The organism is Rhizobium sp. BK529, assembly GCF_014194105.1.
In the GTDB taxonomy this organism is placed as follows: Bacteria; Pseudomonadota; Alphaproteobacteria; order Rhizobiales; family Rhizobiaceae; genus Rhizobium.
The window spans coordinates 3,080,889-3,192,058 of sequence record NZ_JACIAU010000001.1; the positions used below are offsets into that span (position 1 = coordinate 3,080,889).

The following is a 111,170-nucleotide window of genomic DNA, read 5'->3' on the forward strand; positions in this document are numbered from 1 at the left end:
ACATGTGGTGAATAAATGAGGCCGAGCTCTTCCAGATCGCTCATGACATTGCGCACGGAGGCTGGCGACAGCGACATGGGCAAGAGGCGCGACAGATTACGGGAGCCGAGCGGCTCGCCATGCTCCAGATAGCCTTCAACGATGCGCCGGAAGATTTCCTTCGATCGTTCATCCAGCGCAGCCACGGCATCCGAAATTGATGTCGACCTGTAGCTCATGAACTTTTCGCACCCGCACTGAACGATATTCAGAAAATATAGCCAATCTCACCCCCGTGGCAAAAGGGAATTTGCAAATGCACGCAGCCAATCGTAGAAGCGGGCGACGATACAATACATGCATGACATAACCCGGGAAGCGCTGACGTTTTTCGGCATCATGTTTCAGGAGAAGAGAATGCGGCCTTCAGGCAGAAAAACCGACCAGATGCGCAAGGTCTCCTTCGAGCGCAATTTTTCGAAGCATGCGGAAGGCTCCTGCCTAGTAAAGTTCGGCGACACACACGTGCTCTGCACAGCAAGCCTGGAAGACAAGACGCCGCCGTGGCTGCGCAATACCGGCAAAGGCTGGGTCACCGCCGAATACGGCATGCTGCCGCGCGCAACGGGCGAACGCATGAAGCGTGAAGCTGCTGCCGGCAAGCAGGGCGGCCGCACGCAGGAAATCCAGCGCCTCATCGGCCGCTCGCTGCGCGCCGTGGTCGACCTGACCGCGCTCGGTGAACGCCAGATCACGCTCGACTGTGATGTCATCCAGGCCGATGGTGGCACGCGCACAGCCTCGATCACTGGTGGCTGGATCGCGCTTTATGACTGCCTGCGCTGGATGGAAACGCGTAATATGATCAAGGCCGACCGTGTCCTGAAGGATCATGTTGCAGCGATCTCCTGTGGCATCTTCGCCAACCAGCCGGTCATCGACCTCGACTATCTCGAAGATTCCTCGGCCGAGACCGACGCCAACTTCGTCATGACTGGGGCTGGCGGCATCGTCGAGATCCAGGGCACGGCAGAAGGCACGCCTTTCAGCGAAGAGGAATTCTCCTCACTGATGGGTCTTGCCAAGTCGGGCATTGCCGAACTGGTGGACCTGCAAAAGCAGGCGATCGCCTGAGGCCAACCGTTCTGGCCTATCCATGAATTTTTCCTTGTCCCCGTCTCGGGGGCGAGGCGGACCGAGAGGCGGCAATGGCGCAACCCATCGAAGGCATTCTTGAAACCGCGCTTTACGCTGCCGATCTCGATGCGGCCGAAGCCTTTTACGGAAATGTGCTCGGCCTTGAGAAGATTACGCGTGCCGGCAACCGCCATGTGTTCTTCCGTTGCGGGCCGAGCGTATTGCTGATCTTCAATCCGGAGGAAACGGTGAAGCCACCAGCGCCTGATAGCTTGCAGGTCCCGCCGCATGGCGCCGTCGGAAGGGGCCACGCCTGTTTCAGGGTTTCGGGAGATAATCTCGATGCGATGGCGCAGAAGCTGAAAGGTGCCGGCATCGCCATCGAATCCGAGGTTCACTGGCCGCGGGGCGGTCGATCCATTTATTTCCGCGATCCCGATGGCAACAGCCTGGAATGCGCGGAGGCAAAAATTTGGGGAATGGAATAAGGATATTTTATGCGTAAGCTCGAAACCAAGACCATTGTCGTCGCCAGCCATAATCAGGGTAAGATCCGCGAGATCCAGGATCTGATCGGGCCACTGGGCTTCACCGCCAAATCCGCGGCAGAGCTCAATTTCATCGAGCCCAAGGAAACGGGGACCACCTTCGAAGAAAATGCTACGATCAAGGCGCTTGCCTCGGCTCAGGCCTCCGGTCTTCCGGCGCTTTCTGATGATTCCGGCCTCGTCGTGGATGCGCTCGGCGGTGACCCGGGCGTCTACACCGCCGACTGGGCAGAAACCGGTAACGGCACCCGCGATTTCAACATGGCCATGGAAAAGGTCGAGAAGGCATTGGAAAACGCTGGGGCAACGAAGCCCGAGCAGCGTGCCGCCCGCTTCGTCAGCGTACTCTGCCTTGCCTGGCCGGATGGGCACACCGAACTGTTCCGCGGCGAGGTGGAAGGTACGGTCGTCTGGCCGCCGCGTGGAACGCAGGGCTTCGGCTATGATCCCGTCTTCCAGCCAGAAGGCTATAATGTGACTTTCGGCGAGATGAGCGCGGAGGAAAAACACGGCTGGAATATCGGCAAACCGCAGGCTCTGTCGCACCGCGCGCGTGCCTTCAAACTCTTTGTCGAAACCTGCCTGGAAGCATAAGGCCACGCTTTGAACATGATCGAATCGCCTGCGCTGACGCGCGATGCAAAGCTTTTGCCCGATACCGGCGAGCCCGGTTTCGGGGTCTACGTGCATTGGCCCTTCTGCGCGGCGAAGTGCCCCTATTGCGATTTCAACAGCCATGTCCGCCATCAGCCGGTCGATCAGAAGCGCTACGTCGCCGCCTTCCTGAAAGAGATCGTCAATGCCCGTCTGATGAGCGGGCCGAAGACTGTGACCAGTATCTTCCTTGGCGGCGGCACGCCGTCGCTGATGAAGCCGGAAACCGTCGATGCGATCATGAACGGCATCTCGCGGCACTGGCATGTGCCTGACGGTATCGAAATCACGATGGAGGCCAATCCTTCGAGCGTCGAGGCGGAACGCTTCCGCGGCTATCGTGCCGCCGGGGTCAATCGCGTATCGCTCGGCGTGCAGGCACTGAATGATCGCGATCTCAAATTCCTTGGCCGGCTGCACGACGTCGCCGACGCGCTGAAGGCGATCAGGCTGGCGCGCGACATTTTCCCGCGCATGTCTTTCGACCTGATCTATGCCCGGCCAAACCAGACGGTCGAGGAATGGGAGCGCGAACTCAAGGAGGCGATCTCCTATGCGGTCGACCATCTCTCGCTCTATCAGCTCACCATTGAGGAAGGCACGCCCTTCTACGGCCTGCAAAAGGCCGGAAAGCTGATCGTGCCTGATGGGAACCAGTCTGCCGCACTCTATGAGGCCACGCAAGAGATCACCGAGCGCGAAGGGCTACCGGCCTACGAGGTGTCCAACCACGCCCGGCCCGGTGCGGAGAGCCGCCACAATCTCACATACTGGCGATACGGCGATTATGCCGGCATCGGCCCCGGTGCGCACGGCCGCCTGACCCGCGGGGCTGAGAAGATCGCCACTGCGACGGAGCGCAAGCCGGAAGCGTGGCTGGACCTCGTCGAGCGCGACGGACACGGGATCATCGACGAGGAGCGTCTCGGATTCGAGCAGCAGTCCGACGAATTGCTGCTGATGGGTCTGCGTCTCAAGGAAGGTGTCGATCTTGCCCGCTGGCAGCAACTTTCCGGCCGCGATCCCGATCCAAAGCGCGAGCACTTTTTACTGGAACACGGCTTTATCGAACGGATCGGCAATTCGCGCCTGCGCTGCACGCCGGCCGGCATGCTGATCCTCGATTCCGTCGTCGCGGATCTCGCCTGCTGAGACACGTCAGGCAGCGCGTCTCTTGCCGAAAGAAGCGAGCCTTCCATCGATCGCCGCAAGGCCGACAGCGATCAATACCATACCGATCAGATGCTTGAACTGCAGCTGCTCGCCGAGCGCGACTGCGCCGAGCAGGATTGCACTCACCGGGATCAGGAAGGTCACCAGCATCAGATTGGTCGCGCCCGCCGTCGCCAGGATGCGGAAGAAGAGCACATAGGCCACGGCAGTCGAGAGGATCGCCAGGCCGAGCAGTGCAAGCCAGGTTTCGGCAGAAGGCATTGCAAGCGTCCAGGGCTCATCGACGACAAGCGCGATCGGCAGCATCAGCACGGTTGAAGCGGTCACCTGTCCGGCAGCCGGAATAAGCGGGGCATGGCCCATGCGCCGGAAGCGCCGGCCCCAGATACCGGCGAGCGAATAGGAAAGGGCCGCCCCCAACACCGCGACCTGGGCAAGCACGTTCGAGCCGAGATCCCTCAAGGCATCGAAACCGATCATATAGGCGACGCCCGCAAAGCCGACGATCACGCCAACGAGACGGGTTGCCGTCAGCTTCTCATCGGCCGTCAACACATGGGCGACAACGACGGCGAAAAGTGGCGTCGTGGCATTGAGGATCGACGCGAGGCCGCTCGCGATATGTGTCTGGCCCCAGACGATCAGGCAGAAGGGGATCATATTGTTCAAGAAACCCATGCCGAAGAAAGCGATCCAGCTCTGCCGGTCGTGCGGCATGGTGTGGCCCATGGCGCGCACGATCAGATTGAGCGCGATGGCAGCGAGCAATACGCGCCCGGTCACGATGGTGAAAGGCGGCAACGCCCTTACGAGAAGGCCGTTGAAGAAGAAGGAGCCGCCCCAGAGAAGCGACAGCACGATTAGCATGGCCCATTCTGCAGCTCCCATCGACTTCTGAATGGACATGATATCTCCCTTGTCGAGTTTCTCTAAAGCGTTCTTTCCAGCTTACCTGTGTGGATTTGCCAGGTACGCTGGTTTTTATTAGGATATTTTGCAGCTGACAAACGAGCTTTTCTGCCTATATGATTGAGTTTAACTAAAACATGGCCGGTCCTCTACCCTCCCTGTCGGCGCTGCGTGCCTTTGAGGCGACGGCGCGTCATCTGAGCATGACGCAGGCAGCGCATGAGTTACACGTCACGCCAGGCGCTGTCAGCCTGCAGATCCGCGATCTCGAAGCTTCGCTTGGCGTGTCTCTGTTCGAGCGGCGAACCCGGCAGATTCTGCTGACGCCGGAAGGCCGAGACTATTTTGCAACCCTGCGCACAGCCTTCCAGCTCGTGCGCGAGGCGACGGCATCGCTGACCGCACGGCGGCGGGGCAATGCGGTGGCGCTCACCTGTACCGCGGGTTTTGCGACACATTGGTTGCTGCCGCGACTTCAACGGTTCGAGGACACGCATCCTGATATCGATGTGCGCATAAGCGCCTCCCATCGCATGTTCGATTTCGAGCGTGACGGGATCGACCTCGCCATCCGCCACGGGCTCGGCGCCTACGAGGGCTTGATTAGTGAGCGATTGGTGGATGACGAGCTTGTACCAGTCTGCACGCCAGTGATTGCAGCGACGCTGGGCGCCGATCCTTCACCCGATCAGCTCGCAGAATATCAGCTCATCCACGACGTCTACCGCCGCGACTGGCAGCTCTGGCTGGCCGCAGCTGATGCCACCAAGGTGGATGCCTCTCGCGGGCCGATCTTCAGTGACGGCAACGGCGCCTTCGAGGCGATGAAATCGGGCTTCGGCGTGGCGCTGATGCGCCGCTCCTTCATCGAGAAGGAACTTGTCGAGGGCCGGCTTGTCGCGCCATTTCCGCTGGGTCTGACAAGCAAGCTTGCCTACCACCTAGTGTATCCGGGCACTGCGCTGGAGCGCCCGGCGGTCGCTGCCTTCCGGCGCTGGCTGCTGTCGGAGGCGAAGGCCTAATCCCTGCTGGTAGCGCCTGACTTGAACAGGCTGCCCGTTGGCGTCTTGAGGAACATCTCCAGCGGAATATGCTCCTGATGAAGGAAGCCGCTGGCTGGCAGCAGGCCATCGCGGACCATCTCGATGACGGCGACGACGGACGCGGATGTGGTCCAGGCGATCGCCGTGCGCCGGGCGCCGGCAATTTCGATCGGGTAATAGGCGCGCACGAACTCCTTCCGCCGCAGCGCGCCATTGATCGTTCCTTCGGCCGCGACGTGCACGTAGACGACGTCGTCATCGACCGGCGGCTTGGCGTTGGTCAGGATTTCGCCCGCGAGCTGGCGTTTGTCACGCATAAGCAGCTCATGGAAGAAGAAATTCATCAGCTCCATGTGGCCGGGATAACGCATCGTCTTGTAATCGAGGTTATCGACCTTGCCGAGCATGGTGTCGCACATGGTGCCGAGGCCGCCAGAAGTTGTGAAGGCTTCCAGCTTGACGCCGTCGACATAGATGGTCTCGTGCCATTCCATTGGCGAGACGAGTTTGCGCACGCCGCCCTCGATGACCTCGCAATCATTCAGATATTCATTGACCACACCTTCGGGCGACCAGTTGAAGGCATAACCCAGAAGCCCGGTCGGGTTCTGCGGCAGAGCGCCGACGCGCATACGGATCGAACGGCAACGATCGAAACCATCGGCAAGGCTTGCACCGACGATGCCGACGAAGCCCGGCGCCAAGCCGCATTGCGGGGCCATCAGGCCACGTGCGGTCTTGGACAGTTCGATGATGAAATTGGTGGTCGGTACATCCTCAGTCAAATCGAAATAGTGGATACCGGCAAGATGGGCGGCCCGTGCCAGTTCGCTATTCAGATGATAGGGCAGGCAGGACAGGACCGCCTCGACGCTCGACAGCAACTCGCCAATGACCGATGCATTCGTGATATCGCCGGTCCGGCATTTGAAGGGCAGTTCACCGATGGGCAAGTGCGCATCGACGCCGATGACCTCGAAACCACCCTCATGCAAAAGCGTCGCCGCCAGCCGCCCGACCTTGCCAAGGCCGACCACGGCAATCCGTTCAAAACTCATCGATGTCTCCTCCCAAGCGCCGACGTTTTCATCGGCGCAGTTTTCTCAAGTGGAGGCTGTATAGAATAAAAACCTTATAAAAGAAAACAGCCGGGATCGCTCCCGGCCGTCGAATCGCAGTGGCAATCCACCGCCTATTCGTTGATGAGGCGCTTCAGAAGCTCGATCTCATGCGAAAGTTTCGTGTCTCCGGCGATCAGTTCCTCGATCTTGCGCACGGCGTGCAGAACCGTCGTATGGTCGCGCCCGCCAAAGCGGCGACCGATCTCCGGGAAGGAGCGCGGCGTCAGCGTCTTCGACAGGTACATCGCAATCTGGCGCGGCTTGACGATCACACGCGTGCGACGGTTCGAAACCAGTTCCTGGCGCGAGACGTTGTAGTGACGCGCGACGATACGCTGGATGTCCTCGATACGCACACGACGCGGCTCACCAGAGCCGACGAGATGGGCCAGCAGTTCATCCACGCGCTCAATCGACAAGTTCGGCTCGAAGGAGCGGCGGAAAATCAGCTGATTGAAGGCGCCTTCCAGTTCGCGACCACTCGCCGTGATGTTGCGCGCGACGTGCTGCAGCAATTCGGCGGGGATTTCCAGTGATGGATCTTCGAGACGTGCAGCCGCCAGACGACGCTTGAGGATTTCGAGACGCATCTCGTAATCGGGAGCATCGAGCTCGATCGCCACGCCGCCCTGCAGACGCGAACGGACGCGCGGATCGAGCGATTCCAGCTCCCACGGCGCACGGTCGGCCGCGACGACAACCTGCTTGGCGCTGTCGAGCAGCATGTTCAACAGATGGCAGAACTCATGCTGGATCATCTTGCCCTGCAGGAACTGCATGTCGTCGATGATTAGAAGATCGATGTTGCGCAGCGAGTCCTTCAGCGTCAGCGCATCATTATCGCGGATCGCCGTCGCGAAACGCCACATGAAGTATTCGGCCGTCAGATAAACGACACGCAGACCACGCGGGTTCTGCACTGCGGCATTGGCGATCGCCTGCAGCAGATGGGTCTTGCCGAGACCCACGGTCGCATGGAGGAAGAGCGGGTTGAAGCGCACGGCGCCCTGACCTGCTTCCGCAATGGTCTTTGCGGCGGCGAGCGCTACGCGGTTGGAGCTGCCCTCGACGAAGGTGTCGAAGGTGAAGCGGGAATCCAGCGGCGAACCAAAAAGCGGCGAACCTGCGCTTGCCGGACGGGCCGCGGCGGCCACCGAAACGGCCTGTTGGACGATCTGCCCCGCCGGCTGAGCAGATGCCGGACGGCGAAGCTGCGTCGGCTGGGCAGCCGGCTCGACGGAAACCGCCTCATCCAGCGCCTTCAAGCCGGTACGCGTCGCCGTGCGTACAAGGATTTCTACCTTCAGGATTTCAGAATCTTCGGCCTGGAACAGGCTGGTGATGAGATCGAGATATCTGTTGTTGATCCACGACTTCAGAAAAGTGGTGGGAACGGAGAGACGAACGACACTCTTGGAAATCGAATGGAGCTTGAGCCGCGCAAACCAGCTTGCATAGACGTCGGGACCAACCTTTGCCTTCAGACGCGCACTGACGCGTTCAAAGAGAACGCCATGCTTCATCTCACCCTTTTCATCCGTCGCGCTCAGGTGAATGGAACCGAAAGACTGCGGTGCAGCTTCCCCGTTATCCAGCGCACCCGTCGTCATCGAATTCATCTGCATAATGCCGCCTTTCATTTCCTCGGGCGGTCATTCACTGACAGCCGCCCGATTATTCCCCGCTTTGACAAAGCCGACGCCACCCTCATGAGCCGCCCGCATGCCGGTTCACTCAAACACCGTCCCTTTCGGGACCAACACAAAAACCATTCGGTGGCCGCGCTCATGCGACAACCGTCACAAATTCCCTATGTCAGACCAGCGGTCGATCCTCGTTTTCCGCCCGCCAGCCCGAACGCAATGTTACTTTCCCCCTGCCCTTCTCCTTCGCCCTCGCGTAAAACGTGTGGCTCTGGAGAGCACAAGACATCCCGTCCCGTGACAGCCACGTCACGGTACAATGCCGTCGAGTGCGTGAGAAAACGGAAGCTGTGCGCTCCGTCGCAAGTGACACAGCGCCATCATTCTGCCGACATGGCAGTTTGGACTGACTTCTGCAGATGATGTCCGCGCCCTTTGCTGGAAGCCATTTAGGCAGGATCAAAAGGCAAGATCAACGATGAATTTTACGCAAAATTAAGAAGCGGCCATTGACTCCGGCGAGGCATTTAGGGCGTCACACCAACGTCAAAAAAGAATCGCTTTTGAATCAAGGAGATTCCCCGACTGGGCTATTTTGGACACGCATAAAAAGAAAAAAGAAAAAATCTTCTTGACTCATTTGATGCCGAGGGTTGCGTGACCAGAGTCGCAAGCTTTAAAAAGATCCTTGCGTAACTTATTGTTTTTCAACAGTTTTTCCTGTCATGCCCCTGACACGAAATCGTCGCCGAATTAACTATATCCGAGGTAGGGGCCGGAATCGAAAAAGCCCGGTAAAATTACCGGGCTAATCATAACGAGCAATTCGTTAATGAGATATTCAGGCGGTCGCAGAAGCCGAAAGGGCCTTCACACGAGCAGCGAGGCGCGAGACCTTGCGAGATGCCGTGTTGGCGTGCAGGACGCCTTTGCTTGCGGCGCGTGCCAGTTCCGGCTCAGCAGCGCGGAATGCTTCCTTTGCCTTGGCGGCATCACCGGCGGCGAGTGCCTCTTCGACCTGGCGAACATAGGTACGAACGCGCGAACGGCGAGCCTTGTTGACTGCGGTACGGCGAGCGATCTTGCGGGTCGCCTTTTTCGCCGAAGTTGTATTGGCCATGGATGCCTCTCTCAAGAATTCGAACAAACTCCGCCATTGCCGCGCTGGCCCTGCGGCCGCTCAATTCAGCAATACAGGAGCATTAGTGGAAAACCTGAGGGCTTTCCGAACCGTGGGCGGGCATATAACGCTAAAGCTCACCCACGTCAACGCGCATTTTCAAGGAAAAGCCCCTTTCCGCACGCAGCGCTTACCTGTTCTTGAAGACCGGTCTGCGCTTTTCGATGAAGGCGGCCATGCCTTCTTTCTGATCCTCGGTCGCAAACAGGCTCTGGAAGAGACGGCGCTCGAAACGCAGGCCCTCTTCCAGCGTCGTTTCGAAGGCGCGGCTAACGGCCTCCTTTGCCATCAGCACCGACGGGCGAGACAGCGATGCGATCCTGGCGGCGGCCTCCAGTGCCTCATCCATCAGCCGCTCGGCAGCAACCACACGCGATACGAGTCCCGCGCGCTCCGCTTCGGCCGCATCCATCATCCGCCCTGTCAGGATCAAGTCCATCGCCTTGGCCTTGCCGACCGCCCGCGTAAGGCGCTGGGAGCCACCGATGCCTGGAATGACGCCGAGAGTGATCTCCGGCTGGCCGAACTTCGCCGTCTCCGAGGCAATGATGAAATCGCAGAGCATGGCGAGTTCGCATCCGCCACCAAGCGCAAAGCCGCTGACCGCGGCGATAATCGGCTTGCGGGCCTTGGCGATCTCGTCCCAACCGCTGATGAAATCGCTCTTATAGACCTCCGCGAAATCGAGCGGCTGCATTTCCTTGATATCGGCGCCGGCGGCAAAGGCCCGCTCGGAGCCAGTCAACACGATCGCGCCGATCGCCTCATCTTCATGAAAGGCCGCATAGGCCAGCTTCAATTCCTTAAGGACGATCGAATTCAGCGCGTTCAACGCCTGTGGTCGGTTCAGCGTGATCAGGCCGACATTGCCGCGGGTTTCGACGATCAGGGTTTCATAGGCCATGGCGCTCTCCTATTTCTGGCAGGTGGCGCAATAGAAGGTGGAACGGCCAGCCTGCACGATGCGCGAGACCGTACCGCCACAGCCGGGCGTGCGGCAAGCCAGACCTTCGCGATCATAGACGGAAAAGGAGTGCTGAAAGTAACCGAGCGAGCCATCCGTCTGGATATGGTCGCGCAGCGACGAACCGCCAGCAGCAATCGCATCGGCGATGACATCGCGGATGGAGGTCACAAGCAGGTTCAGCGCCTCCTTCGGCTTGCCGGTTTTCGTCACAAGCGTACCGGCTGCACGCATCGGCGACAGATGCGCCCGCCACAGCGCCTCGCAGACATATATATTGCCGAGCCCGGCGATGTTCTTCTGATCCAGCAGCGCGCCCTTCAACGGCTGGGTTTTGCCGGCGAAACGCTCGGCCAGAAAAGCGGCAGACAGATCGTTGCCGGTCGGTTCCGGCCCGAGGCCGAACAGAAATGGATTGGCATCGAGCTCGGAGCGGTCGGCGATGTCCATGAAGCCGAAGCGGCGCGGGTCATTATAGATGACGCGGCGCGGGCCGCCCTCTCCTTGCAGATGGAAAATAGCGTGATCGTGCTTCTCATCCTTGAAACGCTCGCGGTGAAAATCACCAGGGATGGCCGTCAAAGGTCCCTGTTCGATCCGAAAGGAGCCGGACATGCCGAGATGGGAGATGATCGTCTTGCCGCTATCGAGATCGATCAGCAGATACTTGGCCCGCCGTCCGAGGCCGATGATCGTGCGGCCGGACACCTCGTTCTCGAACCCCTCCGGAAAAGGAAAGCGCAGGTCGCCACGGCGCAATTCCAGTCTTTCGATCCGCGCGCCCTCCATTGCCGGCGTCAGGCCACGCTTCACCGTTTCGACTTCTGGCAATTCCGGCATCTTAACCCATCTATATCTAACGTGTTTCAACCGCCCGCGATGTGCGCTATAGCGCCAACGTGCCGCGGGCGGACCGTGGCCCACAGATAGCGCCGCGCCCTCGCTTTCGCTATGGTCGCCGGGCCGAATTCTTGATGTGAACGGAGTAACTTGATGTCAGACAGCCGGACCTCCGCCGATGGCGGCATGGAAACATCCTACGGCTTCCGTGAAGTGCCGACCGGTGAGAAACAGGGTCTCGTCAACGAGGTCTTCCATAAGGTCGCCAAACGCTACGACATCATGAACGACGTCATGTCGATGGGCATGCATCGCGCCTGGAAAGATGCGATGATCGCAGCGCTGAACCCGCGCAAGGAAGCGGGTTACAAGGTGCTCGACGTCGCCGGCGGTACCGGCGATATCGCCTTCCGTATCGTCGAAGCCTCGAACCGGCAGGCGCATGCCACCGTTCTCGACATCAACGGCTCGATGCTTGCTGTCGGCGCCGAGCGGGCAGAAAAGAAAAAGCTTTCGGACAATCTCACCTTCGTCGAGGCCAATGCCGAGGACCTTCCCTTCCAGTCCAACAGTTTCGATGCCTATACGATCGCCTTCGGCATTCGCAACGTACCACGGATTGAGGTGGCGCTCTCGGAAGCCTATCGCGTGTTGAAACGTGGCGGACGGCTGCTCGTGCTGGAATTTTCGGAGGTCGAGCTGCCGATTCTGGACAAGGTCTATGATGCCTGGTCCTTCAATGCCATTCCGAAATTCGGCAAGGCTATCACCGGCGATGCCGAGCCCTACCAGTATCTCGTGGAATCGATCCGCAAATTTCCGAACCAGGAGAATTTCGCGGCGATGATCCGCATGGCCGGCTTCTCGCGCGTGACCTACACCAATTATACCGGCGGCATCGCAGCGCTGCATTCCGGCTGGAAGCTCTGATCCGCATGAGTGCTTTCGGGGCATATTTCAGGCTCGTAAGGGTCGGCTGGATTCTGGTGCGCGAAGGCGTCATTTCGGCGCTGCCTTCGGAAGGTCTGCCGCCATCCGTCAGCCTGGCAAAATCCTTTGTCGGCATGTTTGCGCGCAATCGCAGCAAATATAAGAAGCGCAGCGATCGCCTGGCACAGGCCGTCGAGCGGCTCGGGCCGTCCTATGTGAAGATCGGCCAATTCCTCGCAACGCGTCCCGATGTCGTTGGCGTCGAGTTCGCCGACGACCTGTCGCAGCTTCAGGACCGGATGGCCTTTTTCCCGGCAGCTGCTGCCAAGGCCAATATCGAGGGCTCGCTCGGACGGCCAATCAGTGATCTCTATGCGAGCTTCGGAGACCCGATTGCCGCTGCCTCCATCGCGCAGGTGCATGCAGCCGAGGTCAATACGCCACAAGGACCCAAGAAGGTCGCCGTGAAAGTCGTGCGACCGGGTGTCAGGGCGCGATTTGCCCATGACATCGAGGCGATGTACCTCGTTGCCCGCATGCAGGAACGCTTCATGCCGGGGAGCCGCCGCCTGCGGCCGGTCGAGGTGACGAAGACGCTGGAACAGACTACCAAAGTAGAGATGGACCTGCGTTTGGAAGCCGCCGCGCTTTCGGAGATCGCCGAAAATACCGAAAGGGATCCGGGCTTCCGTGTACCGAAGGTCGACTGGGAGCGCACCGGGCGCGACGTCATCACTATGGAATGGATCGATGGCGTTAAGATGTCTGACGTCGAGGGCCTGCGCGCCGCCGGCCACGATCTCAACAAACTTGCCGATACGCTGATCCAGTCCTTCCTGCGCCACACGCTGCGCGACGGCTTCTTCCATGCCGACATGCACCCGGGCAATCTCTTCGTCGACTCCAGCGGCATGATCGTCGCCGTCGACATGGGCATTGTCGGGCGCCTCGGGAAGAAGGAACGCCGTTTCCTCGCCGAGATCCTCTATGGCTTCATCACCCGTGATTACATCCGGGTGGCGGAGGTGCATTTCGAGGCAGGCTATGTGCCCGGCCACCACAATGTCGAGAGTTTTGCCCAGGCAATCCGGGCGATCGGCGAGCCGATCCACGGCCAGCCGGCCGAAACGATCTCCATGGGCAAGCTGTTGACGCTGCTTTTCGAAGTGACCGAGCTCTTCGACATGCAGACGCGGCCCGAACTTGTGATGCTGCAGAAGACGATGGTTGTCGTTGAAGGCGTCTCGCGCATGCTCAATCCGCGCTTCAACATGTGGAAGGCGTCCGAACCGGTCGTCGGCGACTGGATCAAGAACAATCTCGGCCCGAAGCGCATCGTCACCGATCTCAAGGACGGGCTGAAGGCGGCCGTAAAGCTTGCCGAAGCGGCACCTGAAATTGCCGCCCAGACCGAGAAATTTCACCATCAGCTTCTGCATATGAGCGAGCACGGGCTGCGCTTCGATGATCACACGGCGGAGGCCATCGGCAAAGCGGAAGCGCGCCACAATCGCTCGGCCAAGATAGCCCTCTGGATCATTGCGCTCACGCTTCTCTATATTGCCTGGGTAATGAGCTGATCGGGAACCGGCAAAAGCATGATGTGTTCGGCATTTGGGATATCCCGCCAGACGTAAGGCTCGCTTAGTCTCGCCTCCATGGAGATGAGCACATGAAGCACGAACGCCCCGGAATCGAACTTAGCGGCCAGCCACTGAGCTTTGCCGAGATGGTCAGGATCGGCTCCGGCAAGGTTGCACTTTCAGCATCGGCGATCGGCATGCAGCGGGTGAAGACCGCGCGCACGATCGTCGAAGATGCCATCGAAACCGGCATGCCGGTCTATGGCGCGACCACGGGTGTGGGCGCCATGAAGGATGTCGAATGGTCACCGGAGGATCTCGACGCCTTCAATCTCGGGCTCGTACGCGCCCATCACTTCGGCACCGGCACACCCTTTTCCTGCAATGTCGTGCGCAACGCCATGGCGATGCGCGTCAATACGGCGCTGACGGGCCAGGTCGGATGCACACCTGAGTTGATCGAAGCCTATATGCGGATGCTTTCGGCCGACCTCATTCCGGTCGTGCGCCGCACCGGTTCCATCGGCTGTGCCGATATCGGCCTCATGGGCCAGATAGGCGCCGTGCTGACCGGCGTCGGGGAAGCGGTCTATCGCGGCAATCGCATGCAGGCGGCCGAAGCCTTCCAGGCAGCCGGCATGGAGCCGGTTAAGATGGCGCCGCGCGACAGCCTTGCCTCGCTCAGCGTCAATGCCGTCAGCTTCGCAGCTGCCGCCGAAACGACACGCAATGCCGCGGCTTCGATCCGAGTGCTGCTGGCAACCGGCATGATGGCCTCCGGCGCGCTTGGTGCATCGCGTGATCCCTGGCGGGCAGTGCGCCATGTCGGTACGGCGCGGGAAGCTTTGATCGGTTCCTGGCTTTGCAACGCCTCCGAGGATTGGGAATGGCCGGTCGCAACCCATGTGCAGGATGCGCTGAGCCTGCGCATGATCGCCCAGGTCTTCGGCGCCGTCATCGAGAATCTGCTCTCGACTGGCCATAAGATCCTCGCCGCCACAGGTCGTTCCGATGACAATCCCGTCGTCGTCGAGGGACGGGTAATGACTTCGGGCGGCTCGCTGCCGCTGGATGTGACGATCCTGCTGGAATCGGCAGCGCTTTGCATGGCGCACGCGGCGCGCAATGCCTTCAATCGCTGCGTCCTGCTCGGCAACGGCCAGCGGCGTGACTTGCCGGTCAATCTCGTGCCGCCTGGTCGCATCGCCACCGGTTTCGGGCCGATCATCAAGCTTGCCGGCGAAATCTTCTCGCGCGTGCTCTCCATGTCGAACCCAGTCTCCGCGCAATCGCTCGTCGTTGCAGCCGGTCTTGAGGACGAGGCGGCCTTCCTGCCGCTCGTCATCGAACGTTTCGACCGGCAGATGCGGGCGCTGAAGCGTCTGGCGGCGCTGGAGGCCCTGCTTTCGGCACAAGCGATCGATATCATCGGCGACACGCCGAAGGGCGTGGCCGGCATGCTCTACGAGGTCGTGCGCAAACATGCGGCCTTCTATACCGTCGACCGGCCGCTATCTGCTGAGGTCGAGGCGATCGAGGAGGAACTCGGCTCGGATGAATTCCTCTCCAAGTTGATCGAGCAGGTGCCGATTGCCTCTTTCGACGATTTCTTCGCGCTCGGTTCACTCGAGCGTATCGAGGAGCGACTGACGCAGGAAACGGTCATCATCTGAATTCAGACCCATCGGGGGAGAAGCGGCATGGATTTCGATCTCGTTCTGCAGGGCACGGTGGTGCTGCCGGAGCGTATTATCGAGGGCGGTTATGTCACCGTTCGCGAGGGCAAGATCGCGGAAGTTGGGATCGGCGTGCCGCCGGCGGCCAAGGAACGGCACCTGCTCGGCAAGGCGCTGATCCTGCCGGGCGCCATCGATGCGCAGGTCCATTCGCTCTCGCAGAAGGACCAGGAAGACTTTATCTGGTCGACGCGTTCGGCTGCAGCCGGCGGTGTCACCACCATCGTCGACATGCCTTATGACGAAGGCAATCTCGTCTGCTCGGCAGCAGCCGTGAAGAAGAAAGTCGATCATGCCGGCCCGCAGGCCCGCGTCGATTTCGCACTCTATGGCACGGTCGATCCTGAGGAAGGTCCTATCCGCATCGCGGAAATGGTGGAAGCGGGCGTTGCCGCGTTCAAATTCTCGACCTTCGGCACAGATCCCAAACGTTTCCCGCGCATCCCGCCTGCCCTGCTAGACGCCTGCTTCGCGGCGATTGCTCCAACCGGGCTTACCGCCGGCGTGCATAACGAGGATGACGAGGCGGTGCGCACCTATGTGGAGCAGGTGAAGGCGAGCGGCATCACCGACTGGCGCGCTCATGGCCTGTCGCGCCCGCCGATCACAGAGCTGCTTGCCATGCACACGATCTTCGAGACCGGCGCCAATACCGGCTGCCCATCGCATGTCGTGCATTGCTCGCTCGGACGCGGCTACGACATCGCACGCGCCTATCGTCGTGATGGCTTTCAGGCGACCGTCGAGTGCTGCATCCACTACCTGACGCTTGACGAGGAAAACGATGTGAAACGCCTCGGCGGCAAGGCGAAGATCAATCCGCCTGTGCGCCCGCGCGCCGAAGTCGAGACGCTGTGGCGCAAGGTTGCCGAGGGCAATGTCTGGCTGGTTTCGACCGATCACGTCAGCTGGTCGGAAAATCGCAAGACCAATCCGGACATGCTTGCCAATGCGTCCGGCGTTCCGGGTCTCGAAGTCATGGTGCCGCTCTTCGTCAAGGGCGCGCTGGAGCGCGGCATTTCGCTGACATGGGCAGCGAAGCTGATGGCGGAGAATCCGGCTAAGCATTTCCGCCTCCATCATATCAAGGGCGCGCTGACACCAGGCAAGGATGCCGATATCGTCGTGCTGGAACCGAACGAGATGGTCTATGACGCTTCGGTTAGCGGCAATAATGTCGTCGGCTGGAGTCCTTATAACGGCATCCGACTGCCGTGGACTGTATCGGCCGCCTGGCTGCGCGGGCAGAAGATAACAGATGGTTCGAAGGTGCTGGCCGAGCCTGGTGCCGGGCGCTTCGTGCGGCCGCTTCCGCGACAGGTGCTTGCATGAGCCGCAATCTGCCCGTCAATCCCGGCCGGATATCAGCGGATATTGAGGCCTTGTCGGCCATCACGGAACCCGATCATCCCTGGACCCGCCGGGCCTTCTCACCGCTCTTTCTCGAAGGCCGTGCCTATCTTGAGGCGCGGATGCGGGCGATCGGCCTCGATACTAGGATCGATGCGTCCGGCAATCTTATCGGCCGGCGGGAAGGCGCAAAACCGGGCTCCGGCATCATCATGCTCGGCTCGCATTCCGACACCGTGCCTGATGGCGGACGATTCGACGGCATTGCGGGTGTGGCTGCGGCACTCGAAGTGGCCCGCGCGCTCCGCGAAAAGGAAATCCACCTCGATCACGATCTGGAGATCGTCGATTTCCTCGCGGAAGAAGTCAGCGTTTTTGGCGTCTCCTGCATCGGTAGCCGCGGCATGACCGGACAATTGCCGCAGGCATGGCTCTCCCGCACAGTCGAGGGTCGCGATCTGGCCGAAGCGATTGCCGAGGTCGGCGGGTCGCCGGGTATGCTCACCCAAGAGCACAAGCCCGATATTGCCGGCTTTCTGGAACTGCATATCGAGCAAGGCCCGGTGCTTGAAAACGAACGCAAGGATATCGCTATCGTCACGGCGATCTCGGGTATTACCCGTATCGAAATCACCGTCGAAGGTCGCGCCGATCACGCTGGCACGACGCCGATGGATTCGCGCGCCGATGCACTGGTCGCAGCCTCGCAGCTGGTGCTCGACATCCGCAATGCAGCAAGCGAGTTAGCCAAAACACCAGGTCATTTTGCGGCGACCGTCGGCGAATTCAGGATCGAGCCAAACGCCGCCAATGTGGTGCCATCGCGGGTCGTGTTGCTGATTGATGGACGAGCCGAAATCCGCGCAGATATGGAGGCCTTCTGCCGCTGGCTGGACGGCCACGCGGAAAAACTTGCTTCGGCCTTCGGCGTGTCGATCGCGCCCCCGAACCGCATCTCGGATAATTTTCCGACACCGAGCGACAAGGGCCTGCTCTCAACACTGGAGCGGGCCTGCGAGACAGTCGGCGCCAAATATCGATTCATGGCCTCGGGCGCCGGTCACGACACGGCCTGGATTGCCCGCATGGCGCCGGCTGCGATGATCTTCGTGCCTTGCAAGGAAGGGCGCAGCCACTCCCCGAATGAATGGGCTGAAAATGACGATATAGCGCTCGGCACCGCCGTGCTTTTCGAGGCGGTGCTCGAGATGGACAAGACACTTTAGGTTGGCCGCATGATCTCCTCCGAAAACAGCTTCACATTTTTCGGGATCATGCAGAGGAAGGAGCAAGCCGATGGGACGCATACTGGTTGAGAAGGACGTGGAAGCCGCCGTCAAGGGTGGCTCCGTCTATGCCGCCGGCGGTGGCGGCTGGGCGGATCACGGCCGCATGCTCGGTTATGCGGCCGTCAATGTCGGCAAGCCGGAGCTCGTCTCCATCGAGGAACTTGGCGGCGACGACTGGATCGCGACGGCTGCGGCGATCGGCGCGCCTGCCTCCACGACGCCCTGGGAAATGCAGGGCATTGATTATGTGAAGGCCGTGCAGCTTCTGCAGGAAGCGCTCGGCGAAAAATTGGCAGGCCTCATCATCGGTCAGAACGGCAAGTCCTCGACGCTGAACGGCTGGCTGCCTTCGGCGATCCTCGGCACCAAGGTCGTCGATGCCGTCGGTGACATTCGGGCGCATCCGACCGGCGACATGGGCTCGATCGGCATGGCGGGCTCGCCGGAGCAGATGATCCAGACGGCGGTCGGCGGCAATCGCGCCGAAAATCGGTATATCGAGCTGGTCGTGAAGGGCGCGACGGCGAAGATATCGCCGGTGCTGCGGGCCGCTGCCGACCAGTCCGGCGGCTTCATCGCCAGCTGCCGCAATCCGCTGCGCGCCTCCTACGTTCGCAAGAATGCCGCACTCGGTGGCATTTCCATGGCGCTAAAGCTCGGCGAGGCGATCATCGAGGCGGAAAAGAGGGGCGGATCGGCTGTTATCGACGCAATCTGCAGGACGACGGGCGGCCATATTCTGGCAGAAGGCACGATCACGAAAAAAGACGTCGTCTACACTAAGGAGGCCTTCGACATCGGCACGATCACCGTCGGCGCGGGGGACAAGGCCGTGACGCTTCATGTGATGAACGAATATATGGCGGTTGAAGATGCGGGCGGCACGCGTGTTGCGACCTTCCCGGCCGTCATCACCACGCTTTCCGAGGATGGCGAACCGCTTTCCGTCGGCCAGCTCAAGGGCGGAATGCATGTCTTCATCCTGCACGTGCCGAAGGACATTATTCCGTTGTCGGCCAGCGTGCTCGATCCGACCGTCTATCCTCCCGTCGAAAAGGCGATGGGCATCGAGATCGCACGCTATGCACTGGAGACGAGGGCCTGAGCCATGGCGCGCGATCGCGGGCTGGAAGAACTGATGCGCGATGAGCTCGGCGAGCGGCCGGGCCTCAGCGAGAAATCCATGTTCGGCGGCTGGGCCTTCATGCTCAACGGCAACCTGCTCTGCTGCGCGCGCCATGACGGCATGTTGCTGCGTCTCGGCAAGGGCAATGATGGCTGGGCGCTGGCGCTGCCGGGCGTGATCCAAATGCTGTCGGGCGAGCGCATCATGCATGGCTGGGTGCGAGCCAATGCCGATGTCTGCGGTGACGATGCCATGAGGCGGCGTCTCATTGATGCCGCGCTTGCCTATGTGGAACCGATGCCTGCCAAGTGAATGAAGCGATGCCATTGCCCCTTCTTCCTGCGGGGAGAAGGAAGGTGAAAAACGGACGAGGAACCCAAGATGCCGAAGGCCAATCCACGCCATCCGAAATTTCTCATCCCCAGCGGGCCGGAGCTGCGCGCCAAGGGCTGGCGGCAGGAAGCGCTGCTGCGGCTGCTCGAAAACGTGCTCTCGGTCGGCGAAGATCCCGACAATCTCGTCGTCTACGCCGCGCTCGGCAAGGCGGCCCGTAGCTGGGCGGCACATCGTGGTATCGTCAAGGCCCTCATAGAAATGGACGAGGATCAGACGCTGCTCATCCAGTCCGGCAAGCCGATCGGCCTCGTGAAGACCCATGCCAAGGCGCCGCTCGTCATCATGGCGAATTGCAATATCGTCGGCCAATGGGCGAAGGCCGAGGTCTTCTATGAATTGCAGCGCAAGGGTTTGATCTGCTGGGGCGGGCTGACAGCCGGCGCCTGGCAATACATCGGCAGCCAGGGCGTCATTCAGGGCACCTACGAGATCTTCATGCGCATTGCCGAGCGCCGTTTCGGCGGCGATCTCTATGGGCGCTTCGTGTTGACGGCCGGGCTTGGCGGCATGGGCGGGGCGCAGCCGCTTGCCGGCCGTATGGCGGGTGCAGCAATCCTCTGCGTCGATATCGATCCTGAACGCGCGCGCAAGCGCCAGCAGATCGGTTATCTGCAGGAAATTGCGCCCGATCTCGATAGTGCGCTTGTTATGATCGATGCCGCGATCAAGGAAAAGCGGGCGCTCTCCGTCGGCCTCGTCGGCAACGCGGCCGAGATCTATCCCGAAATTGCCCGGCGCGGCATCGTGCCCGATGTCGTCACCGACCAGACCTCGGCGCATGACCTCGTCTACGGCTATGTGCCGAAGGGGATGAGCATCGATCAGGTGAGGGGTCTGCGAGATGATGGTCAGGGCCAGCTGATGGCCGCCAGCCGCGCCTCGATCGTCGAGCATGTCACTGCGATGCTTGAATTTCAGAAGCGCGGCTCGGAAGTCTTCGACAACGGCAATCTCATTCGCACACAGGCACGCGAGGGCGGCGTTGCCAATGCCTTCGATATTCCGATCTTCACGGAAGCCTATCTGCGCCCGCTCTTTGCTCGCGCCATCGGCCCCTTCCGGTGGATGGCGCTGTCGGGCGAGGAGAGCGACATCGCTCGCATCGACGATCTGCTGTTGGAAATGTTTCCTGATAACAAGATCATCACCAACTGGGTCCGCCTGGCGCGAGAACATATTCCCTTCGAAGGCCTGCCGGCGCGTATTGCCTGGCTTGGCCATGGCGAACGCACGGCGCTGGCGCGGCGGGTCAACGAGCTGGTTGCGGATGGCGAATTGAAGGGACCCGTTGCCTTCTCGCGCGACCATCTCGACGCCGGCGCCATGGCGCATCCGAATATCATGACCGAGCGGATGAAGGACGGATCGGACGCCATTGCCGACTGGCCGCTCATCGATGCGATGATGCTCTGCTCCTCGATGGCCGATCTCGTGGTCGTCCATTCGGGCGGCGGCGGTTACGCCGGCTATATGACAAGCTGCGGCGTCACCGTGGTCGCCGACGGCACTGATGCCGCCGATGAACGCCTCGACTATGCGCTAACCAACGATACGGCGCTCGGCGTCATGCGTTACGCCGATGCCGGTTATGACGAAGCGCTGGATGAGGTGGCGAAGAAGGACGTGCCCTATATCCGGCTGAGCTGACAGTCGTTGTCAAAGAAGCTGCTTTTCTGCGGGCTCGGCATCGTAGCGGTCATGCAGACCATCGAAATAGGCAACGGGTGCCGCGGCAAGCTCCTCCGCATCAGCATCGTCAAGGCAATTGACGGCGATGGCGATGAAGGGGCCGATTGTCTGACTATCATTACGGGCGAAGGAAGCCACACCGCAGGTTTCGCAGAAGAGATGATGAATCGCGCCTGCGCCGAAGAGATATTCGCGCAGATGGTCCCGGCCTGACACCAGCCGGAAATCGGCCGGCTGCACGATCGCCAGCCAGCTGCGCTTTTTGCGGCAGATCGAGCAATTGCATTTGAACGTGCCGGCCGAAAGATCAAGCCCGGCCTCATAGGCGATGGCGCCGCAATGGCAGCTTCCATGATAGGTTTTCTTCACAATGCTCCTCCGACTCGTATTTAACCTTACAGTTAAATTAATCATCACGGATTGAAAGTCAAGTCGGGCGCCGGGCAAGCCTGCGCGCGGTCAGTGCAGAGAAAAAAGCCAGCGCCATCAGGATGAGCGTGAAGATCACAACGGAGGCCCATCCCTCCATCGCCCAGAACCAGCCGCCAGCCGAACCCATGATGCTGGAGCCGATATAATAGGCGAGCATATAGAGCGAGGAGGCATGACCCTTGGTACCGGCGGCGAGCTTGCCAACCAGACCGCTTCCCACTGAATGCGTCATGAAGAAACCGCTGGTCAGCACAATGATGCCGAGGATGATGAGCGGCAGGGAAGCCGAAAGCGTCAGTGCACAACCTGCTGCTGTGATGAGGATGCCGGCCATCAGCACGGCGAATTGGCCGAAGCGGTCGCCGAGGATGCCGCCGACAGAGGATGCACCAATACCAAAGAGATAGACGGTGAAGATCAGGCCGAGTTCGGTCTGGTTGAGGCCGTACGGCGGTGCGACGAGACGGAAGCCGGCATAGTTATAGATCGTTACGAATGAGCCCATCGCGAAAAAGGCGCTGGCGAAGATGAGGGGCAGTGCCGGATTGCTGAGATGCCCCAACCAGGCCTTCAGGTGGAACTGCGGGTCGAAGCCGGCGCGGCGGACGAAATTGCGCGAGGGCGGCAGCAGCGCGATGAAGCCGATCGCGGCTGCAAGGCCGATGGCGCCGATAAGGAACAGAGCCGGCCGCCAGGAAAGATATTCGGCAAAGATGCCGGTCAGCACGCGCCCCGACATGCCGCCGAAGGCCGTACCACCGACATAGAGGCCCATCGTGGCGCCAAGGCCGCGCGGATCGATCTCTTCCGCGAGATAAGCCATGGCAACGGCCGGCACACCACCGAGTACAAAGCCCTGCAGCGCTCTGATGACCAGCATCAGGTGCCAGTTCGGCGCAAAGGCGGTGGCAATGGTCAGCAAGGCGGCGCCAACCAGCGAAATCGACATGAGGCCGCGGCGGCCAAGCCCTTCCGAGACGGCGGCGGCGAAGACGATGGCGATCGCCAAAAAGCCGGTGGCGAGCGACAGCACCAGCGAACTTTCGGCCGGGCTGACGGCAAATTCCTGCGAAAAGATCGGCAATAGGGGCTGGACGCAATAGAGCAGCGAGAAGGTGGCAAAGCCTGAAAGGAAGAGGGCGAGGCTGGCGCGGCGATACGCGCCGGTGCCGCGCGTCAGATAATCTCTGGTCTGTTTTCTGTCGCCCGTTTGCAGGTCGGCAACGTCTTGGATTGCAGTGTCGGACATTATCAATTCCTTCCTGCCTCCTATCTAGTCAGGACGCCTCCATCTGTCCAATATATGAGACTGGCAATTCTGATAGGTTTTGGAGATAGCAGTGGAACTGCGGCATTTGCGATATTTTCTGGCTGTGGCCGAGGAGGGTAATTTCACGCGAGCGGCCGTGCGCCTCGGCATAGGTCAGCCGCCACTTAGCCAGCAGATCCGTGATCTGGAGACCGAGGTCGGGGCGATGCTTTTCCATCGCGTCCCACACGGGGCGGAGCTGACGGCGGCCGGCATGGCCTTCCTACCCGAAGCGAAAGCATCGCTCGCGGCTGCCGAAAAGGCGCGGCTGGCGGCACAGAGCGCCAATCGCGGCGAGACTGGCCGATTGTCGCTCGGCTTCACCGCCTCTTCGGCGTTCAATCCCATTGTCAGTACGACGATCCGCCGCTTTCAAGCCCGATGGCCGGATGTGCAGCTGTCGCTGACAGAGATGAATACACTTGGCCTGATGCAGAAACTGGAACGTGGAGAGCTGGATGCTACCTTCATGCGGCCCGGCCTCGACGACCCCGATGGCATCAGGCTGAAGCGCCTGCCGGATGAACCGATGGTCGTTGCCCTGCCGGCAAGCCATCCGCTGGCAAAACAAAAGGCACTGCCGCTTGCTCTGCTGGCGAGGGAGAATTTCATTCTCTTCCCGCGGCTCGTCGGCCTCAGCCTCTATGATGATGTGGTGCGCGCCTGCCGCGAGGCAGGTTTCGAGCTGAAGGTCGCGCAGGAGGCGCCGCAGATTTCCTCGGTCGTCAATCTCGTTGCCGCCGATCTCGGCGTTTCGATCGTACCGGCCTCGATTTCGCAGATCAAACTTGCCGGCGTCGCCTACCGGACGATCGAGGGGCCGCCTGCTGTGGCACGGCTGGCATTGGCCGTGCTGCGCAGCCAGCGCTCTCCCGTGACCGAAAATCTGATGAGCCTTCTGGCTTAGCAGTCCGGATCCCAATAGGGCGGATCGCCGAAGGTCTTTTTCAGATGGTCGGCGATGGCGCGCAGCTTGGCGGAGGGATTCCGCCCCTCGGGATGGGCCATGTAGATGAATTCCGGCTCTGGCTTGGCGCCGACATCGATCTCTCTCAGGCGACCGTCGCGAACGGCGGGGCCAGCGATGAAAGTCGGCAAAAGCGCGATGCCGACACCCGCAATCGCCGCATCATGCAGCATGTCGCCATTGTTGATGCCGAGACCCAGCATCGCGCGGATGACAACGGCACCCTCATCCGTCTGGAAACGCCAGTCGGCGACGCCACGGTTGGTATAGAAAATGCCGCGATGGCCGTTGAGATCCGCCAAAGAGGTGGGCTTGCCAAATTGTTCGATGTAATCCGGCGATGCGACCAGCAGCCGCCGGCTGCGGGCGAGCTTCCAGGCGATCAGGCGTGAATCGGCAATGGCGCCGTGGCGGATGATCGCATCATAGCCGTCCGAGGCCGGATCGACGCGACGGTCATCCATATCGAGCGTCAGCGCGATCTGCGGATAAGCCTTCAGAAACGGATAGAGGGCAGGCCCGAGATGCAGGCGGCCGAAAGTGACGGGGGCCGCGATCCGCAGCGGGCCTGAAAGCGTGCCGCGTCGCTCGGCCATGTCGGCCTCGGCCTCTTCCATCTCGCGGATGATGCGCGCAGCCCGCTCCAGAAAGGCCGATCCATCTTCTGTCAGAGTGAGCTTGCGCGTGGTGCGGTGGACGAGCATGGCGCCCAACGTCTTTTCCAATTCCGCGAGCCTTTCGCTGACGACGGATTTGGAAAGCCGCAGCCGCCGTGCAGCCTCGCTCACTGAGCCGGACTCCACCACGGCAACAAAAGCCGCAATCCCCTCAATCTTCATCATCGTTCTGGCTTCATCATCGTTCGGCTTTTCCGAATTCGAGCTCCGCGAACGGGAGACTAATCCGAACGAAAGAAGAATGCCATCTTCCAGTCATCGAAACGGGACGGAAGGGCCGGCCCAACACAAATCGAGGAGATAAAACAATGAACCGTCTGACCAACAAAGTCGCAATAGTCACCGGCGCAAGCTCAGGCATCGGTCGCGTCACCGCCAAACTTTTTGCTGCTGAAGGCGCCAAGGTCGTCGTCGGCGCCCGCCGCCAGGCCGAACTCGAAAGCCTGGTCGCCGAAATCAAGGCTGCCGGTGGCGATGCCGTCGCCGTTGCCGGTGATGTCCGTTCGGAAGACTATCACAAGGCGCTGGTCGCAGCTGCCGTCGAAAACTACAGTAAACTGGACATCGCCTTCAACAATGCCGGTACGATCGGTGAGGCCGGTCCGAGCACCGAAGTTTCGGAAGCAGGCTTTGCTGAGACGGTGGCGATCAATCTTACTGCCTCTTTCCTCGCCGCCAAGCATCAGATCGCTGAAATGGTCAAGCGTGGCAGCGGCTCGGTAATTTTCACGTCGACCTTTGTCGGCTACAGCTTTTCCTTCCCGGGTGTAGCCGCCTATGCCGCCAGCAAGTCCGGCCTGATCGGACTGACGCAAGCGCTCGCCGCTGAATACGGCCCACAGAACATCCGCGTCAACGCCGTGCTGCCCGGCGCTGTAGATACGGACATGTACCGCGAGATGAATGACACATCAGAGAAGCAGTCCTTCATCACCAACCTGCATGCGCTGAAGCGCGTCGCAACGCCGGAGGAACTCGCACGTTCGGTGCTCTATCTCGCATCTGACGATGCAAGCTTCGTCACGGGCACGGCTTCGCTGGTCGATGGCGGCGTATCCATCACCCGCACCTGATTTCAAACTGGAAGAAGAAAGGCCGCGGTCCCTCCGACCGCGGCCTTTCTTCACGCTCCGGCAACGAGGCGGCGGATTGCTGTTTCGATTGTTGTGGCGCCCTTCAGCGACCGCTCATGACCACCCTCAAAGTCGATCCAGCCCTCGTTGAAGCCATCGAGCATGCGCATACGGGGTTCCGGATTCTTCATGCCTTGAGCGCGGAACAGCTCTTCCCAGCTTTCCCGCGGCACGACTTCCGGGGTTATCGGCTTGCCAAGCGCCTTGGCAAAAGCGGCGGCGACCATCCTGGGGCTGACACGCTCCTGCGCTTCCAGCTCCGCAATACGCCCACCCTGCCAGTCTTCGCGCAGCATTTTCGCACCAAGCAGACCGATATCGTCGACGGCAATCATCGGGACAGCGCGATCGAGCGGCTGCAGGAAGCTCTGGATAACGCCGTTTTCGCGGGCCGGCGCCACATCCCAGGCAGCGTTTTCCATGAACCAAGCGGCGCGCAGGAAGGCGACCGGCATGGGCAGCATCGAAAGCTCCTTCTCGACGATGCCGAGCTGGCTCAGCAGGTTCGGCTCTGTCGCCTGCGCACCGACCGTTGACAGGCAGACCAGCTTTCCGGGCCTTGCCTCGTCAAGCGCGGTCTTCAGCGCCGCCAACATGCCCCTCACTTCCGGGAAGCCGGGCGTTGGGTCGAAGAGCGGCGGGATGACGAGGAAAATGGCTTCCGCACCCTTGAAGGCAGACGTCAGCGACGCTGCGTCGTTCATGTCAGCGACGAGGAGTTCGCAGCCGCGCTCCTTCCAGCGGGCGGCCTTTTCGGGATTTCTGACGACGGCACGGACCTGTGCGCCATCCTTCAGCAGATGATCAGCAACAGCGGCGCCGACCTGGCCAGTCATTCCGGTGATAGCAAACATTGGGGCAACTCCTTATGGGTTGGCCCACTATGCCGCCGATCGATATGTGACTGAAGTGCGGTTCCGTCACATAATTGATGACTCAAACGCACCAATTACGGCCAGCATGTCAAAGCCGCCTCCGCGATGTCGCAGGCGAGCCCTTGTTTCGGGTCGCGATTGGGCATATCGCGCTGGCAACATTCTTCCACGACCGCTCCCAACCCCTTCATGCCGGAGCACGGTCCCATCTCTTCGGAGCAACACATGCTGATCGGCATCCTCTGTGGACTCGCCACCTGTGCGCTGTGGGGGCTCAGCTTCGTCGCACCTCGTGTCGTCGCACCCTATACGACGATCGACCTGACGGTGGCGCGTTACGGGCTTTTTGCCGCCGTCAGTCTGATCCTGATGATCAATCCGCGCTTTCGCCCGGTGGGCCTGAGACGCTCGCTAGTGCTGACTGGCATTGCCCTCGGCGGCTTCGGCTATGTCGGCTACTTCATGAGCATCTCCTATGCCGTGCGCTATGCAGGGACGGCCATTCCGCCGCTGGTCATCGGCACTATGCCGGTGCTGCTTGCCATCATCGCCAATTTCAAGGACCGATCCATCAGCTGGAGCGCGCTGGCACTGCCACTGATGCTGATTGCCGCCGGTATCGGCTGGGTGAATGTCTCGATCTTCGCCACCACATCGGCCGGAGACCAGACCGGAATCCTGTCAGGCATCGCCGCAGCGCTGATCGGCCTCGTGCTCTGGGTCATTTACAGCCTTATCAGCGCCGCCGTCATGCAGTCACAGGATGCACCGAGCGCCATGCACTGGACTGCTTTGCAGGGGATTGGTGCCGGCATTGGCGCTGTCATCCTGCTGCCCTTCACCTCGCTGTGGGAAAATGTCAGCTTCACCGGCGAGCAGACTTTCCATTTTGTGCTTTGGGGCGCCGTGATGGGCATTGCCGGCTCTTGGCTTGCCACGCTGTCCTGGATGATTGCCGCGCGGCTTCTGCCGCTGGCACTTGCGGCCCAACTCGTCGTTGCGGAAACCGTCTTCGGCCTGTTTTACGGCTTCCTGTTCGAGCAGCGCATGCCGACCATTCCCGAAGCCGGCGGTGCAATCCTGCAACTGGTCGGAGTCGGCATGGCGATTGCGATCTTCACGCCGAGACGGGTCGCACAAGCCTGAGTACCGAAGATTGCACGTTTCCACCGGAGGCTCGGCTGCGTGCATCTATGCGGACGTACTAAGGATGCTCTAACTGTTTGAATCTACGCATCGGGCCTTCCGAAAATCGATTCCGATTTTCTGGCCGATGCTGTAGGGTCTTACCCAGTCAAAGACGCGGCGGGAAAGAACCATGGCTCTCAGCGGTAAACGCATCCTCCTCATCATTTCGGGCGGCATCGCCGCCTATAAGAGCCTCGATCTTATCCGTCGCCTGCGCGAACGCGGCGCTTCCGTGCGCCCGATCATGACAAAGGGTGCACAGGAGTTCGTGACTCCGCTTGCCGTTGGCGCACTTGCGACGGACCACGTCTTCACCGACTTGTTTTCGCGGCAGGACGAGCAGGATGTCGGCCATATCCGGCTGGCGCGGGACTGCGATCTGGTGCTGATCGCGCCCGCGACCGCCGATCTGATGGCCAAGATGGCACATGGGCTTGCCGACGATCTTGCCTCGACGGTGTTGCTTGCCGCCGACCGGCCGGTGCTCGCCGCACCTGCTATGAACCCGAAAATGTGGGCGCATCCGGCGACGAAACGCAATGTCGAGGCATTGCGCCGTGACGGTATCCGCTTCATCGGCCCGATGGCGGGTGAAATGGCGGAAAGCCGGGAGACCGGGACGGGCCGCATGGCCGAACCGCTCGAGATCATCGCAGCGATCGAGGCATTGCTCGATAGTGGCCCGCAACTGCTTGCCGGCAAGAAGGCGATCGTTACCTCAGGCCCAACACATGAGCCGATCGATCCGGTTCGTTACATCGCCAACCGCTCCTCCGGCCGGCAGGGACATGCCATCGCCGCAGCGCTGGCGCGGCTCGGCGCGGATGTGACGCTGGTGTCTGGTCCGGTGACCATTCCCGATCCTGCCGGCGTCAGGACGGTGCATGTCGAGCGGGCCGAAGAGATGCGAGACGCGGTGCTCGCCGCCCTTCCCGCCGATGTTGCCGTCATGGTCGCCGCGGTTGCCGACTGGCGCGTTGCCTCGGCCGCCGATCAGAAAATCAAGAAGCATCCGGGCGAATCCATCCCAACGCTGGCGCTGACGGAGAACCCGGATATCCTGAAGACTGTCGGTCATCACACGACGCGGCCGAAGCTGGTCATCGGCTTTGCGGCGGAGACGCAGGATGTCGAGGCCAATGCCAAGCTCAAGCTGGACCGCAAGGGCGCTGACCTGATCGTTGCCAATGACGTCTCGCCGTCGACCGGCATCATGGGCGGCACGCACAACAGCGTGAAGCTCATCCGCCGCGACGGTATCGAACAATGGCCCGATCTTTCCAAGGACGAGGTGGCGGAGCGGCTGGCGGCACTGATTGCCGAACAGCTTATGCGGGGATAGAGAGGGGCTCTGGCCTTGCAGCCAAGGGCTTTTCTGGCTGGAAAGCCGTGATCTCGAGGCCATCGGCGCTGACGATTACCGCGCTGCCATCAGGGATTTCCTGCCAGGCATCCCCATCATCGTTCAACGGCTCGGAAACGAGGCAATAGCCTTTGCCAAGCGGCGAAGCGTAGAGCGTCGGCGCCTTGCGGTCGGTAGCATAGCGGACTGCATAAAGCGACTTGCCGTCCGAGAAAGCGGCCGTGAAACGCAATAGCACGGAACCCAGAATATTCTCCGCAAGGCCTTCGACGAAGGCAATCGTCTGCGCTATGGCAGCGACCGGCGCGTCCCGAAGGCCGAACTGCAGCGCGAGCAGGAACAGGAGCTCGGAATCAGTCGTGCCGTTTCGGGCATTGAACAACTCGTCATCGAGCATGGTTTCCATCGGCCGGCGCAGGCGCTCGAAGCCTGAGATCTGGCCATTGTGCATGAAGGACCAGGTTTCGTGCGTGAAGGGATGACAATTGTCGCGCCGCGTGCCGCCGCCAGTTGCGGCTCGCACGTGGGCAAGGAAAAGCGGCGATCGGATCTGCCGCGCCAGACTTTTCAGATTGCAGTCGGACCAGGCCGGCAGGATATCGCGGTAGCGACCGGGCTCCGGCCGATCACCATACCAGGCGATACCGAAGCCATCGCCGTTCGTCGCCGTCTTGGCGCGGGTGGCGCAATGGGATTGCTCGATCAAGGAATGGGCGGGTGAAGATACCAGCTCCTCCAGATAGAGGGGGTCTCCACGATAGGCTGCCCAGCGACACATGTTCTTGCTCCGGCCCGCCGCCTGCTACGGCAGGAATGCTGAAAACATCTTGGATTGTCGAATGCTACGGCTAACAACGACTTAACGGCCACGCGATTTGCAGGGCGAAGATGACAAATTCTTGACGCCTGATGGGATCACTTTTGACGAAAACCACATCGCTCTTTGTGAACAGTCCGTTGCCGGGACCGGTGGCTTCGCGACCGATCCTGCGGCCGTTATAGTCCTGCCCAAGTTGAACCCTTTGGAGGATGCCATGTCGATCCGCCCTATAAAGCACCAGAGCACTGCCACTCCCACAATCGAAGGCGCCGGCGTGAAGCTGCACCGCGTCTTCGGTTTTGGCGACCCATCGATGACCGATCCGTTCCTGATGATGGATGATTTCCGCAACGACAACCCGGCCGAATATATCCGCGGCTTTCCCTGGCATCCGCACCGCGGTATCGAGACGATCACCTATGTGCTGGCCGGCACAGTCGAGCACGGCGACAGCCTCGGCAATCGCGGCCTCTTGAATGCAGGCGATATCCAGTGGATGACGGCTGGCAGCGGCATCATGCATCAGGAGATGCCGAAGGGTGATTTTGCCGGTAGAATGCACGGCTTCCAGCTCTGGGCCAATCTGCCCTCGTCGCTGAAGATGACCGCTCCCCGCTATCAGGACGTCAAATCCTCGGATATCCCTCTCGTTGTTGATGATGACGGCACCGCGGTTCGTATTATCTGCGGCAATTTCTGGGGTAAGAGCGGTCCTGTCGATGGCATTGCGGCCGATCCAATCTACCTCGATATCTCGGTGCCTCCGGGCAAGAAAAAGCGGCTGCCGGTCGATACCTACCGCAACGCTTTCGCCTATATCTTCGCAGGTTCCGGCACCTTCCGTGATGCCTCCAAACCGTTCGGCGTGCGCGTCGAGAAGGAAGTCAATGGCGAGGAACTGAATATCCGCGACATGTCCGGCAATCGTACCCTTGTGGTCTTCGACACCGGCGACGAGGTGACAATTCAGGCAGGCGATCAAGGTATTCGCTTCCTGCTCGTCTCCGGAAAGCCGCTCGAAGAACCTGTCGCCTGGCATGGGCCTATCGTCATGAACTCCCACGAGGAGATCAGACAGGCGATGCGCGAACTGCAGAACGGCACTTTTATCAAGGCGGCGCATTGAAGTCGGACGGCGGCTAAATTTGAGGCATGACATTTTTTCTTGCATCTCAGAAGAATCGGCCTACGTTTAACCCGTGTTCAACGTAACGAAAGGAAGGTGATCCAATGTCTAGTGAGTTTTCGGACCTCGTAATGGGCATGGAAGTGGTGATGAAAGCGAGGCAGCCCTCGCTCTGAAACCCCACCTTCCTAGGGCCGCGCAGACGGTCCGGCCAGTTACAGGCCAAACCTCATGGAAAGGGTCGCGAGAGCGACCCTTTTTTATTGCCGCTGTTCATCCATTGACGTGCGATCGGATTGGCACTATTCATAAAGTCATCAGATGACTTTATGAATAGTGCCATGCAACCAATCAACAAGACCAATCTCGCCGACACGGCAATCGAGGCGATCCGCAGCGAGATCCTGGCCAAGCGCTGGGCGGTCGGCGAGAAGCTGCCGAACGAAGCCGCGCTCTCGACCATGCTGTCGGTGAGCCGCGGCACGGTGCGCGAAGCCGTGCGCGTTCTCGTCTCGCAAGGCCTTTTGGAAACGCGGCAGGGCTCCGGCACTTATGTACTCTCCGCCACAGACGTCAGCCGGCCGCTCACCATGGCGCGCCGCGCCGGTCTGCGCGACCAGTTCGAAGCCCGCTGTGCACTCGATGTCGAAGGGGCACGGCTCGCCGCACTTCGCAAGACGCCCAAGGTCATCGCCGGCCTTAGCACGCTGCTTGCTGAGCGCGGCAATTATGAAGGCGGCGATCCGGCAGGCTTCATCGAGCGCGATCTTGCCTTCCACAAAGCCGTCATCGCCGCCTCCGGCAACCGGGCGATGATCGAGATTTACGATTTCTTCTCTACCTCGATCACAGAGACCATTGCCGCCACGCTCGGCAAGGCGATCCCCGAGCCCGACATGCAGGCACATCAGGCGATTGTCGATGCCATCCAGACTGGCAATCCCGGCAAGGCCGATGCAGCCGTGCGCGACTTCATGGCTCCCATTCTTTCCGCCCTCGACCGGATGCTTCTTTCATGACCATGTCCATAGAGAACGCCGCGCTCGACGCCGTCGACGAGACGATGATCGATGCCGAAATCGACAGTGTGCCGGCACCGCTGCCGCCGCAGACGCAGAGCAGGGCCGCCCGTTTCCTGCTCGGTGCCAGCCTCGTGCTGATCGCGTTCAATCTGCGGCCGGTATTTTCCAGCGCTTCCGCCCTTCTGCCGGAAATCCGGACTGAACTCGGCCTGTCGCCGCTCGGTGCCAGCCTTCTGACGACGCTTCCGGTCGTCTGCCTCGGTGCCTTCTCACCGCTGGCTCCGCGGCTTGCCCAGCGCAGCGGCTCGGAGCGGACACTGCTCGGCGTGCTTCTGCTCTTGACGCTCGGCACGGCACTGCGCGGCCTTTCTTCCATTCCGCTGCTCTTTCTTGGCACCGCAATTGCAGGTGCTGCGATCGCTGTTGGCAACGTGCTGCTGCCCGGACTGGTGAAGCGGGACTTCGCTGCAAATGCAGCTCTGATGACCGGCCTCTATACGATGGCGCTCTGCGCAGGTGCCGCAAGTGCGGCCGGCCTGACGCTGCCGATCGAACATGCGCTTGGCGGCTCGCTGGAAGGCGCGCTTGCCGTCTGGGCTCTGCCTGTCCTCGTTGTTGGGTTCATCTGGCTGCCGCAGGTCATTGCGGGCAGTCGACAGGCGCGGCGCAGCGGCTTTCGTGTCGAAGGGCTCTGGCGGGACAAGCTCGCCTGGCAGGTGACTCTTTTCATGGGCCTGCAGTCGGCACTCGCCTATTGCGTCTTCGGCTGGCTGGTACCGATCCTGCGCGAACGCGGACTTGACGGCGTTACGGCCGGCGGCATCGTCTCCGCTTCCGTCATGGTGCAGGCCGCCGCCTGTCTCGTCGTGCCGCACATCGCCGTGCGCGGTAAAGACCAGCGCCTTATCAACGTTACGCTCTGCGCCTTCGCCGTCCTGGCACTTCTCGGTCTGCTCTTCGCGCCACTGTCTACCGTCTGGGCCTGGGCTGTCCTGCAGGGGATCGGTCAAGGTGGGCTTATTGCCGCGGCGATGACGGCCATCGTGCTGCGTTCGCGCGATCCGCATGTCGCCGCTCACCTTTCCGGCATGGCGCAATGCGTTGGTTATCTGCTCGCCGCAATCGGTCCGTTCATCGTCGGCCTGATCCGCGGCTGGACGGGGAGCTTCGCCTGGTGCGCCGTGCTTTTCGTCGCGCTCGGCCTTGGTGCCGCCTTCAACGGATGGCAGGCTGGGCGCGCGCTGCATGTGAATGCGCGCACCATCGAGAGGGGCGAATGAGCCAGGCTCACTTGCGCATCACCATCTCTTGATCTCCATCGCAAAGGCGCGGCTGCTACCCTATCTCAGCCGCATCCCGGACCGCCGGAGGAGGATGTACTTGCGTTTTCGATCCCTGCTTTTCTTCGCCGCGCTGACCGCCACGCTCGCGCCTTCCCTCACCTTCGCGCAGGAGGCCGGCGAGCGCCGCGCGCCAGCCCAACAAAGTTCGACCCGCGAGGGCGTGCTCAAATTATTGCCGGCAGATTCCGTCGCCGAACATGAACTTACGACGGCCGATGGACGCAAGCTCGCCTACACTGCGACGGCTGGCACGCTTGATCTCTTTGGCCAGGATGGCGGGCAGAACGCCGCAATTTTCTACACTGCTTATGTCGCCAAGGACGCCGGGCCGAACCGGCCGATCACCTTCGCGTTCAATGGTGGGCCAGGCGCGGCTTCCGCATTCCTGCATCTCGGCCTCGTAGGCCCGAAGGTGCTGGATTTCGGTCCCGACGGCCGCGACGGCGCGAATGCGAAGCTCGTCGATAACAAGCATAGCTGGCTCGATTTCACCGATCTCGTGCTGATCGATCCGATCGGCACCGGCTGGAGCCGCACGGTGAAAGCCGACGACGCTTCGAACTATTACAATGTCGGCACTGACGCACAGACGATGGCGAAGGCGATCGCGCTCTACGTCGCTCATAACAACCGCGCCAATTCGCCGAAATATCTGCTCGGCGAAAGTTATGGCGGCTTCCGTGCCGCCAAAGTAGCGTCCTCGTTGCAGGAGAGCCAGGGCATCATCATCGCCGGCACTGTCATGCTGTCGCCGCTGCTCGAAGGACAGCTGATGTTCAATGCAGACCAGTTCGCGCTCGGTGCGGCACTGGAATTTCCCTCGCTGGCAGCCGCAGAAGCCGACCGACGCAAAAACTTCAGTGAATCCGGCCAGCGCGACGCCGAGAGATTCGCACTTGGCGAATATCTCACCACCCTGGCCGGTCCTGCGCCAACGGGCGATGCGGCAACCGCCTTCTACAACAAAATCTCCGGTTTGACAGGCATTCCGCAAGATGTCGTTACCCGCAATCGCGGCTTCCTCGGCGATGCTTTCGCCAAACATTCCAACCAGAAGGGCGGCGAAGTGATGAGCCCCTATGATGCCTCCTTCGCAACACCTGATCCCTATCCGGAATCCGATTCCGATCGGGGCGACGACCCAATCCTCGACGGCTTCGCCCGCGCCTACGGCGGCGCCTTCGCCGATTATGCTCGTAACGAACTCGGCTTCAAAACGGAGATGACCTATACCCTGCTCGAGAACGATATCAGCCGGCGCTGGGAATGGGGCAGCGGACGCGGCTCGCGCTTCCAGGCAAGCGCCACCGACGATATCAGGCAGATGCTCGCCTCCAATCCGTCATTTCACTTGCTGATCGCCCATGGTTACAGCGACCTCGTGACGCCCTATGGCGTCAGCCGCTATGTGATCGATCATCTTCCGTCCTCGCTTGCGGGCAATCGCGTGTCACTGAAGCTCTATCGGGGCGGCCACATGTTCTATATGACTGCAGGCCAGCGTGCCGCATTCACCGCGGATGCGAAGGCCTTTTATGCCGAACATCCTGCCGGTCCGCCGGCGGATTGACGGCAGATAAGGGTTGCCGGAGGGCTGGGCTGACCTAGTTTCCCATTCATGGCAAACAGCAATCAGCTATCAGAAGCTCCGCCACCCGGCGACGCTTTCCGGCAGGACGACACCCTCTCCACACTCTCTTCCTATCTCCCAGACGGTGCACTCTTTCTCGATATCGACGGCACGCTCCTCGATCTTGCGCCGACGCCGGATGAGATATCCGTGCCGCCTTCGCTTCCGGCGCAGCTCGACGCGCTGTCGCAAAAGCTCGGCGGGGCGCTGGCTCTGGTCACGGGCAGAGGACTTTCCTATGCCGACCGCCTCTTCGCACCCTTTCAATTTCCTATCGCCGGCCTGCATGGGGCCGAGCGCCGCACCTCTGACGGCAACATTTTCAAGGTGGAACCAACAGCCGAGTTCGAGAGGCTGAAGATCGAACTGAGGGCAGAGACGGCAGGTTGGGCCGGCATCCTTATCGAGGACAAGGGCGCGGCTGTCGCCGCCCATTTCCGCCTTGCACCGGCGCGGCAAGCGGAACTAGCGGAATTGATGCAGCGTCTCGCGAATCATGCGGGACCGGACTGGACGCTGCAGCCGGGCAAGATGGTTTTCGAAATCCGGCCCGCCAGAGCCAACAAGGGCGATGCGTTGCAGAGTTTTCTGGCATCTCCGCCATTCAACGGCCGCCATCCGATCGCCATCGGCGATGACCTCACAGACGAGGCGATGTTCGGCGTGGCGAACCAGCTCGGAGGATACTCCGTCCGCGTTGGCCCGCCGGCCGCTGGGACTGTCGCGCGCGGCTCCCTACCTTCCGCGGAGGCGGTTCGCGAAATCATCGCGCATTTTGCCAGCTGATTGCGTTTTATTTTCTAATGAAAGGAATTTTATCATGAGCCGCCTTGTCGTCGTCTCCAACCGCGTCCCCGTTCCGGAGAAAAAGGGGGCTGCGTCCGCCGGCGGACTTGCCGTGGCGCTGGAAGCTGCCCTTGAGAAACGCGGTGGCATCTGGATGGGCTGGTCGGGAAAGATCAGCGATGAGGGCGAGCCAGGTCCGCTTTCCATCGAGGAACGGGGCAACATTACTTATGCGCTGACCGACCTGACGTCCAAGGATGTCGACGAATACTATTTCGGCTTTGCCAACCGCATGCTCTGGCCGATCTGTCATTACCGGCTCGACCTTGCGGAATACGGGCGCACCGAGATGGCCGGCTATTTCCGTGTCAACCGCTTCTTCGCCCATCGACTGGCGCCGTTGATTGAGCCGGACGACGTCGTCTGGGTCCATGACTATCACCTCATTCCGCTCGCCGCCGAGCTCCGCCAGATGGGGCTGAAGAACAGGATCGGCTTTTTCCTGCACATTCCCTGGCCGCCGGCAGACGTACTCTTTGCGATGCCCGTCCACGAGGAAATCATGCGAGGGCTCGCTGCCTACGACCTTGTCGGCTTCCAGACCGACCACGATCTGGAAAACTTCGCGGGCTGCCTGCGCCGCGAGGGGATGGGTGACATGATCGGTGAAGGGCGTTTTACAGCAGGCGAGCGCATGTTCCGCGGCGGTGCCTATCCGATCGGCATTGAAACCGCCGCCTTCGCCGAATTCGCAAGGAGAGCCGACAGTCATAGCATGGTGCAGAAGGCGCGCCGGAGCATTGAGGATCGCAGCCTTATCATCGGCGTGGACCGGCTGGATTATTCCAAGGGTATCACCCAGCGCATCGATGCCTTCGAGCATTTCGTCACTAACAATCCGGCGCATCAGCGCAAGGTCACCTACCTGCAGATAACGCCGAAGTCCCGTTCGGAAGTACCGGAATACGAGGCGATGCAGCGGATGGTCGCCGAACAGGCCGGCCGCGTGAACGGCGCGCTCGGCACGGTCGACTGGGTGCCGATCCGCTACATCAATCGCTCCGTCAGTCGGCCAGTGCTCGCCGGTCTTTACCGGCTCGCCAAGGTCGGCCTCGTTACGCCGCTACGCGACGGCATGAACCTCGTCGCCAAAGAATATGTTGCCGCACAGAACCCTGACGATCCCGGTGTGCTTGTTCTTTCCCGCTTTGCCGGCGCGGCGCGCGAACTGAAGGGCGCCCTGCTCGTCAATCCCTACGATATCGTCGGTACATCCAATGCGCTGGCGCGCGGGCTCAACATGCCGCTTGATGAGCGCCGCGACCGCTGGGGGCGGATGATGGAGCACCTCTTGGAGCACGACGTTTTGCGCTGGTGCGACGATTTCCTCGGTGATCTCGCTGCCTGAACGGTTTGATGGCGGCCCGCCGGCAGACAACCTTGCTGATGAGCGGGTGATTCCTACCATCACGCAATTTGGCTGAACGGCATCGGTAGGGATTTCTTCGACCCTGCTCAAGCCTCGATCATCGAAGCAGAATTGGCTGAGAGCATCGTGCGCAGCCGCGGTTACGGGCCAGCACTATCCAGAGCTGAAAGTCTCGTTTCATGTCACCGATCGTCTCGTCGACATCGTTCAGGAAGGCTTCGATATTGCGCTCCGCAGCCACCGCTTTTCATTCGGAGATTCGACGCTCGTGCAGCGTAGCGCAATATGGGAAGCCCGCGCGACCAGAGGATATAGAGCCGGTTACAACGGTCATGCCAAGGCTCTCCGAGGAGCAATGGCGCCTTATCTCCTGTCACCGCGCGGAGGTCGTTGTAAAGCCTAAGCCTCAGCGCTTCATGGCGGCGGACGAACCGATGTGCTGCTGAAAGCCGCAGCAGTTGGAATGGGTATTACCATCCTTCCCACCGCGGTTTGTCACACGACCCGCGAGACTGCAGGCTGGTTCGTCTGCTGCCCGGCTGGACGGGCGGCAATGTCACCACGGCACTTCTCATGCCGCATCGGCGCCGGCAGCTGTTGGCCGTGCGCGCAGTCGCTGAGTCCCTTACCGAGCGATTGGCGGGATGATCAGGCGGCCTTGGCCGCGTGATATTCCTTGATCGCTACCATCTTGATCGCCGGATAGCGCTCCGCCTCGTAACGCAGCGAGAAACTGTCCTGCGCCAGGAAGACTGGATCGCCGTCGAGATCGCGGGCGATATCGCCGCGCTTGACGGTCAGGAACTTGTCGAGATCCGCCGGCTGGTCGGACGAGATCCAGCGGCAGACGGAAAAGCGCGACATTTCGAAGGAGACCGGCAGCCCGTACTCGGCCATCAAGCGCTCTTTCAAGACGTCGAGCTGCAGCGCGCCGACGACACCGACGATAGCAGGCGAGCCGTCTTCGGGCTGGAAGAGCTGGACCACGCCTTCCTCGGCCATCTGCTGTAGGGCTTCTTTCAGCTTCTTGGCCTTCATCGCATCTTCCAGCCGCACGCGGCGCAGAATTTCCGGCGAGAAGTTCGGCACTCCCTGGAAAACCAGGCTTTCACCTTCCGTCAGCGTATCGCCGATGCGCAGCGTGCCGTGGTTTGGAATGCCGACCACGTCACCGGCAAAGGCGGTATCCGCAAGCTGGCGCTGAGAGGCGAAAAAGAACTGCGGCGCGGTGAGACCGAGCTGCTTTCCGGTACGTGCCAGGCGGGCTTTCATACCGCGCTCCAGCTTGCCGGAGCAGATGCGGGCGAAGGCGATGCGGTCGCGGTGGTTCGGGTCCATGTTCGCCTGAATCTTGAAGACGAAGGCCGTCATCTTGTCTTCGGCGGCATGCACCGTGCGGATATCGGCGACCTGGTCGCGCGGCGGTGGCGCGAATTCGCCAAGCGCGTTGATGAGATCGCGAACGCCGAAATTGCGCAGCGCCGAGCCAAAGAAGACCGGCGTCATATGGCCTTCGAGGAAGGCTTCCCGATCGAAGGGACGGCAGGCTTCGATCGCCAGCTCGACTTCTTCGATGAAGGCGTCGCGCTCGTTTTCCGGCAGGCGGTCGGCGACGCTCTGCGGGCCGTTGACAGCGGTGACATCGACTTCCGTGTCAGAACCGCGCACCGTATTTTCCTTCAGATGGTAGGAGCCGCAGAAGGTCTTGGAGCGGCCGATCGGCCAAGTAACCGGAGCGGTATCCAGCGCCAGCTTCTCTTCGACCTCATCCAGAATTTCGAAGGGATCGCGGCTTTCGCGGTCCATCTTGTTGATGAAGGTGATGATCGGGATGTCGCGCATGCGGCAGACTTCGAAGAGCTTCAGCGTACGCGGCTCGATACCCTTTGCGGCGTCGATGACCATGACGGCGGCATCCACCGCCGTCAGCGTGCGGTAGGTGTCGTCGGCGAAGTCTTCGTGACCCGGTGTGTCGAGAATATTGAAGACATTGTCGTTGTATTCGAAGGTCATGACGGACGTAACGACCGAGATGCCGCGTTCGCGTTCGATCTTCATCCAGTCCGAGCGGGTCTGCATGCGATCCTTCTTCGCCTTCACTTCGCCGGCGAGCTGGATGGCGCCGCCGAACAGCAGCAGCTTCTCGGTGAGCGTCGTCTTACCCGCGTCCGGGTGCGCAATAATAGCGAATGTGCGGCGGCGGGAAACCGCCTCGGCGAGACTTTCGGCCATGATGTGAATCCTGTGGAATTGCCGCGTATCTAGCGATTAAAGCGCGCCATTGCAATTGACCTTGCTGCACGAGGCACGAAGTAATGCCCCATGACCATTCACACTGAGACCCACCCGACCCTCAATCTGATCCGCCTGCCGAACGGCCAGGGCCTCGATCTGCCCGCCTATGAAACACGCGGTGCTGCTGGCATCGACCTGCGTGCGGCTATCGACGAGGACAAGCCGCTGGTGCTTTCGCCCGGCAAACGCGCGCTCGTGCCGACCGGCTTCGTCTTCGAAATCCCTGAGGGTTTCGAGGGCCAGGTTCGCCCTCGTTCCGGCCTCGCGGCCAAGAACGGTGTCACCTGTCTGAATGCACCCGGCACCGTCGATAGCGACTATCGCGGCGAAGTGAAGGTTATCCTCATCAATCACGGCGAGGAGGAATTCACCATCACCCGCGGCATGCGGATCGCGCAGATGGTGATTGCGCCCTTCATCCAGGCTCGCATTGCCGAGGTCTCCGAGACGACCGAAACCGCTCGGGGGGCTGGCGGTTTCGGCTCGACCGGCGTATGAGCGCCTTCGACACGACCGGCCTTACCTTTCGGCAGGACTATTTCAACGATCCGACAGCCTGGGCCGCTCTCGTTTCCCTTCTCGACGATACGTTCGGCATCGATATCGATCCGCTGCGAGAGCTCGGCGGCGCGGATCCGACCAGCATGCCCTTCGGCTGGTTTACCGAGGAGGGCGTGCTTGCTGCCAACCTCTCGGCTTTTGCCATGCCCTTCGTCTTCAACGGCAGACTTATCAATGCGGCCGCATTGCAATCCGGTGCAGTCCGTCCGCCATGGCGGGGCCGCGGCCTGTACCGCGATGTGACGCGGAAGGCACTCGCCTGGTGCGAGGCTCAGAGTTTCGGTGTTGTCATCCTCTATACGGACAAGCCCGGTCTCTACGAGCCCTATGGCTTCCGTTCGCTGCCGCTTCACAAATATATCGGCGCTGCACCTGTCCCGGTCGGTTCCGCAACATCAAGGCCGCTGCAGCCGCGCGATGCCAATGATCTTGCCCTGCTTCAGGACTTGCTTGCGAGCCGAACGCCGGTTTCGCAGACGCTCGCCGTCGCCAGCAGCCCGGCGATGTTTCTCATCAACACACAGTTCGACCCCAATATCCGCCTCAGCTATCTGGAAGAGAGCAAAGCCGCCATTGCATGGAAGATGGCGGCTTCAGGACATTTCATCCTTCTCGATGTCGTCGCGCCCGAAATCCCGTCACTTGCGGCAATCCTTGCCGGCCTCAGGGTAGAGGCGAGGTCTGTCGAAACGCTCTTTCGGCCAGACAGGCTCGGCTGGTCCGGCGAGGCAGTTCCTTACGGAGGCGAAACGCGGCTGATGTTGCGCGGGATGGAAGAGGTGAGGCTCGATCACCCCGCAATGCTTTCGCCGATGGCGGATTTCTGAGATCACTTTTTCCGTATCAGCGGCGGCAGACGGCGCTTGACCGGCGAGGACTTGATCATCGACGTGTTGGTTTCCGCCCGCTCGGCCACTTTGTCGAGAATGCTGTCGAGTTCGCCCATGGAACGAACGACGAGACGGGCGATGAAACAATCGTCTCCCGTTACCTTGTCGCATTCGATAAATTCCGGCGTGTCCTGGATAATCCGTTCGACGATATGGAGTTGGCCTGGCAGCGGGCGCACCCGCACGATCGCCTGAAGCGGGTAGCCAATTGCGGCCGGATCGAGATCAATGGTGAAGAGCGTCACGACACCGCGATCCTCAAGCCGTCGCAGACGTTCCGCTGCACTTGGCGAAGAAAGTCCTACAGCCTGAGCGAGTTCTTTTAGGGAAATACGCGAATTTCCAGCCAGCGCCTCTATCATTGCGCGGTCAATATCGTCGACTGCCTGCATCTCGTTAGCCAACATGGCAAAAACTCCTAACAAGATTAGGTTTATCCAGCCTTTCCCTTTCTTAGCTTATAGAAAATGCTGCGATGCCGCAATACAATTTCCCGCTAACGAATGGAGATGGCGATGCAGGCTGAAATCAGAAGAGGCACAGTGGAGATGACGGCAGCGATGTTGATCTCGGGAACGATCGGCTGGTTCGTCGTCATGTCTGGCCAGCCCGTCAGTAGCGTGGTCTTCTGGCGCTGCTTTTTCGGTGCGTTGACCCTGCTCGTCATCTGCGCCGCGCTTGGCCTGTTCAGGCCTGGCATCATCGGCCTGCGTGCGTTCGGTATTGCCGTCTTCGGCGGCGTCGCCATCGTTTCCAACTGGCTTCTGCTGTTCGTCTCCTATTCACACGCGTCTATCTCGATTGCGACCACAGTCTACAATACGCAGCCCTTCATGCTGCTTGCGCTTGGCGCGCTGTTCCTCGGCGAGAAGATCACAGCTACCAAGCTCTTCTGGCTCGGGCTTTCCTTCAGCGGCATGGCTGTCATCGTCGAGGCGAAGCCGCAAGCTGATGCCATCTCAGGCAGTTACGGTCTCGGCATCCTGATGGCGCTTGGCGCTGCCTTCTTCTATGCGCTCGCTGCACTTGCCGCCAAGTGGTTGCGCGGTACGCCGCCGCATCTGATCGCGCTGATCCAGGTTTCAACCGGCATTGTCATGCTGGCACCGATGACCGATTTTAAGAATCTTCCGGTCGATGCAGGATCATGGCTGATCTTGACCGCCGTCGGCGTCATCCACACCGGCCTCATGTATGTGCTGCTCTATGGCGCGATCCAGAAGCTGCCGACGCATCTGACGGGTGCTCTATCCTTCATCTATCCGGTCGCCGCCATTCTGGTCGACCGCCTTGCCTTCGGCCACGCATTACAGCCGATGCAGATCGCTGGGGCGGTGGTCATTCTGCTTGCCGCCGCAGGCATGAATCTCGGCTGGTCGCCAGGCCGGCTCGTTCGCCTGCCGGCGACCAGAAGCTAAGCGATTACTTCTGCTGGCGTGTCGTTTCGAACAGGAACCAGACGCGACGTTCGCTCTGGTCGATCCAATTCTCGATCAGGCTGGCAGTCGCAACGTCATTGTGTTCGTCGCAGACTTCATGCACTTCGCGCAGGATGGAGACGAGCTGAAGATTGTCTTCGCGGAGTTCCGAGAGCATGTCCTCAGGGGTGACATAATCTGCATCATTGTCCGGAATGCGCTGCTGACGGGCGATCTGGCCGATCGAGCGCAGCGTTGTGCCGCCGATCTTGCGGGCGCGCTCAGCAACTTCGTCCGTCATGTCAAAAATCTGCTCTGCCTGCTCGTCGAGCAGCAGATGGTAGTCACGGAAATGTGGACCGGACATGTGCCAATGGAAATTCTTGGTCTTCACGTAGAGCGCGAAGACATCGGCGAGCATCGCGGTCAATGCGGCCGAGATATCGGTGATCGCGTTGGTCGGCAGGTCGGAAGGAGTCTTGAGCGGCGAACGTCTGCGGGCTTCAGCTGAGGTAGGCGACATGCATTCTCTCCTTGGTGATGAAATCCTTCTGCGCCGACGGCTTGGGGGAGGCCGCGGCAGGCCGTATCTACGGCCGCTTGCAAGGAGAAAATAGCAAGGCCGGGTCACTTGCCAAGTAGATCATGGTCCAGCCCACCTATTCTTTATGGTTATGGACAGATCAGCACGAGGCGATTGATGAAGCCCACCTGGCGCCCTATAGGAAGATGACACAATCTCTTGGATCCGAAGATGAGCCTTGCCGCCCTGATCGCCTACGCTGGCGCCCTGTTCATCGCCGCCGCCATTCCCGGCCCAGGAATCACGGCGATCGTCGCACGTGCGCTCGGTTCGAACTTCCGCGAGACCTTCTTCATGGGCCTCGGTCTGGTGCTCGGCGACATGACCTATCTGACCGCCGTTATCCTCGGCCTTGCCTTCGTGGCACAGACCTTCACCGAGATATTTCTCGTCATCAAGATCGCCGGTGCGCTCTATCTCGGCTATATCGCCTGGAAGCTCTGGACTGCCGGCCTGCTGCCGCAGGATATCGCCGCGAAAAAATCCAGCAGCGCTGGCATGTCCTTCCTGTCCGGCCTGCTGGTGACGCTCGGAAATCCGAAGACCATGCTCTTCTATGTGGCGCTTGTGCCAACGCTGATTGATCTCAACAGCGTCGGAATGCGCGAATATGTCATACTGCTCGCCATCACTTTCATGGTGCTGATGATCGTGCTCATTCCCTATATGCTGCTTGCCTCGCGCGCCCGCACGATGCTGAAGCAGCCGCGCGCATTGCAGACGCTGAACCGCGTTGCAGCAAGCATCCTGGCGGGCACGGCGGCCTTCATCGCCACCCGTGCGGCCTGAAATAAACATTCGGCAACGAATGGGTTTCAAAGGATTTTTTCTCTGGCTTGCGCGAGTGGCGGATGAAGCCACTCTGGCCTCACCGCCCGTTTGACCCTATTCTCTCCGCAGATTTCAGAATGGATTTCATAGGGAGAGCACCCATGTCGCACAAACCGGGCCGCGGCCGCATCTATTCCTCCATTACCGACACAATCGGCGACACGCCGCTCGTTCGCCTCGACAAACTCGCCAAGGAAAAAGGCGTAGTTGCCAACATCCTCGCCAAGCTGGAGTTCTTCAATCCGATAGCCTCGGTGAAGGATCGCATCGGTGTGGCGATGATCGAAAGCCTGGAAACGCAAGGCAAGATCTCTCCCGGCAAGACCGTGCTGATCGAGCCGACGTCGGGTAATACCGGCATCGCGCTTGCCTTCGCTGCGGCTGCCAAGGGCTACAGGCTGATCCTTACCATGCCGGAAACGATGTCCGTCGAGCGCCGCAAGATGCTGGCCCTGCTCGGCGCCGAACTGGTGCTGACCGAGGGACCAAAGGGCATGAAGGGGGCTATTGCCAAGGCCGAAGAGCTTGCTGCCTCACTTCCCGACGCCGTCATCCCACAGCAGTTCGAAAATCCGGCCAACCCCGAAATTCATCGACAGACGACTGCCGAGGAAATCTGGAACGACACCGATGGCAAGGTCGACATCTTCGTCGCCGGCATCGGTACCGGCGGCACGATCACCGGAGTCGGTCAAGTGCTGAAGAGCCGCAAACCGGATATTCGCGTCGTGGCGGTCGAGCCTACCGACTCGCCGGTACTGTCGGGCGGCACGCCCGGTCCGCACAAGATCCAGGGCATCGGCGCCGGCTTTGCCCCGAAGATCCTCGATACCAGCATCTATGATGAAGTCGTCACCGTCAGCAATGACGATGCCTTCCAGCAGGCGCGGCTTGTCGCGAGGCTCGAAGGCGTGCCGGTCGGCATCTCCTCGGGCGCGGCACTGATGGCCGCCATCGAAGTCGGTCGCCGCCCGGAAAATGCCGGCAAGAACATCGTCGTCATCATCCCATCCTTCGCCGAGCGCTATCTCTCGACGGCGTTGTTTGAGGGATTGGGGAACTGAGCGAATAGCGAATAGCGAATAGCGAATAGCGAATAGCGAATAGCGAATAGCGAATAGCGAATAGCGAATAGCGAATAGCGAATAGTCTGAAGAGCTGCTCGGTATCGGCAACCTTTATCTATTCGCTATTCGCCACGCCCTATTCGCTTCTCTCTTCAAGCTGCCGCCGTCAGCCTCTCGCCGGCCACGCGATACGAAATCGCCTCTGCCAGATGGATACGGCCAACGGTGTCCTTGCCGTCGAGATCGGCAAGCGTACGGGCAACCTTCAGGACGCGGTGATAACCGCGGGCGGAAAACTTCATCTTATCTGCGGCATCGCGCAATAGCTGCAATCCTGCTGCATCCGGCTCAGCAAATTTTTCGATCATCGCGGTCGAACAGCCGGCATTGGTGGAAATCCCCGAGGCGCCCGCAGCGGCATAACGCTCGCGCTGAATGTCGCGGGCTCGCGCAACGCGTCTTGCGACATCCGCGCTCGTTTCCGCCGTTGTCGGCCGGATGAGGTCGGCGGCAGAAACGGCCGGCACGTCAATGCGGATATCGATGCGGTCCATCAATGGTCCGGAGATGCGGGCCTGATAGTCGGTCATGCAACGCGGCCCGCGGGCGCAGGTATGGCCAGGCTCGCCCGCCATGCCGCAACGGCACGGGTTCATGGCCGCAACGAGCTGAATGCGTGCCGGATAGGAGACGCGGTGATTGGCCCGCGCGATGATGCATTCGCCGCTCTCCAGCGGTTGGCGCAGAGCATCAAGCACCTGGGGCGCAAATTCCGGAAACTCGTCGAGGAAGAGCACGCCGTGGTGAGCAAGCGAGGCTTCGCCTGGTCGGGCACGCAGCCCGCCCCCGATGAGGGCTGCCATGGTCGCCGAATGGTGCGGTGTTCGAAACGGCCGGCGATCCGAGAGCTTGCCGCCGGACAGTTGGCCGGCGATGGATTGGATCATCGAGACTTCGAGTAACTCGGCTGCTGAAAGCGGCGGCAGGATAGACGGCAGCCTAGAGGCCAGCATCGACTTGCCGGAACCGGGCGGCCCAACCATCAGAAGATTATGGCCGCCGGCGGCGGCTACTTCGAGCGCCCGCTTCGCGCTTTCCTGTCCTTTGATCTCGGAAAGGTCGGGCAGGTTTGCCGCGTTGGGACGAATGGATGGTTCCGGACGCGAGAGGATCTGCGTACCGCGGAAATGATTGGCAAGCGCAATCAGGCTGCGCGGCGCCAGGATATCGACCTCAGGACCCGCCCAAGCGGCTTCCGCACCGCTTTCAGCTGGACAGATCAAGCCCTTTCCGGTGGCGTTCGCTCCAATGGCAGCCGGAAGCGCGCCAGCGATCGCGGCAATCGTGCCATCGAGATTGAGTTCGCCGACAACGACATAATCAGACAAGGCATCCGCTGGAATGGCGCCGAGTGCTGCCATCAGGCCGAGTGCGATGGCCAAATCGAAATGACTGCCTTCTTTTGGAAGATCGGCAGGCGCGAGATTGACTGTCACGCGCTTTGCTGGCAGTGCGAGACCCGAGGCATGCAAGGCTGCCTGTACCCGCTCGCGGCTTTCGGCCACCGCCTTGTCCGGCAGGCCGACGATCTGGATTCCCATTTTGCCGGGAGCAACCATCACCTGGACTTCGACCGGCACACCTTCAATACCCTGAAACGCCACCGTACTGACGCGCGCGACCATGCCCCTGCCCCGTATTATTTACACCCCGCCTATGAAGGCGGTCACAACTTGGCATGGAACTCAGAATAAAACAAGAACGATGAGCGAACGGATTCGCCTATCAACTGCAATCAAATTGCGACGGGTTGTAAAGTTGGAACGAAGGCGATCAAACGCGGAACGCCTTTTTCGGGCACAAACTGCTGTGCTCTGTTGCTTGAGTTTCCCTTTTTCGCGCAATTCCAAACACAAAATAGCTCGAGACTTTTGCCGGAATTGCTTCAGGCGCGCTTACGCTCGATGGCATCCCAAAGCAGGCTTGCGATATCGGCGCCGCCGAATTTTTTCACTTCGCGGATGCCGGTCGGAGACGTCACGTTAATCTCGGTCATGTAATCGCCGATCACATCGATGCCGACGAGCAGGAAGCCCCGTGCGCGGAGAGCCGGACCAATGCGCTCGCAGATTTCCTTCTCGCGCGCCGTCAGTTCGGTCGGCTCGGCGCGGCCGCCGACATGCATGTTGGAGCGGCTGTCATGCTCTGCCGGGACGCGGTTGATAGCGCCGGCAAATTCACCGTCGACAAGAATGATGCGTTTGTCGCCCTTGCGCACATCAGGCAGATACTGCTGGGCGATAAAGGGCTCGCGGAAGAGCTGGCCGAACATCTCGAGCAGCGAGGACAGGTTGCGGTCGTCCCTGGTGGAATGGAAAACGCCGGCGCCGCCATTGCCGTAGAGTGGCTTCAGGATGATATCGCCCAGTTCGTCGCGGAAGCGGCGGATCTCAGCGGGATCCTTGGTGATCAGCGTCTTCGGCATCAGGTCGGAAAATTCGGTGACGAAGATCTTTTCCGGCGAATTGCGCACCCAGGCCGGATCGTTGACGACGAGCGTCTTCGGATGGATGCGCTCCAGAAGATGAGTCGAGGTGATATAGGCCATGTCGAAGGGTGGGTCCTGGCGCAGCAGGACGACATCCATGGTCGACAGGTCGACACGCTCCGGCGCGCCCAGCTCATAGTGGTCGCCCTTTACATCGCGCAGCACCATCGGCTCGACGGACGCATAGAGCTTGCCGTCGCGGAAGCTCAGGCGCTCTGGCGTGTAATGGAAGAGTTTGTAGCCGCGCGCCTGCGCCTCAATACTCATGGCGAAGGTGGAATCGCCAGCGATATTGATGCCGGCGACATGGTCCATCTGGACCGCTACATTCTTGATCTTGGCCATTTCCATCCCTTGAGCTGATGCCGCCCAGATGTAGGTCGGTCAGGCATCAAACGCAACGGCAATCAAACGCCTCGGGAAACTTCAGCGCGCGCTATTTTCAGGCCGCGATGCCATTGCCGCCGTTGTTGCGCAAAAGGTTGCGCAGCCGGTAAGCGATGGCGAGCGGCTTCGGGAAAGGCTTGCGCAGGAAGGCGACCTTACGGACGTAATTGTCCACCCGCCAGCTCGCCCAGGTGCCACCGGCAAAGAAGGCGACATCGCCGGCCTGCAGCGTGCGCTCTATGCCGTCTTCGGTTGTGACATGCACCTCGCCTTCGAGGATCATCACGGTCTCGTCCCAGCCGAAACGCCAGCGGAATTCACCTGATGTGCAGTCCCAGATCGCCGTCAGCGATGCCTCGTCATGGCCGCGGGAATGTTCTGCGGTACGCGCCTGCGGATTGCCGCTGATGATCCAGTCGGGATTGATCGGCGTCGACTTCAGCACCATGCCGTCACTTGCCTGCGCGACGAAAGATTTGCCAGATGGCTTCAACGCGGCATAAGGCACCGACCGCGCAGCCGCAGCGGCGGCGGTTGCAAGCATCATCTTCCAGGCCATGGAACACCCCCAATTTGCTACCCCTAGCTGCGCCGTGGATAGCAAAAGAGTCGTAAAAGCCCGTTCAAGCAGACGCTAAAATCTTAATGAAAGCTGACTCATCCATGTGTTGGAGGGGCACGGTCACTGACGGCTTCATGCGCGCAGCTAGAAAGCATCCGGGAAGTGCCGGGGGAGCTTTCCCGGTAATACCGCAACGATATCATACCGTTGAGAGAGAATGGCATAGTCGCGTTGGCGGGCGAGCCAGAGATCGCTGGCGGCCCTGATGCGATTTTGCGAGGCATAGGAGACGGCATTTACCGCGCCCATCTCGTCGGCGCGCGCCTTGACCTCAACGAAGACAGCAAGATCCCCCTTGCGGGCGATGATATCGACCTCGCCGAGCTTCGTTTTGTAGCGTAGGGCGAGGATGCGATAGCCCTTCAGCATCAAAAAAACGGCGGCGATATATTCCGCCGCCCAGCCGCGGCGCAGCGCCTTTCTCCTGCGGAACGTGACCTCGCCGTCAGCCATCCGCAGCCTTCATATCGAGAAGCTTCTGATAGAGCACCTTGCGCGGCAGGCCGGTCAGGCGCGCCGCCTCCGTCGCGGCCTTGGCCGTCGGCAGGGATTTTGAAAGATCCGCGAGAACCGCGTCGACATCCGCCTCGGTCGCCGGCTCGTCCTTTGACGGACCGATGACGAGCACGATCTCACCCTTCACATTGTCATGCTCTTTATAATAGCCGGCCAGTTCGGAGAGCGTGCCGCGGCGGAACTCCTCATAGGTCTTGGTCAGCTCGCGGCAGACAGATGCCTGGCGCGTACCGCCGAGCACATCGGCTGCGGCAAGCAGCGTCGCGCCGATGCGATGAGGCGATTCAAAGAAGATCAGCGTGGCCGGCGCACTCATGAATTCCGCGAGCCGGTCGCGGCGCGCCTTGTCCTTGGTCGGCAGGAAACCGGCAAAGAGAAAGGCGTCGTTCGGAAGGCCCGAGCCGACGAGGGCGGTAAGTGGCGCGGAGGCACCAGGAATGGGAATGACACGGTAGCCAGCCTCGATCGCCTGCTGTGCCAGACGATAGCCGGGGTCGGAGACGAGCGGTGTTCCGGCATCGGAGACCAGCGCCACCGACTTGCCGGCTTCAAGTGCCTGCAGGAGCCGCGGCCCGGCCTCATCGGCATTATGCTCGTGATAGGCGAAAGGGCGGTTCTGGATGCCGTAACGATCAAGCAAAACGCGGGTGACCCGCGTGTCCTCGCATGCCAGGACATCGGCACCCGCAAGCGTTTCCAGTGCGCGCAGGGTAATGTCGCCGAGATTGCCGATTGGTGTGGCGACGAGATAGAGAGCTTGTTCAAGCGGGCGCGCCGGCACCGCAATATTGTGCACGCGAAAGCCGCGCCGGGCGCCGGTTTCCGCTGTCGTCTCTTCCGTCATGTCACTCGCTTTCGTCCCGCCGGCCTCTTCTCTTTATGGGCGAGCGGCGCTGCTTCGACAAGGGGCCGCAATTTCTGTGAGCATTGCACTGCAAAACGGCATTTGCGGACCTGCGGGCAGCCATGCCTCTTGCAATCGCTGGCAAAGTTCTGCCATTTTGCCTGTCCACTCCCCTCTCCCAAGGGGAAAGCAGTGACGCGGCGCTTGCAGGCGCCCGGACAATGAAGGTCGAAAGCGGTAGCATCCCATGCGTATTACTATTGAGCGGTCAAACCTTTTGAAGTCGCTGAACCACGTCCACCGCGTGGTCGAACGCCGCAACACGATCCCGATCCTGTCCAACGTTCTCTTGAAGGCGGACGGCCAGAGCCTCGACATGAAGGCGACCGACCTCGATCTGGAAATCACCGAAGCGACGCCTGCCAATGTCGAGCAGGCTGGCGCCACGACCGTTCCCGCCCATCTTCTTTACGACATCGTGCGCAAGCTTCCCGATGGCGCGGAAGTGCTGCTCGCCACCACGCAGGATGGCGGCTCCATGAACGTGCAGTCGGGCCGTTCGAAATTCTCGCTGCAGTGCCTGCCAGAATCCGATTTCCCGGATCTGACCGCCGGTACCTTCACGCATTCCTTCAAGCTGAAGGCGAGCGACCTGAAGATGCTGATCGACCGCACGCAGTTTGCGATCTCGACCGAAGAAACCCGCTATTATCTGAACGGCATCTTCTTCCATACGATCGAAAGCGGCGGCGACCTGAAGCTGCGCGCCGTCGCTACCGACGGCCATCGCCTGGCCCGCGCCGATGTGGACGCACCCTCCGGGTCGGAAGGCATGCCGGGCATCATCATTCCGCGCAAGACGGTCGGCGAATTGCAAAAGCTCGTCGACGCGCCGGACGCGATCGTCACCGTCGAAGTCTCCGATGCCAAAATCCGCATCACCATCGGCTCTATCGTGATGACGTCGAAGCTGATCGACGGCACCTTCCCTGACTACCAGCGCGTCATTCCGACCAATAACGACAAGGAAATGCGCGTCGACTGCACAAGCTTCGCCCAGGCCGTCGACCGCGTCTCGACCATCTCGTCGGAACGTGGCCGCGCAGTGAAGCTCGCGCTATCCGATGGTCAGCTCCTCCTCACCGTCAACAATCCGGATTCCGGTAGCGCTACGGAAGAAGTTGCCGTCGGCTACGATACGGATCCGATGGAGATCGGCTTCAACGCCAAGTATCTGCTCGACATCACAGCGCAGCTTTCCGGCGACGAGGCGATCTTCCTGCTGGCCGATGCCGGCTCGCCGACACTCGTGCGCGACACCGCCGGCGACGACGCCCTCTACGTGCTGATGCCGATGCGCGTTTAAACGCGCGTCGTTTTTGGCTTCAAAACTTTCCTGATTGCGACGTCGCCTCTTGTTTTTGCTTCACCCTCCTGCAATTAAGGGCGGGGTGAACAGCAAGCATGGGAGGACGGCATGGCATTGCGGCTCAAGGAAAGGCTCGGCAGAAAGTTTGACGAAGAGATCCGCTTCTTCAAAGGCATGATGCAGGGGCCAAAGACAGTCGGTTCCATCGTTCCGACCTCCTCGATCACCGCCCGCAAGATGGCGAGCGTCGCAAATCCGTACTCCGATCTGCCCATTCTCGAGCTCGGCCCCGGCACCGGAGCCATCACCAAGGCGATCCTCGCCCATGGCGTGAAGCCGGAGAAGCTCGTTGCTGTCGAATATTCGACGGACTTTTACGAGCATCTCCTGCGCCTTTACCCGGGCGTGAATTTCATCAATGGCGACGCCTTCGATCTCGACAGGACGCTCGGGTCGTTCAAGGATCAAAAATTCGATTGCGTTGTCTCGGGCATACCGCTCCTGAACTTCCCGATGCAGGCGCGCATCGCACTGCTGGAAAATCTGCTGGACCGTATGCCGGCCGGGCGGCCGATGGTGCAGATCTCCTATGGCGCGGTCTCACCAATCATTGCCAATCCCGATCGTTACAGCATTCATCATTTTGATTTCATTGTGCGCAATATTCCGCCGGCTCAACTCTGGATCTATCGGCGCGGATAAATGTTTGGATTTTATATTACCCACCCGCAGGTCAAGATCGACCCTGCGGTTCCCGTTCCCCAATGGGGCCTTTCAGACGTTGGCGTCGAGCGCGCCCGTAAGGCTGCTGCGAGCGACTGGGCGAAGCGGCTCGCCCGCATCGTCTCCAGCGATGAGACAAAGGCGATCGAAACGGCGGAAATCCTTGCCGCGGCTACAGGCGTAAAAATCGAGATCATGCATGGCATGCATGAGAACGACCGCTCTGCTACAGGTTTCCTGCCGCCGGACAGGTTCGAAGAGGCCGTCAACTGGTTCTTCGCCCATCCGCAGGAGAGCTTCAAGGGCTGGGAGCGGGCCGCGGATGCGCAAGCTCGCATCGTCTCTGCGGTCGAAGCGATCCTCTGTTCGCACGATCCGAATGCACCGATTGCTTTCATCGGCCACGGCGGCGTCGGAACGCTGCTGAAATGCCATTTGATGGGCGCACCGATCGCGCGTGATCGTGACCAGCCGGTCGGTGGCGGCAATCTCTATGCTTTCGGCCTTGCGGATCGGCGCTTATCATGCGACTGGACACCCATCGAAGACTGGCGGGGGTGATTTGAGATGGACGCACGCGAGCGGTTGATCGTCGGACTGGATGTTCCAACGATTGGCGAAGCGGAAAGATTGGTTTCCACGCTCGGCGACGACATTCTCTTCTACAAGATCGGCTACCAGCTCGTCTTTGCGGGCGGGCTCGAATTTGCTCGCGACCTTGCCGCAAGCGGCAAGAAGATCTTTCTCGACATGAAGCTGCTCGACATCGACAACACGGTCGCGTCCGGCGTTGAAAACATCGCCAAGATGGGCATGTCGATGCTGACGCTGCATGCCTATCCGAAAGCGATGAAAGCGGCGGTAGAAGCTGCAAAGGGCTCCGGCCTCTGTCTGCTCGGCGTCACCGTACTGACATCCATGGATGCGGAAGACCTCATCGAGGCAGGCTACCAATATGATCCGAAGGCACTCGTCGCGCGCCGCGCCGAACAGGCGCATGCGGCCGGCATGGGCGGTATCGTCTGCTCGGCCGAGGAATCGACCAGCGTGCGCGAAATCATCGGGCCGGATATGGCGATCGTCACACCCGGGATCCGCCCGACCGGCGCCGAAAAGGGCGACCAGAAGCGGGTGATGACGCCTTCGGATGCGCTGAAGGCCGGCTCCACCCACCTCGTCGTCGCCCGCCCGATCGTCAAGGCGCCGGAACCGCGGGAAGCGGCACGGGCAATCCTCAATGAAATGGTCGCCGCGCTCTGGCCGGCAAACCGATGAAAGGGAGAGAATAATGGGCAAGGGATATTGGATCGCCCGCGTCGACGTGCGCGACCCAGAGCGTTACAAGGACTACGTGGCAACCGCAAAGCCCGCCTTCGAGAAATACGGTGCAAACTTCCTTGCCCGTGGCGGCGCATTCACCGAACTCGAAGGCAAGGCGCGCGCCCGCAATGTCGTCATCGAATTCCCCTCGATGCAGCATGCCGTCGACTGCTACAATTCGCCGGAATATCAAGCCGCCGCGAAAATCCGCCAGGAAGTAGCCGATGCCGAAATGGTTGTCGTCGAAGGTATCTAAGCCAGTTTCGACGGGTGAAAACTGCGGCGCGATGGCCCTTTTCGTCGCGCCGGGATTCGGCTAAGACGAAATCCATCACAGCATTCCAAAGCCTTTCGAGGAGCCTGCCATGACCCTTGCCAACCTGCCGCCGCTCGTCACCGTGTTCGGAGGGTCCGGCTTCATCGGCAGACACGTCGTGCGTGCGCTGGCAAAGCGCGGTTACCGCATCCGCGTTGCAGTGCGTCGCCCGGATCTCGCCGGCTTTCTGCAGCCGCTCGGCAATGTCGGTCAGATCTCCTTCGTTCAGGCCAACCTGCGCTACCGCAACTCGATCGATCGCGCCGTCGAAGGTGCTGACCACGTCATCAACTGCGTCGGCATCCTCTTCGAGAGCGGCCGAAACACGTTTGATGCCGTGCAGGAATTCGGCGGCCGTGCCGTGGCTGAAGCGGCCCGCAACGCCGGTGCGACGCTCACTCATATCTCCGCCATCGGCGCCAACTCCGGTTCCCATTCCAGTTACGGCCGCACCAAGGGCCGTGCGGAAGCCGCGATCTTGTCGATCAAGCCGGACGCGGTGATCTTCCGCCCGTCTATCGTCTTTGGCCCGGAAGACAGCTTTTTCAACAAGTTTGCCGACATGGCGCGCCTGTTCCCGGTTCTGCCGCTCGTCGGCGGCGGCAAGACGAAGTTTCAGCCTGTTTATGTCGAGGATATCGCCGAGGCCGTTGCCCGTGCCGTCGATGGCAAAGTCGAAGGCGGCAAGATCTACGAGCTTGGTGGCCCTGAAGTTCTGAGCTTCCGCGAATGTCTCGAGACAATGCTCAAGGTCACGGCCCGCAAGAACCGACTCGTTTCGCTGCCCTTCGGCATCGCATCACTGATCGGCAGCATTGCGTCGCTCGTGCCATTCATTGCACCGCCAATCACGCCGGATCAGGTCAAGCTGCTTAAGCAAGATAATGTCGTTTCGAAGGAGGCCGAAGCTGAAGGCCGTACCCTGAAAGGCCTTGGCATCACGCCGACGATGGTGACTTCGGTGCTCGGCTCCTATCTCGTGCAATACCGCCCGCACGGCCAATATACCGGATCCGGCAAGGCTGCCTGATAATCGATAGCCGACAGCGCAAGCGCCGCTCGTGAACCTTCGCGGGCGGCGCTTCTTTTTTGCAATGGTAAATCCGGCGCAAGTCTGGCGTGTTAAGACGCGTTCCATAGTGTGTGACGTTGCAGAAAAGACGCATAGGAAATTTAGTGGAATTAACATCAAATTTAGCAGGAACATTTATTGCTATTTGCCATTCCACTGACTAAACACCCCGCGCGTCTCCACAAAGACTCAAAGCGCCTCGCAGGCGTGCGGCAATCACTGTGAAAGGCTATTTCTGATGGGTAAGTCAATCGCGCTTCTTTTTGCGTGTGCGGCACTGGTAATCCTCGCAGGCTCCTTCATTGCGCCGGGCTCGGTCGCAGCGGTGAAGGGCGGTTGCTCGCCGGCTTACGGCGTCGATCCCTGCTCGACGGCCTCCATTACCCACTAAAGCGTTTGCGATATTTCAAATCCGCTTACGCTTCAAATCTTGTTCCACGCATGTCATTGTCGCCAAACCGCTGCATAGTTTTGCGCGATATGTTCTAAAAAAGCCGGTCCTTTCGAACCGGCTTTCATCTTTATCCTGGCGTGAGCGGCCCTATTCGAGCGCTCGGAGGTTCAGCGACCTCAGGCAATCATGCCGGCCATCGCCATGCCGAGCAGCACGACACCCAAAATGATGCGATAGATCGCAAAGACCGTGAAACGGTTGCTCCTGATATAGGCAAGCAGCCATTTGACGGCGATGAATGCGACAGCAGTGGAAACGACGAAGGCAATGCCGAGCGCGGTCCAATCCTCGTTTGCCGCACCACCATCCTTGAGGGTTTTCAGCAGCGAGAAGGCACTTGCCGCATACATGGTCGGAATGCCGACGAGAAAGGCGAATTCGGTCGCCGCAGCGCGGTTACCGGTGCCGGCCAGCATGGCGACGAAAATCGTGGCGCCGGAGCGGGATGTACCAGGGAAGACGCCGGCCACGATCTGGGCGATACCCACAAGAATGGCGACGAGCCAGGTGATGTGAGAGCTTGGCGGCCGGCGGGCGGCAGCCCATTCGGCAAAAATCATCCAGATACCGCCGATGATGAGCGCCCAGGCAACCGGTGTGGCGTTTTCAGGCAGTTCGAAACCGAGCTTCTTGACGATAAGCCCGAGAACCGCCGTGATCAGAAAGGCGCCGATCAGCTTGAAGGCGTAGTCCCGATTCTTGGGATCGCGCCAGCCGAGCAGCAGATCGAGCAGACGGCGCCAGTAGATGATCGTGACGGCGAGGATCGCGCCTGCCTGAATGACGATATTGAACGTCTCACTACGAGCGCCGAACCATTGTTCCGCAATGATCAAGTGGCCGGTGCTCGAGATCGGCAGGAACTCGGTAATCCCTTCTATAATGCCCAGAATTATAGAGCTTAGATAGTCCATAAAGTGTCTCCGGTTTGGGGTTCGGTCGGACTGGAATTGCGATCAGATTTATATTGCACTGCACCATCATCATTCGCCAGAGCGGGGAAAGAAAAGGCGAGCGGAAGTTGCGATGGTTCATGCAGCCGTGTTTTGTCCCTTGTTAGGCAGGTACGGCCCGATTCGCTTGTATTGGAGGGGCCAAGCTCCTATAGCTTCAACCAATGAGTCATGACTAGGGCGGTATAATCGGCGCGCCCTTTAGCCCATTTACCGCAATTAAAGTCCGAGTATCGATGCCCACGCTTTATCATCATCCCATGTCGTCCGCATCCCGCTTCGTCAGGCTCATCCTGGCGGAATACGGCTATCAGGCGGAACTGATCGAGGAACAGACTTGGGAGAAGCGCCGCGACTTCCTGGCGCTCAATCCGGCCGGCACGCTGCCTGTCTATGTCGATGACAGCATGCGAGCGCTTTGTGGCGCGACCGTCATTTCCGAATATCTCGACGAGACGCACGGCGTGCTGAAACGCGACCGCCGGTTGCTCGCCGAAGATCCGTTCCAGCGCGCGGAAATCCGCCGCCTGACGGAATGGTTCATGCAAAAGATGGAAAATGACGTTACCAAGCCGCTGGCGCGTGAACGCGTCTATAAGCTGCAGATGACGGCTGACCAGGGCGGCGGAGCCCCGGATTCCAAGATATTGCGCACGGCGCGCGCCAATATCCGCCAGCATATGCGTTATCTCACCTGGCTTGCGGGCTCGCGTCAGTGGCTCGCCGGCGACCGGATGAGCTATGCCGACCTTGCGGCGGCGGCCTCCATCTCGATCCTTGATTATCTTGGCGAGATCGACTGGTCGGAATCGCCGCTCGCAAAGGACTGGTACCAGCGGCTGAAATCGCGCCCCTCATTCCGCCCGCTTCTGACCGAGCGCGTACGCGGTCTGACGCCGGTGTCCCATTATGCCGATCTGGATTTCTGACGAGGGCTTTTCATGCCCGACGCAAGAACCGATGATATAAAAGAGCGCAAGCGCCGCGACAATTTGACCACCTTCCTGAAGGCGGAATCTGTCGCCCTCGGCTTTGATCTCTGCCGCATCACCCGTCCGGATTCCATTCCGGAGGCAAAGGAACGACTCGGCCAGTTCATCGATGCAGGCCGGCACGGGACGATGGAATGGATGGCGGAGACACAGGAGCGCCGCGGCGATCCGCGGACGCTTTGGAGCGACGTGCGCTCCGTCGCCGTCTTCGGCCTCAACTACGGGCCGGACGAGGATCCACGCAGCATTCTTGGCAAGAGGGACAAGGCGGCGATTTCCGTCTATGCCCGCAATCGTGATTATCATGATATCATCAAAGGCCGGCTGAAAGAGATTGCGACACGTTTTGCCGCCAAGGCCGGTGCGGATGTGAAGGTCTTCGTTGATACCGCACCCGTCATGGAAAAGCCGCTTGCGGCGGCGGCCGGTCTCGGCTGGCAGGGCAAACACACCAATCTCCTGAGCCGGGAGCATGGCTCCTGGCTGTTCCTCGGCTCCATGTTCACCACAGCCGATCTCAATATAGATATGCCGGAGGCGGATCATTGCGGCTCCTGCCGCGCCTGCCTCGATGCCTGCCCGACGGCTGCATTTCCGGCGCCATACCAGATCGATGCGCGGCGCTGCATCTCGTATCTGACCATAGAGCACAAGGGACCGATCGATCCCGAATTCCGGCCGTTGATCGGCAATCGCATCTATGGCTGCGATGATTGTCTTGCCGCCTGTCCGTGGAATAAGTTTGCAAGCGAAGCCTCGGAAATGAAGCTCAAAGCGCGCCAGGACCTGAAGGAGCCTTCCATCGCCTTCCTTCTGACGCTCGACGATCCGACTTTCCGTACCTTCTTCAGCGGCTCGCCGGTCAAGCGCATCGGCCGTGACCGCTTCATCCGTAACGTGCTGATCGCTGCCGGCAATTCCGGCGAACGAAACCTCATCGAGCGATGTCGCCTGCTCGCCGCCGATGCCTCGCCTATCGTTCGCGGCATGGCGGTCTGGGCATTGTCGCGACTCATGGAGGCTGGCGAATTTGGCATCTTTGCCGCACAAAGGGACAATGAGTCGGACGAGGACGTCCTCGGAGAATGGCGATTGGCGGGAGTAAGGTGATGCACGTGATGATCTTTGGCTGCGGCTATTCCGGCACTGCCATCGCCAAGGCCTTTGGCGAGAGCGGCACGCGCGTCTCCGGCACGACGCGGTCGCAGGAGAAAGCCGAAGAACTGCGTAACGCCGGGATCGAAGCCTCCATCTTCGATGGCGAGACCTTGAGCGATGAGCTGCAAGCGGCGATGGCAGACGTCACCCATCTCGTCCAGTCAATCGCGCCGCGCGATGTCGATCCGCTGCTTACATTACTCGGCCAGGATGGAACGTTCCTTCTGCCGAAGCTGCAATGGATCGGCTATCTTTCCACTGTCGGCGTTTATGGAGACCATAAGGGCGGCTGGGTGACGGAAGAAACTCGTTGCGTTCCGGTCTCGGGCCGCTCAAAGGAACGACTGGAGGCGGAGCAGGGCTGGCTGGCACTCGGACGCGCGCGCGGCGTGCCGGCGGCGATATTGCGTCTCTCGGGCATCTATGGGCCAGGACGCAATGCCTTCGTCAATCTGAACCGTGGCACGGCGCGTCGCATCATCAAGAAAGACCAGGTCTTCAACCGCATCCGCGTGGAGGATATCGGTGCTTCCGCCCGCTTCCTCTCAGAGCACGCGCTGAACGGCATCTATAATGTTACCGACGATCAGCCCGGCCCGGCGCAGGACGTCATCGTCGAAGCGGCCCGCCTGATGGGTGTCGAGCCGCCGCCGGAACAGGCTTTCGAAACGGCCGAGATGACGCCGATGGCTCGCTCCTTCTATGGTGAGAACAAGCGGGTTTCCAACGCAAAATTAAAGGCTGCAGGCTTTCATTTTGCCTTCCCGAATTATCCGATGTCGCTCGCCCAACTCTGGCAAAACGGCCGCTGGAAGGGCTGATGAAGCCCTCTCGTTCGGGTGAACGGGCTATAACCCGTAAAGAGTAGGAAATTCCTACTTTCTAATTTTCGCGAGCCGAATTTCGCTTCGTATTATGGTTAACGGCCCCTAAATTTGCGCAAATGTGGCGTCAAATATGACAGCATGAGTAAAAAATTTTTGTGATTTGTAGAAGCTATAGGATGTTTACCGTTTCTTCGAAAAAATCATTCGGATTTTAACTGATTTCATTAGGTTTTTTCCAAAAATCGCCGAAGCGGTGTTCTGCTACCGCAATGTTATTGGAATTACAATTATTACAGATTGTTACATTCCGTGATCAGCGTCGGCACTTTTTCGCCACTTTTCGGCGGATTTAAGCCCCGCCGCCCCAAAGGCGTGAGTTCAATAGTTGAGGGACAATCCGTTTTGAAGAAAATCTGCCGTTCTCTAATCACCGTCGTAGCGATTGCAGCCTGTTCTTCCATCCTTCCGGCGGAAGTATTTGCTGCAAACGGATGCGGCGGTGCTTCGTGGTACGCACTTCGCTCCAAAACTGCTTCCGGGGAACGCATGAACCCGGCCATCTATACTGCCGCACATCGCTCGCTGGCGTTCGGCACCAAGGTGAAGGTCACCAACCGCAACAACGGCCGCAGCGTCGTCGTTCGCATCAATGATCGTGGTCCGTTTATCCGCGGTCGCGTGCTCGATCTGTCGCGCGCTGCCGCACAGAACATCGGCATGGTCTCCACAGGCACTGCGAAGGTCTGCTACGAAGTCATCAGCTGAGGCCAGGTCCTCCGCGAAATCCCTGCGCCGGATGCGGCGCTTGCTCTTGCCGTCAATCGCGGGTAACCACGCGGTTGGGACTTGTGAACAATCCGCCCGGCCAATCAGCTTTGCTGGGGGTTCATTCTTGCGCGGATCGTTTACCAGCCAAGGCAACAGGAGAAGTTTGAATGCGTTTGGGCGGCCGCCTCGAAGGGGCGATTTCGGTTCTGGCTGATATCGACGCCCGCAAAAGGCCTGTCGCCGATGCGCTCAAGGACTGGGGTCTCGCCCACCGTTTTGCCGGCTCCGGCGACCGGGCGGCGATCGGCAACATCGTCTACGACGCTCTGCGCATGCGGCTCTCCCATGCCTATCTGATGGACGACGACAGCGCCGTCGCTATTGCGCATGCCGTCATGTTCCGCCAGTGGGGCTTCACGCCGGAAACGCTGGCCGCCGAACTTGCCGACGACAAGTTTGCGCCGACGCCACTCTCGACTGAAGCGCTTGCGGCTTTCACGAGCCGCTCACTTTCCGATGCGCCCCTACATGTGCAGGGCGACATTCCCGAATGGGTCCAATCCTCCTTCGAACAGGCTTTCGGCGAAAACTGGCTTCCCGAAGCGCAGGCGCTTGCCGGGCGCCCGACGCTCGATCTGCGGGCCAATATTTTGAAGGCCACTCGCGAAAAGGCCCTCAAGGCGCTGGAACGCACCGGCGCAAATGAGGCGAAGATCGCACGCTACGGCATCCGGATTCCCGCCGGCGAAGGAGCCTCACGTCTTCCGAACGTCACCGCCGAACTTTCGTTCCAAAAAGGCTGGTTTGAGGTTCAGGACGAGGGATCGCAGATCGTTGCCGACCTCGTTCTGCCGAATGATGGCGAACAGGTGCTGGATTACTGCGCCGGCGGTGGCGGCAAGACGCTCGCCATGGCGGCGGCCATGCACAATAAGGGTCAGGTCCACGCCTATGACGCCGATCGCAAGCGGCTTGCGCCGATCATCGAACGGCTGAGGCGCGCCGGTACACGCAATGTCCAGGTCCATGACGATGCCAGGAGCTTGTCCAATCTGCGCGACCGCTGCGACAAGGTTCTGGTCGATGCGCCCTGTACCGGTACGGGGACATGGCGTCGCCGGCCTGATACGAAATGGCGGCTGACCGCCAAGAACCTTGATGAGCGTACAGCCCAGCAGCAGGACGCACTAAAGCAGGCGAGTAGCTTCGTGCGCGCCGGCGGCGAGCTCATCTATATCACCTGCTCAGTGCTGCCGCAGGAGAATGAAGAACAGGTAAGGCGCTTTGTTGCGGACAACAGCGACTTCGAGATCGTCAGCGCCCTACCCGCCTGGGACAGCCTGTTCGGCAGGGAGGGAACGCGTCCGCGTTCTTCCGACGGCAAGACGATCACGCTGACACCGGCCTCGACGGATACGGACGGTTTCTTCTTCTGCCGTCTCAAGAGAAATGGCTGATCCACATCGTGCTCCGTCTCGCTGAAGGCGAGTGAAAGGTTAACAGCGCAGTCATCCTGGATTTGCGAACAAATGCATTTCAACCGGCAGGCTGATCTCGGAAATCTATCCTTAAAACAATTCCAAACTAGAGTGTTTGACACCAGTTTGCTTTTGCGCGAAGAGACGGCAGCCGGATTCAGACGGAAATCCGTCACAGGAGAGGATTATGAAGCTCAACCGCACATTCCGCGCAGCCGCACTGGCGATCGCCCCCGCCGCCCTGCTCGCCCTTCCCGCCCATGCGGAAACGGACGCAGCCGCTGTCGTAAAGCATTATGCCGAAATCGCTCACGCCAAATACGAGGACTCGCTGACGACAGCCAAGGCGCTCGATGTGGCCATCGACGCGTTTCTGAAGACGCCCAACGATACGACGCTGAAGGCTGCCAAAGATGCATGGATCAAGGCGCGCGTTCCCTATCAGCAGACGGAAGTCTATCGTTTCGGCAATCCGGTTGTCGACGACTGGGAAGGCAAGGTCAACGCATGGCCGCTCGATGAAGGCCTGATCGATTACGTCGATCCCTCCTACGGCACGGAAAGCGATGAGAACTCGCTTTATGTCGCCAACGTCATCGCTAATAAGACGATCAAGATCGACGGCAAGGACGTTGACGCTTCCAAGCTGACGCCGGAATTCCTCTCCGGCACGCTCGCTGAAGCCGGTGGTATCGAAGCCAATGTTGCAACCGGCTACCACGCCATCGAATTCCTGCTTTGGGGCCAGGATCTGCACGGCACCGGACCTGGCGCCGGCGAGCGTCCCGCCAGCGATTACGATCTCAAGAATTGCACGCACGGCAATTGCGACCGCCGCGCCGAATACCTGAAGTCGGCCTCCACGCTGCTCGTTTCCGATCTGCAGGAAATGACCGACAATTGGGCGGCGGATGGCGAAGCCACCAAGCATGTTGAAGCCGATCCGAAGGCTGGCCTCGTCGCCATCCTGACAGGCATGGGTTCGCTCTCCTACGGCGAGCTCGCCGGCGAACGCATGAAGCTCGGCCTGCTGCTGCACGATCCGGAAGAAGAGCATGATTGCTTCTCCGACAATACCTATAACTCGCACCTGAACGACGCGATCGGCATCGCGGCCGCCTATACGGGCGACTATACCCGGGTCGACGGCACCAAGATGACCGGCCCGTCGCTGCACGACCTCGTCGCAGCCAAGGACAAGGCTCTGGATGCCGAGATGACCGGCAAACTCAACACGACGCTGGACGCCATGCACGCCATGGCCAAGCGCGGTGAAACGGTCGAGAAGTATGACCAGATGATCGGCGAAGGCAACAAGGAAGGCAATGCTGTCGTCCAGGCAGCCATCGACGGCCTCATCGACCAGACGAAGTCGGTGCAGCGCGTTATTGCCGCACTCGACCTCGGCACTGTCGAGCTTGAAGGTTCCGACAGCCTGGATAATCCTAACGCCGTCTTTAAATGAGCAAAGGCGGGCCGCTCCGAAGCCGGAGCGGCCCGGACCCTTGAAATGTCGCATAACCCGGCCCGACGTCTTCTCATCAGTGCAGTCATCTGCGCTTCCGTTGCGGGGCTTCCTGTCGCCTTTGCCGGCGCCTTCAACCTTCCGAACAGACGGACCGATCTTTCTGAGGCCGACGTCAAGCGTGTCGCAGACATCGTCAGACCAACGCAGGATTTCAGCAAGGCTGAGCAATACGAGGCCATGCAGGCGGGTGCGGCGACCTCAATCGATTCGGTCACCGAAGACAGTTTCTCGCATATTTCTGCCAATATCCCCTTCGAAGAAGAGCAGAATTTCCGGCTTGGCAATGCGCTCTTCCGCAAGCTCTGGGTTTCCGCACCCTCCTCCACACAGGCGTCCGACGGGCTCGGCCCGCTTTTCAACGCCCGCTCCTGCATGAGCTGCCACCTCAACGATGGCCGTGGCAAACCTCCCGAGGGCGGACCGAGCGCCACCTCTATGTTCCTGCGCCTTGCCCGGGCCGCGAAGGCGCCGGAGGAAGAAAAGGCGCTCACCGATGCTGATGTCGTCACTTTCCCCGATCCGGTTTACGGCTATCAGCTTCAGGATCTCGCCGTTCCCGGACTTGCCGCCGAGGGCAAGCTTACCGTTGCCTATAGCGAAGAGATCGCCCAGCTGGCCGACGGCGAGACGGTAAGGCTCCGTAAGCCTGTTTATACCGTCAAAGATCTCGCCTATGGCCCGCTCGACCCGGCGACGACGATTTCGGCGCGCGTCGCTCCGCCGATGATCGGCCTCGGTCTTATCCAGGCAATTCCCGAGGCCGATATTCTCGCACATGCCGATCCTGATGACCTCGACCACGACGGCATTTCCGGCAAGGCGGCCATCGTTCGCGACCACCGCACCGGCGAGATCAGTCTCGGCCGCTTCGGCTGGAAGGCGCAGAACGCCACTGTGCGCGACCAGAGCGCCGATGCCTTCTCTAACGATATCGGCATTTCGACACCGGACAGACCCGATGCCCATGGCGACTGCACCGCAGCTGAGACAAAGTGCCTCGTCATGCCGGACGGGGTGCAAAAAAGGCTCGGCAACGAGGAAGCGCCTGGCCCGGTTCTCGATCTCGTCACCTTCTATTCAGAGAACCTCGCGGTGCCGGCGCGCCGCAAGGCGAGCTTTGCCGACACGTTGCGTGGCAAGCAGCTTTTCTACGACTCCGGCTGCATTTCCTGCCATGTTCCGAAGTTTGTCACCCGCCGCGATATTGCAGAGAAGGCGCAATCCTTCCAGCTTATCTGGCCTTATTCCGATTTTCTGCTGCATGACATGGGCGACGGTCTTGCAGACGGACAGCAAGTGGGACTTGCAAACGGACGTGAATGGCGCACGCCGCCGCTATGGGGTATAGGACTGACCCGGACTGTCAGCGGGCACAGCTTCTTTCTACACGATGGCCGCGCCAGAAATCTCACCGAAGCAATCCTCTGGCATGGCGGCGAGGCTAAAAAAGCCCGCAACGCATTCTCCTCGCTGTCAAAAGACGATAGAGAAGCCCTGATTACATTCCTGGAGTCACTTTGATGCGCCCCTGGCACACCCTCCTTTGCCTCGCCTTGACCGGCCTTGCCACACCGGCTGCCGCCCAGAGCGCCGCGCCGCCCGCCGCGGGCCTCAACGAGGATGCTGTGCCTTCCGTCATGCAGCGCGCCGTCGACGAAGTCATTCGCCCCGGCTATCGCAATATGCAACAATCGGCCGCGCGTCTGACGACTGCCATGAACGATCTCTGCGCCGCGGGCACACAGCAGACGCTCGATCGCGCCAAGTCCGCTTTCGACGACACGATCCGCTATTGGTCGACGATCGAGATCGTGCAGACCGGGCCGGTCATCCAGGACAATCTCTTCGAGCACATCCTCTTCTATCCCGACCGCAAGGGTGTCGGCCTCAAGCAGGTGCAGGCGCTGATCGCTAAGGCGGATCCGAAGGACGCGACTGTCGACGCGATCTCCGGCAAGAGTGTAGCCCTGCAGGGACTGACTGCACTCGAATATATTCTCTATGGTAGCGGCTCCGAAGACCTCATCAATCAAAAGGGCGGCTTCCGCTGCCTCTATGGCCAGGCGGTGGCGGGCAATATCCAGCGCGAGGCCGGCGAAGTGGTCGCCGCCTGGGAGAAGCCTGACGGCGTGCAGGCAAGCTGGAAGCATCCCGGGCCGCAAAGCAATGATTTCATGGACAACAAGGAAGCCGTTACCGCTCTGCTCGGCATCCTCGTTCATGGCGCGGAGAATGTCCGAGACCAGCGGCTCGAGCAGTTCTACAAGGGTAAGGACACGCCTGCCCGCCCTCGCATGGCGATCTACTGGCGTTCGAAGAATACCTGGAAATCCATGGCCGCCAATCTCGAGGGCATCCGCACGCTCTGGCAGAAAGCCGGTATGGCCGAGCTGCTGCCGCCGGAAAAGAAGCAGGTTGCCGATGCGATCGATACCAAGCTGAAGACGATCATCGACAGTATCTCGAAGCTGAACCCGGATATGGAAGTCGCCATCAGTGACGCGGAAAAAGCAAAGCTTGATACGCTACTGACGGAGACCCGCGATCTAATCACCACGATCAGCGACCAGTATGGCGCGGCAATCGGCCTTTCTGCCGGCTTCTCCTTCTCGGACGGAGATTGAGCCGATGTGGCGCAGTGCGGCCATCGACCGCCGAGGCTTCATCAAAGCTGCCGGCATCGGCTTTCTGGCAGCGTTGAAACCTGAGGCGCTGCTGGCTCTCAACCGCGCCGATGCCGTCTATGCCTCCGGTATCCGCACCGCCAACGGCTCCTTTGCCGTGGCGACAGTCACCGAACGCGGCGAGATCGTCGATAAGGTGGCGCTGCCTGCCCGCGCCCATGGTATGGCCTATAGCACTGCCACCGGCCGCACGGTCGCATTCGCCCGTCGCCCCGGCACGTTTGCGATGATCTTCGATCCTTGGAACAAGAGTGAACCTATCGTGATCGCCTCGCCGGAGGGCCGGCATTTCTATGGACATGGCGCCTTTTCGCCAAACGGCCGGCTGCTCTATGCCAGCGAGAACGACTTCGACAATAACCGAGGCATGATCGGCCTCTACGATGCGGCGAACCGTTTTGCCCGCATCGGCGAATATGAGACCTATGGCGTCGGCCCGCATGACATGACGGTCTCCGATGATGGCCGCATACTGATCATTGCCAATGGCGGCATCGAAACCCACCCGGATTTTGGCCGCACCAAGCTCAATCTCGGCAATATGCAGCCTTCTCTAACGCTTATCGATGCGGCAAGCGGCGCACTGATCGAAAAGCACACGCTGCCGCCGCGATGGTCATCGGTCTCGACACGGCATGTCGATCTCGATGCCAGCGGTCGCATCTGGTTTGCCTGCCAGTATGAAGGCCATCGCAGGGACCTGCCACCGCTCGTCGGCCATTTCCGCCGGGGTGACGATCTTGCTTTCATCGACCTGCCCGAGGAGACGACCCGGCGGCTTGCCAACTATGTCGGGGCGATCGCAGTCAACCGGAAGGAAGGGTTGGTCGGTGTCACCTCGCCGATCGGCGGCGCGTCTGTCACCATCGATGCGAAAACGGGCAAGGTGCTGCGCGAGAAAAGCGTGCGTGATGCCGCTGGTATAGCGCCTGCGTCTGGCGGCTTTGCCGTTTCTTCTTATGACGGCGACTTCCTGTCGAACCACAGCGATGTCGCCTGGGACCAGCATATCGTGCGGATCGCTCACCCGCCGCTGATACGATAATCCTTCCATTCCTTTTCAGTGAATTCGGCGGCCGCCTGTGCTGCCTTGTAGAGCCAATCCTCGCCGCGTGCGAGCAGATCGCTGCGGATCGCCGCAACGGCTGCCGCATCGTCAGAGTGGCAGTTGGCGATCTCAAAACCCATCAGCTCCAGCATCGTGCCGTTCAACAGGGTCTTTGCATCCGTCTCGATTTCGATCTTGCGGCTATTCGGCGAAAGCCGACGCACGAGGATGCGGCCCGTCACCGCGAAATGCGGATCAGGGCTGCGCATCCGACCCCCTGCAATGACAGCGGTTCTGATCACACGATCTGCGGACTTTGCCAGCGACCAGGCGGAAGGCACGAGCGCCTTGGCTTCGCGCAGCACGGGTCCGCCGCGCCATTCCTTCACATAGGCGATGAAACGCGGCCGCCCCAGGCTGCCCGTTCCCTTTTTCAGCACCGGTACGGGCGTAAAATTTCCCGAACCCTTCGGCAGCGCGCTTCTCAACGCGTCGACGAAACGGCCAGGAGCCGGCTTTTCACCGGGCTTGCGCTTGTCTGCCTTTTTCCAGAAATCTTCCCGCGCATCTTCCGAAAGGAGCAGCTTGTCGCGCAGCCAGGGATGATCACGCTCCAGGATGATCGGCGTCGAATGTTCAAGGCCGCGTACATATCCGGTGAGAATGAGCTCGGCCATCGCCTTGCCGGAGATGCCCTTATCCGGCTGAGCCAGAATTGCGCTTGCCACGAGCCGCACGAGATCCAGCCCGTAGGGCATGATCGCCGCGTCGTCGAAATCGTTGGCGCCCCAGACGAGCCGCCCCTCGATATCCCGCCAAGTGCCGAAATTCCCCAGGTGCGTATCGCCGATCGAAAGCACTTGCGGCATCTCGGCAAGCTCCGGCTTGACGTTATAAATAACCTCGGCCCAGCGCCAATAGGTGGCACGCAGGAAGGAGAAAGCCTTCTCGCGCATCTTCCGGTGCTTTTCGTCGATGCCCTCCTGCACGAGCTCGCCTTGCAACTCATGGGCCAACCACGCCTCGTAATCGCTCATAGATTGAGAAAATGCCTTCATTGGCTCGCCCTCAGGTTTGATTGATCATAATCCTGTTGAGCGTTGTTCAGAAGAGAACCCGTGGCAAAACAAGCAAAAGCGATTCTCAACCGCGACGAGTGGCACGGACAAACACCCGAAGGCCCCCGTGATCGAAAAGCCTTGGTTCAATACAAAAACATCGTGAGCCGGATTGCAACTTGTCGAATCCGGCCGGCCATGCCACTTTCGCGGTCGCGAGAGGGCTGCGATGAACGAGACCAATAGAGGCGATTTCCGGGAGCGGATCCGCCAGAATTTTGCACGACAGGCGGCCATGCACACGATCGGCGCGGAGCTGACGCGTGTCGAGCACGGCATGGTGGAAATCGAACTTCCCTTCGACGTCAAACTGACACAGCAGCACGGCATTTTGCACGCGGGGATCATTTCCGCAGCGCTCGATTCGGCCTGTGGTTCTGCCGCCTACAGCGTTATCGATGCCGAAGCCTCGATCCTCACGATCGAGTTCAAGGTCAACCTCATGTCGCCTGGGCGGGGCGAGCGCTTCCTCTTCAGGGGCGAGATCACCAAGCCCGGCTCCAACATCATCGTTGCCGATGGGCGAGGTTATGCGATCAGCGACGGGCCGGCCAAGCTCATCGCGTCCATGACCGGGACGATGATGGTTATCCGCGGAAGAGAGGGAATTACGGGATGAAATTCGAACTGAAATCGGTTGCAGGCAAGTCCATCCTGTTCGTCATGGCCGCGGAGGCCGAATATGGTCCCTTTCTGCGCTCGCGCATCGAACCGCTGATAACCGGCGTCGGCCCGGTCGAGGCAGCGATTGCACTCACCAAATCCCTCTCTCGTCTCGATGGTTCCGACGATCTTCCCGATCTCGTCGTCTCGCTCGGCTCGGCCGGCTCGGCGCGCCTGCAGCAGACCGAAGTCTATCAGGTGACCTCCGTTTCCTATCGTGACATGGATGCCTCGCCGCTCGGCTTCGAAAGAGGCAAGACGCCTTTCCTCGACCTGCCGGCCGATCTTGAACTGCCGCTGCGTATTCCGGGCATTCCCGAAGCCACGCTTTCGACAGGCGGCAATGTCGTCTCGGGTGCTGCCTATGCCAATATCACAGCTGATATGGTCGATATGGAAACCTATGCGGTGCTGCGCGCCTGCCAAGGCTATAAGCTGCCGCTGATCGGCCTCCGCGGCATTTCGGATGGCGCTGTCGAGCTGCAGCATATTTCAGGCTGGACGGAATATCTGCATATCGTCGACCGCAAGCTTTCCTACGCCGTCGACAGCCTGTTTACGGCTCTGGAGGATGGCGTTTTCTGGTTCTGAGGGCTTGGAAACAGGGACAATCGGGACAATAAAAGCCTGCTGCAGCTGAATTCCCGGATTGCAAGAAGAGGCGCTTTTCATTAAAGGCTCGCCATGACCCAGACAGCACATCCCGACAGCGTTCTCATCGTCGATTTCGGCAGCCAGGTGACCCAGCTCATCGCACGTCGCGTGCGCGAAGCCGGCGTCTATTGCGAGATCGTTCCCTTCCAGTCCGCCGAAGAAGGCTTCAGGCGCCTTCAGCCGAAAGCCGTGATCCTATCCGGCAGCCCGGCCTCGACGGTCGATGAGGGTTCGCCCCGAGCGCCGCAGGTCATCTTCGACAGCGGCCTTCCGGTCTTCGGCATCTGCTACGGCCAGCAGACGATGTGCATGCAGCTTGGTGGCCTGGTGGAAAGCGGTCATCACCGTGAATTCGGCCGCGCCTTCCTCGAGGTCGACGAGGACTGCGCCCTGTTCGAAGGCCTCTGGTCCAAGGGATCGCGCCATCAGGTCTGGATGAGCCATGGCGACCGCGTTACGAAATTGCCGGAAGGTTTCGAGGTCGTTGCGACCTCCTCCAACGCGCCCTACGCCTTCATCGCCGACGAAAAGCGCAAATATTACGGCGTGCAGTTCCATCCGGAAGTGGTGCATACGCCCGACGGCGCCAAGCTGATCGCAAACTTCATCCACAACATCGCCGGCATCCAGGGCGATTGGACAATGTCCGCCTACCGCCAGAAGGCGGTCGAAGACATCCGCAAGCAGGTGGGCGACAAGCGCGTCATCTGTGCGCTGTCCGGCGGCGTGGATTCGTCTGTCGCGGCCCTGCTCATCCATGAGGCCGTCGGTGACCAGCTTACCTGCATCCTCGTCGATCACGGCCTGATGCGCAAGGACGAGGCGGCCGGCGTCGTTGCCATGTTCCGGGAGCATTACAATCTGCACCTAATCCACGTGGACGCCTCCGACCGCTTCATCGGCGAACTCGAAGGGGTTTCCGACCCGGAAACCAAGCGCAAGATCATCGGTCGCCTGTTCATCGAGACCTTCGAGGACGAGGCCAAGAAGCTTGGCGGTGCCGATTTCCTCGGCCAAGGCACACTCTATCCCGATGTGATCGAGTCGGTCTCCTTCACCGGCGGCCCCTCCGTCACCATCAAGTCGCACCACAATGTCGGCGGCCTGCCGGAGCGCATGAAGATGCAGCTCGTCGAGCCGCTGCGCGAACTCTTCAAGGATGAGGTTCGTGTCCTCGGCAAGGAGCTCGGCCTGCCGGACAGTTTCATCGGCCGCCATCCCTTCCCGGGCCCGGGCCTCGCCATCCGCTGCCCCGGCGGCATTACCCGCGAAAAGCTCGACATCCTGCGCGAGGCTGATGCGATCTATCTCGACGAGATCCGCAAGGCCGGCCTCTATGACGCAATCTGGCAGGCTTTCGCCGTGCTGCTGCCGGTCCAGACCGTCGGCGTCATGGGCGACGGCCGCACCTACGAGTTCGTTTGCGCGCTACGCGCCGTCACCTCGGTCGACGGCATGACTGCGGATTTCTACCATTACGACATGGAATTCCTTGGCCGCGCCGCGACCCGTATCATCAACGAAGTCCGCGGCATCAACCGTGTGGTCTACGATGTGACGAGCAAGCCCCCCGGCACGATCGAGTGGGAGTGAGCTTGGCTTTGGACTGTGGTGGCTGCGTCGCGGCCGCCGCGCAAGGCCGGCGAAGGCGTGCCAGCGACACCAGAACAACTCGCCTCGGCCTGACCGGCTGCGCGAATGCGCCGCGGCTGGAAGGGAGTTCGATCCGGCCGAGATTGCGCACTGCCGCGCCGAGGCGGCGCCGCTAATCTGGGTCGCGGTGTTGCCGCTTGCCGTGGTTGTTCTCGTGAATCTCAGCATGTCACTCTTGACGTCTCCCGAGCCTCGGCAACGGCGAACGCGCCTTATTCTCTGAGTGCCGAAAGCTGATCCGTGTCATACCGCGCACGCAGATCGGCGATTTTCGTCGGGTCCGCTGCGCCACCGCGTGCGACAATGTCTGCGAGCTCTTCAAAGTAATGCTCGTGGCCGGGCGGAGAGACCGTCATCAGCACGCGCGCCGGCTTTTCGCTGGCGTTGCCGATATTGTGCGGCACGCCGGGCGGCAGGAACAGGTAGGTGCCCGGTGTTGCGTGTATGCGCTCATCCCCGACCTGCCATTCGCACTCGCCTTCAAGCACATAGAAGGTCTCTTCCTGCGTCCGGTGCACGTGTAACCCGGTGGAGAAGCCGGCAGGAATTGTCCATTCGAACATCGAGGTGTGGCGCGTGTTGTCGCCAGTGACGAGAAACGCCATTGGCTGGCCACCGAGGTGCACTTTTTTGCCTTCGCCGGGCATTCGGATGATTGCCTTTGCGATCATTTGAAATCTCCGTAACACGAGGAATGTCTAACGCTTCCACCCTGCCCTTCCGATGGCCGAAAGTCGCAAATCCGATCCGAAATTGTTGCGAAATATCGCCGACAAGGCAGAATGCGTGGCATGTCAGAGATATTCAGATTTGGCCATTTTGCGCTCGATGCTGGCTCGGGCATGCTGTTCGATGGCAGCGAGCCGACGCTGCTTGGCCGGCGCGGCGTTGCCTTGCTGCGCTTGCTGCTCGAGCGCGCCGGATTGCCTGTCGGCAAAGACGCGCTGATTGAGGCGGCGTGGCCGGGGCTCGCGATTGAGGACAGCAATCTTACGGTGCAGATTGCAGCGTTACGCCGCGTACTCGAGCGGGGTAATGGTGTTGGCTGGATCGAGACGCTGCCGCGCCGCGGCTATCGCTATATCGGCCCACCGGTGGCACGCGCGAACGAAGCGGCACCGTCGATCGCCTTGCCGGTTCCCGAGAAACCGTCGATCGCTGTGCTGCCATTCTCGAATTTGAGCGGTGAGCCGGAACAGGACTATTTCATCGATGGGATGGTCGATGACATCATTACCGGCTTGTCGCGCATCAACTGGCTATTTGTCATCGCGCGAAACTCAAGTTTTGCCTACAAAGGTCGGATGGTGGACGTGAAGCAGGTCGGGCGCGAGCTCGGCGTGCGCTACGTGCTCGAAGGCAGCGCCCGTAAGCTGCTTGATCGTGTGCGCATCACCGGCCAGTTGATCGATGCGTCAACAGGAGCGCATGTGTGGGCCGAGCGATATGACCATAGGTCTGATGACATTTTCGCCCTTCAGGATGAAGTCGCCTTGTCGGTTGTCGGCGCCATAGCGCCGAGCCTGCGTCGTGCCGAAGTCAACAGGGTCAAGCGGAAACGGCCCGATAGCCTCGATGCCTACGACCTGGTGCTTCGGGCTCAGCCCGACGTCGATTCAGGGATGCCGGATCAGGTCACGCAGGCGCTCTCGCTACTCGAACGCGCCATCGATCTCGATCCCGCTTATGCGCTGGCGCATGGCAACGCGGCGATGTGCCACCACTGCCTCTTCCTTCGCGCCGGCTTGCAGGAGATCAACCGTGCCGCTTCAATCCGCCACGCGCGCTTGGCCATTATTCATGGACAGGACGACGCGCTTGCATTGACCTGGGCCGGATTTTCCATCGGCATGGATGGGCACGATCGCACCGCCGCATTCATAGCATTGGAAGCTGCACTCGCCATCAGTCCGTCATCCGCGCTGACGTACATCCTCGGCAGCGTCATCCTCGGGTGGGGCGGAGAAGCCGAGCGCGCGATAGAATGGAGCGAGCGGGGTGTACGGCTCAGCCCGTTCGATTCTTGGGCCTGGGCCGCTTTTGACGCACAGGCGATGGGTCATTTCCGCTGCGGCCGCTACGAAGAAGCGGCGCGTGCGGCTTATCGGTCGGTTCAGGCCAATCCTGCGCATAGCATCACTTATGTGCAGTTGAGTGCGGCGCTCGTCAAACTTGGGCGGCTTGAGGAGGCCAGGTCGGCAGCGGCCAGGGTGCTGGAACTGCACCCCGCGTTTCGCTACAGCCGCCAATTTCTGGGCGTGAACTGTGCTCCTGAGCTTGCGGCACCTCTTGGCGATGCTCTGCGAGCAGCCGGTTTGCCGGAGTAGCTGGGATTGAACCGGTCCGAGGGACCCTACCGCCCGCCAATTAATTGCACACAAAAATCAACCTCGGACATCGGGCTAAAACAGCGCCACGCAAGGTTGCTGTTTGACCTTTTCGCCTCATCACTGCGAAAGACGCCGTTCCTTAAAGCTCGAGACGCGCCTCTTGCAGGATGACCGCCGCCAAACACTTCAACCCGAGGTAATCGATGCCAACACTTACATTTGCGAATACGAAAGGAGGGGCCGGCAAGACGACGGTCGCTCTCGTTCTTGCCACAGAATTGGCTCGCCGTGGCCATCGCGTTTCCGTTCTGGACGCGGATCCGCAGCAGTGGGCCAGCCGCTGGCATCGTCTGTCCGGTGAAGCAGCCGAATTCGCCGTCATCAACAATGTCGCAGAAGAGACGATCGAACAGCAGATCAAGGACCTCAAGAAGCACAGCGGTTATATCATCGTCGATCTGCCGGCAGGCATGAGCCCGCTGATGGCGAAGGCTATCGGCTTTTCCGATCACGTGATGGTTCCGGTGCAGGGTTGCGCAATGGATGCCGTCGGCGGCGCCCAAGTGTTGGAGATCATGAAGCAGCTTGCTGCTCAGCATAATATCCGCATCCCGCACTCAGTCGTGCTGACCCGCATCAGCTCGATCATCACCACCCGCGCGCTGCTCGCCGTCAGGGGCTTGCTGGCGCAGCAGCAGGTGAACGTGGTCAACACGGCACTGGTCGAGCGCGCCGCGTATCGCGACATGTTCGTTTCCGGCGGCAGCCTCTATACGATGGATCCATCCCGCGTCAGCAATCTCGACAAGGCGCAGGAGAATGCCCGCATGCTGACAGATGACATTCTTCGTCTCGTGCCGCCGAAGGCAGCACGCGCCAGGTCAGCCAAGAAGGTGACTGAAGCCGTCAAGGATGCTGCTTGAGGCGCGCATTCATCGGTTGATGCGAAGTCAGCAACGGCTGCCTCTGGGCAGCCGTTGCTGTTCTAATCGTAACTTTCATGACTAATGTTCCTGTTTTGTTCTTGACGAGAATTGCAACTCTGATAAGCTCCTCCTTGTAAAACAAGGAGGCGGGCGATGTAGTCCGTAGTTCGAATGCCTCACTTTCCACTCGATCCGAATGGCTCAGATCCCCGGAAGAAATCCAGCCCAGCCGGCGAACCTCACCACAGGCTTTTCTTCATGCTTCGCCCGACTACTGAAGCTGCAGACGAAGCGCTGGAGATCGCTCAAACCTACCGAACAATCCATTCCCTGATCAGCCCAATCCGGCCTCGTGAGCTGCTCCACATAACGCTCAATGGCGTTGGCGCCTATCGAAAGCTTCCACAGGATATCGTGTTCGGCGCGGAACAGATCGCTGCGACAGTGTGCGCCCGGCCGTTCGATCTTGTGCTCGATGAAGTCATGAGCTTCCGCCACCAGGGCAAATCGCAAGCCTTCGTCATCTGCAGCAGGCAGGAAAACGAGGAGCTGACGGACCTTCGCCGCCAGATCCAGGAAGGCTTGTACCAGGCTGGATTGCCCTACAACCTCGGCGGCCACCTGACGCCGCACATGACGCTGCTCTATGATCGCAAGACCATTCTGCCCGAAAAGCTCAGCCGGCCGGTGCAGTGGAATATCCGGGAGTTCCTGCTGATCCACAGTATCTATGGAAAGAGCGAGCATAATGTACTTGGCCGCTGGCCGCTGCTAGGCTGATCCAAGCTTGCGCCGCGGGTGGGGAGTCGCATAAAACTCCCACCCAATATGCAATGCGGAGCAAGACAGTGGACGTTTCAGAGATCATCATCCCCGGCGATACGCCCGGCATCGAATGGCGGTTACCGGTCATCCGTTTCAAGGGGAGCGATCCTGCTGCCCCCAAAGTCTATATCCAGGCCGCATTGCACGCCAACGAGTTGCCGGGGACGGCGCTGGCGCATTTTTTCTGCGGCAAGTTACGGCAAGCCGAGAGCGAGGGCCGGATCGCCGGTGATATCACGGTCGTGCCGCAGGCAAATCCAATCGGAGCGGCGCAATCGCATTTCGGCGAGCTGCAAGGCAGGTTCGATCTCGGTTCGAGGACCAATTTCAACCGCGACTTTCCGCTGATTGCCGTCGGTGATCGCGCAGAGCTGGTCGACGAACTTGATAAGTGCTCAGCCGCCAATCGTCTGAAGCGGCAGCTGATCCACATGGCATTAGGCGCCGATCTGGTGCTCGACCTGCATTGTGACGATGAATCGTTGCAATATGCCTATATCGACGAAGCCTTCTGGCCGGAAGCGGCAGACCTTGCGACCGCGCTCGACATGGAGGCGGTGCTGCTTTCGGATGGCGAAAGCTCCGCCTTCGAGGAAGCTGTCGGCTTTGCCTGGAAGTACGAGGTACCGGGCGAGCGCAAAGCCAAGCTTCCGGGCAAGCTGTCGGTGACGGTGGAACTGCGCGGCCGGCGCGATGTCTATCCCGACATGGCCGCGAAAGATGCCGAAGGCCTGCTGCAGTTCCTGATAGGACGCGGTGTCGTCGGTGGCAGGGCGGCGGGAGATGCGGCCTTCTCCGGGCCGGCCGTACCGCTCGACAATGTTGAAATCATACGCGCGCCGGAGGGCGGCACCGTGCTCTTCCATCGCAATATCGGCGAGCATGTCGCGGAAGGAGACCTTCTGGCGACGATCGTTACCCGACCCGGGTTTGTGGAAGGCGATATCGACATCAGGGCGCCGCAGGACGGGTTGCTGCTGACCCGCATTTCCGACCGGCTCGTGCGCCGGCGCGGCGACCTGATGAAGATTGCGGCCGACCGGCCAAGCAAGGCAGCGCGAAAGGCCGGTACGCTGGAAGACTGAACCGGCGTTCTTTTCTACACGCGAATGTAAGGCTCCGCGCAACTGTCACACAGGCTTCAAGAAAATCCGCCAAGCCGTTGCAGACATGTTGCGAAGGAGCTTTCATGGCGCATTACGATATTGCGATTGTCGGCGCGGGCATTGTCGGGCTGGCGCATGCGCTGGCGGCGGCAAAACGCAGCAAGCGCGTAGTGGTCATCGACCGTGACGCACAGGCAAACGGTGCTTCGGTGCGCAATTTCGGCTTTGTGACTGTGACCGGCCAGCAAGCCGGTGACTGCTGGGACAAGGCACGGCGCGCTTGCGATATCTGGGCCGAGATTGTCGACGATGCCGGCATCGATGTCCTGCAGCGCGGACTGCTACTTGCAGCAAGGCTCGACGAATCCGAAGCTGTGATCGACGCGTTCCTGCGCACCGCGATGGGCGAGAGTTGCGAAAGACTAACAGTCGACGAGGCACGGCGGCTGGTGCCGGCGCTGCGGCCGGAGGCGGCGCGTTTCACGCTTTACAGCCCGCATGAGCTGCGCGTGGAATCCCGCACGGCCATTCCGCTGCTCGCTCGCTATCTCGAAGCCAAATATGGCATCGAGTTCCGCCGCTCGACGGCGGTGAGCGCCGCGGAACCACCGCGGATCGAGACTTCAGCCGGCCTGATCGAAGCAGAGACTGTGGTTGTCTGCCCCGGCGATGATTTCAAGAGCCTATTTGCTGACCGGATTGCTGCCTATAACCTGACACGCTGCAAGCTGCAGATGATGCGTGTCGTGCCGGCTCAGCGGGTCTCGCTCAGCACGGCCGTCATGTCCGATCTCGGGCTCGGGCGTTATCTCGGTTATGCTGAACTACCTGAAGCGACAGCATTGAAGGCGCGGCTCGACCGTGAGTTCAAGCCGGAGCGGGAAAATGGCATCCACCTCATCGTTACGCAATCGGAGGATGGCTCGCTGATCGTCGGCGACAGCCACCATTATTCCGAAACGCCCGACCCATTCGGTCTCGAGCGGGTCGACCGGCTGACCCTTGACGAGATGGACGCCGTGCTCAATCTGCCGGGACGCTTCATTACCGAGCGCTGGATCGGCACGTATGCCTCTGCACCGGACCGCTGGCGCTTCACGGACAAGCCTTCCGACGCATTGCGCATCGTCGTCGTCACGGCTGGCTGCGGTGCTTCGACCGCTTTCGGCATCGGCGAGGAAACCATCGAGGATCTTTTCGGGAGCGCAGCATGACTCAATTCAAGGCAGTGGTCTTCGACTGGGCCGGAACGATGATCGACTTCGGCTCTTTCGCGCCGATGGGCGCTTTTGTTGAAACGTTCGCCAAATTTGGCGTCGAGGTGACGATCGCCGATGCGCGCAAGCCAATGGGGCTTCCGAAGCGCGCGCATATTGCCGCGATGCTCGCCGAGCCGCATATCGCCGCCTGCTGGCAGGCGGCACAGGGTGCGCTTCCCGACGAGGCAGCAATCGATAAAGTGTATGAGCTCTTCGTGCCGCTGAACGAGTCTGTCGTGGCCGATTACTGCACGCTCGTGCCTGGCGCGATCAAGACGATCGAGTATCTGCGTGAGCGGCAGATGAGGATCGGCTCGACCACCGGTTACACGCGCTCGATCATGGAACGGGTATTGCCGCTCGCCGCCGCGCAGGGTTACGCGCCTGACAATCTCATCTGCGCCGACGACCTACCACTCGGCCGGCCTACACCGATCGGCATGTATAAGTGCTTCCTCGACCTGATGGTCTATCCGGCTTCCGCCGTCATCAAGGTTGATGACACCGAGCCCGGCATTGCCGAAGGCGCTGCCGCCGGCTGCGTCACAGTTGGCCTGACGCTCTCCGGCAACGAGGCCGGCCTGACGCCTGATGAGGTGGATGCGCTTTCGCCTGAGGCACGCGCCGAGCTGCACAAGCGGATCGGCGATAAGCTGATTGCAGTCGGGGCCGACTACATAATCGAGACGGTAGCCGATCTGCCGGCGCTCATCGAAGAGCTCGAGGGATAAGAACCAGACGGCGTTTGCAGCGCTCATCCGGCGTGTTATCTCGCTGACCAAACAGGGAGACTCACCGGCATGGCCGTTACCATTTACGGTATCAAGAACTGCGACACGATGAAGAAGGCCCGTAGCTGGCTGGATGGCCACGACGTCGCTTATGATTTTCACGATTACAAGGCGGTCGGCATTGACCGTGCGCATCTGGAACGCTGGATCGACGAGGCCGGGTGGGAAACAGTGCTGAACCGCGCTGGCACCACGTTCCGCAATCTGTCGGATGCGGCGCGCGAAGATCTCGATCGGGAAAAGGCAATCGCCCTGATGCTCGACCAGCCGTCGATGATCAGGCGGCCGGTGCTGGAAACCGGCGGCAAGCTGCTGATCGGCTTCAAGCCCGAAATTTACGCACAGACGTTCAAGGGCTGAGCCATGTCCAAAACCACGCGCGCGACCCAGGTTCTTGCACAGACGGGCGTCATCTTTACGCTTCATACCTATGATTATGATCCGAACGCCGAGCGTGTCGGGCTGCAGGCGGCGGAGGCGCTCGGTGAGGATCCGCATCGCGTGCTCAAGACGCTGATGGCGGAGGTGGATGGAAAGCCGGTCTGCGTTGTCGTGCCGTCTGACCGCGAGGTCAGCATGAAGAAACTCGCCAGTGCCTTTCGCGGCAAATCCGCCAATATGATGAAGCCAGCCGATGCCGAGCGGCTGACGGGCTATCATGTCGGTGGCATCAGCCCATTCGGACAGAAGAAGATCGTGCCGACGGCGATCGAGGAAACCGCACTCGCCGAGCCGCTGGTCTACATCAATGGCGGGCAGCGCGGATTGCAGGTTCGGCTCGATCCGAAAGAGGCGTTGAAGGCACTGAAGGCCACTACTGCGCCACTGATCGCCTGATCAGAGGAAGCGATCCAAAAGGCCGGCAAGCATCTTCGCCTCGCCTTCGGCAAGCTTGCAGCCGACGTGTGTTTCGATCGCTTTGCCATAGACGGTCCACATTCGCTCCCGAAGCTGCCGCCCAGCATCAGTGATCACCACCCAGCGGCCGCGCCCATCCTGTTCAAAGACCTCGCGACCGACCAGACCCTCTTTTTCCAGCCGATCGATCAAGCGGGAAAGATTATACTGTGCCAACAGCGTCCGCTCCTCGATCTCATAGGGGCGCAGCCTGCCGGATTGCGAGCGCGCCAGTTCCCAAAGCACGTCATACCATGCAAGCGGCGGCATGCCGGCCGCCTTCAGATCGGCTTCGATCAGGCCAAGCAGCCGCTCGCGGGCGCGCATGAGGCGCGTCCAGGCAGAGACAACGGCGTCGTTCGGCTTCGGAATATTCTCAGGCATAAATGTAATTACATCTACCTTGAATCCTATCGCAAGCGATATTATATGCATTTGCATACACGCCAACCGACCAATCCCTTGCGAACCACTCGGAGACTTTCATGAGCAGGCTCAACCTCATCAGTCATCATCTCTGCCCCTACGTGCAGCGCGCAGCGATCACACTCCTCGAAAAGGGCGTGCCGTTCGAACGCATCAATATCGATCTTGCCGACAAGCCGGATTGGTTCCGAAAAATTTCGCCCCTCGGCAAGGTGCCCTTGCTCCGGATACAGGAGGACGATGGCCGCGAAGAGGTGTTATTCGAAAGCAGCGTCATCTGCGAATATCTGGAGGAAACGCAGGCGGGTGCTGCCCTACATCCAACCGATGCTTTGAGCCGCGCCCGCCATCGCGGATGGATGGAATTCGGCTCTTCGGTGCTTTCCGATCTCTGGGGCTACGAGACGGCACAGGATGCTGCGCAACTGGAAGTCAAGCACAAGGCACTTGTCGCCAAATTCACAACGATCGAGGGCGCGCTGACGGATGGACCCTATTTCGCCGGGGCCGGCTTCAGCCTCGTCGACGCGGTCTTTGGTCCAATCTTTCGGTACTTCGATCTCTTCGATACCCTCGGTGATAGCCCGATCTTCGACGGGCTCGAGCGGGTCAAACGCTGGCGCAAAGCGTTGTCCGAGCGAGCAAGCGTTCGGGACGCCGTTGGCGAAGACTATGCGCAACGCCTGATGGAATTCCTCGATAAGCATAACTCGATACTGCTTAAACTGCCCGCCGCCGCTTGACTCGCAAAGGCGGCCGGATATGCATTCGGCCGCCCTTCAAATCGAATGCGGACGCTTCAATTTCGCCTTAAAGGGGTCTAAATCTCTACCCGTCGCAGATTATAGAAGGCAGGTTGACCCATGACGTTCATGCCCCAGAGCCACAGCGCCGTTGATCCCGTCAAACTCGAGAAGCTCGCGGAAGTCGCCATCAAGGTGGGCCTGCGGCTTCGGCAGGGGCAGGATCTCGTCATTACCGCTCCTGTCGTGGCACTGCCGCTGGTTCGGCTCATCACCAAACACGCTTACCTCGCCGGCGCCGGACTGGTTTCTACCTTCTACTCCGACGAGGAGACGACACTGGCGCGCTATCAATATGGCAGCGACGAGAGCTTTGACCGGGCTTCCGGCTGGCTATACGATGGGATGGCGAAGGCTTATGAGAACGGTGCCGCCCGTCTGGCCGTCGCCGGCGACAACCCCATGCTGCTGGCGGAGCAGGATCCGAGCAAGGTCGGCCGCGCCAACCGCGCCAACTCCACGGCCTATAAGCCGGCTCTGGAGAAGATCTCCAACTTCGACATCAACTGGAACATCGTCTCCTATCCCAACCCTTCCTGGGCAAAGGTTGTATTTCCCGATGACCCGGAAGCGATCGCCGTTGCCAGGCTCGCCAAGGCGATCTTTGCGGCCTCGCGCGTCGATCTCGACGACCCGATCGCAGCTTGGGCCGAGTACAATGCCAATCTTGCCAAGCGTTCGTCCTGGCTGAACGGCGAGCGTTTCGCCGCGCTGCATTTCACCGGACCGGGCACGGATCTCACTGTCGGCCTGGCAGACGGCCATGAATGGCATGGTGGTGCCTCCACGGCCAAGAACGGCATCACCTGCAATCCGAATATCCCGACCGAGGAGGTCTTCACCACGCCGCATGCGTTGCGCGTCGAGGGCCATGTGTCGAGCACCAAGCCGCTCTCGCATCAGGGCACACTGATCGACAATATCAGGGTTCGTTTCGAGGATGGCCGCATCGTCGAAGCCAAAGCCTCGCGCGGCGAGGAGGTCCTGAATAAGGTGCTGGATACGGATGAAGGTGCACGCCGGCTCGGCGAAGTGGCGCTGGTGCCGCATTCCTCGCCGATCTCGGCAAGCGGCATCCTCTTCTACAACACTCTGTTCGACGAGAACGCCTCGTGCCATATCGCGCTCGGCCAGTGCTATTCGAAGTGCTTCCTCGATGGCGCTTCGCTGAGCCAGGAGAAGATCAAGGCGCAAGGCGGCAATTCCAGCCTGATCCATATCGACTGGATGATCGGCTCCGACAAGGTCGATATCGACGGCATCAAACCTGACGGATCGCGGGTGCCGGTGATGCGCCATGGGGAATGGGCGTAACAACACCCGCCTTCGGCATCAGGTTGTGCTGGCTCAGCCAGACGCTGACAAGAACCATGGCAAATCCGGCAAGCTGCGTCGGCGTCAGGCTCTGGCCGAGCGCCAGCCATCCGAGCAGGGTTGCGACGACGGGGCTTAGAAAACCGAGCGATGCTGCGGCGGAAGGCTCGATTCGTGACAGGCCGCGAAACCAGAGCAGATAGGTGAAAGCCGCGCCGACAAGTCCGAGCCAGGCGATGCCGAGAATATTGGCCATTGTCGGCACCGGAAACGCTGGCTCCAGGAAAAGGGCCACAGGTACGAGCAGGATGCCGCCTGCAGTCAATTGCCATGAGGTAAACGTCAGGCTGGAGACCGGCGGCTGCCAGCGGCGGGTCAATACCGTGCCGAAGGCCATCGACACTGCACCGGCGAGACCTGCGGCGACACCAACGGGATCGAGCGCCGCGCTCGGCGTCAGCACTAGAAGCCCGACCCCCGCCATGCCGATCAGGCCTGCAATGACGGCGAGGGAGCGGATCGGCTTGCCAAGGACAAGGCGCGACAGTGCAATAACGATCAATGGCTGGACGGCGCCGACCGTGGCGGCAACACCGCCTGGCAGGCGATAGGCCGACACGAAGAGCATTGCCCAGAAGAGCGAGAAGTTCAGTGCGCCGAGAATGAAGGCACGGCCCCACCAGATGCCCGTGGGCAGTTTCCGGACAATCAGCAGCAGAAGCAGGCCGGCTGGTAACGCGCGCAGCATGGCAACCGTCAGCGGATACCCCGGCGGCAGGAAAGATGTCGTGACGAAATAGGTGCTGCCCCATATTGCAGGGGCGATCGCGGTTGTCAGCACATCGGCCACATAGCGGGAATTTTTCTTCATATCAAGAATCTCTACATCAAGATAAATCCAGAATAACACATTTTATCTTGACGTCAAGAGATCTGCTGATATCGATGCAGCATGAGCAAAACCAACGAAGATCACGTAGACAGGATCTTGGCGCAATGGCGGCGCGAACGGCCGGAGCTGGATGTCGAACCCATGGGCATCTTCGGCCGGCTGAAACGGCTGACGACGCATATCAGCCGCGAGGTGGAGGCGGTGCTTCTCCAGCACGGTCTGTCGACCTCCGCCTTCGATGTGCTGGCAACGCTTCGCCGCTCCGGCGCCCCCTATCGGCTGTCACCCGGAGAATTGCTCGGCATGACCATGGTCAGTTCCGGCACGATGACAAACCGGATCGATCAGTTGGAAAAGGCCGGATTCGTGGAGCGTCTGTTCAACCCAGAAGACCGACGCAGTGTGCTGATCGCGCTGACGGACAAGGGGCTTGCGACTGTGGAAGCAGCAGTCGGCGCTCATGTTGCTAACCAGCAGCGGCTGGCGCGCAATCTGTCGACCGATGAGAAGGCGGAGCTCAACCGGCTGCTTAAGAAATTCCTATCGGATTTCGAATAATTAGATGGCAGCGAGCGCTTTGCGGATACGCTCCAGATGCGCCTTGCGCCTAGCTTCAGAAGCACGATCCATATCGTGCAAACTCATCATGCGAAAGATCAGCTTTTTCGAGCAAAAATTGGCGATGCCGCGCTTCAGCAGGCGACGAACCGGATTGCCCATATACACATGCACCAGCCACCAGGGCGAACCTGTCGTCGTCAGTGCATAGAGCAACCGGATATTGGTGAGCTGCGGTACGATGCGACCGCCGGCGGCATCATGAGTGAAGGCCACACCCGGCGTAAAAATGCGATCGAAGAAGCCCTTCAGGATGGCCGGAAAATTGAACCACCATTGCGGAAAGACCAGGACAAGCCCCTCGGCCGCCTTCAGCCGATCGACGAAGCCGGCAACGGCTGACGTATCGTAGGGCGTGTCAAAATAACCGCGTCGCTCCGCTTCCGACAGGCGCGGATCGAAATCCTCGGCATAGAGATCAAGCAGATCGACGACATGGCCTGAGGCTTCCAGCGCTTCGCGGGCGGTGCGCGCCACCGCGGTGGCAAAGCTTTCCGGTAGCGGATGGGCAAGCACGAGCAGGATTCGCATCGCTAGAACAGGCTTCCCTGTTTCGGAGGCGGCTCGCTGGCTTTGGTCGCGCGCTTCTTCGATCCGGTCGGCGGCGCGCTGCCTTCCGTCGTTACGGCGCCGACGCGGCCATCTGCGAATTCGATAGCAATGCCCATGCCGGCGGAAAGTGCGGCGGCTTGCGAGACAGGCCTGTTATCCTCGTCGCGGATGACGGCGTAGCCGCGCTTCAACACGTTCTTGTAAGACAGCGATTGCAGCACGCGGTCCTGTGCGGAAAGTTCTGCACGTGCGCGGGTCAGTTGATGACGGATTGCCGTATCGGCATGGCGCGAGAGATTGCCGAGACGCTCTCGGCTGCGGTCGGTCTGGGTCTTCAACCGCGCAGGCAAAGAGGCAAGGATCGCCTCGGCGCGCTCGATACGGGACTTCGACTGGTCGAGCAGGCGCTCGACCCTGCGTTCCGCGCGGGCCATGCGCTCGCTGAGAAGCTGGCGACGCTCGGTGATGCGATTGGACAGTACGTCTGGGCGCAGATGCGACGCGACGCGCTCGAAGCCACGGCGTTTGTTGATCGTGTTGAGCTCCAGCCCGCGGCCAAGGCCAGCAGCTGCCTCATCATAGCGGCGGCGAGGCAGTGCCAGCAGCTGGTCGAGCGAAGGCAAGGCGCGCATCAGGGAGCGGACGGACTGACGGCGTTGGTCCATCTGGCGGCTCATGCAGCCCTGCAGGCGGGCAGTAAGCGCGGCGACCTGCGCTTCCAGCTCGGCCTTGACCGGCACAGCCATTTCGGCGGCACCCGTCGGCGTTGGCGCGCGGACATCGGCGGCGTAATCGATCAGCGTCCAATCCGTTTCGTGGCCGACGGCAGAGATCAATGGAATCCGGCTATCGGCTGCAGCACGCACGACGATTTCGTCGTTGAAGCTCCAGAGATCTTCGAGGCTGCCGCCACCGCGGGCAACGATCAACACATCCGGACGCGGGATCTCCCCTGTGGGTTCCAGGGCATTGAAGCCTTTGATGGCGTTCGCCACCTCCTCGCCGGAGCCCTCCCCCTGCACCTTAACCGGCCAGACGATGACATGGACAGGGAAACGATCGGAGATGCGATGCAGGATATCGCGGATGACGGCGCCGGTGGGCGAGGTGACGACACCGATCACAGCAGGCATGAAGGGCAGGCGCTTCTTGCGGGCGGGATCGAAGAGGCCCTCCGCGCCGAGCCTGCGCTTGCGCTCCTCGATCAATGCCATCAGCGCGCCGGCGCCGGCAGGCTCCAGCGTCTCGATAACGATCTGGTATTTGGAAGAGCCGGGGAAGGTCGTGACCTTGCCAGTCGCGATCACTTCCATGCCCTCCTCCGGGCGGAATTTCAGGCGGGAAAAGGTGCCCTTCCAGATGACCGCATCGATGCGAGCCCGGTCGTCCTTCAGCGAGAAGTAGGCATGGCCGGAAGAATGGGGACCCCGGTAGCCGGAAATCTCGCCGCGCACGCGCACCTGGTCGAACGCCGTCTCGACGGTCCGCTTGATGGAACCGGACAGCTCAGAGACCGAATATTCCGCAAGATTGGTGGGCGAATCGCCATCAAAGACATTGCTCATCTCCTCTTTCTATTTTGATAGCCCCCAAACGGGAAGGTCGAGGCCGGCGAAGGGTGAATTTTTATCCAAAAATCGGTGGAGGACCCAAGAAATAGGGATATCGCAACTTGTAAAAAAAACTTAGTATTACTCATGTTCGTAGGGAGTGGCGAACACCCGACCCGAAAAATGAGCATGCTTGGCAGTGAAAATTCCCCACCGATGAACGGTGTGGGAACAGTCTCTTTTATTACCGTCGCTATGCTCAATACCCTTTAGAGGGTTTCGGCTCGCTCTCTTTCCGAACAACCAGTCGATCAGGCATCGATCGAATTGTCAGCATGACGCTGCTTCGTCTCAACGCTGTGGCCCAGCTGGAAAGTTCCGTTTACGTAAGAGAAATAGTCACGGAACTTTTCAGCCTGTAACAGAGTTGACCTGGATCGAAACATATACCCGGCGCAAGCCGGGGGAAATGCCGTCAGGTGAACGCATCCGTAACCATGGCTGCAATTCAAGCTTTCATGGAGGATGCCCAATAAACTTTTGTTAGCGGAGGGCCCCTAGGCTCCTGCAAACGACCTGAAGAAGAGGTGACGACATGATCATCCTGACAGCAACCACACTGGGCCTCACCGTGGGCCTGATGCGCTCGGCCGGCGCTATTGCACTGGTCGCCATGTTCATCGGCTTGACTTTTGCCCTCGCCGCGATCGCCTCCGGCGGCGCGGTATCATTCCTGGCGCTTCTCTACACGATCATCGGTTACAATGCCGGTCTGCTGCTTTATCTCGGCGGTCTCTTTGCCACCGATCGTCTACGTGCGGTCCTCGCCCATTCCTGAAAGATAGGGGGTCAGTCCGACGTCGGCCAGTAACGGAAGAACTGGACGCCGCTGTCGGCGGCCTTCGGCAGCGGATCGAGATAGGGCGGAATATTACCCTTGCGGAGCTGCGCATAGAGCCCGTCGGGCTTCAATCTGGCGATTTCACTCGTCTGCAGATCATCGGGGCAAAACGCAAACGTCGTAACGCCCGCTCCTCTTAGAAATGCTTCGGCCTCCTTTGGCTCGGCCAGACCGATGTGCATTTCGGTCAGCATGCCACCCTGGTTACGGTGATAGGGCGCCGACAGGACACGATTGGATGTGTAGCGCAAGATCGGCACGCCCATTTCCGACGGCGCCGAGATCATGCCGGGCGGCAGAGCGGCAAGCGGAGCGAGCGCCTGCTTCGATGAGCAGGAGAGCCGGTCTGGGTTCCTCGCATTCTTCGTCTTGTTGACTTGCATTTCGACAAGTGCGCCACCAACCGCCCACACCGCCGGCACACTTGCCAGAACCGTCAGGATATAGACAAGAGCTGCCGCGGCATTCTCGCTATCGCCATTCGATATGCGGCGCACTTCGATGATCAGCAAGGTGAGCGGCAGGATAGACAGCAGATTTGCAAAGACAGCGCCCCGAACCTGAACCAGGGCGACGGCCCAGCTGACACTCAAAAGCGCCAAAAGCACGAGATGGACCTGCACGCGATCACCTCTAACCGAGCGGAAGATGCAGACGGCTATCGCGAGCAGGCCAGGCGCGTAGAATGCCCCGATGGAAAAGGGATCTGTCCGGCTGAGCGCGAGAATGGACTGCGCTTCCGAGACATTGCGCAGCCAGAGCTCGACCAACATCGGATCAAGATTACCGAGCGGATTGCCCAGGCATTGCGGCGCGATGGCCAATGCCGAAGCAAGGACGGCGGCGCCGACGGCCGCGAGCGCGGCAAAACGCAGACCACGGCCGAGACGGCTGGCAAAGACCGCGGAAACCAACAGCAGGCCACCCCCAATAGTTGCAAGGCTATAAAAGCCGAGCGAGAGGTTGTCGCAGGTGACCGCCGAATATTGCCATGGCGGCACCGTTGCGAAGAAGAAGATGCTGATCGTGACAGCGAGGCTGAGGCCGAAAGCCTTGGTAGCGGCCTCGAACGGTTCGCCCTCCCAGGCCCAAAGCAGGGCCACCACCAAGCAATAGGTCGCGACGAAGGGCGTGGTTTCAGCGCCGATCGCGATCGCCAATGCAGCTGTTGCCCCGGCAACGACATAGTTCCAGACACGCTGTTTTTCATCGAAGAGCATCGCGGTCATGATTGCGACAAGCCCGAGCTGGACATTGTGATGATCGATGGCGCCAGGCGCGAAGCGATTGCCGGTATAGATTGCCATGCCGGCAAAACAGAAGGACAGGTGCATGCCGGCAAGGCCGCCGACACGCTGACCCGCGAGACCCATGGCAAACATGGGGGGAAAGACAAGCGACAGGGGCCAGACGACGAGTGCGGCGGCCTCCGCGGCGTCATGGCTAAGGAAGAGGCCGAATAAACGGATCAAACCGGCAATCGGAAGGTCGATCAGCCGCGACCAGTGCATAAGCGTACCCTCGCCGAGGCCGAGTCGATACTGCATCAGGTCGAACCAGCCCTGCCCGCTCAGGAAATCTCTGATTTCCACGAGGCGCATGCCGTCGTCATTATCGGGGCCGACATAATCGACCGGACCGCCGGCATATTTCATGACGGTGATGATGCCGATCAGGATAATGGTGTAGATGAGGGCCGATGGCAGCAGCTGTGTCAGCAGCTGCCGGATTCCGCTAATGAATCCAGTCCTGGCTGATGCTGATTGCGCCTTGGCGATCGGCTGCACTGCGTTCATCATCGTAGCCAGGTCGTTGCGTGATGGGCAAACCTTAGCCCTGGCTTATCAAGAAAGTGTAAACCACAGGAGATGCCTCTTTCATTTCCTCATAGGGGCTTGTTAACGCTGGATGCGGTAAATTCGCCCCGGTTTCTTTGTAATGAGTGTAACCCTATGGAGCGATCGCTCAGCGAAAGTCCTGATATTGCCGTTCTGCTTCCCTGCTATAACGAAGCGGCAACGATCGGCCCTGTCGTCAAGGGCTTCCGGGCGGCGCTGCCCGATGCGCATATCCACGTCTACGACAATAATTCCACCGACGGCACGGCGCTGCATGCCATGCTTGCCGGCGCGCATGTCGTGCGCGAGCGGCGGCAAGGCAAGGGCCACGTCGTGCGTCGAATGTTCGCCGACATCGATGCAGATATCTATATCATCGCCGACGGCGACGGAACCTATGCGCCTGAGGATGCCGAGGAGCTGGTACGTACACTGCTGACAGAGCGGGCCGATATGGTGGTCGGCACGCGGCGCGGCGTGCGTGACGACGCCGGCCGGCAGGGACATGCCCTCGGCAACCGGCTGTTCAACATACTCTATCGCATCATCTTCGGATCTGACTTCACCGACATCTTCTCCGGCTACCGGGCCTTCTCGCGCCGTTTCGTCAAGAGCTTCCCGGCGGTTTCCGGCGGCTTCGAGATCGAGACGGAAATGTCGGTGCACGCTTCGCGGCTGAAGCTGCCGGTAAGCGAACTGGAACTGCACTACGGCAGACGCCCGGAAGGATCGCACTCGAAGCTTTCAACCTTCGGCGACGGCGGCAAGATCCTCTGGATGTTCGCCATGCTGATGAAGGAGACGCGGCCCTTTGCCTTCTTCGGCACGATCAGCGCGCTTTTCATGCTGACAAGCTTCGGCTTCATGGGGCCGGTGCTGGCGGAATATTTCGAAACAGGACTCGTCAGCCGCATGCCGACCTGGGTGCTCGCGACAGCGCTCGCGATGATCTCCATCATGCTGTTTACGGCCGGCGTCATTCTCGATTCCGTCGCGCGGGCGCGGGCAGAGCAGTTGCGCATCCATTACATGAGCCTGGCAGCGCCGGTCTCCGCAAAGGACAAGACCTTGCCCACAACGCTTGATGGCAAAAAGGCGGACGCGGCATGAAGAAGCTCATTCGCTTCGCGATCGCCGGTGGGCTTGGCTTCGTCGTCGACGCGAGCGTACTTGCGCTGCTGCTGCAGCTGACGCCACTCGGTCCCTTCATTGCCCGGCTGATTGCCATTGCGCTCGCGATGGCAACGACGTGGGCATTCAACCGGACTTTCACTTTCGACCGCTCCGGCCACTCGCTAGCGGCGGAAGGTTTTCGCTACGGCTCCGTCGGCGTGACGGCCGCCCTTGTCAACTATGGGCTTTATTCGGCGCTGCTACTGTCACTACCGGCGCTGCAGCCGTTTGCAGCGATGGTGCTCGCGACCGCAGCGTCGATGTTCTTCAGCTTCTTCGGTTATTCCCGCTTCGTCTTTCGAGGAAACGCCGGGTAAGCATCAAACGGCTTCCCAGCCATCCTGTTCGCTGGCGCGGTAGATGGCATCGATGACCTTCTGATTGAGTTTGGAATCTTCCAGCGTGACGATCTCTTCCTTTTCCCCTGACGCAGCGCGTGCAAAGGCTTCAGCCTGGGATTTGTACTGACGGCTATCCTGGAAACGATAAATATAGGATTCGGAGTGGCCGCGATTGGTCACTTCGATCTCTTCGGGTCCCCAACGGTTGGCGTTGAAAGGCGACTTGACCTCGATATAGCCTTCGGTGCCGTGGAAGACCATGATCTGGCGCCCGGCCATCTGGGTGGAGATGTAGAAACTCAGCTCGAACTCGCCGAAATCCGCCTTCACGCTGGAATAGAAATCGGTGCCGAATTCCGGATCACGTTCTGTGGTCGCCTGGATCCTGAACGGTTCCTTGCCAGTGGAGAAGCGCGTGCTGATGACTGGATAGACGCCGATATCGGGCAGGCCGCCGCCGCCGAGCTCAGGAATGTTGCGCATGTTGCCGGGGTCGCGATTGAAATAGGTAAAGGCGCCCTGCACATGACGGAGTTCGCCGACCGCACCCTCCTGCAGCAACGAGCGAACCTTCCGCCAGACCGGCGAATAGGTCACCATGAAGGCTTCGCTGATGATGACATTGTTGCGGTCGCGGGCGGCAGTGAGATCGTCGATCTCGGATGCCTTGAGCGCGATCGGCTTTTCGCAGAGCACGTGCTTGCCGGCATCGGCGGCCTTGATCGACCATTCGACATGCTGGGAGGTTGGCAGCGGTATATAGACGGCGTCGATCGTATCGGACGCCAGCATCTCTTCATAGGAGCCGAAGGCGTGCGGCACGGAGAACCGGTCTGCCATGTCGCGGGCGCGGGCAAAATCGCGGCTGGCGATCGCTGTAATGACGCAGTTTTCTGCGTCCTGAATGGCGGGAACAACATTGTCGCGGCCGATCTTGGCCGTTGAAAGAATACCGAAACGCAACATGAGAAGTCCTCCTTAAATCGATTGGGCGCACCTTATTCAGCCCACTCATGTGGCGCAATGGCGCGACGGGTGATCACGGAAGTTTGGTTTCCTTCGAGGGTACTCCGCGCTAGGTTATTTGCGGACGGCGTTCTGCCGCTTCGCAGATTTCAATCACTTCAGCATTTTGGGAGAGCGCCATGGAAATGCGCCGGCTTGGAAAAACAGGTCTTTCGGTCTCGCCGATCGTCTTCGGCGGCAATGTATTCGGCTGGACGGCCGATGAGAAAACATCCTTCGACATTCTCGACGCATTTTTCGACGCTGGCCTCAACACCATCGATACGGCCGACGTCTATTCCGCCTGGGTGCCGGGCAACAAGGGCGGCGATTCCGAAGAGATCATCGGCAGGTGGCTGAAGAAGGGGAAGGTCTCCCGCGACAAGGCAATCATCATCACCAAGGTCGGCTCAGACATGGGCCAAGGCAAGACGCTGAAGGCGAACTATATCCTGAAGGCGGTCGAGGATTCACTGCGCCGCCTGCAGACCGACTATATCGACCTCTATCTTTCGCACTGGCCGGATGCCGATACGCCGCATGAGGAATCGCTTGGTGCCTATGCCAAGCTTCTCGAACAGGGCAAGATCCGCTCCGTCGGCTGCTCGAATTTTGATGCAAGCCAGTTGCAGGCCTCCTTTGACGCCGCAGACAAGACGGGCTTACCGCGCTATCAGGCGCTGCAGCCGGAATATAATCTCTATGCACGTTCGAGCTTCGAAGGCCCGCTTGCCGACCTCTGCCTGAAGGAAGATATCGGCGTTATCACCTATTTCAGCCTGGCAGCCGGCTTCCTTTCAGGCAAGTACCGCAGCAAGGCGGATACGGAGGGGCGCGCACGCGAGGGCCGGGTCGCGCAGTATCTCGATGACAAGGGCATGCGTATTCTTGCCGCCCTCGACAAGATCGCGGCGGAGACTGGCGCCAAGCCAGCAGAAATCTCGCTTGCCTGGCTCCTGCGCAAGAAGGGCGTGACGGCGCCGATCGCCAGTGCTACGAGCCTTTCCCAGCTTGAGAGCCTGGTGAAAGCCGCAACGCTCAAGCTTTCCGACGAGGCGATGGCGCTGCTTGATCAGGCAGGCGCCTGAAACGAGGTGACGGGATGACTGTGACGATCCGCGATGCGAAGCCTGAAGACGAGATGCGCTGGCGTGCGCTCTGGGCCGACTATCTCGCTTTCTACGAGGTCACCGTCGATGCCGACATCACCGATTCCACCTGGCGCCGGGTTTTTGATCCGGCGTCGGCTATCTTCATGCGGGTGGCGGAACTCGACGGAGCGGTCGTCGGCTTCACGCTCTGCCTGACGCATGAGGGCACCTGGATCCGTGGCAAGGACTGCTATCTGGAAGACCTGTTCGTGTCGAGGGAAGCGCGCGGCAGGGGCGTCGGCCGGGCGCTGATGGACGACCTCGTCGATCTCTGCAAGAAGAATGGCTGGTCGCGGCTTTACTGGCATACGAGCGAGCAGAACAAGACAGCCCGCACGCTCTATGACTCCTATGTCGAAAGCGACGGACACATCCGCTATCGCATCAATTTCTGAGCGGCGGAAAGCCTTCATACCATTGCGAATGGTCGCCTTCCCAGTTTTCCATACCTGGCTTGGTGAGGATGCCGCGCGGGCGCACGTAACTCTGGATCACCCGTTTCGGCCGCTCATGCCACTGGATATTGAAGGCCCATAGTTTCGGGAAGAAGCAGAGCGACGCGTAAGGCAGATGGTCGTGGATCCACCATGCAAGTCTTTGCCAATCGCTTTCATCGCTGTAGCGATCGACAACCCAAGGCACGGCGATACAGACAGCGGCCCCCATGCAGCCCTCAAGGTCGAGCATATCCCAGATGTGATGAGCGGCTGTAGCAGCGTTGGTCGAACAGTTCAGCTTGTTCTCGTTGCCAAAACGGTTGACCGGCGGCGAACGGTAGCCGGAACGGATATGCAGGCGCCCGAAGGTTGCCTCCAACGGTTCCAGCAATTCCTCGCACAGGTGCCTGCCCGTCTCGATGGCGAGGTCGGGATCTTCGGGGATATTCGGGATGCGATAAAAATCGGCGATCTCGGAATGGAGAAAATCTCGGAAGAAGAAGTTCTTCGACAGACGTACCCGGCCAAGATCCTCAAGCCCCTTCATCGACCCCGGTCTCTTCATGCGCTCTCTCCTCGATTCTTTCTGACATCATCGCCCGGACGGCGATGCCGTTCCACCCGAAATACGGAGGGAACAATTAGCGCCGAGCACACTTTACGGAGTGTCGCCGCAAGCGCGTAAACTCCCAAACAAGGAACGGAAACAATGGCCAAGGAAAAGACGCTGGAAGATCTGTTTTACGATACGCTCAAGGACATTTACTATGCCGAACGCCAGATTGTGCGCGCTCTGCCGAAAATGGCGCGCGCTGCCCAGTCACAGGAGCTGAAGGCGGGGTTTGAGAAGCATCTTGAAGAAACTCAAGGCCATGTGGAACGGCTGCAGCAGGTCTTCGAGATCATCGGCAAGCGCGCCCAGGGCAAAACCTGCGAGGCAATCCAGGGCATCATCGCCGAAGGCGAGGAAATCATCGAGGAATTCAACGGCACGCCCGCGATCGACGCCGGTCTGATCTCCTCGGCCCAGGCCGTCGAGCACTACGAGATCGCCCGCTATGGCACGCTGAAGACCTGGGCGCAGACGCTCGGCTTCAAGCAAGCCGTCACGCTTCTCGACCAGACGCTGCAGGAAGAAGGCAAGACCGACCAGCTCCTGACCAAACTCGCGACGACTGCTGCAAACCAGAAGGCTTCGCGAGCAGCCTGATGTTGGATAGAAGAGCAGTCGTCACTGGCTGCTCTTCCTCCTCCGACCTTGTCTTCGCTCGCCACCCCGCTATCATCTCATTGGGAACATGGGCGAGGTGTCGATATGGCCGACAGGCAGGCAATCGAAGCAACGGTTCATCTCTACGTGGAGGGTATGGCCTTCGCCAACGAGGCGGCCCTGAAGAAAGCGTTCCACCCGAAGAGCTCAATCATCGGGCACTATCAGAATGCGGTTGAATGGCTTTCTCGTGATGAATTTATTGCCGCAATAATCGAGGAGGGGGCAGCACCGCCCGGCACCCAGCCCTACATGGATATCGGCAGCATCGATATATCAGGCGATGCGGCGACGGTGAAAGTCACCGACGAATTTGCCGGCATGCGCTTTACCGATTATCTTTCTTTGCTGAAGATTGAGGGCCGCTGGACCATCGTCAGCAAGCTCTATCACCTTCATATATGAGAAGACCGGCAGCTAACGCCGCCGGTCATCGATATCATGCCTGTAGCCGGCTCAGCTTCTCAGAACGCCGCCGGTGAACTTGGCAACGCTGGCGACGATCTTTTGGGTCAGCGCTTCGAAGTCCTCGTCGGTCAGCGTACGGTCAGCCGGCTGAATCTGGACTTCGATCGCGACCGACTTCTTGCCCTCGCCGACCGAGGCGCCCTCGAAGATATCGAAGACGTTCACGCCCGTGATAAGCTTGCGGTCGACACCAGCTGCCGCCTTGATGATGGCACCGGCTTCCACCGTCTTGTCGACGACGAAGGCGAAGTCGCGCTTGACAGCCTGGAAGGGCGAGAGGTCGAGGGCCGGCTTGGTGCGGGTTGCCTTCTTCTTCGGCTCTGCCATGGCGTCGAGATAAACTTCGAAGCCGCAGAGCGCGCCGGAGACATCGAGTTTTTCAAGCGTGGTCGGATGGAACTCGCCGAAATAGCCAAGGATCACCTTCGGACCCATCTTGATCGTGCCGGAGCGGCCGGGGTGATACCATTCGGGACCACCCGGCTCGATCTGGATGTTGGCCGTTGGCAGACCGCAAGCTTCGATAATGGCGAGTGCATCGGCTTTGGCGTCGAAAACATCGACCGGCTTGCCGCCGCCTTTTGAGGCGTTCGACCACATGCGGCCAGCACCGGCGAGCGACGCCGTGCCACGGCGGATGCCCCCGGCCACACGGCGTTGGCCCTCCGGCGTATCGTTCTCATACGTGCCCGAGACTTCGAAGATCGCGACGTCGCCATAGCCCTTGTCGGCATTACGCTGGGCAGCCGTCAGCAGGCCCGGCAGAAGCGAAGGCCGCATATCGGACATTTCGGCGGCGATCGGATTGGCGAGCTTGAGGGCTGCGGACCCGCCGCCGAAGAGTTTTGCCTGGTCTTCCGGAATGAAGGACCAGGTGACAGCTTCCAGCATACCACGCGAGGCGAGCGCGCGCTTGGCGGCGCGGGTGCGGATCTGCAGCACCGTCAGGATACGGCCGTTGACGGCGGCATGGCTTTCGAGCGGCGCCGGCTTGATCTTATCGACGCCATGGATGCGCATGATCTCTTCGACGAGATCGGCCTTGCCATCGATGTCAGGACGCCAGGAGGGAACGGAGACGGAAACGCGTTCGCCGGAGCCCGAAACCCTGAAGCCGAGACGGGTCAGGATCATATTGCTTTCCTCCGTCGAGACTTCGAGGCCGGTCAGTCGCTTGACCTCCGAATAGGGGAAGTCGACGACCCTCGGCTCGTAGCCTTTGTAACCGACAATCTCGGCCTTGGCCGGCATGCCGCCGCAAAGCTCGAGCACGAGTTCCGTCGTGCGCTCGAGCCCCGGAACCATATATTCCGGATCGACGCCGCGTTCGAAGCGGTAGCGGGCATCGGTGATGATGCCGAGCGTGCGACCGGACTTGGCGATGTTCATCGGATCCCAGAGAGCGGATTCGATCAGCACATCGACGGTGTTTTCGTCGCAGCCGGAATGTTCGCCGCCCATGATGCCGCCGATCGATTCAACGCCGTCCTCATCTGCGATGACGACGTTGTTCGGGCCGAGTTTGTACTCGCGCTGGTCGAGCGCCAGCACAGTTTCGCCTTCCCTTGCGCGGCGGACGGTCAGGTTGCCTCTGACCTTGGCGGCGTCGAAGACGTGCATCGGCCGCCCCTGATCGAAGGTCATGTAGTTTGTGATGTCGACCAGCGCATTGATCGGCCGCAGGCCGATGGCAAGAAGCCGCTGCTGCATCCAGCGCGGGCTCGGACCGTTCTTGACGCCGCGCACCAGCCTGAGGCCGAAGCCCGGGCAGAGCTTCGGATCGTCAAGATCGAGCGTCAGCTTGACCGGTGTTTCACCTTCGACGGTGAAGGAGGGAGCGGGGCGCGTCTTAAGGGTGCCGAGGCCAGAGGCTGCGAGATCGCGGGCAATGCCGTAGATCGAGGTGCAGTCCGGACGGTTCGGCGTCAGGTTGATCTCGATGACCGGGTCGTCGAGATGGGCGTAAGTGGCGTAGCTCGTGCCGACAGGCGCATCGTCAGGCAGATCGATGATGCCATCGTGATTGTCGGAAATCTGCAGTTCCTTTTCCGAGCACATCATGCCGCGGCTTTCGACACCGCGGATATTGCCGACCGACAGCGTTACGTCGATGCCGGGAACATAGGTGCCGGGCGCCGCAAATGCGCCGACGAGGCCAGCGCGCGCATTGGGTGCGCCGCAGACGACCTGCACCGGAGCGCCCTGGCCGATATCCACCATGAGCACCTTGAGGCGATCGGCCTGCGGATGCTTTTCAGCCGAGAGAACCTTGGCAATGACGAAGGGCTTGAAGGTGGCTTTGTCATCGACATCTTCCACTTCCAGTCCGATCTCGGTCAGCCGAGCGCAGATTTCATCAAGCGTGGCGTCCGTTTCCAGATGATCTTTAAGCCAGGAGAGCGTGAATTTCATAGTTCCAATCCTCCCTTAAGCGCTCAGGCCGCCGAACAGCGTCGGCATGTCGAGCGGGCGGAAGCCGTAGTGGTTCATCCAACGGACATCGGCGTTGAAGAAGTCGCGCAGGTCCGGCATGCCGTATTTCAGCATGGCGATGCGGTCGAGGCCCATGCCCCAGGCAAAGCCCTGATACTCGTCCGGATCGAGACCGCCATAACGCAGCACGTTGGGGTGAACCATGCCGCAGCCAAGGATCTCCATCCAATCCGTGCCTTCGCCGAACTTGACGATCGGGCCGGAGCGATCGCACTGGATATCGACCTCGAAAGAGGGCTCGGTGAAGGGGAAGAAGGACGGGCGGAAACGCATCGTCACGCTGTCGACCTCGAAGAAGGCCTTGCAGAATTCTTCCAGCACCCAGCGGATATTGGCGACATTGGCCTTCTTGTCGATGACCAGACCTTCGACCTGATGGAACATCGGCGAATGCGTGGCATCGGAATCCTGGCGATAGGTCTTGCCGGGAATGATGATGCGGATCGGCGGCTTCTGCGATTCCATCGTGCGGATCTGCACCGGCGAGGTATGCGTGCGCAAAACTTTGCGCTCACTCTTCTCATCCGGATTGAAGAAGAAGGTGTCGTGCATTTCGCGGGCCGGGTGGCCCTCCGGGAAATTCAGAGCCGTAAAATTGTAGTAATCGGTCTCGATATCGGGACCTTCTGCAATCGAGAAGCCCATGTCGCCGAAGATCGCGGTGATCTCGTCGACGATCTGGCTGATCGGATGGATGCGGCCGCGCTCGGCCGGCGAGGAGCGTACCGGCAGGCTGACGTCGACGGTTTCGGCCTTGAGACGGGCGTTGACCGCCGCTTCCTTCAACACCGATTTGCGGTTGGCAAGGGCGTCGGTCACTTCGTTCTTCAGGGCATTGATCGCGGCACCACGGGTCTGCCGCTCTTCCGGAGTCATAGCACCGAGCGTCTTCAGGAGCTCGGAAATCGAGCCCTTCTTGCCGAGCGCGGAGACACGGACGGCTTCGAGCGCAGGCTCATCATTGGCGGCGGCAATTTCGGCAAGCAAGGAGGATTTGAGCTGGTCGATATCTGACATTGTCTTCTTTTCGTCCGGATCAGGCGGCGTTCGAAAGGCGGGCTCGGCAAGGCCGCGCCAGCACTATAGAGAAAGAAAAACCCGCGCTAGCCCAAACCAGCGCGGGTTTCCCAAAATTCAAAAAAGCGTCAAGCTTGGGAAGCGCTGGTTACCGAACCGCGCCTTCAAACTCGTTAGCCGTGCCGGTTTCCTTGAGGTACTCAAGGGCCTTCTTGGCCGCAGCAACCAGCGCGCCGAATGCTTCCGGCTCATGGATTGCCATGTCGGAGAGAACCTTGCGGTCGACTTCGATGCCAGCCTTGTTCAGACCGTCGATGAAGCGGCCATAGGTCAGGCCGAATTCGCGGACGGCAGCGTTGATACGCTGGATCCAGAGGGCGCGGAAATTGCGCTTGTTAACCTTGCGGTCGCGATATGCGTACTGCTTGGCGCGATCGACGGCAGCCTTGGCGGTACGGATGGTGTTCTTGCGGCGGCCATAGAAACCCTTGGCCTGCTTCAGAACCTTCTTGTGCTTGGCGTGGGCGGTGACGCCTCTCTTTACACGTGCCATTTCATGATCTCCTTAATCTAACGCGTTACCGGAATAGTCTCAGAGACCGTTCGGCAGATAGTTCTTCACGACCTTGCGGCCATCGGGTTCTGCCAGAACCATGGTGCCGCGTGCATCGCGAATGAACTTGTTCGTGCGCTTGATCATGCCATGGCGCTTGCCAGCGGCAGCCGCCTTGACCTTGCCGGAGGCGGTGATCTTGAACCGCTTCTTGGCAGAGGACTTCGTCTTCATCTTGGGCATTTTGCTACTCCATTCTGAGAGCTCCTCACCCGCTTCGTTAAAAGAAGCCCTTCTGCGAAAGCCCGGTATCCGGTCTTCGCCAAAGGCGCGCGGGAGCGTTTGTTGTTGATCTGCGGGTCCAGTGACGAAACCTGCCCGCAAGCATTCGAAACTGCCACGGCATGCCCTGCCGGTCAGTTCGGACGCGCGCTTATAACCGCAGCGCCATGAAAGTGCAACGGGGCGAATGACGAATCTTGCCGCCCCGGGAAACACAAAAGCCGCCCTGTCGGACGGCTTTGAGCGAAAGGATGCGGGCACCGGTTCACTTCGGCGCCAGCACCATCATCATCTGGCGGCCTTCGAGCTTGGGCTCGGCCTCAACCTTGGCGATCTCGAGCGTGTCCGCCTTGACCTGCTGGAGAAGCTTCATGCCGAGTTCCTGGTGGGCCATTTCGCGGCCACGGAACTTCAGCGTTACCTTCACCTTGTCGCCTTCGTCAAAGAAGCGGCCCATCGCCTTCATCTTCACCTCATAATCATGGGTGTCGATGTTCGGACGCATCTTGATTTCTTTGACTTCGACAATCTTCTGCTTCTTGCGCGCTTCGGCAGCCTTCTTCTGGTTGGCATATTTCAGCTTGCCCAGATCGAGAATCTTGCACACCGGCGGTTCGGCATTGGGGGAAATTTCGACGAGGTCGAGGCCGGCTTCTTCCGCCATTCTCAAGGCCTGGTCGGTGGGCACGATGCCCATATTCTGTCCGTCAGCCGCAATCAGCTGAACTTTGGGAATGCGGATCTCCCGGTTCGAGCGCGGCCCATCCTTTACGGGCGCGTCGGCTTTAAAGGGTCTGCGAATGGTCGTATTCTCCTCGCGTTGATCGGAACGTTGCAGCTTCGTGTCCCTAATCCAATGGGGGCACAAACGGGTCACGTCATCACTGCAACGGATTCAATAACATCCTTTAGCGGAAAAATCACCCGCTGTCAGCCCGTCAAGAATCTGTTTTATAGGCCAAAACAACAGGAGTTGAGCCCGATGTCCGATCAGATGCCCGTCCCCGAGCCCGAGTTCCTCGATGTCGGCGAACGCGAGCTTGCACGGCGGATCGCCATGCTGGTGCGTCCAGCTCAGGATGATACCGATCTTCCTGCGCTCGTTTGGCTATCCGGCTACCGATCGGACATGAGCGGCAGCAAGGCGGTCGAAATCGATCGGCTGGCCGCGGAACTGGGCGCAGCCTGCATCCGCCTCGATTATTCCGGCCACGGGCTTTCCGGCGGGGCCTTCACGGACGGTACGATTTCGCGCTGGCTGGAGGAAGCGCTCGCGGTGATCCGCCATAACACGCCGAAACGGATGATCCTGATCGGCTCTTCGATGGGTGGCTGGATTGCACTTCGGGTGGCGCAGGAGCTTGCCAAGCACGGCGGCCCGAAGCTTGAAGGCATGGTCCTGATCGCACCGGCGCCTGATTTCACTTCCGATCTCATCGAGCCGAACCTCAAGAAGAAGGAACGCACCTCTCTCGAACAGCGCGGCTATTTCGAAGAGCGCTCGCAATATAGTCCTGAGCCCAATATCTATACCCGGGCACTCATCGAAGACGGGCGCGAGAACCGGGTGCTGACGGGCATTATCGAAACGGGCTGTCCAATCCATATTCTACAGGGCATGAAGGACGCCGACGTTCCCTATCTGCACGCAATGAAGCTGGTCGAACATCTTCCTGCCGACGATGTGGTGCTGACCTTCATCCGCGATGGCGACCATAGGCTTTCACGTCCGCAGGATATCGAACGATTGCGCAACGTCGTTAAAAGCCTCATCCGTTAGGCGAAGGCCGACTGCTATAAAGTAATATGCAACCATCCGAACATAGGGAGGCGGTTGCACAGGTCATATGCAACTATCCTCAGGGTTACGTTGCATTTTAACCATGTCTACGAGTTGCAAAGCCCTCCCAAGAAGTAACGATTGACTCCTTTCCGCCCTCTCCGTTAACTGTTTGTTAATAAATAAAGGGCGATGCAGGGAAGTAGGGCGTGCGGATCAAGGGTTTCGTCGTGGCCATGATGGCCGTGTTTGCAATGGCGCCGGCCGCTATTCCGGCTCCGAGCAAGAATGCATCTATGGTAACCGGGAGTGCGACATCGCAACCGATCGGTCATTACGATTTCTGTCAGACGCATCGCGCAGAATGCGGTTCCAACCGCAATAGCGGTCCAGTGGCCATGACCGGCGCGAAATGGGCTACGGTTCGTACGGTAAACGCGACCGTCAATCGCACCATCACGCCGATGACCGACAAGGAAATTTACGGCAAGGACGAGGTCTGGGCCTATCCAACCACGGCCGGCGACTGCGAGGATTTCGCGCTCCTGAAGCGCCGTATCCTCATCCAGCGGGGCTTCTCGCCTGCCGACCTGCTGATGACCGTCGTGCGCAAGCCTGACGGTGAAGGCCACGCGGTGCTGACGCTGCGCACGGCCGAGGGGGACTTCGTGCTCGACAACCTCGCGACCGAGGTCAAGCCGTGGTTCTCGACGCCCTATACGTTCATCAAGCGCCAGTCGAGCTTCAATGCCGGCCGCTGGGTTACCATCGAGAATGGCCGCGACGTTCTGGTCGGCGCTTTGAAATAAAGAGTTTTGAGGGGGAGTGTGAAAAAGCCGGCTAAAGCCGGTTTTTTCATTTTCAGTATTCAGTATTTACCGCACCCGCGTCCGGCCCTTCGCTTTGGGCTCAGGGCGTTCGTCGCTGCAATCGATCCACCGGATCGATTGCTCGGATGCGCCGACCGCTCCTCACCCATTCCCGATCAGGATACCTGCCGCCAGCACGAGACTGCCGCCGACGACTACCTGGAAGGCGGCGCGCAGAAACGGGGTCTCCATGTATTTATTCTGGATAAAGGCGATCGCCCACAGTTCGAAGAAAACGATGATGGCAGCGGTGATGGTCGCGGTCCAGAACTGCGGGATGAGGTAGGGCAGCGCATGACCAAGGCCCCCGAGCGCCGTCATGATACCGCAAGCAAGGCCGCGCTTGATCGGTGAGCCCCGGCCGGAGATCTTGCCGTCGTCATGGGCGGCTTCCGTGAAACCCATCGAGATGCCGGCGCCGACCGAGGCCGAAAGTCCGACGAGGAAGGTTTGCCAGGTATCCTGCGTGGCAAAGGCGGCGGCAAAAATCGGCGCCAGCGTCGAGACGGAGCCATCCATGAGGCCGGCAAGGCCCGGCTGCACATAGGTCAGGACGAACTGTCGCCGCGCCGTCTCATCCTCCTCCTTCTTCACTTGTTCAGGCGTGTGCTTGTCGCCGAGCATACGGGCGATGTCCTCATGACCCTGTTCGGCAAGCGCGAGATCACCGAGCAGCTTGCGGGTCGAGGCATCGGAGGTCTGCTTAATCGCTTCGACATAGAAGCGGTAGGCCTGTGCTTCCATCTCTTCGGCTTCTTGCCTGATCGCATCGAGAGAGAGGTTGGCGCGCAGCCAGTCGGGTTTGCGCTCGTAAAAGCCTTCGACATGTTCTCGGCGGATCAGGGGAATGCGCTCGCCGAAGCGCTGGCGATGAATTTCGATCAGTGACTTGCGGTGCGTGTCTTCTACCTCAGCCATATCTTCGAATACTTTGGCGGAGGCCGGAAACTCGTGTCGCAGATGTTCCGCGTAAGCGAGATAGATACGGGCATCATCCTCTTCCGAGGCGATGGCGAGCGCCAGAATTTCCTGCTCGGAGAGGGAACGGAAGGAACGTTTTGGTGATCTGAAAAACCGGGCCAGCATAGATATGCTCCAATAATTTTAGAATTATTCTAAATTTAAAGAGACAAGCTGCACGGGTCAAGGTCAAAGCCCGGCCGGATTGACAGAATGCCGCGATCAGCCGATCGCCCTTTGCTGAAATGGCGCATCAACCTATATGAGGGCTGCTAGCTGCAAGCAGCACCGGGGTTAAAGATGAATAGCGAGATACAGGGGCGGGCCGCGCATGTTGCCGCGATCCGCGAAAAAGCCGAGGCCGAGATGAAAGAGATCGGTGTGAACGAGGCCTTCATTTCGAAGCTGGTGGAGACTTTCTATGGGCGGGTGCTCGCGCATCCCGAGCTTGGGCCGGTTTTCGATGCTCGGCTTTCCGGACGCTGGCCGGAACATATGGACAAAATGAAAAGTTTCTGGTCGGCCGTTGCCTTCCGCAGCGGCGCCTATGGCGGCAAGCCGGTGCAGGCGCATCTCGGCGTCGCGAACATGACGCCGGAGCTTTTTCCAAAGTGGCTTTCACTGTTTTCGCAAACGCTCGACGATGTGGCACCCACACCGGATGCCAAGGACTGGTTCATGGCGACGGCGGAGCGGATCGCCAAGAGCCTGACCCTATCTCTCTTCTACAATCCGGCGCTCGACGATCCCACGAAGAAGACGGGCTGATGCTCACTGCCCTGCCGAAAAGGTCGCACCGACACTTGCGGCAACGACCAGCGCGGTTCCGGCCATCTGCAAGGGAGTCATGGGCTGAGACAGAATGAGGAAACCTGCGAGCGCTGCGATGGCGGGTTCCAGACTCATGAGAATGCCGAAAGAGGATGTCGGCATACACCGCAGGGCGATCAGCTCCAGTGTGTAGGGCAGCAGCAGCACGAGAATGGCAAGGCCTGCCATTTCAATCAGGCCGAAGACATCAAGCTTCGGCACGGCGCCGGCAAAACCGAAGGGCGTCGCGACCACGGCAGCCACCATGAGCGACATGGAAAGCCCCTCCAGCCCCTTAAAGCTCGCGCCGATCTTCTTCGTGAGAACGATATAGATCGCCCAGCCGGTTCCCGCGCCGAATGCAAAGAGAACGCCCAAGGCATCGCCAACCCAGCCTTCGCCGTCATGCGCCAGAGCCAGAACACCGAGCGCGGCAACGAGCGGCCAGACTAGCCGCCGGCCGAATCCGTAGCCGATGGTTGCTACAGTGAGCGGACCGAGAAAATCGATCGCCACGGCAAGACCGAGCGGAATGCGCTCGATCGCCGAGAAGAAGCTCATGGTCATCAACGCGGTTGTCGTGCCGAGGACCAAAGCACTTGTCCATTGGGCACGGCTGTAGCTTGACATGCGCGGGCGCACGGCGATCGCCAGGATAATGGCGGCAAAGGCGAGGCGCAGCCAGGTGGCACCCACCGGCCCAAAGGTGGCAATGGCCGAAGAGGAAAGTGCTGCCCCGAACTGGATCGATGACATGGACATCACGCACATCAGCCCGCCAGCCGCGGCGCCGCCGAATGCCGTTGATGGCTGAGCGGTCAGCGTGCCCGCGCCGGCATTCGTCTTGTCTTCCATTGAAGTCTCCGATTGCGTGCTCTTCATACGAAGGCAAAGCGCGAGCGACAAATTCAAACTTCTGATCGGGCCAGCAAGAGCCTTGATGCGATATCAGAGACGACCGGCAAGGATGAGTTCTTCGGCATCTTCGAAACTCATCTCGAAGATCGTCTTGCCGATATCAAAGCTAAAGCCGTTGCGGGCGAAGGCGGAGAGCTCCTTTGCCTTTCGCTTTTCATCCAGCTCGACGCGGCGGAAGGGGCCGAAGGCACGTTTGCGGGCGAAGATCGCCGCGGCATAAAGATCGTCGGCCTCTTCCAGCGCAGCCTCGACCTTGTCGCTCGATACGCCCTTGACGGCAAGCTTCCGGGCGATGGCGCGCTTCGACTTGCCGCTGCGCACGGCAGAACGCGCGCTGATCTCGGCATAGGCGCCATCATCGATCGCCTTGTTGTCATAGGCGAATTTGACGGCGAAATCGGCAACGGCCTTTAGCTGTGCAGCACTGATATCCTCGAACTTCTCCTTCGCCTTGCGGGTAATGGCATTGAAGAGCTGCTTTTCCGTCATCATGCGCCGCTCGAGACGATAGATCGTGGAGTTGCGCGCCCAGCTTAGCATGCGGGGCGTCGGGATATCGGATGGAACGGTCTCGTCGGTCATGTGCAGCGATCAGGCTTCCAGGCCCTTGAGCACATTGGCGACGTTGAGGCCGATTTCCGGCACGCCGTAGCCACCTTCCATGCAGGTAACGACGGGCAGGCCGGCAGCGGAGATCATTTCACCCATACGGATGAAATCCTCCGATTTCAGCCTGAAGAAGGAGATCGGATCGCGTTCAAACGTATCGACGCCGAGGGCGACGACGATCGCTTCCGCGCCGAATGCCCTGATCCGCGAGAGCGCATCGGCAAGGGCTGCCGACCAGACCTCGAAACCGGTTCCGCGCGCCATCGGGTAATTGCGATTGACGCCCTCGCCCTTTCCTTCGCCGACTTCATCCGCATGGCCGAGGAAATAGGGAAAGGCGTGGACGGGATCGCCATGCAGCGACGCGGTAAAGACATCGCCGCGGCGATAGAAGAGGTCCTGCGTGCCATTGCCGTGATGAAAATCGACATCGAGCACGGCAACCTTTTTCGCACCGTGATCCAGAAGGCGCTGGGCAGCAACGCCGGAATTGTTGATAAAGCAATAGCCGCCGAAGAGATCGACGCCGGCATGATGGCCGGGCGGGCGACAGAGGGCGAAAGCGAAACGGCTGCCTGCGTTCAGCCAGTCCGCGCCCGTCACCGCACAACGCATCGAGGCAATAGCTGCCTCGTAGGACCCTTTGCTGATCGAGGTATCGGCCGCATTGGCATAATGGCCAATCGCGCCGACGATGTTTTCGGGCACACGCTGGCTTGTGCGGCGGACCGGAAAGGAATTGGCGATCGCCTCGCCCTTGTATCCCGCCGCCACCCAGCGATCCCAGACCGTCGCCAGGAACTCCAGGTAAGCCGGATCATGCACCTTGCATGCCGTTTCGAGGCCATGAGCTTCTGGCGCGACAACATCCGAGAAACCCGCCTCCTGCACTGCGGCGAGAATCCACTCCGCGCGGAAGGGCGCCTCGAAGGGCGTCACGAGCTGACCGTCATGCAGCTCCGTTTTCGCATCACGCAGCTTGTGGTCCTCGGAATAGATGACGCGCACAGTGTCCTCCGCAAATCAGCCTGTCATACTCAAGCCTTACACAGGCCGGCGCGAAGAAAAAAGCGCTGAACACGCCTTGATCGCTGCTGCTGATGACGCCACGTTCAAACCGATTTCAGAATGCGTCCCTTTTCCTCACGAGATTAAACCCATGAAAATCCTGATGGTCGATGTCGATGATGTGCTGGTTCACGGACGACCGACGGACGGTCTGCCTCACTTTACCTATCTCGAGCGTGATCTCGGCCTCTCCGCACCGTTGCTTCAGCAAGAGTTTTTCAAACCCTATTGGGCAGGGATCATCACGGGGAAGGAACCAATCGAACCTCGTTTGACGGACGTTCTCGACCGGATCGCGCCGCATCTTAGCGCCCAAACGCTGCTCGACTACTGGTTTGAAAACGACTCACGCCTGGACCGGCAGTTGCTTGCCGATCTGGCCCGCCTGAAGGACGAAGGCACGCTTCTTTACCTTCCCACCAATCAGGAGCATCGGCGCGCCGCCTATTTGCGTGACGTGCTTGAACTCGGGGCGCTTTTCGAGGGCATCTTCTATTCCGCAGCGCTTGGTACTCGGAAGCCCGAAAGCCATTTCTTTCGCCTTGTGACAGATGGCGTCGATGTGGCGCCGCATGAGATCGGCTTCATCGACGATGTCGAAGAGAATATTGCGGCCGCCACGCAATTCGGCTGGAAGGCATTGCATTGGACGCCGGCATCAGCGCTTGCCGATGCCATCGCCGCATTTACGGTGAATGCTCAGGCTACCCGCTTGTAGAAGAAGGTGGTGGCGCAAAGCCCACCTTCCGGCCACAGCGCGTAATCAGGGATAACGCCGACGCGCTCCCAGCCGAGCCGCGGGTAGATCGCTTCGGCATCGCTGCCGGTCGCGGTGTCCAACACGAGGATCGTCTTGCCGCGACGAGCCGCTTCCTGTTCGGCCATCTCCATCAGCAGACGCGCCAGGCCACGGCCGCGAGCGGAGCGATGGACGAGCAGCTTCTTCAAATCACCGCGATGCGGCTGGTTCGGCATCTGGGCCGCGCCGACCTGTACGGTGCCGACAATTTTGCCGTCGACTTCGGCGACCAGGAGCAGCGTGGCGTCATCTGCCACGGCTTCGGCGACGCTACGCCAGTAGGGTTCGGCATCTGCCAGCGTATACGGCTGCATAAAGCCGACCGAGGCGCCGCCGTTGACGCAATCGGCAAGCACCTCGCAAAGATCGGGAATGGCCGCGCGAGCTTCGGCGGCGGAGAGGCGGCGGATGGTCGGCATAAATATTCCCCTGATAGATAAGCGCGTGAACTAGCGGCCACCGTGATCCAGCACGACGCAATAGCGTGCCGGCACGTGACCTGGATTGTGAAAGGCATGGCCATCGCCAACCGGCATGAAGAGGCAATCGCCGGGCTTGAGGCGGTGAACGGTTTCGCCGACGGTCATTTCCAGCTCGCCATCGAAGAGCCAGACATGCTGGGTCATGCCGCGACTTGCGGCATGCGGCGGAAAGCTGACGCGGGCACCAGCGGGAAACTCGACATCGACGATATCGACATCGGAAGCCGTACCCGGCGGCGAGACGGCGCGGCGCATATAGCCCGTTTCGGGATCCCTCCAGACCTGCTGGTCCTGACGACGAGAAAGGGGCGAGGCCGCCTGCCCTTCGTCAGCGAAGAATTCCGACAATGACAGGCCGAGTGCGGCGCAGACCCTTGCCAGAAGCGAAGCCGTCGGGCTCGCCTCTGCGCGTTCGATACGGGAGATCATGGCGCGGCTCACACCGGAGGCAGTAGCGAGATCATCCAGCGTGAGGCCTTTTTCCAGCCGCAGCGTGCGGATGCGGATACCGATTGCCTGTTCGAGTTCCTGTTCCATTTTTCAATCCGTGATTCTACTATAAGAGAAATACACGATCTAATGATGGAATCAAGCCCTCGTGAGCAGCCTTGCTTTCACCACAGCGTCGTCGATATATGGCAGCGGCATTCAAGATCGGAGAGCAGCATGGACGGCATCACGCAGGGCACTGAGACGGTGGGAGGCTTTACGACTGCCGCCTGGGACCGGATCAAGCCCATCATGGCCGAGATCGAGCGATTGCCACTGCTGGAACGGCTCTCCGACGGCACGCTGCCGCCGGAAATCTTCCGTCACTACATCCTGCAGGACGCGATCTATCTGAAGCACTATGCCCGGTGCCTTGCCATCGTCGCCGCCAAAGCACCCGACAATGTGCAGGTGCTGCGCTTCCTCGGCTCAGCGCAGAAGGCGATCACCGTCGAGCAGGGCTTACATGCCGGCTTTCTCACGCAGTTCGGCATTTCAAGCGCGGACGTGACGGCTGCCGAGCCCTCGCCCTCCTGCTTCGCCTATACGAATTTCCTGCTGGCGACAGCCTATCACAGCTCCTACGCGGTTGCCCTTTCGGCCATCCTGCCCTGCTTCTGGATCTACTGGCATGTTGGCGAAGGCATCAAGAGCAGGCCGGCGATCGAGGGCAATGTGTTCCAGGCCTGGATCAACACCTATGGCGATCCGCAATTTGCGGCCGGCGCCCGCGAAGTGATCGCGCTGACGGATATCGCCGCCCGCGCCGCCTCGGCGACAGAGCGTCAGCAGATGATGGACGCCTTCGTGCGCGCCTCCCAATATGAATGGATGTTTTGGGATTCGGCCTGGCGGCTGGAGAAGTGGCCGGTCTGAGGACAGCTCGGCAGTCGGTGAAATAGGGTAAACCCCGGTATAATTACCGCTTTGCGGGCGATCTGCGCGCTGCTATATGGCGCGCATGAGCACCAATTCGACGACTCCGCTATCCCATATCCGCAACTTCTCGATCGTGGCCCACATCGACCACGGCAAATCGACACTTGCCGACCGCCTCATCCAGACGACCGGCGGCCTTGCCGAGCGCGAGATGTCCGAGCAGGTGCTCGACAATATGGATATCGAGCGTGAGCGCGGCATCACCATCAAGGCACAGACCGTGCGCCTTCACTACAAAGCGAAGGACGGCGAAACCTATGTACTGAACCTGATCGACACGCCCGGACACGTCGACTTCGCCTATGAAGTGTCGCGGTCGCTCTCGGCCTGCGAAGGTTCGCTGCTCGTCGTTGATGCGTCGCAGGGCGTTGAAGCCCAGACGCTGGCCAACGTCTATCAGGCGATCGACAACAATCACGAGCTCGTCACCGTTCTCAACAAGATCGACCTGCCGGCGGCCGAACCCGACCGCATCAAGGAACAGATCGAAGAAGTGATCGGCATCGATGCGTCCGAAGCGGTGCTGATCTCGGCCAAAACCGGTCTTGGCATCCCCGACGTGCTGGAAGCGATCGTCCACAAGCTGCCGGCGCCGAAAAGCCCCGGCGGCGAAAAGGCGCCGTTGAAGGCGCTGCTCGTCGACAGCTGGTACGACACCTATCTCGGCGTCATGGTTCTGGTGCGCGTCATCGATGGCGTACTGTCCAAGGGCCAGACGATCCGCATGATGGGCACGGATGCCAAGTATCAGGTGGAGCGCGTCGGCGTGCTGACGCCAAAGATGGTCAATGTGGACAGCCTCGGCCCAGGTGAGATCGGCTTCATCACCGCCTCGATCAAGGAAGTGGCCGATACGCGCGTCGGCGATACGATCACAGAAGACAAGCGCCCGACGACCGAGGCCCTGCCGGGCTTCAAGCCGGCGCAGCCCGTCGTCTTCTGCGGCCTGTTCCCGGTCGATGCGGCCGATTTCGAAGACCTGCGTGCGGCGATGGGCAAGCTACGCCTCAACGATGCATCCTTCTCCTTCGAAATGGAATCGTCGGCCGCTCTCGGCTTCGGCTTCCGCTGTGGCTTCCTCGGCCTCCTGCATCTCGAAATCATCCAGGAGCGCCTCGAGCGCGAATTCGACCTCGATCTAATCGCAACCGCTCCTTCCGTCGTGTATCAGCTGACGATGACCGACGGCAGCGAGCGTGAACTGCACAATCCGGCTGACATGCCGGATGTCGTCAAGATCGCCGAAATCCGCGAACCGTGGATCAAGGCCACGATCATGACGCCGGACGATTATCTTGGTGGCATTCTGAAACTCTGCCAGGACCGGCGCGGCATTCAGACCGAGCTGACCTATGTCGGCACCCGCGCTATGGTGACCTATGAGCTGCCGCTCAACGAAGTCGTCTTCGACTTCTATGATCGCCTGAAGTCGATCTCGAAGGGCTATGCTTCCTTTGACTATCACCTCGAAGGCTACCGCGAAGGCAATCTCGTGAAGATGTCGATCCTCGTCAACGGCGAGCCGGTCGACGCGCTTTCGATGCTTGTCCACCGCGCTGCGGCTGAAAAGCGCGGCCGCGACATGTGCGAGCGGCTGAAGGAACTGATCCCGAAGCACATGTTCAAGATCCCGATTCAGGCAGCGATCGGCAGCAACGTCATTGCCCGCGAAACCATCTCGGCGCTGCGCAAGGATGTGACGGCCAAGTGCTACGGCGGCGACGCCACCCGCAAGCGCAAACTTCTCGAAAAGCAGAAGGAAGGCAAGAAGCGCATGCGCCAGTTCGGCAAGGTGGAGATCCCGCAGGAAGCCTTCATCGCCGCGCTCAAAATGGGCGACGAGTAAACCGGGAGATCCGGAACTCCAGCATAGAATATGAAAGAAAAGGCTGGCCGCTGAGCCGGCCTTTTCCTTTTAGAGCCCGGCCACCCAGCGGTGCCATTCTTCCTCGCTGCCACGGAAGACATTGAGGTCGATGCGGCCTTCGACACCGTGCGAGAGGCCGGAGCCGGAATATTGCCAGAAGAGCCACTTGCGGTTCGGATAGACCTTCGAAGGATGCTGCGCGACCGCACGCAGCCAGAAGTGATGGTTCGGGAAGGCGCCTTCGAGATTGTCGGCATAGAAATCCGGAGCCGTGTAGATGATCGGACGCTTGCCATAGTAGCGCTCGATCTTGTCCATGAAGACCTGCATCTTTTCGAGCACGCGGGCGCGCGAAAGCTTGACCTTGCAGCTCGATTCGCCGTTCCATTCCACATCGATCACCGGCGGCAATGCGTCCGCATCGCGGGGGACGTTGCGGATGAACCAGTCGGCCTGTTCACCGGCTGTGCGGCACCAGTAGAAGAAGTGATAGGCGCCGCGCTTGATGCCGGCCTCCTTGGCGCCCCGCCAATTGGTCTTGAACATCGGATCCAGATGGTCGCCGCCATCCGTGGCCTTGATGAAGGCGAAATTCGCACCGCGGGTTCTGAGCGTTTCCCAATCGATGTTACCCTGCCAGCGGGAAACATCGACGCCGTGAACGGCGAGCTTACGCGGCGAGATCTTGCCGAAATTGATCGGCTTGGCATCGCGGAAACCATAGCCATAGACACGCGAGCGTCCGCGAGTCGGCGACTCGATGGCGGGTGCCGCCGCCATTGCGAGTTCGACAGGGCGTTCGCTCGGAACCGGCATTCCGGGCTGCGAAACAACTGAAGGCGTCATCGCCGAAAAGGCACGCGGCTCCGGCACGGGCGCTTCCCAGGCAAGGCTCGCCTGCGGTACCGCATCATCTCCATCAACCGCGGCGACGGTAGCCTGCGGCACAGGGGCCGGCGGCGGGGTGACGGAAGCCGTGATTTCCTTCGAAGGCTTCGGTGTGACGCCAGTGGCGAGGCTTTCCGGACCGGAAGCCGACGAGCAACCCGCCAGAGCGAGGCAGGCAACGAGGATCGCTGGGACAGCCGTGGAACGCATGAGCACCCGTACGCAAAATATGAACTAGGTGCTTCAGCCATTCCGTGAAAACACCAATCCGGAATAGCTAACGGAAAATTATCAAAAAAGACTGAATCCGAACTTTCGGTCCGCTGATTCGGCGTCAGCGGATTGCGGGGCCTCTCGCGAGTCCCTAGATCCCTTGAAAAAAGGAGCCTCCCATGACCGAGAAAGCCCGCGTCACCATCCTCTACTGCACCCAGTGCAACTGGCTGCTCCGCGCCGCCTGGATGGCCCAGGAACTGCTACAGACGTTCACTGATAGCCTTGGCGAGGTGGCCCTCATTCCCGGTACCGGCGGCAATTTCGAAATCCGCGTCAATGCCGATCTCGTCTGGGAGCGCAAGCGGGATGGCGGTTTTCCGGGGCCGAAGGAACTCAAACAGCGCGTGCGCGACATCATCGAGCCCAACCGCGATCTCGGCCATACCGACCGTGCCTCACTGGAAAGCTGACAGTCAGTTATAAGGCGAGTTGCAGGTCTTGTAGATGCCTTCATAGGTCAGGAAACGA

At 60.2% G+C, this 111,170-nt stretch carries 116 protein-coding genes (2 of these 116 cut by a window edge); 72 read left to right on the forward strand and 44 right to left on the reverse strand.

The window, feature by feature from the left end; all coding sequences use genetic code 11:
- Window positions 1-218 carry the beginning of a heat-inducible transcriptional repressor HrcA gene (hrcA, locus tag FHX08_RS15455; protein ID WP_132652888.1) on the reverse strand. Its footprint begins 871 nt before the window's first position, so 218 of the gene's 1,089 nt are visible here — the first part of the coding sequence; the start codon lies at window positions 216-218; its stop codon lies beyond the left edge, outside the window.
- Window positions 219-396: 178 nt separating this feature from the next.
- Here hrcA and rph point away from each other — a divergent pair, with 178 nt between their 5' ends.
- The 4 genes from rph to hemW all read left to right on the forward strand — a co-directional run bounded on the left by rph (window position 397) and on the right by hemW (window position 3,470).
- Window positions 397-1,113, forward strand: coding sequence for a ribonuclease PH (gene rph / locus FHX08_RS15460; RefSeq protein WP_132652889.1), 717 nt, complete (start codon window positions 397-399; stop codon window positions 1,111-1,113).
- Between the two features lie 74 nt (window positions 1,114-1,187).
- The gene (locus FHX08_RS15465) at window positions 1,188-1,604 is read left to right on the forward strand and encodes a VOC family protein (protein WP_132652890.1); all 417 of its coding nucleotides are present in this window, start codon (window positions 1,188-1,190) and stop codon (window positions 1,602-1,604) included.
- 9 nt (window positions 1,605-1,613) lie between these two features.
- Complete coding sequence (gene rdgB, locus FHX08_RS15470) at window positions 1,614-2,258, forward strand: RdgB/HAM1 family non-canonical purine NTP pyrophosphatase (RefSeq protein ID WP_132652891.1); 645 nt, start codon at window positions 1,614-1,616, stop codon at window positions 2,256-2,258.
- Between the two features lie 15 nt (window positions 2,259-2,273).
- The gene (gene hemW / locus FHX08_RS15475; protein WP_409527396.1) at window positions 2,274-3,470 is read left to right on the forward strand and encodes a radical SAM family heme chaperone HemW; all 1,197 of its coding nucleotides are present in this window, start codon (window positions 2,274-2,276) and stop codon (window positions 3,468-3,470) included.
- 6 nt (window positions 3,471-3,476) lie between these two features.
- Here hemW and FHX08_RS15480 read toward each other — a convergent pair whose 3' ends face one another.
- Complete coding sequence (locus FHX08_RS15480; RefSeq protein ID WP_132652893.1) at window positions 3,477-4,397, reverse strand: DMT family transporter; 921 nt, start codon at window positions 4,395-4,397, stop codon at window positions 3,477-3,479.
- A 140-nt stretch (window positions 4,398-4,537) separates the two neighbouring features.
- Here FHX08_RS15480 and gcvA point away from each other — a divergent pair, with 140 nt between their 5' ends.
- Window positions 4,538-5,422 (forward strand): transcriptional regulator GcvA, encoded by an 885-nt coding sequence (gcvA, locus tag FHX08_RS15485; protein ID WP_184327294.1) that lies wholly within the window; start codon window positions 4,538-4,540, stop codon window positions 5,420-5,422.
- Here the strand turns inward: gcvA and FHX08_RS15490 are convergent.
- From FHX08_RS15490 to mutM, 5 genes are all read right to left on the reverse strand, one after another.
- The gene (locus tag FHX08_RS15490; protein ID WP_132652895.1) at window positions 5,419-6,501 is read right to left on the reverse strand and encodes a saccharopine dehydrogenase family protein; all 1,083 of its coding nucleotides are present in this window, start codon (window positions 6,499-6,501) and stop codon (window positions 5,419-5,421) included. The genes gcvA and FHX08_RS15490 overlap by 4 nt on opposite strands.
- 134 nt (window positions 6,502-6,635) lie before the next feature.
- On the reverse strand, window positions 6,636-8,189 hold the full coding sequence (gene dnaA, locus FHX08_RS15495; RefSeq protein WP_132652896.1) for a chromosomal replication initiator protein DnaA: 1,554 nt from the start codon (window positions 8,187-8,189) through the stop codon (window positions 6,636-6,638).
- Between the two features lie 859 nt (window positions 8,190-9,048).
- Window positions 9,049-9,327 carry a 30S ribosomal protein S20 gene (gene rpsT, locus FHX08_RS15500; RefSeq protein ID WP_132652897.1) on the reverse strand — a complete coding sequence of 93 codons (279 nt, stop codon included), beginning with the start codon at window positions 9,325-9,327 and terminating at the stop codon, window positions 9,049-9,051.
- Between the two features lie 190 nt (window positions 9,328-9,517).
- A complete protein-coding gene (locus FHX08_RS15505; protein WP_132652898.1) occupies window positions 9,518-10,291 on the reverse strand; it encodes an enoyl-CoA hydratase in 774 nt (257 codons plus the stop codon).
- 9 nt (window positions 10,292-10,300) lie between these two features.
- Window positions 10,301-11,191 (reverse strand): bifunctional DNA-formamidopyrimidine glycosylase/DNA-(apurinic or apyrimidinic site) lyase, encoded by an 891-nt coding sequence (gene mutM / locus FHX08_RS15510; RefSeq protein WP_132652899.1) that lies wholly within the window; start codon window positions 11,189-11,191, stop codon window positions 10,301-10,303.
- Window positions 11,192-11,344: 153 nt separating this feature from the next.
- On the opposite strand from mutM, the gene ubiE reads away from it, so the two are divergent.
- From ubiE to FHX08_RS15550, 8 genes are all read left to right on the forward strand, one after another.
- A complete protein-coding gene (gene ubiE / locus FHX08_RS15515) occupies window positions 11,345-12,121 on the forward strand; it encodes a bifunctional demethylmenaquinone methyltransferase/2-methoxy-6-polyprenyl-1,4-benzoquinol methylase UbiE (protein WP_132652900.1) in 777 nt (258 codons plus the stop codon).
- 5 nt (window positions 12,122-12,126) lie between these two features.
- Window positions 12,127-13,701, forward strand: a complete 1,575-nt coding sequence (gene ubiB, locus FHX08_RS15520; protein WP_132652901.1) for a 2-polyprenylphenol 6-hydroxylase — start codon at window positions 12,127-12,129, stop codon at window positions 13,699-13,701.
- A 92-nt stretch (window positions 13,702-13,793) separates the two neighbouring features.
- Window positions 13,794-15,377: an aromatic amino acid lyase gene (locus FHX08_RS15525; RefSeq protein ID WP_132652902.1), complete on the forward strand. Its 1,584-nt coding sequence runs from the start codon at window positions 13,794-13,796 to the stop codon at window positions 15,375-15,377.
- Between the two features lie 27 nt (window positions 15,378-15,404).
- Window positions 15,405-16,772 carry a dihydroorotase gene (locus FHX08_RS15530; RefSeq protein WP_132652903.1) on the forward strand — a complete coding sequence of 456 codons (1,368 nt, stop codon included), beginning with the start codon at window positions 15,405-15,407 and terminating at the stop codon, window positions 16,770-16,772.
- Window positions 16,769-18,016 carry a Zn-dependent hydrolase gene (locus tag FHX08_RS15535; protein ID WP_132652904.1) on the forward strand — a complete coding sequence of 416 codons (1,248 nt, stop codon included), beginning with the start codon at window positions 16,769-16,771 and terminating at the stop codon, window positions 18,014-18,016. The genes FHX08_RS15530 and FHX08_RS15535 overlap by 4 nt, the downstream gene beginning before the upstream one ends.
- Window positions 18,017-18,086: 70 nt before the next feature.
- Window positions 18,087-19,184, forward strand: coding sequence for a DUF917 domain-containing protein (locus tag FHX08_RS15540; protein ID WP_132652905.1), 1,098 nt, complete (start codon window positions 18,087-18,089; stop codon window positions 19,182-19,184).
- A 3-nt stretch (window positions 19,185-19,187) separates the two neighbouring features.
- The gene (locus tag FHX08_RS15545) at window positions 19,188-19,517 is read left to right on the forward strand and encodes a TfoX/Sxy family protein (RefSeq protein ID WP_132652906.1); all 330 of its coding nucleotides are present in this window, start codon (window positions 19,188-19,190) and stop codon (window positions 19,515-19,517) included.
- Between the two features lie 69 nt (window positions 19,518-19,586).
- Window positions 19,587-21,248: a urocanate hydratase gene (locus FHX08_RS15550; RefSeq protein WP_132652907.1), complete on the forward strand. Its 1,662-nt coding sequence runs from the start codon at window positions 19,587-19,589 to the stop codon at window positions 21,246-21,248.
- 9 nt (window positions 21,249-21,257) lie between these two features.
- Here FHX08_RS15550 and FHX08_RS15555 read toward each other — a convergent pair whose 3' ends face one another.
- Together FHX08_RS15555 and FHX08_RS15560 are read right to left on the reverse strand one after the other, a co-directional pair.
- Window positions 21,258-21,659 (reverse strand): GFA family protein, encoded by a 402-nt coding sequence (locus FHX08_RS15555; protein ID WP_132652908.1) that lies wholly within the window; start codon window positions 21,657-21,659, stop codon window positions 21,258-21,260.
- A 58-nt stretch (window positions 21,660-21,717) separates the two neighbouring features.
- Window positions 21,718-22,971 carry an MFS transporter gene (locus FHX08_RS15560; RefSeq protein WP_245508246.1) on the reverse strand — a complete coding sequence of 418 codons (1,254 nt, stop codon included), beginning with the start codon at window positions 22,969-22,971 and terminating at the stop codon, window positions 21,718-21,720.
- A gap of 91 nt (window positions 22,972-23,062) precedes the next feature.
- Between FHX08_RS15560 and FHX08_RS15565 the strand changes: the two genes are divergently transcribed.
- Complete coding sequence (locus FHX08_RS15565) at window positions 23,063-23,938, forward strand: LysR family transcriptional regulator (protein WP_132652909.1); 876 nt, start codon at window positions 23,063-23,065, stop codon at window positions 23,936-23,938.
- Here FHX08_RS15565 and FHX08_RS15570 read toward each other — a convergent pair.
- On the reverse strand, window positions 23,935-24,840 hold the full coding sequence (locus FHX08_RS15570; RefSeq protein WP_184327295.1) for a LysR family transcriptional regulator: 906 nt from the start codon (window positions 24,838-24,840) through the stop codon (window positions 23,935-23,937). The two genes, FHX08_RS15565 and FHX08_RS15570, sit on opposite strands and share 4 nt — an antisense overlap.
- Before the next feature lie 143 nt (window positions 24,841-24,983).
- Here FHX08_RS15570 and FHX08_RS15575 point away from each other — a divergent pair, with 143 nt between their 5' ends.
- The gene (locus FHX08_RS15575) at window positions 24,984-25,748 is read left to right on the forward strand and encodes an SDR family oxidoreductase (RefSeq protein WP_132652911.1); all 765 of its coding nucleotides are present in this window, start codon (window positions 24,984-24,986) and stop codon (window positions 25,746-25,748) included.
- Between the two features lie 50 nt (window positions 25,749-25,798).
- Here FHX08_RS15575 and FHX08_RS15580 read toward each other — a convergent pair whose 3' ends face one another.
- Window positions 25,799-26,662, reverse strand: a complete 864-nt coding sequence (locus FHX08_RS15580) for an NmrA family NAD(P)-binding protein (RefSeq protein WP_132652912.1) — start codon at window positions 26,660-26,662, stop codon at window positions 25,799-25,801.
- A 246-nt stretch (window positions 26,663-26,908) separates the two neighbouring features.
- Between FHX08_RS15580 and FHX08_RS15585 the strand changes: the two genes are divergently transcribed.
- The gene (locus FHX08_RS15585) at window positions 26,909-27,829 is read left to right on the forward strand and encodes a DMT family transporter (protein WP_184327296.1); all 921 of its coding nucleotides are present in this window, start codon (window positions 26,909-26,911) and stop codon (window positions 27,827-27,829) included.
- A gap of 172 nt (window positions 27,830-28,001) precedes the next feature.
- Window positions 28,002-29,213 (forward strand): bifunctional phosphopantothenoylcysteine decarboxylase/phosphopantothenate--cysteine ligase CoaBC, encoded by a 1,212-nt coding sequence (gene coaBC / locus FHX08_RS15590; protein WP_132652914.1) that lies wholly within the window; start codon window positions 28,002-28,004, stop codon window positions 29,211-29,213.
- Here coaBC and FHX08_RS15595 read toward each other — a convergent pair.
- A complete protein-coding gene (locus FHX08_RS15595) occupies window positions 29,200-30,012 on the reverse strand; it encodes a class II glutamine amidotransferase (RefSeq protein ID WP_132652915.1) in 813 nt (270 codons plus the stop codon). The genes coaBC and FHX08_RS15595 overlap by 14 nt on opposite strands.
- A gap of 256 nt (window positions 30,013-30,268) precedes the next feature.
- Here FHX08_RS15595 and FHX08_RS15600 point away from each other — a divergent pair, with 256 nt between their 5' ends.
- From FHX08_RS15600 to otsA, 6 genes are all read left to right on the forward strand, one after another.
- Window positions 30,269-31,180, forward strand: a complete 912-nt coding sequence (locus FHX08_RS15600; RefSeq protein WP_132652916.1) for a pirin family protein — start codon at window positions 30,269-30,271, stop codon at window positions 31,178-31,180.
- 341 nt (window positions 31,181-31,521) lie between these two features.
- Entirely contained in the window at window positions 31,522-32,199 is a 678-nt protein-coding gene (locus tag FHX08_RS15605) for a FadR/GntR family transcriptional regulator (protein WP_132652917.1), read from the forward strand.
- Window positions 32,196-33,482 carry a CynX/NimT family MFS transporter gene (locus FHX08_RS15610; protein ID WP_132652918.1) on the forward strand — a complete coding sequence of 429 codons (1,287 nt, stop codon included), beginning with the start codon at window positions 32,196-32,198 and terminating at the stop codon, window positions 33,480-33,482. The genes FHX08_RS15605 and FHX08_RS15610 overlap by 4 nt, the downstream gene beginning before the upstream one ends.
- Window positions 33,483-33,582: 100 nt before the next feature.
- Window positions 33,583-35,115 (forward strand): S10 family peptidase, encoded by a 1,533-nt coding sequence (locus FHX08_RS15615; RefSeq protein WP_132652919.1) that lies wholly within the window; start codon window positions 33,583-33,585, stop codon window positions 35,113-35,115.
- A gap of 48 nt (window positions 35,116-35,163) precedes the next feature.
- Window positions 35,164-35,961: a trehalose-phosphatase gene (otsB, locus tag FHX08_RS15620; protein ID WP_132652920.1), complete on the forward strand. Its 798-nt coding sequence runs from the start codon at window positions 35,164-35,166 to the stop codon at window positions 35,959-35,961.
- A 34-nt stretch (window positions 35,962-35,995) separates the two neighbouring features.
- Entirely contained in the window at window positions 35,996-37,369 is a 1,374-nt protein-coding gene (otsA, locus tag FHX08_RS15625) for an alpha,alpha-trehalose-phosphate synthase (UDP-forming) (RefSeq protein ID WP_184327297.1), read from the forward strand.
- 669 nt (window positions 37,370-38,038) lie between these two features.
- Here otsA and FHX08_RS15630 read toward each other — a convergent pair.
- Window positions 38,039-39,622, reverse strand: coding sequence for a peptide chain release factor 3 (locus tag FHX08_RS15630; RefSeq protein WP_132652921.1), 1,584 nt, complete (start codon window positions 39,620-39,622; stop codon window positions 38,039-38,041).
- 90 nt (window positions 39,623-39,712) lie between these two features.
- Between FHX08_RS15630 and dut the strand changes: the two genes are divergently transcribed.
- Entirely contained in the window at window positions 39,713-40,183 is a 471-nt protein-coding gene (gene dut, locus FHX08_RS15635; protein WP_132652922.1) for a dUTP diphosphatase, read from the forward strand.
- The gene (locus FHX08_RS15640; RefSeq protein WP_132652923.1) at window positions 40,180-41,073 is read left to right on the forward strand and encodes a GNAT family N-acetyltransferase; all 894 of its coding nucleotides are present in this window, start codon (window positions 40,180-40,182) and stop codon (window positions 41,071-41,073) included. Before dut ends, FHX08_RS15640 begins: the two co-directional genes overlap by 4 nt.
- A gap of 2 nt (window positions 41,074-41,075) precedes the next feature.
- On the opposite strand, the gene FHX08_RS15645 is transcribed toward FHX08_RS15640, so the two are convergent.
- Entirely contained in the window at window positions 41,076-41,543 is a 468-nt protein-coding gene (locus FHX08_RS15645) for an Lrp/AsnC family transcriptional regulator (protein ID WP_376776545.1), read from the reverse strand.
- 108 nt (window positions 41,544-41,651) lie between these two features.
- On the opposite strand from FHX08_RS15645, the gene FHX08_RS15650 reads away from it, so the two are divergent.
- Complete coding sequence (locus FHX08_RS15650; protein ID WP_132652924.1) at window positions 41,652-42,554, forward strand: DMT family transporter; 903 nt, start codon at window positions 41,652-41,654, stop codon at window positions 42,552-42,554.
- Window positions 42,555-42,558: 4 nt separating this feature from the next.
- Here FHX08_RS15650 and FHX08_RS15655 read toward each other — a convergent pair whose 3' ends face one another.
- Complete coding sequence (locus FHX08_RS15655; protein ID WP_132652925.1) at window positions 42,559-43,077, reverse strand: Dps family protein; 519 nt, start codon at window positions 43,075-43,077, stop codon at window positions 42,559-42,561.
- Between the two features lie 231 nt (window positions 43,078-43,308).
- Between FHX08_RS15655 and FHX08_RS15660 the strand changes: the two genes are divergently transcribed.
- Both FHX08_RS15660 and cysK read left to right on the forward strand, forming a co-directional pair.
- On the forward strand, window positions 43,309-43,926 hold the full coding sequence (locus tag FHX08_RS15660; protein WP_132652926.1) for a LysE family translocator: 618 nt from the start codon (window positions 43,309-43,311) through the stop codon (window positions 43,924-43,926).
- A 143-nt stretch (window positions 43,927-44,069) separates the two neighbouring features.
- Complete coding sequence (gene cysK, locus FHX08_RS15665; protein WP_132652927.1) at window positions 44,070-45,032, forward strand: cysteine synthase A; 963 nt, start codon at window positions 44,070-44,072, stop codon at window positions 45,030-45,032.
- Window positions 45,033-45,187: 155 nt separating this feature from the next.
- On the opposite strand, the gene FHX08_RS15670 is transcribed toward cysK, so the two are convergent.
- From FHX08_RS15670 to rsmI, 5 genes are all read right to left on the reverse strand, one after another.
- Window positions 45,188-46,720, reverse strand: coding sequence for a YifB family Mg chelatase-like AAA ATPase (locus FHX08_RS15670; RefSeq protein WP_132652928.1), 1,533 nt, complete (start codon window positions 46,718-46,720; stop codon window positions 45,188-45,190).
- Between the two features lie 260 nt (window positions 46,721-46,980).
- A complete protein-coding gene (gshB, locus tag FHX08_RS15675) occupies window positions 46,981-47,928 on the reverse strand; it encodes a glutathione synthase (RefSeq protein WP_132652929.1) in 948 nt (315 codons plus the stop codon).
- Between the two features lie 97 nt (window positions 47,929-48,025).
- On the reverse strand, window positions 48,026-48,529 hold the full coding sequence (locus FHX08_RS15680) for a cupin domain-containing protein (RefSeq protein WP_132652930.1): 504 nt from the start codon (window positions 48,527-48,529) through the stop codon (window positions 48,026-48,028).
- Window positions 48,530-48,676: 147 nt separating this feature from the next.
- Window positions 48,677-49,045: a YraN family protein gene (locus tag FHX08_RS15685; RefSeq protein ID WP_132652931.1), complete on the reverse strand. Its 369-nt coding sequence runs from the start codon at window positions 49,043-49,045 to the stop codon at window positions 48,677-48,679.
- The gene (gene rsmI, locus FHX08_RS15690) at window positions 49,038-49,952 is read right to left on the reverse strand and encodes a 16S rRNA (cytidine(1402)-2'-O)-methyltransferase (RefSeq protein WP_132652932.1); all 915 of its coding nucleotides are present in this window, start codon (window positions 49,950-49,952) and stop codon (window positions 49,038-49,040) included. The genes FHX08_RS15685 and rsmI overlap by 8 nt, the downstream gene beginning before the upstream one ends.
- A 247-nt stretch (window positions 49,953-50,199) precedes the next feature.
- Here rsmI and dnaN point away from each other — a divergent pair, with 247 nt between their 5' ends.
- From dnaN to FHX08_RS15725, 7 genes are all read left to right on the forward strand, one after another.
- Complete coding sequence (dnaN, locus tag FHX08_RS15695; protein ID WP_132652933.1) at window positions 50,200-51,318, forward strand: DNA polymerase III subunit beta; 1,119 nt, start codon at window positions 50,200-50,202, stop codon at window positions 51,316-51,318.
- A gap of 111 nt (window positions 51,319-51,429) precedes the next feature.
- Window positions 51,430-52,023: a phospholipid N-methyltransferase PmtA gene (pmtA, locus tag FHX08_RS15700; protein ID WP_132652934.1), complete on the forward strand. Its 594-nt coding sequence runs from the start codon at window positions 51,430-51,432 to the stop codon at window positions 52,021-52,023.
- Entirely contained in the window at window positions 52,024-52,605 is a 582-nt protein-coding gene (locus tag FHX08_RS15705; protein WP_132652935.1) for a histidine phosphatase family protein, read from the forward strand.
- A gap of 6 nt (window positions 52,606-52,611) precedes the next feature.
- Window positions 52,612-53,319, forward strand: a complete 708-nt coding sequence (pyrF, locus tag FHX08_RS15710) for an orotidine-5'-phosphate decarboxylase (RefSeq protein ID WP_132652936.1) — start codon at window positions 52,612-52,614, stop codon at window positions 53,317-53,319.
- A gap of 13 nt (window positions 53,320-53,332) precedes the next feature.
- Window positions 53,333-53,620, forward strand: a complete 288-nt coding sequence (locus FHX08_RS15715; RefSeq protein WP_132652937.1) for a DUF1330 domain-containing protein — start codon at window positions 53,333-53,335, stop codon at window positions 53,618-53,620.
- A 109-nt stretch (window positions 53,621-53,729) separates the two neighbouring features.
- Window positions 53,730-54,710 carry a complex I NDUFA9 subunit family protein gene (locus FHX08_RS15720; protein WP_132652938.1) on the forward strand — a complete coding sequence of 327 codons (981 nt, stop codon included), beginning with the start codon at window positions 53,730-53,732 and terminating at the stop codon, window positions 54,708-54,710.
- Between the two features lie 280 nt (window positions 54,711-54,990).
- The gene (locus FHX08_RS15725; RefSeq protein ID WP_165911864.1) at window positions 54,991-55,143 is read left to right on the forward strand and encodes a hypothetical protein; all 153 of its coding nucleotides are present in this window, start codon (window positions 54,991-54,993) and stop codon (window positions 55,141-55,143) included.
- Between the two features lie 179 nt (window positions 55,144-55,322).
- Here the strand turns inward: FHX08_RS15725 and FHX08_RS15730 are convergent, their stop codons facing one another.
- Window positions 55,323-56,120 (reverse strand): undecaprenyl-diphosphate phosphatase, encoded by a 798-nt coding sequence (locus FHX08_RS15730; RefSeq protein WP_132652939.1) that lies wholly within the window; start codon window positions 56,118-56,120, stop codon window positions 55,323-55,325.
- Between the two features lie 275 nt (window positions 56,121-56,395).
- Here FHX08_RS15730 and FHX08_RS15735 point away from each other — a divergent pair, with 275 nt between their 5' ends.
- Genes FHX08_RS15735 through FHX08_RS15745 form a run of 3 tightly spaced genes read left to right on the forward strand, consistent with a single transcriptional unit; the run spans window position 56,396 to window position 59,130 of the window.
- Window positions 56,396-57,088, forward strand: a complete 693-nt coding sequence (locus tag FHX08_RS15735) for a glutathione S-transferase family protein (protein WP_132652940.1) — start codon at window positions 56,396-56,398, stop codon at window positions 57,086-57,088.
- Window positions 57,089-57,100: 12 nt separating this feature from the next.
- Entirely contained in the window at window positions 57,101-58,261 is a 1,161-nt protein-coding gene (gene queG / locus FHX08_RS15740) for a tRNA epoxyqueuosine(34) reductase QueG (RefSeq protein WP_132652941.1), read from the forward strand.
- Window positions 58,261-59,130 (forward strand): SDR family oxidoreductase, encoded by an 870-nt coding sequence (locus tag FHX08_RS15745; RefSeq protein WP_132652942.1) that lies wholly within the window; start codon window positions 58,261-58,263, stop codon window positions 59,128-59,130. The genes queG and FHX08_RS15745 overlap by 1 nt, the downstream gene beginning before the upstream one ends.
- A gap of 296 nt (window positions 59,131-59,426) precedes the next feature.
- On the opposite strand, the gene FHX08_RS31945 is transcribed toward FHX08_RS15745, so the two are convergent.
- Window positions 59,427-59,696, reverse strand: a complete 270-nt coding sequence (locus FHX08_RS31945; RefSeq protein WP_245508256.1) for a hypothetical protein — start codon at window positions 59,694-59,696, stop codon at window positions 59,427-59,429.
- Between FHX08_RS31945 and FHX08_RS15750 the strand changes: the two genes are divergently transcribed.
- From FHX08_RS15750 to FHX08_RS15775, 6 genes are all read left to right on the forward strand, one after another.
- Entirely contained in the window at window positions 59,578-59,901 is a 324-nt protein-coding gene (locus FHX08_RS15750) for a septal ring lytic transglycosylase RlpA family protein (RefSeq protein ID WP_245508254.1), read from the forward strand. The genes FHX08_RS31945 and FHX08_RS15750 overlap by 119 nt on opposite strands.
- Before the next feature lie 170 nt (window positions 59,902-60,071).
- Entirely contained in the window at window positions 60,072-61,361 is a 1,290-nt protein-coding gene (locus tag FHX08_RS15755; RefSeq protein ID WP_132652943.1) for an RsmB/NOP family class I SAM-dependent RNA methyltransferase, read from the forward strand.
- Between the two features lie 208 nt (window positions 61,362-61,569).
- Complete coding sequence (locus FHX08_RS15760) at window positions 61,570-62,847, forward strand: imelysin family protein (protein WP_132652944.1); 1,278 nt, start codon at window positions 61,570-61,572, stop codon at window positions 62,845-62,847.
- Window positions 62,848-62,892: 45 nt separating this feature from the next.
- Complete coding sequence (locus tag FHX08_RS15765; RefSeq protein WP_184327299.1) at window positions 62,893-64,431, forward strand: di-heme oxidoredictase family protein; 1,539 nt, start codon at window positions 62,893-62,895, stop codon at window positions 64,429-64,431.
- Window positions 64,431-65,534 carry an imelysin family protein gene (locus tag FHX08_RS15770; protein WP_184327300.1) on the forward strand — a complete coding sequence of 368 codons (1,104 nt, stop codon included), beginning with the start codon at window positions 64,431-64,433 and terminating at the stop codon, window positions 65,532-65,534. The genes FHX08_RS15765 and FHX08_RS15770 overlap by 1 nt, the downstream gene beginning before the upstream one ends.
- 4 nt (window positions 65,535-65,538) lie before the next feature.
- On the forward strand, window positions 65,539-66,639 hold the full coding sequence (locus FHX08_RS15775) for a DUF1513 domain-containing protein (RefSeq protein ID WP_184327301.1): 1,101 nt from the start codon (window positions 65,539-65,541) through the stop codon (window positions 66,637-66,639).
- Here the strand turns inward: FHX08_RS15775 and FHX08_RS15780 are convergent.
- Window positions 66,618-67,700: a DUF2252 family protein gene (locus FHX08_RS15780; RefSeq protein ID WP_184327302.1), complete on the reverse strand. Its 1,083-nt coding sequence runs from the start codon at window positions 67,698-67,700 to the stop codon at window positions 66,618-66,620. The genes FHX08_RS15775 and FHX08_RS15780 overlap by 22 nt on opposite strands.
- A gap of 229 nt (window positions 67,701-67,929) precedes the next feature.
- Between FHX08_RS15780 and FHX08_RS15785 the strand changes: the two genes are divergently transcribed.
- The 3 genes from FHX08_RS15785 (at window position 67,930) to guaA (ending at window position 70,670) form a co-directional block, all read left to right on the forward strand.
- Window positions 67,930-68,379 (forward strand): PaaI family thioesterase, encoded by a 450-nt coding sequence (locus FHX08_RS15785; RefSeq protein WP_184327303.1) that lies wholly within the window; start codon window positions 67,930-67,932, stop codon window positions 68,377-68,379.
- A complete protein-coding gene (locus FHX08_RS15790; RefSeq protein ID WP_184327304.1) occupies window positions 68,376-69,014 on the forward strand; it encodes a 5'-methylthioadenosine/S-adenosylhomocysteine nucleosidase in 639 nt (212 codons plus the stop codon). The genes FHX08_RS15785 and FHX08_RS15790 overlap by 4 nt, the downstream gene beginning before the upstream one ends.
- A 93-nt stretch (window positions 69,015-69,107) precedes the next feature.
- Window positions 69,108-70,670 carry a glutamine-hydrolyzing GMP synthase gene (gene guaA, locus FHX08_RS15795; RefSeq protein ID WP_132652951.1) on the forward strand — a complete coding sequence of 521 codons (1,563 nt, stop codon included), beginning with the start codon at window positions 69,108-69,110 and terminating at the stop codon, window positions 70,668-70,670.
- A 272-nt stretch (window positions 70,671-70,942) separates the two neighbouring features.
- Here the strand turns inward: guaA and FHX08_RS15800 are convergent, their stop codons facing one another.
- Entirely contained in the window at window positions 70,943-71,401 is a 459-nt protein-coding gene (locus FHX08_RS15800) for a cupin domain-containing protein (RefSeq protein WP_132652952.1), read from the reverse strand.
- Between the two features lie 120 nt (window positions 71,402-71,521).
- Between FHX08_RS15800 and FHX08_RS15805 the strand changes: the two genes are divergently transcribed.
- From FHX08_RS15805 to ybaK, 8 genes are all read left to right on the forward strand, one after another.
- Window positions 71,522-73,057, forward strand: coding sequence for a winged helix-turn-helix domain-containing protein (locus FHX08_RS15805; protein WP_132652953.1), 1,536 nt, complete (start codon window positions 71,522-71,524; stop codon window positions 73,055-73,057).
- Between the two features lie 206 nt (window positions 73,058-73,263).
- A complete protein-coding gene (locus tag FHX08_RS15810) occupies window positions 73,264-73,983 on the forward strand; it encodes a ParA family protein (RefSeq protein WP_132652954.1) in 720 nt (239 codons plus the stop codon).
- A 261-nt stretch (window positions 73,984-74,244) separates the two neighbouring features.
- Window positions 74,245-74,766, forward strand: coding sequence for a 2'-5' RNA ligase family protein (locus FHX08_RS15815; RefSeq protein ID WP_165911865.1), 522 nt, complete (start codon window positions 74,245-74,247; stop codon window positions 74,764-74,766).
- Between the two features lie 68 nt (window positions 74,767-74,834).
- Window positions 74,835-75,896 carry a succinylglutamate desuccinylase/aspartoacylase family protein gene (locus tag FHX08_RS15820; protein ID WP_132652956.1) on the forward strand — a complete coding sequence of 354 codons (1,062 nt, stop codon included), beginning with the start codon at window positions 74,835-74,837 and terminating at the stop codon, window positions 75,894-75,896.
- Window positions 75,897-76,000: 104 nt separating this feature from the next.
- Window positions 76,001-77,131, forward strand: a complete 1,131-nt coding sequence (locus tag FHX08_RS15825; protein WP_132652957.1) for a TIGR03364 family FAD-dependent oxidoreductase — start codon at window positions 76,001-76,003, stop codon at window positions 77,129-77,131.
- Window positions 77,128-77,907 carry a phosphonoacetaldehyde hydrolase gene (gene phnX, locus FHX08_RS15830; RefSeq protein WP_132652958.1) on the forward strand — a complete coding sequence of 260 codons (780 nt, stop codon included), beginning with the start codon at window positions 77,128-77,130 and terminating at the stop codon, window positions 77,905-77,907. Before FHX08_RS15825 ends, phnX begins: the two co-directional genes overlap by 4 nt.
- Before the next feature lie 69 nt (window positions 77,908-77,976).
- A complete protein-coding gene (locus FHX08_RS15835) occupies window positions 77,977-78,327 on the forward strand; it encodes an ArsC family reductase (protein ID WP_132652959.1) in 351 nt (116 codons plus the stop codon).
- A 3-nt stretch (window positions 78,328-78,330) separates the two neighbouring features.
- Window positions 78,331-78,804 (forward strand): Cys-tRNA(Pro) deacylase, encoded by a 474-nt coding sequence (gene ybaK / locus FHX08_RS15840; protein WP_132652960.1) that lies wholly within the window; start codon window positions 78,331-78,333, stop codon window positions 78,802-78,804.
- Here the strand turns inward: ybaK and FHX08_RS15845 are convergent, their stop codons facing one another.
- Entirely contained in the window at window positions 78,805-79,248 is a 444-nt protein-coding gene (locus tag FHX08_RS15845) for a MarR family winged helix-turn-helix transcriptional regulator (protein ID WP_132652961.1), read from the reverse strand.
- Between the two features lie 101 nt (window positions 79,249-79,349).
- Here FHX08_RS15845 and FHX08_RS15850 point away from each other — a divergent pair, with 101 nt between their 5' ends.
- Both FHX08_RS15850 and FHX08_RS15855 read left to right on the forward strand, forming a co-directional pair.
- The gene (locus tag FHX08_RS15850) at window positions 79,350-80,033 is read left to right on the forward strand and encodes a glutathione S-transferase family protein (RefSeq protein ID WP_184327305.1); all 684 of its coding nucleotides are present in this window, start codon (window positions 79,350-79,352) and stop codon (window positions 80,031-80,033) included.
- 120 nt (window positions 80,034-80,153) lie between these two features.
- Entirely contained in the window at window positions 80,154-81,407 is a 1,254-nt protein-coding gene (locus FHX08_RS15855; RefSeq protein ID WP_132652963.1) for an aminopeptidase, read from the forward strand.
- On the opposite strand, the gene FHX08_RS15860 is transcribed toward FHX08_RS15855, so the two are convergent.
- A complete protein-coding gene (locus tag FHX08_RS15860; RefSeq protein ID WP_132652964.1) occupies window positions 81,355-82,278 on the reverse strand; it encodes an EamA family transporter in 924 nt (307 codons plus the stop codon). The two genes, FHX08_RS15855 and FHX08_RS15860, sit on opposite strands and share 53 nt — an antisense overlap.
- 81 nt (window positions 82,279-82,359) lie before the next feature.
- Between FHX08_RS15860 and FHX08_RS15865 the strand changes: the two genes are divergently transcribed.
- Window positions 82,360-82,857, forward strand: a complete 498-nt coding sequence (locus FHX08_RS15865; protein WP_132652965.1) for a MarR family winged helix-turn-helix transcriptional regulator — start codon at window positions 82,360-82,362, stop codon at window positions 82,855-82,857.
- Here FHX08_RS15865 and FHX08_RS15870 read toward each other — a convergent pair whose 3' ends face one another.
- Together FHX08_RS15870 and xseA are read right to left on the reverse strand one after the other, a co-directional pair.
- Complete coding sequence (locus FHX08_RS15870) at window positions 82,858-83,448, reverse strand: NAD(P)H-dependent oxidoreductase (protein ID WP_184327306.1); 591 nt, start codon at window positions 83,446-83,448, stop codon at window positions 82,858-82,860.
- A 2-nt stretch (window positions 83,449-83,450) separates the two neighbouring features.
- Window positions 83,451-85,034 carry an exodeoxyribonuclease VII large subunit gene (xseA, locus tag FHX08_RS15875; RefSeq protein ID WP_132652967.1) on the reverse strand — a complete coding sequence of 528 codons (1,584 nt, stop codon included), beginning with the start codon at window positions 85,032-85,034 and terminating at the stop codon, window positions 83,451-83,453.
- Between the two features lie 580 nt (window positions 85,035-85,614).
- Between xseA and FHX08_RS15880 the strand changes: the two genes are divergently transcribed.
- Window positions 85,615-85,857 (forward strand): hypothetical protein, encoded by a 243-nt coding sequence (locus FHX08_RS15880; RefSeq protein ID WP_132652968.1) that lies wholly within the window; start codon window positions 85,615-85,617, stop codon window positions 85,855-85,857.
- An 11-nt stretch (window positions 85,858-85,868) separates the two neighbouring features.
- On the opposite strand, the gene FHX08_RS15885 is transcribed toward FHX08_RS15880, so the two are convergent.
- Window positions 85,869-87,716: a hypothetical protein gene (locus FHX08_RS15885; protein WP_132653230.1), complete on the reverse strand. Its 1,848-nt coding sequence runs from the start codon at window positions 87,714-87,716 to the stop codon at window positions 85,869-85,871.
- Between the two features lie 156 nt (window positions 87,717-87,872).
- Between FHX08_RS15885 and FHX08_RS15890 the strand changes: the two genes are divergently transcribed.
- Both FHX08_RS15890 and FHX08_RS15895 read left to right on the forward strand, forming a co-directional pair.
- The gene (locus tag FHX08_RS15890) at window positions 87,873-88,868 is read left to right on the forward strand and encodes a glycosyltransferase (protein ID WP_132652969.1); all 996 of its coding nucleotides are present in this window, start codon (window positions 87,873-87,875) and stop codon (window positions 88,866-88,868) included.
- On the forward strand, window positions 88,865-89,248 hold the full coding sequence (locus FHX08_RS15895) for a GtrA family protein (RefSeq protein WP_132652970.1): 384 nt from the start codon (window positions 88,865-88,867) through the stop codon (window positions 89,246-89,248). The genes FHX08_RS15890 and FHX08_RS15895 overlap by 4 nt, the downstream gene beginning before the upstream one ends.
- Window positions 89,249-89,251: 3 nt before the next feature.
- Here FHX08_RS15895 and FHX08_RS15900 read toward each other — a convergent pair whose 3' ends face one another.
- Complete coding sequence (locus tag FHX08_RS15900; protein ID WP_184327307.1) at window positions 89,252-90,238, reverse strand: Gfo/Idh/MocA family protein; 987 nt, start codon at window positions 90,236-90,238, stop codon at window positions 89,252-89,254.
- A gap of 179 nt (window positions 90,239-90,417) precedes the next feature.
- On the opposite strand from FHX08_RS15900, the gene FHX08_RS15905 reads away from it, so the two are divergent.
- Together FHX08_RS15905 and FHX08_RS15910 are read left to right on the forward strand one after the other, a co-directional pair.
- Complete coding sequence (locus FHX08_RS15905; protein ID WP_132652972.1) at window positions 90,418-91,365, forward strand: aldo/keto reductase; 948 nt, start codon at window positions 90,418-90,420, stop codon at window positions 91,363-91,365.
- A gap of 14 nt (window positions 91,366-91,379) precedes the next feature.
- Window positions 91,380-91,823 carry a GNAT family N-acetyltransferase gene (locus FHX08_RS15910; RefSeq protein WP_184327308.1) on the forward strand — a complete coding sequence of 148 codons (444 nt, stop codon included), beginning with the start codon at window positions 91,380-91,382 and terminating at the stop codon, window positions 91,821-91,823.
- Here FHX08_RS15910 and FHX08_RS15915 read toward each other — a convergent pair.
- Window positions 91,813-92,430 carry a hypothetical protein gene (locus FHX08_RS15915; RefSeq protein WP_132652974.1) on the reverse strand — a complete coding sequence of 206 codons (618 nt, stop codon included), beginning with the start codon at window positions 92,428-92,430 and terminating at the stop codon, window positions 91,813-91,815. The genes FHX08_RS15910 and FHX08_RS15915 overlap by 11 nt on opposite strands.
- A gap of 144 nt (window positions 92,431-92,574) precedes the next feature.
- On the opposite strand from FHX08_RS15915, the gene FHX08_RS15920 reads away from it, so the two are divergent.
- Window positions 92,575-93,075, forward strand: a complete 501-nt coding sequence (locus FHX08_RS15920; RefSeq protein ID WP_132652975.1) for a ferritin-like domain-containing protein — start codon at window positions 92,575-92,577, stop codon at window positions 93,073-93,075.
- Between the two features lie 105 nt (window positions 93,076-93,180).
- Window positions 93,181-93,540 carry a nuclear transport factor 2 family protein gene (locus tag FHX08_RS15925; protein ID WP_132652976.1) on the forward strand — a complete coding sequence of 120 codons (360 nt, stop codon included), beginning with the start codon at window positions 93,181-93,183 and terminating at the stop codon, window positions 93,538-93,540.
- Between the two features lie 51 nt (window positions 93,541-93,591).
- On the opposite strand, the gene pheT is transcribed toward FHX08_RS15925, so the two are convergent.
- The 5 genes from pheT to infC all read right to left on the reverse strand — a co-directional run bounded on the left by pheT (window position 93,592) and on the right by infC (window position 98,750).
- Complete coding sequence (pheT, locus tag FHX08_RS15930) at window positions 93,592-96,015, reverse strand: phenylalanine--tRNA ligase subunit beta (protein WP_132652977.1); 2,424 nt, start codon at window positions 96,013-96,015, stop codon at window positions 93,592-93,594.
- A gap of 15 nt (window positions 96,016-96,030) precedes the next feature.
- Complete coding sequence (gene pheS / locus FHX08_RS15935; RefSeq protein WP_184327309.1) at window positions 96,031-97,113, reverse strand: phenylalanine--tRNA ligase subunit alpha; 1,083 nt, start codon at window positions 97,111-97,113, stop codon at window positions 96,031-96,033.
- Window positions 97,114-97,261: 148 nt separating this feature from the next.
- On the reverse strand, window positions 97,262-97,666 hold the full coding sequence (gene rplT, locus FHX08_RS15940) for a 50S ribosomal protein L20 (RefSeq protein WP_007813309.1): 405 nt from the start codon (window positions 97,664-97,666) through the stop codon (window positions 97,262-97,264).
- A 39-nt stretch (window positions 97,667-97,705) separates the two neighbouring features.
- A complete protein-coding gene (gene rpmI / locus FHX08_RS15945) occupies window positions 97,706-97,909 on the reverse strand; it encodes a 50S ribosomal protein L35 (protein WP_028750884.1) in 204 nt (67 codons plus the stop codon).
- A gap of 304 nt (window positions 97,910-98,213) precedes the next feature.
- Window positions 98,214-98,750 (reverse strand): translation initiation factor IF-3, encoded by a 537-nt coding sequence (infC, locus tag FHX08_RS15950; protein WP_132653231.1) that lies wholly within the window; start codon window positions 98,748-98,750, stop codon window positions 98,214-98,216.
- Window positions 98,751-98,930: 180 nt separating this feature from the next.
- On the opposite strand from infC, the gene FHX08_RS15955 reads away from it, so the two are divergent.
- Window positions 98,931-99,728, forward strand: a complete 798-nt coding sequence (locus tag FHX08_RS15955; protein ID WP_132652979.1) for an alpha/beta hydrolase — start codon at window positions 98,931-98,933, stop codon at window positions 99,726-99,728.
- Window positions 99,729-99,937: 209 nt separating this feature from the next.
- Complete coding sequence (locus FHX08_RS15960; RefSeq protein ID WP_132652980.1) at window positions 99,938-100,537, forward strand: transglutaminase-like cysteine peptidase; 600 nt, start codon at window positions 99,938-99,940, stop codon at window positions 100,535-100,537.
- Window positions 100,538-100,699: 162 nt separating this feature from the next.
- On the opposite strand, the gene mbfA is transcribed toward FHX08_RS15960, so the two are convergent.
- Window positions 100,700-101,683, reverse strand: coding sequence for an iron exporter MbfA (gene mbfA, locus FHX08_RS15965; protein ID WP_132652981.1), 984 nt, complete (start codon window positions 101,681-101,683; stop codon window positions 100,700-100,702).
- Window positions 101,684-101,857: 174 nt separating this feature from the next.
- Here mbfA and FHX08_RS15970 point away from each other — a divergent pair, with 174 nt between their 5' ends.
- Window positions 101,858-102,325, forward strand: coding sequence for a group III truncated hemoglobin (locus tag FHX08_RS15970; RefSeq protein ID WP_132652982.1), 468 nt, complete (start codon window positions 101,858-101,860; stop codon window positions 102,323-102,325).
- Between the two features lie 3 nt (window positions 102,326-102,328).
- On the opposite strand, the gene FHX08_RS15975 is transcribed toward FHX08_RS15970, so the two are convergent.
- The 3 genes from FHX08_RS15975 to FHX08_RS15985 form a co-directional block, all read right to left on the reverse strand.
- Window positions 102,329-103,222: a DMT family transporter gene (locus FHX08_RS15975; protein WP_132652983.1), complete on the reverse strand. Its 894-nt coding sequence runs from the start codon at window positions 103,220-103,222 to the stop codon at window positions 102,329-102,331.
- 93 nt (window positions 103,223-103,315) lie between these two features.
- Complete coding sequence (recX, locus tag FHX08_RS15980; RefSeq protein ID WP_184327310.1) at window positions 103,316-103,867, reverse strand: recombination regulator RecX; 552 nt, start codon at window positions 103,865-103,867, stop codon at window positions 103,316-103,318.
- A gap of 9 nt (window positions 103,868-103,876) precedes the next feature.
- On the reverse strand, window positions 103,877-104,902 hold the full coding sequence (locus tag FHX08_RS15985) for a histone deacetylase family protein (RefSeq protein ID WP_132652985.1): 1,026 nt from the start codon (window positions 104,900-104,902) through the stop codon (window positions 103,877-103,879).
- A 151-nt stretch (window positions 104,903-105,053) separates the two neighbouring features.
- Here FHX08_RS15985 and FHX08_RS15990 point away from each other — a divergent pair, with 151 nt between their 5' ends.
- Window positions 105,054-105,680 carry an HAD-IA family hydrolase gene (locus FHX08_RS15990; RefSeq protein ID WP_132652986.1) on the forward strand — a complete coding sequence of 209 codons (627 nt, stop codon included), beginning with the start codon at window positions 105,054-105,056 and terminating at the stop codon, window positions 105,678-105,680.
- Here the strand turns inward: FHX08_RS15990 and FHX08_RS15995 are convergent.
- Window positions 105,662-106,180, reverse strand: a complete 519-nt coding sequence (locus FHX08_RS15995; protein WP_132652987.1) for a GNAT family N-acetyltransferase — start codon at window positions 106,178-106,180, stop codon at window positions 105,662-105,664. The genes FHX08_RS15990 and FHX08_RS15995 overlap by 19 nt on opposite strands.
- A gap of 30 nt (window positions 106,181-106,210) precedes the next feature.
- Window positions 106,211-106,780, reverse strand: a complete 570-nt coding sequence (locus FHX08_RS16000; protein ID WP_132652988.1) for an XRE family transcriptional regulator — start codon at window positions 106,778-106,780, stop codon at window positions 106,211-106,213.
- Between the two features lie 129 nt (window positions 106,781-106,909).
- Between FHX08_RS16000 and tenA the strand changes: the two genes are divergently transcribed.
- Window positions 106,910-107,608: a thiaminase II gene (gene tenA, locus FHX08_RS16005; RefSeq protein ID WP_132652989.1), complete on the forward strand. Its 699-nt coding sequence runs from the start codon at window positions 106,910-106,912 to the stop codon at window positions 107,606-107,608.
- 76 nt (window positions 107,609-107,684) lie between these two features.
- Entirely contained in the window at window positions 107,685-109,517 is a 1,833-nt protein-coding gene (gene lepA / locus FHX08_RS16010) for a translation elongation factor 4 (protein ID WP_132652990.1), read from the forward strand.
- 69 nt (window positions 109,518-109,586) lie between these two features.
- Here the strand turns inward: lepA and FHX08_RS16015 are convergent, their stop codons facing one another.
- On the reverse strand, window positions 109,587-110,636 hold the full coding sequence (locus FHX08_RS16015) for a GH25 family lysozyme (protein WP_132652991.1): 1,050 nt from the start codon (window positions 110,634-110,636) through the stop codon (window positions 109,587-109,589).
- 182 nt (window positions 110,637-110,818) lie between these two features.
- Between FHX08_RS16015 and FHX08_RS16020 the strand changes: the two genes are divergently transcribed.
- The gene (locus FHX08_RS16020; protein ID WP_132652992.1) at window positions 110,819-111,112 is read left to right on the forward strand and encodes a SelT/SelW/SelH family protein; all 294 of its coding nucleotides are present in this window, start codon (window positions 110,819-110,821) and stop codon (window positions 111,110-111,112) included.
- Window positions 111,113-111,115: 3 nt separating this feature from the next.
- Here FHX08_RS16020 and FHX08_RS16025 read toward each other — a convergent pair whose 3' ends face one another.
- Window positions 111,116-111,170 carry the end of a BA14K family protein gene (locus tag FHX08_RS16025; protein WP_132652993.1) on the reverse strand. 353 nt of this gene lie beyond the right edge of the window, so the window shows 55 of its 408 coding nt (coding positions 354-408); the start codon falls outside the window, past its right edge; the stop codon is at window positions 111,116-111,118.

Bases quoted from the DNA above. Each gene is read 5' to 3' on its own strand.
- FHX08_RS15865 (WP_132652965.1), top strand. From the start codon at position 82,360: ATGAGCAAAACCAACGAAGATCACGTAGACAGGATCTTGGCGCAATGG.
- guaA (WP_132652951.1), top strand. From the start codon at position 69,108: ATGACCCAGACAGCACATCCCGACAGCGTTCTCATCGTCGATTTCGGC.
- FHX08_RS15825 (WP_132652957.1), top strand. From the start codon at position 76,001: ATGGCGCATTACGATATTGCGATTGTCGGCGCGGGCATTGTCGGGCTG.
- FHX08_RS15580 (WP_132652912.1), bottom strand. From the start codon at position 26,662: ATGTTTGCTATCACCGGAATGACTGGCCAGGTCGGCGCCGCTGTTGCT.
- FHX08_RS15585 (WP_184327296.1), top strand. From the start codon at position 26,909: ATGCTGATCGGCATCCTCTGTGGACTCGCCACCTGTGCGCTGTGGGGG.
- FHX08_RS15505 (WP_132652898.1), bottom strand. From the start codon at position 10,291: ATGGCCTATGAAACCCTGATCGTCGAAACCCGCGGCAATGTCGGCCTG.
- FHX08_RS15915 (WP_132652974.1), bottom strand. From the start codon at position 92,430: ATGAAGAGACCGGGGTCGATGAAGGGGCTTGAGGATCTTGGCCGGGTA.
- FHX08_RS15920 (WP_132652975.1), top strand. From the start codon at position 92,575: ATGGCCAAGGAAAAGACGCTGGAAGATCTGTTTTACGATACGCTCAAG.
- FHX08_RS15810 (WP_132652954.1), top strand. From the start codon at position 73,264: ATGCCAACACTTACATTTGCGAATACGAAAGGAGGGGCCGGCAAGACG.
- FHX08_RS15680 (WP_132652930.1), bottom strand. From the start codon at position 48,529: ATGGCCTGGAAGATGATGCTTGCAACCGCCGCCGCTGCGGCTGCGCGG.
- rph (WP_132652889.1), top strand. From the start codon at position 397: ATGCGGCCTTCAGGCAGAAAAACCGACCAGATGCGCAAGGTCTCCTTC.
- gshB (WP_132652929.1), bottom strand. From the start codon at position 47,928: ATGGCCAAGATCAAGAATGTAGCGGTCCAGATGGACCATGTCGCCGGC.
- dnaA (WP_132652896.1), bottom strand. From the start codon at position 8,189: ATGCAGATGAATTCGATGACGACGGGTGCGCTGGATAACGGGGAAGCT.
- FHX08_RS15755 (WP_132652943.1), top strand. From the start codon at position 60,072: ATGCGTTTGGGCGGCCGCCTCGAAGGGGCGATTTCGGTTCTGGCTGAT.
- FHX08_RS15640 (WP_132652923.1), top strand. From the start codon at position 40,180: ATGAGCGCCTTCGACACGACCGGCCTTACCTTTCGGCAGGACTATTTC.
- FHX08_RS16000 (WP_132652988.1), bottom strand. From the start codon at position 106,780: ATGGAACAGGAACTCGAACAGGCAATCGGTATCCGCATCCGCACGCTG.
- FHX08_RS15670 (WP_132652928.1), bottom strand. From the start codon at position 46,720: ATGGTCGCGCGCGTCAGTACGGTGGCGTTTCAGGGTATTGAAGGTGTG.
- FHX08_RS15885 (WP_132653230.1), bottom strand. From the start codon at position 87,716: ATGAACGCAGTGCAGCCGATCGCCAAGGCGCAATCAGCATCAGCCAGG.
- FHX08_RS15870 (WP_184327306.1), bottom strand. From the start codon at position 83,448: ATGCGAATCCTGCTCGTGCTTGCCCATCCGCTACCGGAAAGCTTTGCC.
- rpsT (WP_132652897.1), bottom strand. From the start codon at position 9,327: ATGGCCAATACAACTTCGGCGAAAAAGGCGACCCGCAAGATCGCTCGC.
- FHX08_RS15545 (WP_132652906.1), top strand. From the start codon at position 19,188: ATGGCGCGCGATCGCGGGCTGGAAGAACTGATGCGCGATGAGCTCGGC.
- FHX08_RS15730 (WP_132652939.1), bottom strand. From the start codon at position 56,120: ATGGACTATCTAAGCTCTATAATTCTGGGCATTATAGAAGGGATTACC.
- lepA (WP_132652990.1), top strand. From the start codon at position 107,685: ATGGCGCGCATGAGCACCAATTCGACGACTCCGCTATCCCATATCCGC.
- otsB (WP_132652920.1), top strand. From the start codon at position 35,164: ATGGCAAACAGCAATCAGCTATCAGAAGCTCCGCCACCCGGCGACGCT.
- ybaK (WP_132652960.1), top strand. From the start codon at position 78,331: ATGTCCAAAACCACGCGCGCGACCCAGGTTCTTGCACAGACGGGCGTC.
- FHX08_RS15800 (WP_132652952.1), bottom strand. From the start codon at position 71,401: ATGATCGCAAAGGCAATCATCCGAATGCCCGGCGAAGGCAAAAAAGTG.
- FHX08_RS15525 (WP_132652902.1), top strand. From the start codon at position 13,794: ATGAAGCACGAACGCCCCGGAATCGAACTTAGCGGCCAGCCACTGAGC.
- FHX08_RS15805 (WP_132652953.1), top strand. From the start codon at position 71,522: ATGTCAGAGATATTCAGATTTGGCCATTTTGCGCTCGATGCTGGCTCG.
- FHX08_RS15900 (WP_184327307.1), bottom strand. From the start codon at position 90,238: ATGTTGCGTTTCGGTATTCTTTCAACGGCCAAGATCGGCCGCGACAAT.
- FHX08_RS15880 (WP_132652968.1), top strand. From the start codon at position 85,615: ATGATCATCCTGACAGCAACCACACTGGGCCTCACCGTGGGCCTGATG.
- gcvA (WP_184327294.1), top strand. From the start codon at position 4,538: ATGGCCGGTCCTCTACCCTCCCTGTCGGCGCTGCGTGCCTTTGAGGCG.
- FHX08_RS15605 (WP_132652917.1), top strand. From the start codon at position 31,522: ATGCAACCAATCAACAAGACCAATCTCGCCGACACGGCAATCGAGGCG.
- FHX08_RS15560 (WP_245508246.1), bottom strand. From the start codon at position 22,971: ATGTCCGACACTGCAATCCAAGACGTTGCCGACCTGCAAACGGGCGAC.
- FHX08_RS15815 (WP_165911865.1), top strand. From the start codon at position 74,245: ATGCTTCGCCCGACTACTGAAGCTGCAGACGAAGCGCTGGAGATCGCT.
- FHX08_RS15720 (WP_132652938.1), top strand. From the start codon at position 53,730: ATGACCCTTGCCAACCTGCCGCCGCTCGTCACCGTGTTCGGAGGGTCC.
- tenA (WP_132652989.1), top strand. From the start codon at position 106,910: ATGGACGGCATCACGCAGGGCACTGAGACGGTGGGAGGCTTTACGACT.
- FHX08_RS15785 (WP_184327303.1), top strand. From the start codon at position 67,930: ATGAACGAGACCAATAGAGGCGATTTCCGGGAGCGGATCCGCCAGAAT.
- FHX08_RS15490 (WP_132652895.1), bottom strand. From the start codon at position 6,501: ATGAGTTTTGAACGGATTGCCGTGGTCGGCCTTGGCAAGGTCGGGCGG.
- pheS (WP_184327309.1), bottom strand. From the start codon at position 97,113: ATGTCAGATATCGACCAGCTCAAATCCTCCTTGCTTGCCGAAATTGCC.
- recX (WP_184327310.1), bottom strand. From the start codon at position 103,867: ATGACCGACGAGACCGTTCCATCCGATATCCCGACGCCCCGCATGCTA.
- FHX08_RS31945 (WP_245508256.1), bottom strand. From the start codon at position 59,696: ATGGCCGGGTTCATGCGTTCCCCGGAAGCAGTTTTGGAGCGAAGTGCG.
- FHX08_RS15465 (WP_132652890.1), top strand. From the start codon at position 1,188: ATGGCGCAACCCATCGAAGGCATTCTTGAAACCGCGCTTTACGCTGCC.
- FHX08_RS15595 (WP_132652915.1), bottom strand. From the start codon at position 30,012: ATGTGTCGCTGGGCAGCCTATCGTGGAGACCCCCTCTATCTGGAGGAG.
- pheT (WP_132652977.1), bottom strand. From the start codon at position 96,015: ATGAAATTCACGCTCTCCTGGCTTAAAGATCATCTGGAAACGGACGCC.
- FHX08_RS15895 (WP_132652970.1), top strand. From the start codon at position 88,865: ATGAAGAAGCTCATTCGCTTCGCGATCGCCGGTGGGCTTGGCTTCGTC.
- FHX08_RS15995 (WP_132652987.1), bottom strand. From the start codon at position 106,180: ATGCCGACCATCCGCCGCCTCTCCGCCGCCGAAGCTCGCGCGGCCATT.
- FHX08_RS15850 (WP_184327305.1), top strand. From the start codon at position 79,350: ATGAGCAGGCTCAACCTCATCAGTCATCATCTCTGCCCCTACGTGCAG.
- FHX08_RS15550 (WP_132652907.1), top strand. From the start codon at position 19,587: ATGCCGAAGGCCAATCCACGCCATCCGAAATTTCTCATCCCCAGCGGG.
- coaBC (WP_132652914.1), top strand. From the start codon at position 28,002: ATGGCTCTCAGCGGTAAACGCATCCTCCTCATCATTTCGGGCGGCATC.
- FHX08_RS15530 (WP_132652903.1), top strand. From the start codon at position 15,405: ATGGATTTCGATCTCGTTCTGCAGGGCACGGTGGTGCTGCCGGAGCGT.
- ubiB (WP_132652901.1), top strand. From the start codon at position 12,127: ATGAGTGCTTTCGGGGCATATTTCAGGCTCGTAAGGGTCGGCTGGATT.
- FHX08_RS15790 (WP_184327304.1), top strand. From the start codon at position 68,376: ATGAAATTCGAACTGAAATCGGTTGCAGGCAAGTCCATCCTGTTCGTC.
- otsA (WP_184327297.1), top strand. From the start codon at position 35,996: ATGAGCCGCCTTGTCGTCGTCTCCAACCGCGTCCCCGTTCCGGAGAAA.
- FHX08_RS15745 (WP_132652942.1), top strand. From the start codon at position 58,261: ATGCACGTGATGATCTTTGGCTGCGGCTATTCCGGCACTGCCATCGCC.
- dnaN (WP_132652933.1), top strand. From the start codon at position 50,200: ATGCGTATTACTATTGAGCGGTCAAACCTTTTGAAGTCGCTGAACCAC.
- FHX08_RS15725 (WP_165911864.1), top strand. From the start codon at position 54,991: ATGGGTAAGTCAATCGCGCTTCTTTTTGCGTGTGCGGCACTGGTAATC.
- FHX08_RS15975 (WP_132652983.1), bottom strand. From the start codon at position 103,222: ATGGAAGACAAGACGAATGCCGGCGCGGGCACGCTGACCGCTCAGCCA.
- FHX08_RS15910 (WP_184327308.1), top strand. From the start codon at position 91,380: ATGACTGTGACGATCCGCGATGCGAAGCCTGAAGACGAGATGCGCTGG.
- ubiE (WP_132652900.1), top strand. From the start codon at position 11,345: ATGTCAGACAGCCGGACCTCCGCCGATGGCGGCATGGAAACATCCTAC.
- FHX08_RS15955 (WP_132652979.1), top strand. From the start codon at position 98,931: ATGTCCGATCAGATGCCCGTCCCCGAGCCCGAGTTCCTCGATGTCGGC.
- FHX08_RS15480 (WP_132652893.1), bottom strand. From the start codon at position 4,397: ATGTCCATTCAGAAGTCGATGGGAGCTGCAGAATGGGCCATGCTAATC.
- FHX08_RS15775 (WP_184327301.1), top strand. From the start codon at position 65,539: ATGTGGCGCAGTGCGGCCATCGACCGCCGAGGCTTCATCAAAGCTGCC.
- FHX08_RS15845 (WP_132652961.1), bottom strand. From the start codon at position 79,248: ATGCCTGAGAATATTCCGAAGCCGAACGACGCCGTTGTCTCTGCCTGG.
- FHX08_RS15715 (WP_132652937.1), top strand. From the start codon at position 53,333: ATGGGCAAGGGATATTGGATCGCCCGCGTCGACGTGCGCGACCCAGAG.
- FHX08_RS15780 (WP_184327302.1), bottom strand. From the start codon at position 67,700: ATGAAGGCATTTTCTCAATCTATGAGCGATTACGAGGCGTGGTTGGCC.
- hemW (WP_409527396.1), top strand. From the start codon at position 2,274: ATGATCGAATCGCCTGCGCTGACGCGCGATGCAAAGCTTTTGCCCGAT.
- FHX08_RS15610 (WP_132652918.1), top strand. From the start codon at position 32,196: ATGACCATGTCCATAGAGAACGCCGCGCTCGACGCCGTCGACGAGACG.
- FHX08_RS15655 (WP_132652925.1), bottom strand. From the start codon at position 43,077: ATGTCGCCTACCTCAGCTGAAGCCCGCAGACGTTCGCCGCTCAAGACT.
- FHX08_RS15835 (WP_132652959.1), top strand. From the start codon at position 77,977: ATGGCCGTTACCATTTACGGTATCAAGAACTGCGACACGATGAAGAAG.
- FHX08_RS15855 (WP_132652963.1), top strand. From the start codon at position 80,154: ATGACGTTCATGCCCCAGAGCCACAGCGCCGTTGATCCCGTCAAACTC.
- FHX08_RS15645 (WP_376776545.1), bottom strand. From the start codon at position 41,543: ATGTTGGCTAACGAGATGCAGGCAGTCGACGATATTGACCGCGCAATG.
- FHX08_RS15770 (WP_184327300.1), top strand. From the start codon at position 64,431: ATGCGCCCCTGGCACACCCTCCTTTGCCTCGCCTTGACCGGCCTTGCC.
- FHX08_RS15600 (WP_132652916.1), top strand. From the start codon at position 30,269: ATGTCGATCCGCCCTATAAAGCACCAGAGCACTGCCACTCCCACAATC.
- FHX08_RS15735 (WP_132652940.1), top strand. From the start codon at position 56,396: ATGCCCACGCTTTATCATCATCCCATGTCGTCCGCATCCCGCTTCGTC.
- phnX (WP_132652958.1), top strand. From the start codon at position 77,128: ATGACTCAATTCAAGGCAGTGGTCTTCGACTGGGCCGGAACGATGATC.
- FHX08_RS15660 (WP_132652926.1), top strand. From the start codon at position 43,309: ATGAGCCTTGCCGCCCTGATCGCCTACGCTGGCGCCCTGTTCATCGCC.
- queG (WP_132652941.1), top strand. From the start codon at position 57,101: ATGCCCGACGCAAGAACCGATGATATAAAAGAGCGCAAGCGCCGCGAC.
- FHX08_RS15685 (WP_132652931.1), bottom strand. From the start codon at position 49,045: ATGGCTGACGGCGAGGTCACGTTCCGCAGGAGAAAGGCGCTGCGCCGC.
- FHX08_RS15905 (WP_132652972.1), top strand. From the start codon at position 90,418: ATGGAAATGCGCCGGCTTGGAAAAACAGGTCTTTCGGTCTCGCCGATC.
- FHX08_RS15970 (WP_132652982.1), top strand. From the start codon at position 101,858: ATGAATAGCGAGATACAGGGGCGGGCCGCGCATGTTGCCGCGATCCGC.
- FHX08_RS16015 (WP_132652991.1), bottom strand. From the start codon at position 110,636: ATGCGTTCCACGGCTGTCCCAGCGATCCTCGTTGCCTGCCTCGCTCTG.
- FHX08_RS15760 (WP_132652944.1), top strand. From the start codon at position 61,570: ATGAAGCTCAACCGCACATTCCGCGCAGCCGCACTGGCGATCGCCCCC.
- FHX08_RS15630 (WP_132652921.1), bottom strand. From the start codon at position 39,622: ATGGCCGAAAGTCTCGCCGAGGCGGTTTCCCGCCGCCGCACATTCGCT.
- FHX08_RS15860 (WP_132652964.1), bottom strand. From the start codon at position 82,278: ATGAAGAAAAATTCCCGCTATGTGGCCGATGTGCTGACAACCGCGATC.
- FHX08_RS16020 (WP_132652992.1), top strand. From the start codon at position 110,819: ATGACCGAGAAAGCCCGCGTCACCATCCTCTACTGCACCCAGTGCAAC.
- FHX08_RS15890 (WP_132652969.1), top strand. From the start codon at position 87,873: ATGGAGCGATCGCTCAGCGAAAGTCCTGATATTGCCGTTCTGCTTCCC.
- rsmI (WP_132652932.1), bottom strand. From the start codon at position 49,952: ATGACGGAAGAGACGACAGCGGAAACCGGCGCCCGGCGCGGCTTTCGC.
- rdgB (WP_132652891.1), top strand. From the start codon at position 1,614: ATGCGTAAGCTCGAAACCAAGACCATTGTCGTCGCCAGCCATAATCAG.
- FHX08_RS15575 (WP_132652911.1), top strand. From the start codon at position 24,984: ATGAACCGTCTGACCAACAAAGTCGCAATAGTCACCGGCGCAAGCTCA.
- rplT (WP_007813309.1), bottom strand. From the start codon at position 97,666: ATGGCACGTGTAAAGAGAGGCGTCACCGCCCACGCCAAGCACAAGAAG.
- FHX08_RS15540 (WP_132652905.1), top strand. From the start codon at position 18,087: ATGGGACGCATACTGGTTGAGAAGGACGTGGAAGCCGCCGTCAAGGGT.
- FHX08_RS15535 (WP_132652904.1), top strand. From the start codon at position 16,769: ATGAGCCGCAATCTGCCCGTCAATCCCGGCCGGATATCAGCGGATATT.
- FHX08_RS15765 (WP_184327299.1), top strand. From the start codon at position 62,893: ATGTCGCATAACCCGGCCCGACGTCTTCTCATCAGTGCAGTCATCTGC.
- FHX08_RS15925 (WP_132652976.1), top strand. From the start codon at position 93,181: ATGGCCGACAGGCAGGCAATCGAAGCAACGGTTCATCTCTACGTGGAG.
- FHX08_RS15570 (WP_184327295.1), bottom strand. From the start codon at position 24,840: ATGATGAAGATTGAGGGGATTGCGGCTTTTGTTGCCGTGGTGGAGTCC.
- mutM (WP_132652899.1), bottom strand. From the start codon at position 11,191: ATGCCGGAATTGCCAGAAGTCGAAACGGTGAAGCGTGGCCTGACGCCG.
- dut (WP_132652922.1), top strand. From the start codon at position 39,713: ATGACCATTCACACTGAGACCCACCCGACCCTCAATCTGATCCGCCTG.
- FHX08_RS15990 (WP_132652986.1), top strand. From the start codon at position 105,054: ATGAAAATCCTGATGGTCGATGTCGATGATGTGCTGGTTCACGGACGA.
- cysK (WP_132652927.1), top strand. From the start codon at position 44,070: ATGTCGCACAAACCGGGCCGCGGCCGCATCTATTCCTCCATTACCGAC.
- FHX08_RS15650 (WP_132652924.1), top strand. From the start codon at position 41,652: ATGCAGGCTGAAATCAGAAGAGGCACAGTGGAGATGACGGCAGCGATG.
- pmtA (WP_132652934.1), top strand. From the start codon at position 51,430: ATGGCATTGCGGCTCAAGGAAAGGCTCGGCAGAAAGTTTGACGAAGAG.
- mbfA (WP_132652981.1), bottom strand. From the start codon at position 101,683: ATGCTGGCCCGGTTTTTCAGATCACCAAAACGTTCCTTCCGTTCCCTC.
- xseA (WP_132652967.1), bottom strand. From the start codon at position 85,034: ATGAGCAATGTCTTTGATGGCGATTCGCCCACCAATCTTGCGGAATAT.
- rpmI (WP_028750884.1), bottom strand. From the start codon at position 97,909: ATGCCCAAGATGAAGACGAAGTCCTCTGCCAAGAAGCGGTTCAAGATC.
- pyrF (WP_132652936.1), top strand. From the start codon at position 52,612: ATGGACGCACGCGAGCGGTTGATCGTCGGACTGGATGTTCCAACGATT.
- FHX08_RS15705 (WP_132652935.1), top strand. From the start codon at position 52,024: ATGTTTGGATTTTATATTACCCACCCGCAGGTCAAGATCGACCCTGCG.